Genomic DNA, 113,026 nt, shown 5'->3' with positions numbered 1-113,026 from the left:
CAACAGGCCGTGCAAGACGTGCACGGGGTACTGGCCGGGCGGCTGCGAATCGGCGTGATCGAGACCAGCGGGCACACTCTCCCGTTCGGAGCGTGGCTCGCGCAGTTCTCCCGGGAGCATCCGGCGATCTCGATCACGGTGCGGCAACTCCCCGCAGTCAGAGCTCTGGAGTTGGTCGGGCAGGGCGAACTGGACTGCGCTCTCGTGTCGGCCGTGCCGGGCCACCTGGCTGGTCTTCACGTGGTGCCGCTCCTCTCCGAGGCGATGGTGCTGGCCTGCTCACACAGCCACCCATTGGCCGGTGCAGCCTCGGCGGGGCTCGGAGATCTGGAGGACGAGCGATTTGTGGAGATGGACCCGGAATGGGCGGTCCGGGTGCTGATCGACGAGGCGTTTCGAGGGGCAGGCCTGACCCGGCAGGTCGCCTACGAGGTCAACGAGTGGGCGATCGCCCTGGGCCTTGTGGCTGCTGGGATGGGTGTCGCACTCGTACCTTCCGGCCTCGACTTCTCGCTCCATCCGGATACCGCCGGTTCGCTGCGGCTCATCCCCCTCTCCGGCCCACCCCTGACCCGCCGGGTGGACCTGGTGATTCCGAAAGGCCACGCCGCAACCCCCGCCGCCATCCGCTTCGCTGAGCACGTCGACGCTGCCCGGCGCCTCAACCTCACCCGGACGGTCGGGTGACAACTCGGGGCGGCGACCTCACCCACCGCCGCTGTCAGGACGCGCTCTGGGTCGGGTTTTCGCGAACGGGCCGGTAGCTCACGGCCGTTGATCCGTGAGGTTGAGCGTGGAGAGGAACAGGGCGGCGACGACGAGCAGGAACGCATCTGCGAGGCCTGAGGTGCCTGCGACGAAGATGACCGCGAGCACGAGGGGGATGAGCACGGCGTCGCGACGCGAAATGGCCACCTGGCCGGTTGGGGTGTGCTGGGGGGACACGGGATCTCCTGTGGGCGGGGTTGCTGCGGATGGGTGTGGCGGGGCAGCCACCTCGAGAACGGCTGGGGCCGAGCTTCGCGCGCACGGTCTCACACTCGGTGGCGGCCACGAGCAGCACGGCGTCGTAGCCGTGCCGTCGCGTGGTCGGCAGTGACGCAGCAAGCGAACGCAGCCGGCGAGGCGGCGCCACCGCGCGCGTCACGGAATCACCTCGGCGTCGGGCCACCCGCCGGCGACGTCCAGGCCGGGTCGGACTCGGCACGCCCGACCGGCACGGTCGGCGAACTCGTCGGCTGCCTGGCGGGCGGGTCTCACCGGGTTTCCAGCGGAGGCCGCACAGATATCGCAGCACGCGTAGTGCGGGGTTCGCGTCCGGGAACACACGAGGGTGTCCGACCAGTCGAGGTGCCGTAGCCCAGAAAGGAATGATCAAGGCGATACTGCTTCGATCTGGATCCGGCGGCTGCCGTCAGTCGCGGCCCGTTGATCTTCCCGCTCCGGAGAGACTCGGATCTCGCCAGTTCAGAGCGAGGGCGCGCCCGACGGCTCCGGTAGCAGCGTTCCCGTTGAGGCCGGTGGCTGGACGATCGCCACGGACAATCGGAGGGCGGTCCCAAGTCGTCACGGCTGACGCGCTGTGCTCTCGCGCTCCGTTCGCGGAAGCGCTTGCTCGGTGGGCCAGGTTATCGCATCCTTACGGCTCGAGTCGGAGGTTCGGACTCCGCTGACCAGTGGTTACCGTAGTGGCGTGCAAGCGCTCCAAGGTCTGCCCCGGTGGCGACGTGCCGCGGAGTTGATCGGCCGCCGCGCCGAATGCGCCGTGCTCGATCAGCTGATCAGTGCTGTTCGATCAGGTGAAAGCCGGGCGCTCGTGGTGCACGGCGAACCGGGTGTGGGGAAGACCGCGTTGCTGGACTACGTGGCTGCGCAGGCACTGGGCTGCCGCGTGCTGCGCAGCAATGGCGTCCAGGTGGAAATGGATTTGCCGTTCGCGCGGCTGCACCAGCTTTGCGCTCCGATGCTTGATCGACTCGACCGAGTGCCCGGGCCACAACGTGCGGCGTTGCGAACCGCTTTCGGGATCAGTGAGGGACCGACCCCCAACGTGTTTCACGTCGGTTTGGCTGTGCTGAGCCTGCTCTCGAGCGTCGCGGAAGAGCAGCCGTTGATCTGTGTGATCGACGACCACCAGTGGCTCGACACAGCTTCGGCGTCGGCACTCGCGTTCGTCGCGAGGCGAATTGGTGGGGAGTCGGTGGGCTTGGTCGTCGCGACGCGTGACATCGGGGCCGACCTCGGCGGTCTGCCTGGGTTGCCGGTCCGGGGTCTACCCGTGGGCGAGTCGCAGGCGCTGCTGGAGACCGCGCTGAGCGGACCGGTGGATGCCCGAATCCGGCACCAGATCGTCGTGGAAACGGGTGGTAACCCGCTGGCCTTGCTCGAGTTGCCGCGAGGACTGACGCCCACGGAATTGGCCGGCGGGTTCGGGCTTCCTGGCGCGATGTCCCTATCAGGAAGCATCGAGGAGAGCTTCGCCCGAAGAGCGGGTGCCTTACCGGAGGCGGCCAAGCAGCTGCTGCTGGTCGCGTCGAGCGAGCCGTCCGGCGATCCCGCCCTGTTGTGGCGCGCGGCCGCTTGGCTCGACATCGAGGCGGACTCGATCACCCCGGCGGTCGAGGAGGGCCTGGTCGAGCTGGGGATCCGTGTCCGGTTTCGGCATCCGCTGGTGCGCTCGGCGGTCTACCGATCAGCCTCGGCTGAGGCACGACAGCAAGCCCACCGGGCTCTGGCCGAGGCCACCGACCCAGAGCTCGATCCAGATCGGCGAGCCTGGCATCGCGCACAGGCGGTGATCGGACCCGACGAAGACGTGGCTGCAGCTCTCGAGTGCTCGGCTGCCAGAGCGCGGATGCGTGGTGGCTTCGCCGCGGCGTCGGCATTTCTCCGGCGCGCGACGACTCTCACGCACGAACCGTCACTCCGCGTGGCTCGGGCACTCGCGGCGGCCGAGATGCACCTCAAGGCCGGCGCGCTCGATCCGATACCCGACCTGGTGGCGATGGCGGAGGCTGGGCCGCTGAGCGAATTCCAGCGTGCTCAGATCGACCTGATTCGCGCGCAGTTGGGGTTCCTGACGAACAGAGGCAGCGACAGTCCGCCGTTGTTGTTGAAGGCTGCACGGCGTCTGGCGCCCATCGACGCGGCGCTGTCTCGCGAAACCTACCTGGATGCGGTGGCGGCCGCGACCTATTTCGATGCCGGGTCCGCAGCCTCGAACAGCACGCGTCCCGTGGCGCACCTGTGGTCGATCGCCCGTGCGGCTGCCGCGGCACCGCAGGCCGTCGAAATGCGTGCTTCTGATCTGCTTTTGGCCGGCACGGTGGCGGCCCTGACTGACGGGTACGCCGCCGGACTCCCGATGCTTCGGAGAGGGTTGGCCGAGTACGGCACCGGACTGACTGCCGGAAGAGAGCTGCAGCGGCTGTGGTTCACGAGTACTACCGCGATGCGAATTTGGGACGACGAGCGTTGGGATGCGCTGTCGTCGCGGCATGTTCAGCTCGCCCGCGATCTGGGCTCACTCAGCGAGCTGCCACGAGCTCTGGACATTCGCACACTGCAGTGCGTTTTTTCGGGTGACCTGACCGAGGCAGCACGTCTGACCCACGAAGCACGGGCGATCGAGGACGTCACCGGGACCGTCCTGGCGCCCTACGGTGTGCTCGGCGTGGCAGCGTTTCGAGGGGATGCCGCTGCAGAGAAGCACCTGCGGCAGACGACGATGCCCGGCGGGAGCCGAGCTGGGGATGCCGTCGAGTCGACTGCCGCCGAGTGGGCGCGCGCTGTGCTCTGCAACGGCTTGGGTCGTTACCGTGACGCGCTGGACGCGGCCCGCCGTGCGGTGAGTTTCGATGCCGGTCCGGTGAGTCTCCTGTGGCCACACGTCGAATTGGTCGAGGCCGCCGTGCGCGGTGGTGAGCTCGAAACTGCGCAGGACGCGTACCGCCGGCTCGCCGAGACGACCAGCGCCGTAGGGTCCGATTGGGCGTTGGGAATCCAGTTCCGTTCGGCGGCGCTGCTGACCGGGGGCGGTGAGGCCGAAGAGCTGTATCGGACATCGATTTCCCACCTCAGCCGGACCAACCTCCGCGTTGACCTTGCGCGCGCCTATCTGGTCTTCGGCGAGTGGCTACGCCGGGAGCAGCGCCTGAACGAAGCGCGCGAACCGTTGGACACGGCTTACCAGATGTTGGACACGATGGGAGTGCTGGCGTTCGCGGAGAGGGCATACCGCGAGGTGAAGGCAGCCGGGGGTGGCGTCCGCCGGCGCGTCCGTGCGAGCCGGCATGACGAACTGACAGCGCAGGAGAGCCACATCGCGCGGATGGCCCGCGATGGTTTGTCGAATTCGGAGATCGCCGCGCGGTTGCTCATCAGCGCGCACACTGTGAACTATCACCTGCGGAAAGTGTTCGTCAAGCTGGGAATCACGTCGCGTAGCCAACTTGAGGCTGCGTTACCGGACGAGCTGTGACAAGGTCGCTGATCGGGTCGGCTCCCCGCCGGCGTCCTATTACGATCCCCAGGGCCCACTAGACCATATCGCGACCAACGGTGCATCAGCGGCGACCCAACGACCACCCGTCGAAGACCGGCCCCGGCGAGCACGTCGGCCAGCGCTTGTGGTGCAACGGCCAGCCCGTCGCGCGCGACACACGCCTCGTCCATCGTCGTTCATGAGAGACAGGACTGTTTCCCACAGTGAGCCACCGACGGTGTCGAAATAGACATCGCCACCGTCACCACACGCACCGCTCCTCGACGAGCCGGATCTGGAAGACCTGTACCGGCTCGTGACTGATCCAGACCCGTGCGTTCGTGTGCTGGGGTTTCGGTCGCGCTGTCCCCGGGGTTCGTCGCCGTCGCGGTATCCGGCTGGATGCCGATGCTTGTCCGGGCGACCGTCCACAAGGGCCGGATGACCGGCCCTTGTGGACGGCTTGCGTCACAGCAGGTCGAGTGCCGCCACGATGTCTGCCACCTCGGTGCGGGTCGAGTAGTTGGGGTGCACGTCGATCCAGCGGATCACGCCCTCGGCGTCGACCAGCACGACGGTGGGCATCGGCACGCCGTGAGTGCCGTCGGCGTTGACCTCGGTGAGGTCCAGGCCGAGCGTGCGCTGGGCGTCCTTCGCCGCGTCGCTCGGCGCGGTGAGCACACCCAGGGCGGACGCGATCTGGTTGCCCGGATCCGAAAGCACCGTGAAGGTCAGTTCGTTCTTCTCCGCCATGCTCAGCGAACCGTCCGGCTTCTGCGGGCTGAGCGCCACCAGTTCGACACCGCGGCCGGCAAGTGCCGGCACGAGCTGCTCCTGGTAGGTGCGCAGCGCGAGGTTGCAATACGGGCACCACGCGCCGCGGTAGTTCACGACGACCGCGGGCTTGCCGGCGCGCGCCGCGGCCAGCGTCGTAGCGGTGCCCTCGACGTCGAGCAGGTCGCCGTCGGGCATCACGGCGCCGGCGGAGAGCACGCGGCCGGGCACTCCGGCTTCGTCGAGCACTGCCTGCTCGGCGCCGAAGGCGGCCGCGACCTCGTCCGGCATCCGGCCCGCCAGGCCGGCCTGCATCGTCCGGACGCGCTCCGCGATCGTGTTGTCGATGGTGGTCACATCACACCTTCCCGAGTGGGGGACTGGCGGCCGCTGGCTCGTCGGGGTGCGCGAACCGGCCATAACTGGATTGCTCTATCCAGTAGTACTGGCGATGAACTGGATAGTCAAATCCAATTTGGCTGAGGCTCCGTACACTCGGGGAATGAGCGAGATCGCGACCGCAGGGGACCCGCCGCGGCTGACCGCGCGAGGGCTCGCGACGCGCGAGCGCATCGTCCGGGCAGCCGCGGAGCTGATGTTCGAGCACGGCGTCGCAGGCACAAGCACCCCCGACGTGCGTGACGCCGCCGGGGTCAGCTCGTCGCAGATCTACCACTACTTCGCCGACAAGAGTGCCCTGACCAGGGCCGTCATCGAGTTCCAGACCGAACGCATCGTCGGCGGCCAGACCGAGCTGCTCAGCCGGCTCGACAGCTTCGAAGCCCTGCGTGCGTGGCGGGACGCGCTCGTGCAGATCCAGCATGACCTGCAGTGCCGCGGCGGCTGTCCCCTCGGCACGCTGACCGGTGAGCTCGCCGAGCACGACGCCATCGCCCGCGGCGCTCTCGCCGAGAGCTTCACCCGCTGGGGCGACGCGATCCGCGACGGCCTCCAGCACATGATCGACACCGGCGTGCTGCGCGCCGACACCGATCCACGCCGCCTGTCGCTCGCGACGCTGGCCGCCCTTCAGGGCGGGCTCGTGCTCGCCCAGGCGCAGCGCAGCACCGAAGCGCTCGAGTCTGGGCTCGACGCGATGATCGTGCTCATCGAAAGCCACGCCGTCGGACCTCGGCGGTCGCGGAAGTGACACCCGTGCTCGGGTTCCCGCGGGCTCGTGACGCATTCCCACGCGGGCGTGCAGCCGACTGAAGTGGAAGCATGCCGCGTGCGACTCGTCGCCGCTGAGCTCGTGCGCCGCCGCACAGCACCGTGGGCTCCGCATCGCTTTCGGTCGTCAACGGGTTCGAGCCGATGACGGAAACGGTGAGGCCCGCCAGGCGGGGATCCGCTGATAGGAGGTCAGTGCCGGTGTTCGCTGCTGTCAAGCTTGGTCTCCCCCGGGACGAGGTGGGCGTCGGGTCCTGTTTCTCAAGGACCTAACCGGCGGCGGCACTTGGCGAGACAGGATTCCTGTGTGTGCGCAACAGTTCGGTCACATTCCATTGATGAATAAAATGAACGATATTGTGCATGAGTTGCGAAAACGACCTTTAAGTTGCCTCGTTCGTGCGGCTTGCGCGGGGTGACGGCGGCGGTGCAGGCGGCCCACGAAGTGTGTGGCCCGCCATGAGGTTCGCACCGCTGGTGAAGACTGAACCGGCGACCACCGTTTGTTAGATTCTTCGGAATGACCACTCTTCGTGCGCTCGAGTGTCTCGTTGCGCTGGTGGACCACGGATCCGTCACGAGGGCCGCGGCGTCGCTGCGGATTTCCCAGCCGGCCTTGTCTCATCAAATCGCGGCACTCGAGCGCGAACTGGGTACCGCTGTGGCCGAGCGTACGGGACGGGGCGTGCAGGTCACGGCTGCTGGGCTCGCGGTCGCCGAGGAGGCTCGTGTCTCGCTGGCCGCGGCGCATCGGGCGGTCCGCATCGGGCTTCAGATCGCGGCCGGCGCCAAGGGCACGCTCCGGATCGCGTGTGCCGAGACGATGACAGCGTGGGTGCTCGTTCCCGTGCTCAGGCGGTGGCGTTCCAGCCACTCCGGCGTTGCCATCGAGCTGAGCGAGCACGCAAACTCCGATCAGATGGTCGAGCTCCTGTCTTCTGGACGCGTCGATCTCGCCATCGGGCCTCGGCCCTCGGGAACCCATGAGTACCTCGACGTACTGGGCGAGGAGGAGGTCGTCGTGGTCGCCTCGCCGGGACACGCGTTCAGCAAAGAATTGGCGGTGCGTTTCGAAGACCTCAGTGGTGAGCCCTTCGTTCACTTCACCGTCGGCAACGGGCTGGCCGAGTGGATCGATGGTCTGGCCGCCCAGCACGAGGTGGTCCTGGACCCGGTGGTGCGCACGCGCAGCCCCCGTACCGCAGCTCAGCTGGCGGCCGCGGGGATGGGCGTGACGGTGGTACCCGTCTCCGCGCTTCCGTACCGCCCGCCCGGAGTGGTTCGCCGGTTGGATCCGCTGGTCCGCCGCGGAGTCGTCGTGATGAGAGCGTCGACGTCCAACTCGTTGGCCACCACGTTCGCGGACGACTTGGTTCGGCGTGGAATCTCGGGGGCCGAGGCCGTGCCCTGACCCCCGAACCGCTTACACGACGCCGGCGCGCAAGGCGAAGGCGACGGCCTGCACACGGTTGCGGAACTTGTACCTGGTCGTCAGACCGTGCAGAACGTGTTTGATCGTGCTCTCCGAGTACGTCAGCTGACGAGCGATCTCGGCGGTCTCCGCGCCGTCGGCGAGCAGCCGCAGAATATCTACTTCCCGGTCCGTGAGGCCGACGCTGTTCACCCCGAGTGGATCAAGGGTGTCGCGCTGCATCCTCTGGACGAGCTGAACGAGCTTGCGCAGCACTGCCTTGGGCATGACGCTCTCCATTTTCGTCGCTGCCGCAACTGCTTCCGCCAGCTCCGGACCGTGAGCGGATTTGCTGTCGACGATGGCGACGACGCCGTTCTCGATCAGAGTGAGCAACGAGACTTCCGGAACATTCGTCGCAAGCAGGACGACGGGGACCTCGGCCGGCCGGAGAGCTTGTAGTTCCGCGATCGCCCCCGGCGTTACGGCTGCCGTCGAAAACACCAGGACGTCCGGGCGGTCCCCTCGCCGGGTGGCCACGATGCCGGGGTGGCTCTCGAGAACCATGATCAGCCCGGCGGCGCTGATCGTGTCCGCGGCCCTGACACTGACGGCGATCTGCCGGACTGCGTTCACTGGGGTCTGGGACCGAACCGCGATCTGTTCCATGGTGATTCCTGCCTGTCCTGTCGTCCGAGCCGGGAGCTGCGGCTGGCCGGTGGACGCCCTTGACCACCTTGTGCCCTCGAGCTTGCCGGACAGGGCTTGACGAACAGTTGATCAAACCTTGGTCGCTTCCGGTGGCACCCCGATCACGTTCGGGAACGATCGTCTGGGTACTGCTTGTCGAGGTTCCCAGTTCGAGGCGGCCTTGTCAGAGGTAGCCGGAACTCAACGCCACGACTTCACGGCCCTTTGGTCAACACAGCGCGCCGTAACGGCGGTGAAAGTGTGTAGTCCTCCCATTCCTTGAGTATGTCGTTGCCGGCGCCCAGGACCACGCAGTCGAGCGGGGTTCTGGAGCGGAAGAGCGATTTCCGTCGAGGAGGGTCGGATGGGAGCCGATGAATACCGTGGACTTGGGCTGAATGACGGGTTTTCTGAGTTAGCCGCCGTTCTTCAGGGCGGCTCGGCGCTCCGAAATCGCCTCGTCGAAGGCTTCTTGGGCCTGCCGGAGTTCTCGTTCGCGATTTTGTTTGCGGAACAGAGCGACTGCTCGACCGAGATTCTTGACCGCCGCGTCGTGCCGGTTCAAATTGCGGTATGTGTTGCCCAGCGTGAAGAGTGTGTCGGGCAGGCCGAAGGGTTCGGTGGCCATCAATTCCGCTGCTTCTTCGAAATGGTCCACTGCCTGTTCCAGCTGCCCTTCGCCAACGCAGATGTGGCCGAGAGTGTCCAGCATGGTCGCCCGCAAGGCATGGGCGTTCGCTTCGTCCACCAGCCGGAACGAGTGTTCCAGCCTTTTACGCGCTTCACTGTACTTCCCCAGCTGGGCCAGGGCGAAAGCGAAGTCATTGCTGATGCGGATCCGGATCGCAGCAGGCTGGTCGGTCGCTGCGCGCCAGGCAGCCGAGATGGTCGAAATCGCGTCTTCGCTTCGCCCCTGGCGTAGCTCGATCTCGCATTTGCCGATCCAGTTGAGGCTCTGAGCGACGGCATCGTTCGATGACCTCGCGATTTCGATCGCCTCGGTCAGGAACTCGAGTGCTCGGTCGTGGTGGCCGAGTCGGGCGTTTGCGATCGCGAGTTGGCGGTTCGATAAAATCTGGGCACCTCGGTCTCCGAGCGTTCTCGCAGCGGGAAGCGCCCTCGCCCAGGTGACCGCGAGTTCGTGCAGGTCGCCTCGCACGGAGAAGAACGTGCTCATTCCCCATGCGAGCTGCCAGGTGCTCTCGTGCCAGCCGAATTCTTCCGCCCTGGCCTGCGCAGCGAGGATGTTTTCGACTTCGACGGCGAACCACCGGCGTGCGCCATCCACATCGCGCACCGGCACGGGCGAACACCCGTCCGGAAGCGGAGCCGGGCTGATCGGCGGGCGTCCGGGGTCGGTGAGGCTCATCGCGCGGATGAGGGTGTGCAGGTAGAAGCAGGTGATGCGGTGCAGTGCCGCGCTCCGGAGCGTTTCGTCCACGGTTTCGTACGCCTGTTCCTGGGCGAATGCTCGTACCAGGTCGTGCAGACGATACCGTCCGGGCTGGTGTTGTTGAACGAGTGAGGCGCGCTCCAGGACCCGCAACGAGGTGCGTGTGGCGGCGTAATTCGTCCCGGAGAGTGACGCGGCCGCATCGAGGGCGACATCGGCGCCTGGCACCAGTGCCAGCAGGTTCAGCAGCTTGGCGGGTGCATCGGGAAGTGCTGCGACTGAGGTCGTCAACACGGGGCGGATCCCCAGATCGGTGTCGACCTCGAGCGCGTTCAGCGTCGAAGTCGCGTCCACCAGTTCGTCCGCAAGTGATGCCAGGGAGAAGGTCGGGTGCTCATACGCGCGGCCGATGACGATGCTCAGAGCCAGCGGGAGACCAGCGCACGCGTTGATCAGCCGGGTGACGGCACCGGGCTCGGCCGTGGCCCGCGGCGATCCCAGGCGGCTGACCAGCAGTGCGCGCGAGTCAGCCTCATCGAGGACGTCCAACCCGATCAGCTGCGCATCGTGCCCCGTAACCAGACTGGTCAAGCGGTTTCGACTGGTGATCAGGACCGCACAGTCGGGATGGCCCGGCAGCAAGGGGGTGATCTGATCTGTGTCGAGAGCGTTGTCCAGGACGATGAGCAGCCGCTTGTCCGCGGTCAAACTGCGGAAGTGACCACTCATGGACGCTGTGTCCTGGGGGATGGCCGCGTTGGGCGTGCCAAGCGCAGTGAGGAACGCTCGAAGAGCCGCGTCGGGGTGTACACGCTCCGCCGACGGGTCGAACCCGCGCAGGTCGATGAAGAGCTGGCCGTCGGGGAAGCGGTCGGCGTGTTCGTGGCCCCAGTGAAGGGCGAGCCAGGTCTTGCCGACGCCGCCTGGGCCGACGATGACTGAAACGGGCGCCGGACCTTCGGTGAGGGCCGCGAGTTCACCTTTCCGGGAGGAGAAGGAACGGGGCGGCGCCGGCAGCTGGCGCGGTACAAGAGGAGGGGCGGCGCCGTCGGTGCGAGAGCTGGGCCGTGGGAGGTCGGCGGGTAGGCCTGCTTGCCGGCCTTCCACGGACTCGTCGCGCAGGACTGCCTGGTAGACCGCTCTGAGCTGCGCACCAGGATCGACTCCGAGCTCCTCGGCGAGCTGCGTCTTGGTCCTCTGGAAGTGGAGGAGGGCGTCGGCCTGGCGCCCGTTCCGGTGCAGGGCCAGCATCAGCTGCCCCGCCAGCCGTTCGTCGAAGGGATGCTGCTCGGCTCGAACCGAGAGCTCCGGGAGGACATGGGCGTGGCGGCCGAGCCGCAGTTGCAGATCGGTGCGGTCGAGCAGCATCTCGTCGCGCTCGGCGCACAGCGAGTTTCTGGCCCCGATGAGCCACGGGGTTTCCATGCCCGGGAACGGTTCTCCGTGCCACAGGCTCAGCGCTTCGTCGAGCAGGAGCAGAGTTTCGGCAGGGTCGGGCGACAGCCGGGCCTTTCCCGCCAGCTGCCGGAACTGGTGTACGTCGATCTGCTCAGCAGGAACGTCGATGGCGTACCCGTGGCCCCGCCGGGCGATCTGGTACTCGCCGGCCAACGCCGTCCGCAGGCGTGAGAAGTAGCTGTGGAGTATGCTCCGTGCACTGTTCGGGGCGTACTCGCCCCACACCCGTGTGATCAGTTCGTCGAGGGAAACCGGCTGCCCGGATTCGAGCACGAGCGAGACCAAGACGCTACGCGGCCCCGCCGGGCCCACCGGGTGCGGTTTCCTGTTCTTGAAGACTTCGACGTCGCCCAGGAGCTGGAAGTACAGAGACATCGACTACCAACCTCCGGACCGTTCCGATCGAAACTCGATCTCAGTCTAGTAGTAGCAAATTCTCATCTTTGGCTGGGCGTGCGGGCGGGAGAATGGTTGCAATTTTCGATGAATTGATAAGTTTCACTTATGCGTCCGGGTTGGTGGCGATACGCAAGATCGCACGGCTCATTCGCGCACGTGACCGACGACACAACGTGGCCCGCCGCCCTCTCTGCGTGCCGGCGCTCCGCGCCGGATCTCTGCGTGGTTTGACGGCCAACTGGCTCGCTCGGGGTTATCACTGGGGAATTCTCAGATGCGAATCCGGTCCTTGGTGAAACAGGCCGCTACAGCTGCCGTGAACTGGGTTGATATTGCTGGTCGGGGCTCGCTGGCGGCATCGTCACAAGTGGTCGAGGGTGGGCGACGGGCGTGGTCTCCCGGGGGATACCCCACCCGGTCCTCGGCCGCGCCAGCGATCACCCGCCGGGGGCGCCTCCCATACGTCTCTGCCGCGACGAAGGCCTCAGGGTCGGTGACCGCAAGATCCGTGTCCGCGTCGAGTGGGCGTCGGCGCTGATGATGTACTGGGAGATCCGGCGCGATGATCGTCGCGCTGAACGAGAAGATTCAAAGACGCTCAGTTCTCGCCTTGGAAGCGAGATTACCGTTACCGCCGGTCGCTCAGAACGGTCCGGCAGCCGCGCGAACGCTCGGGCCCGTTCGCGCGGCTCGCTCGACTTTGCGCTTGGCCGCTTCGGGTTCCGTCTCACAGGCTGTGCCGTGCATCCGCCACCGCCGACGTGTCACCGCCGAGTGCGGCTGGTCCCGGCAAGTCACGTGGATGCGATGCCCCCGGTCGTGAGTGATGACGTCAAACGCAATGAACCTGATCCTTCTAGACAACAACGGCTTCTCGACCCGGACGATCCGCCATGATCGGAGTGCGACATCCCACTTCGAGTGCCCGAGAAGGATTGTCCTATGCAGAGCGCGTTGGGGTCTCCGATCGACGGCCTGAAATCAGCCGGCTTCGAACGCGTGGTTGATGCTTTCCGGCGGACTTTCGGAGCACGTGGAGAGTTGGGTGGCGCGGTCGCGGTGACGGTGGATGGGTCGGCTGTCGTGGATCTGTGGGGTGGCTGGAGGGGCCCAGACCGCCAGCGGGCTTGGGATCGGCAAACGCTCACGAATGTACGGTCGGCGACCCAGGGCCTGATGGCGATCTGCGTTTTGCAGCTGGTGGAGAACGGTGATCTCGATCTCGAAGCTCCTGCAGCACGTTACTGGCCGGAGCTGGCTGGGTGTGGCGGGTCGATCATCCCTGTTTGCTGGTTGCTTTCACGCTGTTGCGGCGTGAGCGGGACCACTCTCGATTCGCGGATGACCTCGGACGCCCGGCTCGATCTTCCTATCTTGGAAAGGCGGTTTGTCGAGCAAAAGCTGTCAGGCGAATTGGCGGCGATTGGCAGCCGCGGGGGGATGTCGTACGGGTATCTGGTCGGTCGGGTAATCGAGAGGTCCATCGGCCAGACCACCAGTCAGTTCTTTGCCGCCAACGTGGCAGCGCCACTGAACGTGGACGTCCACATCGGGGTCGATTCTCGGGACCTGAGCCGTTGCTCCGCATTCGGTGGATTCATGTCGGCGGATGACCGCTCCTCGATGAAGATGCCGCCCGTGTCGACAGTGGAACTGGGCGGGTATGCGACTGCACTCGGACTGGCGACGGTGTATGGAGCGCTCGCGGACGGCTCGGGAAGGCTGCTCACCCCGGACACCATCGAGCTTGGCCGAGCCCGTCAGGGCCAGTGCGTGGAGGTGGCCGCCGGCTTGCACGGCGAGTTCGGACTCGGATTCGCGCTCGGTGGCGAGCAGCGAGGGTTCGGGCCGAACCCGCGGGCGTTTGGGTACGGCAGTCATGGCGGCTCGGTCGGGTTCGCCGATCCTGAGCACGGGATTGGGTTCGCCTACGTGACGAACGGGGCCGGATCGGTCTTGCGTGACGATCCGCGCACGATGGCACTTGTCGATGCGCTGTACTCCTGCTTGTGAGGGCGAAGTATGCGCGCACGCCGTCGGACGTGGTGCGTGACCTGCTCGGCCGCACCCCACATCGGCATCGCGCAGGCGTACTGCCGGGTCACCGAGAGAGTGGATCCGACGCCCGTCGCTCGGAAACTCGAGCGCACGTTCGTGCACTGTCAGCGTAGTCGCCTCAGGGCGGGCTCTCCCCGCACCCGAGTGATCTGATCAGGCGCGCTCGGCGAGCAGTGCCGTGAGGCCGGGTTCGGCCAGCCGGCGGTAGGTTGCGGCCAGCCAGGTGGCATCGTGCGGGAAGCCGTTGTCGATGGCCCAGTCCAGCAGGCCGAGTGTCGCGCTGGTGCAGAACTCGGCAACTACGTCGGCCGGAATGGGCAGGCCCACCGTGTCCAGGCCGAGGTGTTCTGTGAGCAGGTCGGCGAGCAACCGGCGCAGGTGGCGCTGGACGACATCGCCGCCCCGCTTGCCGCACAGAGCCCGGAACGCCGGTTGGTGGCCGTAGGCGAAGCGGAACACGGCGTCGGCGGGCCGCGCGGGATCGGCACCCGGCATAGGCGTGCCGAACTCGCGCCGCAACTCCTCGCTCAGTTCGTCGAACGCGGCGAGCAGCAACGCCTCCTTGTCCCGGTAGTGCGCGTAGAACGTCGACCGGCCGACGTCGGCACGATCCAGCACGTCCTGCACGGTGACCCGGTCGTAACCCTTCTCGAAGATGAGTTCGAACAACGCGTTGCGCAGCACGCGACGCGTCCTGCGCACCCGGCGATCCTGCTCGGCCATAGCGCTCCCTCGCCGTTCCCGGACAGTTCGCGGCGACTGTCCGGTATCGCACACAGGCCCCGGTTTGGTTGTTGAACCGCGGCCACGTAACCGAACAGAGTGTTCAGCAACGGACGTGGTGTTCACAAGAGAGGTGTTCCGAATGCCGATCTACATCTGGCTCTTCACGCTCCTGGCAGCGGTGGGTATTCCGGCGGTGGCCTGCGTGGCGCTCTACCGCGGCGCGCGGACCATCGGCCGGTCACGACAGTCGGCGACGCGCACGGCCGCGGTCGCGGGAGCTGGATGGGGCGCGTGGACCGCGGTGATCTGGGTGCTGGCCGCGGCCGGGCTGTTCCACCTGCCGCCGACTCGGCAACAGCCGTGGATCCCGCTGGCGTTCGTCGTCGGGATCGTCATCGCCTTCGCGGCGAGCAAGCTGCCGAGTGTCCAGGCGATCCTCGCCCAGCCCGGCGCGCTGCGGTTGCTGGCGTGGCCGCAGGTGCTGCGCGTCGCGGGGGTCGTGTTCCTGGCCGCGATGATCCTGGGCAAGCTCCCAGCCGCGTTCGCGCTGCCCGCGGGGCTCGGTGACATCGCGGTCGGGCTGACCGCGCCGTTCGCGATCCGCAGCGGTCGCGTGCTGTGGCTCAACATCATGGGCCTGCTCGACCTGGTCGTGGCCATGACGCTCGGGTTCCTGACGGGGGTCGGCCAGCGAGTGGTCCTCGAGGTTACCCCGTCTGCCGAGCAGGCAGGCACGTTGCCGCTCGTGCTGGTGCCGTTGGCCGCTGTGCCCTTGGCTGTCGCGCTGCACCTGGTGAGTTTCGTCGCGCTCGCCCGGGAAAGCCGGAGGCTCCAGGTGGTTTCGGCGTGATCCGATGGGTGCCGTGAGCGGCTTGGTCCGCAAGTCCGCTGCCGGGCTGCGCGAGGCGGGCACGACCGACGGCGCCGACCGAGCAGCCTTGCCAGCCCAGGTCGGCGACCTGGGCTTTTTCGTTATCCCCCAGTGGGGGGCGAGGCGAAGCTAGCCCCGCGATCCAGCGCCGGCTTGCTGCCCTCGCGCCCGACCTCGGCGCGCCAGAGCTCACGACGGCCGTGCCCCGGAAGTAGCCGGTTGTCAGCGACGGGTCCGCGAGCTATGGTCCTCTGACATCAGATGTCTGATGTCTTCGACGGACAGGGGACCACGGTGAGGTCATCGGTGACTTCCAAGATCGCGTGGCGGATCGTGCCGCTGCTGGCGCTGTGCTACCTCGTGTCGTTCATCGACAAGACGAACATCGGGTTCGCGCAGCTCGGGATGCAGTCGGCGGTCGGGATCAGCGACGCGGCGTTCGGGCTCGGGGCGGGGGTGTTCTTCGTCGGGTACTTCCTGTTCGAAGTGCCCAGCAACCTCGCGCTGGCCCGCTTCGGCGCGCGGCGCTGGATCGCCCGCATCATGCTCACCTGGGGCGTCCTCGTCGTGGTGATGATCTTCGTGCGCGGGCCGGTGAGCTTCACCGTGCTGCGGTTCCTGCTGGGTGTCGCGGAGGCCGGCTTCTACCCGGGCGTCCTGTACTACCTGTCCAAGTGGGTGCCCGGGCGCGAGCGGACGAAGCTGGTCGGCCTGCTGATCCTGGCGAACCCGGTGTCGACGGTCGTCGGTGGCCCGATCTGCGGCGCGTTGCTCGAGCTCGACGGCTGGCTGGGTCTCTCGGGCTGGCAGTGGATGTTCATCGTGACCGGCGTGCCGGCGGTGGTACTGGCGGCGGTCGTGCTGAGGTTCCTGCCGGAGTCGCCGGATCGCGCGAGGTGGCTGAGCGCCGACGAGCGGGCGTGGCTGCACGACGCGCTGGCCGCGGAGGAGAGCCAGGCGCAGGTCCGGCACCGGAATCCCTTGCGTGCCTTGACGGATCCGAAGGTGCTCTTCCTGGCGGCGTTCTTCGCCGCCTTCCCGACGGCGGCGTACGGGCTGCGGCTGTGGTTGCCGACGCTCGTGAAGTCGTTCCACGTCTCGGATTTCGCCAACGGCGTGCTCAACGCGGTGCCGTTCGCCTTCGCTGCCGTCGCCCTCGTGATCTGGCCGCGGGTGGCCGGGCGCGGGCGCCACCTCCACCGGCACCTGGTGGCGGCCACGTTACTGGGCGCCGCCGGTCTCGTGGCGACCGCGCTCGCCACGAGCCTCGCACTGCAACTCGTGCTGCTGTCGATCACCGCCGTCGGCATGTTCGCCGCGCAGCCCATGTACTGGTCGCTCCCGTCGCGGCTGCTGCTCGGGGCGAACGCGGCGGCGGGCCTGGCGCTGATCAACTCGGTCGGGAACCTCGGCGGGTTCGTCGGGCCGTACGTGGTGGGGGCGATCAAGTCGGCCGGCGGCGGGCTGCGCGGCGGCATGTTCTTCCTCGCCGCGGTGATGCTCTACGCCGCCGTCATGGCTGTGGTCTCGGCGCGCCGGCTGCGCGTCGACGAACCCGCCGCCGTCCTCGCAGAACGCCGCTAGGCCAAGGAGAACGATGCCGTCACAGCCAAACGTCCTCATCGTCTGCGCCGACCACTGGGCGGGTGGACTGCTCGGTGCCGCCGGGCACCCGGCGGTGCAGACCCCGACCCTCGACGCGCTGGCCGCGAGTGGCACGCGGTTCAGCCGCGCGTACAGCGAATCGCCGGTGTGCGTGCCGGCGCGGCGCACGCTCATGACCGGCACGACCCCGCGCACCCACGGCGACCGCACCTTCCAGCAGGACCTGCCGATGCCGAACTTGCCCACGCTCGCGCAGACCTTCCGCGACCACGGCTACCAGGCCCACGCCGTGGGCAAGCTGCACGTGTTCCCCCAGCGCGCGCGGATCGGGTTCGACGACGTCCTGCTCGCCGAGGAGGGCCGGCGGCAGTGGGGCGTGGCCGACGACTACGAGGCCCACCTCGCCGAACGCGGCTACGTGGGTCAGTTGTACGCGCACGGGATGAGCAACAACCAGTACACCTGGCGGCCCTGGCACCTGCCCGAGGAACTGCACCAAACCAGCTGGGCTTCGCGGCAGATGGCGCGCGTGATCCAGCGCCGCGACCCGACCCGCCCGGCGCTGTGGTACCTGTCCTACACGGCTCCGCACCCGCCGGTCACTCCGCCGGCCGAGTACCTCGACCTGTACGACCCGGACCGGATCGACCTGCCCGTGACCGCGCCGTGGTCGGCGGACCCGGAACGGCTGCCGCACCAGCTGCGACGCCGGATCGGCGCGGACAGCCCGATCGGGTTCTCGGAGCACGACGTGCGCATGGCCCGGCGCGCCTTCTACGCGCAGTGCACCTACATAGACCACCAGTTGCGCGTGGTCATCGGGACGCTGCGTGAAGAAGGGCTGCTCGACGACACGATCATCGTGTTCACCGCCGACCACGGCGACATGCTCGGCGACCACAACCTGTGGGCCAAGCGCGTCTTCTACGAGCGCTCGGCCAACGTCCCGATGCTCGTGCTCGGCCGTCAGGGCGACCCGCGCGTGCGGCCGGGCACGGTCGACGACCGGCTGGTGGGGCTGCAGGACGTGATGCCCACCGTGCTCGACCTCGCCGGGCTGCCCGTGCCCGAGACGGTCGAGGGCCGGTCGATGGCCGGCGCGCCACCGCGCGAGGTGCTCTACGGCGAGTACGGCGAAGGCCCCGAGGCGACCCGGATGGTCCACGACGGCCGGTACAAGCTGATCTACTACCCGGTCGGCAACCACGTGCAGCTCTTCGACGTGGGCGAGGACGATCGCGATCGCGTCGACCTGGCCGGCGATCCCGCGTACGCCGGCCTTCGGGACAAGCTGCTCGGGCACCTGGCGGAGCAGCTCTACGGAACCGACGCCCAGTGGCTGCGCGGCGGTGAGCTGGTGGGACTTCCCGACGAAGACTTCAGCCCGGTGGCCGATCGAGGCCTGTCGCAGCAGCGTGGCCTGCACTGACACACCGTCGCCGGTCACTCCGGTGAGCTGGGCCGCCGGTACGATGAGGGGCCTCGGTCGCCTCGGGAGGGAACACATGTCGTCGGCACGCACGGCCGGCCGGCTGCTGCCGGAACAGGTCGCGTCGGAGCTGATCACCCGGATCCTCGACGGCGAGCTCGACCTGGACGAGCAACTCCCCAGCGAAGTCGACCTCGCCGCCGCTCTCGGCATCAGCAGGCTGACGTTGCGCGAGGCGGTGAAAGCGTTGCAGAACCGCGGTGTCCTGCGGATCGAGCGCGGGCGCGGAACGTACGTCAACCCGCGCCGCGCGTGGTCGCAGCTGGACCCGATGGTTCTCGACGCCATGACCGGGTCCGAAGCCGGACCCGAGTTGTTCCGGCACCTGACGGAGATGCGCCGCGTCGTGGAGACCGGCATGGCGGGGCTCGCCGCCGCCCGCCGCACCGACGCCGACCTCGACCGGATGCGCACCCACCTCGACCAGCTCGCCGACGCCGCCGGCCGCGACTCCGTCGACGACTACGCCACCGCCGACCTCGCCTTCCACGACGACCTCCTCGCGGCCGCGGGGAACCCCCTCGTGGAAGGCATCTACGACCAGCTGCGCTCCGCCCTGCGCGACCTGCGCCGCGAAACCACCCGCATGGCCCAAAACCTCGCCGACGGCCTCGCCGTCCACCGCGCCATCCTCGACGCCGTCTCCGCCGGCGACGCCGAACAAGCCACCCACGCGATGATGCGCCACTTCGAACGCACGTCGGCGTACCTGGAACAGGCCATCGCGGCGACCACGACCCGGCGGGCTCCGGCGCGGCAGTAGCCCGTTCCCCGGGCTCGCCGTCCTCGGCTCACGGCCTTCCGCACGCCGAGTTTCGAGGACCGACCTCGTGGTTGCCTTCACTGCGTCGTGCTTCCGTGCGGCGACCGGAACAACGCTCTCAGGCCGAAGCCTTGACGGCCTATTCCACTAGTGTCATGGTACTCCACAAGTGGAGTACTCCAGGAGAGAGCGGAGCGATGAAGCTCGAGAACATCCTGCTGGGCGTGCTGCTCCAGCGGCCAAGCACCGGGTACGACCTGAAGAAGTTCCTCGACACCGCGGGCCGGTTCCTGCGCTCGAACACGCAGATGAGCCAGGTCTACCGGTCGCTGGGGCGCATGGAGGACAGCGGCTGGGTCACCCACGACGTCCACCCGCGGCCGGGCGCGCAGGACGCCAAGACCTACGCCGTCACGGCCGAGGGGGCGACGGTGTTCCTCGACTGGCTGAAGGGCCCGTACCACCCGCCGACGCGGTTCCAGGACCCGGAGCTGACCGTGCGGCTGACCTTCGCGGGCTTCCTGTCCGTCGAGGAGGTCATCCGGTTGCTGGAAACGGAGATCACCACGCGGCGCGAGGAGATCGCGCGCTACCGCTTCCGCGACCGCCGCCTGCCGCGGGAGCCGGGGTTGCCGTTCGACCACGGGCTGGCCGACCGGGTGGGGGAGTGGAGTCACCGGACGGGCGCGGCGGCGATGGACGCGCACGTCGCGGCGTGCGAGGTGTTGCGGCAGAAGCTGCTGGACGGCGAGCCGATCGGTGAAACCCCCGCCGGGGCAACGGAAAGCCGCACGTCGTGAAGGCCGTCATCCTGATGTTCGACAGTCTGAATCGGCATCTGTTGCCGCCGTACGGCGAGACGTTCGTCGAGGCGCCGAACTTCGCGCGGCTGGCGCGGCGGACCGTCACGTTCGACAACTGCTACGCCGGTTCCCTGCCGTGCATGCCGGCGCGGCGCGAGCTGCACACCGGCCGCCACAACTTCCTGCACCGCGGCTGGGGCCCGCTCGAACCGTTCGACGACTCGATGCCCGAGCTGCTCAAGGACGCCGGCGTGCACGCGCACCTCGCCTCCGACCACCCGCACTACTGGGAAGACGGCGGCGCCACCTACCACACGCGCTTTCGCACGTGGGAGTTCTTCCGGGGCCAGGAAGGCGATCCGTGGAAGGGCGTCGTCGGGCAAGGCGACACGCTGCGCCGCCAGGACGCCGTCAACCGGCGGTACCTGGACACCGAAGCGCGGCACTCGCAGACGCGCACGGTCGACGCGGGGCTGCACTTCCTCGAGACCAATGTGGACGCTGACGACTGGTTGCTCCAGCTGGAACTGTTCGACCCCCACGAACCGTTCTTCAGCGCCGACCGCTTCCGCGAGCGCTATCCCGACAACGGATCGGGGTTCGACTGGCCCTCCTACCAGAAGGTCACCGAGTCCGGCGAGCTCGTCGAGCAGGCTCGCAACGCCTACGCCGCCCTGGTCTCCCAGTGCGACCATTCGCTGGGCCGGGTCCTCGACTTCTTCGACGACCACGCGCTCTGGACCGACACCCTCCTGATCGTCAACACCGACCACGGCTTCCTCCTCGGCGAGCACGGCTGGTGGGCCAAATCCGTGCAGCCGTGGTTCACCGAGCTCGTGCACCTGCCGCTGTTCGTCTGGGACCCGCGGATCGGCCGGGCCGGGTCGCGCTGCGACGCGCTGGTTCAGACCACCGACCTGGCTCCCACGGTGCTCGGCTTCTTCGGCCTGGAACCACCACCCGACGTCCAGGGCTTCGACCTCGCCGCCGTGCAGCGCGGCGAAAAAGCACGGACCGGCGCGCTGTTCGGCATCCACGGCGGGCACGTCAACGTCACCGACGGCCGCTACGTCTACCTGCGGGCGTCGGCCGAACCCGCCAACGCGCCGCTCGACGAGTTCACCCTCATGCCGACGCACATGCGCAGCCGGTTCGCGGTGGACGAGCTCGCGAACTGGGAACCGGCGGACCCCTTCACCTTCACCAAGGGCCTGCGCACGATGCGGGTGCCGGCGCAGACGAGCTGGCTCAACCCGTGGCGCCACGGCACGCTGCTGTTCGACCTGGCCACGGACCCGGGCCAGGAAACCCCGATCGCCGACGACGAGACCGAACTGCGGATGCTCGCGCTCCTGGTCCGGCTCATGCGGGAGAACGACGCGCCACCCAGCCAGTTCGCCCGCCTCGGCCTGCCCGCCACCGGCGACCCCGGACCGCAGCACCTGCTCGTCCGCGACCAGGCCGATCGGGCCGCGGCGCTGGCCGAACCCTTGCCCCCGCTCGAAGAACTGCCCGGCACCGCCACCACCCCGCTGGCCGAGCTCTTGCTCGACCCGGCTGCTCGTGCCGTGCTGCAACGGTTCCTGCCCGACCTCGTCCACACCGAACTGCTGTCGGCACCGGCCGACGTCAGCCTCTTCGACCTGGCCCGCCGGGCCGTCATCCCCGGCACCACCCTGCGCCGCGCGGCTCGCGAGCTCGCGGCCGGAAGGACCCCCTGACCGCACCTCCCCACCCCCGCGAAGACAGGACGCCCGCCATGATGAGCACCGACGCTCACGTGTCCCAGCAGACCTCGAGTGCGGCTGCCAAGGTCCCGCACCGCTGGCGAAACCTCGCGACCCTCACCGGCGTGACCGTAGTGGACAACACCGAATCCGGTCTCGTGTCCACCCTCTTCCCGGCGATCTCGTCGGCACTCGGACTGAACAGCGGGCACCTCGGCCTGCTGTCCGCGCTCGGCAAGTTCGTCGCCGTCCCGTTCGGGCCCGCCTGGGTGTGGCTGACCGGCCGCATCGGGCGCCGCGGCGGGCTGATCGTCACGACGATCCTCGGCGGCGTGTTCGGCGTTCTCGCCGGGTTCGCGGCGAACTTCGGGTTGCTGCTGCTGTTCAACACACTCATGTCGGCGTGCGTGATCGGCGCGACGCCGATCGCCAACGCCGTGATCGCCGACTCCTTCGACGACCGCAGCCGCGCGAAGGCCGCCGGGTACCTCTACGGCGCGGTCAACTCGATCGCGGCGTTCCTCGGCCCGGTGCTCGCGCTGTTCACCGGCCTCACCGACGGCTGGCGCTACGGCATGTGGACCATCGGCGCGATCTGCGTCGTGTCGGGGCTCGTGGTCGCGCTGTTCTTCACCGATCCCGGCGTCGGTGCCGCGGAGAGCGAACTCGCCGATCTGTCCACCAAGGACCGGATCAAGACCAAGGTGACGGCCCAGTCGGTCCTGTCGCTGTTCCGCATCCCGACCTTCGCGCTGATGATGCTCTCGCGCCTGCTGTCCGGGCACCTGCTCATCACCATCTTCGGCATCCAGTTCCTGGTGAAGGAACGCGGGTTCACCAACCCGATCGCCGCGCTGGTGCTCATCCCGTTCGGGCTCGGGTACCTCGTCGGCACGGTCGGCGGCGGCTGGCTCGTGCGGCTGCTCGACGAGGTCCTCCCGGCCCGCGGTCGCGTCTACTACCTGCAGATCGCCCAGGTGCTCTTCGCCGCGGCCGCGTTCTTCGGCACGCAGTTCCACTACGGGAGCATCGGCACCTACTGCGTGTTCTGGGCGCTGATGGGTTTAGGGCAGGGCGTGAACCCGCCGGTGAACCGGCCGATCGTCGCGGCCGTGGTGCTGCCGGAGCTGCGCGGGCAGGCGTTCGCGATCTGGCTGACCATCTTCGAGACCGTCGGCTGGGCCCTGTTCTCACTCGGCGCCGGGCAGCTGGCCGACGTGCTCGGCATCCAGACGGTGTTCCTGTGGATCATGGTGATCCTCATGCTCCTCAACGCCGCCGTGCTGTCGGGACTCTACGCTTGTTACCCCCGCGACGTCCGCCGCGTCACCACCGAGCTGGGCCGCCGCCGCGCCGAAGCCCTCGCCCGGTCCTGACCACAGGGAGAACCGCGATGCCCGACCAGCTCGCCCTCGACTCACCGCAGCTGACCGAACTGCTCACCCGCCTCACGCTCGAGGACAAGGTCCGGCTGTTGACCGGGCACGACTTCTGGACGACCGAGCCGGTGCCGGGGATCGGGCTGCGCCGGATGGTCCTGTCCGACGGCCCGTCCGGCGTCCGTGGCGAGGTGTGGGACGAACGCTCACCTTCGCTCAACCTGCCCTCGGCCACCGTGCTGTCGTCCACTTGGGACCGCGAACTGGCCCACCGGTACGGCGAGGTCGCCGCCGCGCAGGCCCGCGCCAAGGGCGTGGACGTCGTGCTCGGCCCGACGATCAACCTGCACCGCTCCCCGCTGGGCGGCCGGCACTTCGAGGCCTACAGCGAGGATCCGCTGCTGACCGCGGTGATCGCCGCCGAGTACGTGCGCGGTGTGCAGGAGCACGGCGTCGCCGCGACGCCCAAGCACTACGTCGCGAACGACTACGAAACCGAACGCTTCACCGCCAGCACGGAGGTTTCGGAGCGGGCCTTGCGCGAGCTGTACCTCGCCGCGTTCGAGCCGTCGGTTACCCAGGCGCGGGCGTGGCTGGTGATGTCGGCCTACAACGCGATCAACGGCACCACCGCGTCCGAGCACCCGCTGCTCGCCTCCCCGCTCAAGGACGAGTGGGGCTTCGACGGCGTGGTCGTCAGCGACTGGACCGCCGTGCGCAGCCTCGCGAGCGCGGAAGCGGAGCAGGACCTCGCGATGCCGGGACCGTTCGGCCCGTGGGGCGACGCGCTCGTGGCCGCCGTGCGCGACGGCCGGATTCCGGAGTCCACAGTGGATCGGAAGGTCCGGCGGATCCTCCTGCTGGCCGCGCGGGTCGGCGCGCTCGACAGTGTCACGCCGCCCGCGCCACCTCCGCCCGCGGTCGACGGCGTCGCGTTCGCCCGTGAGGTCGCGGCGGCGGGCACGGTCCTGCTGGCCAACAACGGCATCCTGCCGTTGACGGCCGCGAAGCTGAGCCGGGTCGCGGTCCTCGGCCACAACGCGGCCCAGGCCCGCACGCAGGGCGGCGGTTCGGCGACCGTCATCCCGGACCGAGTCGTCTCCCCGCTCGACGGCCTGCGCGCGGCACTCCCGGACGCCGAGGTGACCTACGCGCTGGGCGCCGTCGTGCAGGAGGGGGTCGCGCCGTTCCCCCTGGCGGAGATCGCCCACCCGGAGACGGGCGAGCCGGGTCTGCTCGTGCGGTTCCTCGACCGCGACGGCGCCGAGCTGTTCCGCGAAGACCGCTGGGCCGCGTCGCTCGTGTACCTCGGCGGCGACGCCCCGACGGGCGAGGCCGCTGCGGTCGAGCTCACGACGACCTGGACCCCCAGTACCTCGGGGCGGGTCCGGCTCGGGTTCGCGGCCGCCGGTCACGCGCGGATCGACCTCGACGGTGAGCTCCACCTCGACGGCACCGCCGACGCGGGCGCGGACCTCGGCGCGGCGGTGCTGTCGCCGCCGTCGGCGGCCGCGCCCGTCACGGTCGAAGCCGGCCGGCCCGTCGCCGTGCGGCTCACGTTCGACCGCGTGCCCGGCGAAGGCAGCCTCGGCTACGCCTTCGGGCTCACGATCGGCCTCGCGCCGCCCGACGTCGACCCCGCGGAGTTGCTCGCGGAAGCGGCGGAGACCGCGGAACGCGCGGACGTCGCGATCGTCGTGGTGGGCACCAATTCCGCCGTCGAGTCGGAAGGCCACGACCGCACCGACCTCGCCCTGCCCGGTCACCAGGACGACCTCGTCCGCGCCGTCGCCGCCACCGGAACCCCGACGATCGTGGTCGTCAACTCCGGCTCGCCGGTCCTGCTGCCGTGGCGCGCGGACGTCGCGGCGGTGCTCGTGCCGTACTTCGGTGGCCAGGAAATGGGCCACGCCCTGGCCGACGTCCTGCTCGGCGCGCGCGAACCCGGTGGCCGCCTGCCCACCACCTGGCCGGCCACCATGGACGTCCCCGTGCTCGACGTGACCCCGGTCGACGGAGTCCTGCGCTACCCCGAAGGCATCCACGTCGGGTACCGCGCCTGGCTCAAGTCCGGCCGGGAACCCGCGTACCCCTTCGGTTCCGGGCTCGGCTACTCGACCTGGTCGCTCGACGGCCTGCGCGTGAGCCCCGCGATTTCCGCCGGCGGCGCCGCGGAGGTCGAACTCACCGCGACCAACACCGGTGCCCGGGCGGGCAAGCAGGTCGTGCAGGTGTATCTGGCACGCCCGGACTCCGGCGTCGACCGACCGGTCCGCTGGCTCGCCGGGTTCACCACCGTCGAGGCGGCACCGGGCGAAGCCGTGCCAGTCACGGTGACGCTGCCCGCCCGTGCTTTCGCGGACTGGCAACCCGGCGGCTGGCACTACGAACCGGGCGGGTTCACTGTCCTGGTGGGCACGTCGGTCGAGGATCTGCCGCTGCGGGCGGACATCGAGCTCAAGTAGCGCTCACGCCGGACAGCGCGCCGAGTGTTTTCTCCAGTTCGTACACCGCGGCCGGGTCGAGGTCCGGATGCATGGCCGCGACGTCGACGACGGTGAGGTGCACCAGCATCGTCCGCCCGGTCGGGGTGTCGAGCCGCGGCAGCACCGGCAGGATCGCTTCGCGCGCTCGGGGAATCCGGAACAGCTCGCGGATCGGGACCGTGGCGACGATCGCGTCGGGGGAGAGGTCGGCGCGCCGGACGGGCGGGCGCGCGGCGGCGTCGACGAGGTCGCGTTGCGCGTCGGCCAGCAGGTGCGCCTCGGTGACGGGGCCGGTCGCGGGCAGCCCGAGCCGCTCGTACTGCTCCGGTGGCGCCTCGTTCTCGCGCATGAGCTTCACCAGCAGTTCGATCATGCGCAGTTCCAGCGCGGGGTCGCTCAACGGTGACTGCTGCCGCGGATCGGTTTCGAGGTCGAACAGCATGGTGCCGAACGGATACGGATTCCCGAACGTCCACCCGGGAACCTTCAGCACCGGCACGCCCTTCGTGAAGCCGAATCCTTCCACGAGTTCGGCTTCACGCAGCTCGGCCGGCGAGAACGGCGCGTGCATGTGGGTCGGCATGAGCGTGTAATCGAACAAGGGCTGGTTGTCGGGGTTCACGGTGTTGCGCAGGTACGCGTACCGGCCGTCGGTGACGTTGACGTGCCCGCCGGCCGAGCCGAACAACGCGCCCTCCCGGATCGGGCGATCTTCGGTCAGCACGGACGCCAGCGGCTTGCCCTGCATGTCCGCCGTCGGCTCCAGGCCGAAGAACTCCAGCAGCGTCGGGGCGAGGTCGATGGTCTGGACCAGGCTCGTCCGGCTTTCGCCGGCGGCGGGATGCCGCGGATCCCAGACGAACAGCGGAGTGTGGATGTTCTCGTCGTACCACGGTTGCACGCTCTTGCCCCACCAGCCGTGTTCGCCGAGCAGGAAACCGTGGTCGGTGCAGACCACGAGCATCGTGTCCCGCCACATCTCGTGCTCGTCGAAGAAGTCGAGCACGCGGCCGAGGGAGTGGTCGCACATCGCCAGCAGCGCCAGGTAGCCGTTGCGCAGGTGCTCGGCTTCCGCGTCGCTCTCGACGACCTTCTTGTAGGCGGGCCAATCGAAGTGCCGGCCCTCGTAACCCGCTTCGAACAGCTCGAGGTACTTGTCGTAGGTGAAGAAGGGCTCGTGCGGGTCGAAGCACTCGATCTGCAGCAGCCAGTCGTCCTCGGTGTGGTTGCGGCCCAGGAACTCGAGCCCGGCGTCGACCGTGAGCGTCTGCGAGTGCCGGTCCTCGGTCTGCTGGTACTCCCGGCTGATCCAGTTCCGGCGCGTGCGCGGGTTCTTCGCGTTGATCGTGTCCGGCGTGACCGGGTCGGCGACGTGGCCCTTCCAGCCGTCGCCTTCCTGGCCGCGGAAGAACTCGTAGGAGTCGAAGCGGTTGTGGTAGGTCAGGCCGCCGTCTTCCCAGTAGTGGTAGTGGTCGGTGACCAGGTGCGTGTACACGCCGGCGCCGCGCAGCAGCTGCGGCGCCGAGTCGTCGAACGGCTCCAGCGGTCCCCACGAGCGGTGCAGGAAGTTGTAGCGCCCGGTGTGCAGCTCCCGGCGCGCGGGCATGCACGGCATGCTGCCGGCGTAGCAGTTCGTGAAGCGCGTGGTGTGCTGCGCGAGCCGCGTGAAGTTCGGCGTCCGGCTCTCCGCGGAGCCGTAGGGCTCGAGGTGCCGCCGGTTCAAGGTGTCGAACATCAGGACAATCGCGCGCACGCTGCCTCTTCCCGTCCCGGTCGCGGCGAGACCACGCAGCGCGACCTCCGGTGGTAGATCGATCTCGCAAGGCTGACATGGGCAAAGAGTGGCCGTCAAGGCGTCGCGTGGCACTGGTTGTCTCGTCGTTGGTCACAGTGCGGAGTGCTTGTCGGCGGCGCTGGGTGGAGCTATGGTAGATCGATCTAGCGAAGGTAGATCGATCTACCACGGTTGGCGCGAAGGAGTTTGGGTGCCTGAGCAGAAGGCGGACTCGCCGGACGTCGTCCTCGTCCACGGCCACGACCTCGGGCGGTGGCTCTCGGTGTACGGCATGCCGCACGTGCCGAGCCCGAACCTGGCCGCGTTCGCGGAGGACGCCGTGGTGTTCGACAACGCCCACGCGGCCGCCCCGCTCTGCTCACCGGCTCGCGCGGCTCTGTTCACGGGGCTCTCGCCGCACCGCAACGGCGTCGAAGGCCTGGCGCACCACGGCTGGCGCTACCGCCACGACATCGTGACCGCGCCCGAACGGCTGCGCCCGCTCGGGTACCACTCGGTGCTCATCGGGCTGCAGCACGAACACCCCGACCCGACCGTGCTGGGCTTCGACGAGGTCGGCGGTCTCGGGTTCCTGCCGCGCGCGCACCAGGTCGCCGACGCGGCCGCCGGCTGGCTGCGCGCGTGCCCGGACCGCGGCGACCGCAAGCCGCTGTTCCTGACCGTCGGCGTGTGGGAGGTCCACCGGCCCTGGCCGGCGGAGGATTACACGCCCGCCGACCCGGGACGCGTCGACGTGCCGGACTTCCTGCCCGACAACGAGCACACCCGCGAGGACATCGCCGCGTTCCACGGCTCGATCCGGCAGCTCGACGACGCGATGGGCGCCCTGCTGCGCACGATCGACGAGACGCTCGACCCCGAGACGACGATGGTCATCTTCACGACCGACCACGGCGCGGCGTTCCCGCGCGCGAAGAGCACGCTCTACGACGCCGGCACCGGGGTGTCCCTGCTGGTCCGGCCGCCGCGCTCGTGGGCCGCCGCGCCGCGCCGCGTCACCGACCTCGTTTCGCACCTCGACCTCGTGCCGACCCTGCTCCACGTCGCGGGTGGCGCACCGGCGGCGGAACTGGAAGGCACGAGCCTGGTTCCGTTGCTGCGCGGGGGAACCGGTGATCCGGACCGCGTGCTCTACCCGGGCAAGAGCTACCACGACAGCTACGATCCGATGCGCGCCGTGCGCTCGCGCGAGTTCACCTACATCCGGAACTTCCGGTCCGGGCCGCTGCTCACGCTGTCGCTCGACCTCGAGAACAGCGCGACCCGGCGGGGGATGGGCGACGCGCACCTCGCGCCCCGTCCGGCCGAAGAACTCTACGACCGCCGGAAAGACCCCGACGAGCTCACGAACGTCGTCGAAGACCCGGCGTACGCCGAAGTGCTGGCCGAGTACGCGCGCCTGCTGGACGAGCGCCTCGTCGCGACCGACGACCCGGTCCTGGCCGGCGGCTCACCGCCGCCGGGACCGCGCAGCCGCGAAGTCGACGCGCTGCCACCACTGGCGCCGCTGGCGTCCCGCACCCCCGAAGACCCCTCGTGAATCCCCGGTCCCCGCGAGAGCATGAGAGACAAGGACGTACTCACATGACCGAAACCGCCGTCGGATCCCCGGCCCGAGCGCCGTGGGGGATCTACCTCATCGGTGCCTTCGCCGAGCTCCTCTTCGGTTACGACACCGGCATCATCGGCACCGCGATGCTGTCGATCAAGAAGGAGTTCCCGCTCACCCCGGCGACGCAGGGGCTCGTGGTGAGCTCGCTCCTGCTCGGCGCGGCGATCGGCGTCGGCTTCGCCGGCCGGCTGGCCGACCGCCACGGCCGCCGCCCGACCCTGCTGCTCGTCGGCGCGATCTTCGGCCTCGGCGGCCTGGTCGCGGCGGTGGCGCCGTCCGTGGCGATCCTCGTGCTGGGGCGCTTGGTCATGGGCCTCGGCGTGGGTTCGTCCGCCGTGGTGGTTTCGGTGTACCTCATCGAGATCGCGCCGACGCGCCACCGCGGCAAGATCGGCGCGCTGGGCCAGATGATGGTCGTGCTCGGGATCATGCTCGCCTACCTCGTCGGCTATTCGCTCAACGCGTCCGGTCAGTGGCGGCTCATGCTCGGGTTCACGCTGATCCCCTCGGTCCTGATCGTGTGCGCGCTGTTCTTCGCGCCGGAAAGCCCGCGCTGGCTCGTGCAGCAGGGCCGCGACGGCGACGCGCGGAGCGCTCTGGCCCGGCTGGGCCGGGCCGCCACCGCGGACGAAGAGCTGCACGAGCTGCACCGGGTCGTGACGACCGCGAACAGCAACCGCCGCAGCACCGCGGACGTGCTGCGGGAGATGTTCTCGCCCGCGCTGCGGCGCAGCACGGCCGCCGGGGTCGTCCTCGCGGTGCTCGCGCAGACCGTCGGGACGAACTCGATCGTCTACTACGCCCCGACGACCCTGGCGCACGCCGGCTTCGGGCAAGCCGCGGCCGTCACCGCGAACATCAGCATCGGCGTGGCCAACGTGGTGTTCACGATCCTCGGCATCGCGCTGGTGGACCGGATCCCGCGGCGGCGGCTGTTGCTGTTCGGCGCCATCGGGATGACGGTGGCGCAGCTGTTCCTCGCGATCTACACGCTGCTGCAGTCCGGTCCGTCGGTGGCCGGCGCCTACGCGACGCTGATCGGGATGATCGTGTTCCTGTCGTCGTTCGCCTTCGCGTGGGGCGTGCTGGTGCGGGTGGTCGTGTCTGAGCTGTTCCCGTCCGCGATCCGCGGCAGCGCGTCGGGTCTCGTGCTGGTGTTGCAGTGGTTCGCGAACTTCGTGGTCAACCAGTTCTTCCCCGAGATCCTCGCGACGAGCGCGGCGCTGAGCTTCGGCATCTTCGCCGTGGTCGGGATCATCGCGGTGGTGTTCGTCGCGAAGCTGCTGCCCGAAACGGGCGCGGGCAAGAGCCTGGAGGACGTCGAACAGGCGGCGGTTCAGCTCGCGCGCTGACGCGGTGTGGTGTCCGTCGAGCGGCGCACGACCAGCTCCGGTTCGATCAGCACGACCTCCGGGGCGGCGGAGCGCTCGGTCAGCTGCCGCGTGAGGAGCTCCGCCGCCTGCCGGCCGAGCTCCCGCGGGTGGGCCGAGACGCTGGTGAGCGGTGGCTCCCACAGCTCGCCTTCGGCGACGCCGTCGAAGCCGACCACCAGCGGCTCCCGCGCGCCGCGGTCGCGCAGTTCGCGGTAGACGCCGAACGCGACGACGTCGCTGTGGCAGATGACGCCGTCGGGCACCTCGGTCAGCTGCCGCGCGACCTCCCGGCCGCCGCGGCCGCTGGTCTCGCCGGGCAGGTCGAGTACCTCGGCCTTCCCCTCGGCGGCAGCGCGCACCCCGCGCACGCGGTCGCGGCGGGCGACCGCGCGGGCCGGGCCGCCGAGGTAGGCTAGCGTCCGGCAGCCGCGTTCGATCAGGTGCGCGGCGGCCAGCTCGCCGCCGTGGACGTCGTCGGGCCCGACGTAGTGCGTGGTGCGGTCTTCGAGGTAGCGGGTGGCCAGCACGTAGGTGACACCCCACGCCTCGAGCTTGTCGATCAGGCCCGCGTCGGTGCCTTGCGTGGGCACCACGACCAGGCCCGCGACCTGGTGCTCGCGCAGGGCGGTGAGCAGGTGGTCCTGGCGGCGTGGGTCGTCGAGCGTGTTGGTCAGCAGCGACACGAACCCCCGCGTGTCCAGTTCGGCCTCGAGCCCGAGCGTCATCTCCGCGAAGAACGGGTTGGAGATGTCCGTGACCAGGACACCGACGACGTCCGTCCGCTGGCTGCGCAGGGCCGCGGCGCCGCGGTGGTACACGTACCCGAGCTCGTCCATGGTGTCGAACACGCGCTTGCGCGTCGCCTCCGAGACCCGGCCAGCGCCTCGCACCACGAGCGACGCCGTGGCCCGCGAAACCCCGGCTCGCGCCGCGACGTCCTTGAGCGTGATCCGTGAACCCACGCACTCAGCGTAGCGGGCCACCGCGCGTGCACGGCCCTGTTGGCGCGTCAACGCGTGAGTGAGCAGAGGCAACGCCCAGTTTCTCCACTCGCGACACTAAGTCCCGGCCGTGTGTAATATGTCGCCGTGCGCTCCGTGACCAGCAGTTCGAACCCGCTTCCCGGCTCGGCGCCCGTCGTGGAGGGGAAGTACGGGGGCCTCGTCCTGCGGCTGCTGCGGACGCAACCCGGGCTGTCGCGCAGCCGGCTCTCGGAGATCACCGGGCTCTCGCCGACCACCGTCACGAAGGCGGTGACGCCGCTGATCGCGAGCGGATACGTCGAAGAGACCGGCAGCGGGGCCGAGTCGCGGATCGGGCGCCCGGCCATCGGACTGCGGCTGGTGCCCGACGCCGTCGCGGTGTGCGGCGTTCAGATCGGCGTCGGCACCGTGCAGGCCGCGTTGGTCGACGCCGTCGGCGCCACCCAGCGGACGATCCAGTTCACCTTTCCCGAAGACCGCGACGCCGGGCAGGTCATGACCGACGTCGCCGAGCGCGTGCGCGCGGAGCTGCTCGAGACGGCGGCGACCGAGGTCATCGCGCTCGGCGTCGGCGCGCCCGGGCCGGTGGACGCCGAGCGGCGCGTGAACCTCATGGCCGTGAACCTGGGCTGGCGCGACGTGCCGATGGCCCGGATCCTCGAACGCGTGTGCGGCCGCCCCGCGACCGTCGAGCACAACGTGCAGAGCATGGCGCTCGCGGAGAACCGCTTCGGGCAGACCGGCCGCGACATCGCGTTCGTGCACGCCCGGACCGGCGTCGGCCTGGGGCTCGTGCTGCGGGGCCAGTTGTTCGCCGGCGGGCGTCACGGCGTGAGCGAGCTCGGCCACCTGCAGCTGGTCGGTGACGGTGAGCTGTGCGCGTGCGGGGCGCACGGGTGCCTCGAAACCGTCGCTTCCGAACCGGCTCTCGCCCGGCGGCTGGCCGCGGTCGGGCACGAACGGCCCGGTCACGCGCCGCTGTCCGCGATCGATCGGGCGGCGATCGCGGACCCGGCGCTCGACGGCGTGCGTACGCAGTACCTAGGTGACCTCGCGACCGGGCTCGCCAGCGTCGTGAACCTCTTCAACCCCGAACTGATCGTCGTCGGCGGCATGCTCGCGAACGCGTCCGACGTGTTCCTGGGCGACCTCGCGACAGCGACGCGCGAACGCGTTTTCCCTTTGCTGCGGGAATCCTTCCAGGTGCGGCGGACCAGTTTCGGTGACAACGCGGGCACGGTCGGCGCGGCGGCCACCGCGCTGGAGCAGTTCTTCTACACCGCGCCCGCCGACCGCGAGTTCTCGCCGCTCGACGCGCTTTCCGGGGCCAGGTAAGAGCTTTCCAGCGGATCACCGGTCGCGGCCAGCCACCCGGCGACGTGCCGGCGGCACCTGCCCAGCTCGTCCGCGAACGCGGGGTCCGCGGCCAGGTTGTGCAGGCAGCCGGGATCGGCGACGAGGTCGTACAGCTCCTCGGGCGCGCGGGTGGTGTAGAATGCGAAGCGCTCGGCGACCGCCGGATCGTCCTGCGCCGCGGCGACCATCGCCGGCCAGGTGAGGCCCTCCATGTTCTCGGCGCGGTAGGCGCGCCCGTCCGACCACGCGTTCCAGAGGTAGCCGAACCGGGCGTCCTGCGTGCAGCGCATTTCGAAGCGCTGCTTGGCCGACGTCTCGTGGAACACCGTGAACACGCGCTCGCGCCCGGCGTCCGGTTCGCCGCGCAGCAGCGCCAGCAGTGACCGGCCGTCGAGATCGGCGGGCACGGCGACGCCCGCCGCCTCGCAGAAGGTCGGGAACAGGTCGAGCATGCTCACGAACGCGTCGTCGCCGGCGCTGCCGGGTTCGGTGACGCCGGGCCACCGCACGACGAACGGCGTCAGCGTGCTGCGCAGGTAGCAGTTGGCCTTGGCGAAGGGGAACGCCATGCCGTTGTCGGACAGGAACACCACGAGCGTGTCGGCCGCGGCGCCCGAACGCTCGAGCGCGTCGAGCACGGCGCCCACCACGTCGTCGCAGCGGCGGGCCGAGCTCAGGTACTCGGCGCATTCGGTACGCACGTCGGGCAGGTCCGGCAGGAACTCCGGGACCTCGGCTTCGCTCGCGTCGAACGTGCGGGACGGCGCGGGGTAGGTCGCGCGTTCTTCGGCCGTCCACTTGCCCGCTTCGGCGCGGCTGCCGTGGAACGGCCGGTGCGGGTCGTGCGCGTTGGCCATGAGGAACCACGGCCGTCCACCCGCGGCGGCTTGGGCGAGGAATTCCTCCGTGGCCCGGCCGTACGCCGCGGGGTCGCGCCCCAGCCCGAGCTCGCGCATACCGCGGGCCACGTCCCAGCCGAAGCGTTCGACGGGCTGGAGGTGGTCGACCTTGCCGAGGATGCCGGTGACGTAGCCGGCTTCGCGCAGCAGATCGGTGAACACGCCGACGCCGTCGCGGATCGGCTCGAAGCCCTCGGCGCCGTTGCGGTGCGGCCACCGGCCCGTGAGGATCGCCGACCGGCTCGGCTGGCACACGGCCGCCGCGACGTGGGCGCGGCGGAACACCATCCCCTCCGCTGCCAGCGCGTCGAGCCGCGGCGTCGCGGCGGCAGGTCCGCCGAACGCGCCCGGCGTGCGGCCGTCCATGTCGTCCGCGGTGATCAGAAGGATGTTCGTCATGCCGCTCGCTTCCGGGCCGCCGGGGGTGGGCTCTTGTCAGGAGCAGCCCACCCTGTTAATTTCTCCGCTCGATAAAAAAACTTTCCCCGGGACAGAGCATAGGCGATGTCCGTCCTCCAACGAAGGTGGGTTCCGGTATGAGTCAGCTCGCCGCCCGGCTCTCGGCTGAGGTGCGCCCGCGGGGCGTCCGGCCGGGGCTCGTGTACTTCTTCGGTGCGCTCGGTGCCGTGATCTGGGGTTACGACAACGGCGTGATCGCCGGCGCCCTGCTCTACATCACCAAGGAGTTCCACCTGACCCCGGCGGCGCAGGGTCTGGTGTCCTCGTCGCTGTCGGTCGGCTCGGCGGTCGGTGCGATCGTCAGCGGTGTGCTCGCGAACCCGTTGGGCCGCAAGCGGTTGATCTTCCTCGCCGGGCTCGTCTTCGGCGTCGGTATCGCCGTGTGCTCGCTGGCCGTGTCGGTGCCGATGCTGATGGCCGGCCGCGCGGTGATCGGCGTCGGCATCGGGATCGTCGCGGTGTCGGTGCCCATCTACCTCGCCGAGATCTCGCCCGCCCGCATCCGCGGCCGCGTCGGCGCCTTGACCCAGCTGATGATCGCGTGCGGCATCCTGCTCGCCTACCTGGTGAACTACGCGCTGTCCTCGACGCACGCGTGGCGCTGGATGATCGCCGTCGCGCTCGTGCCGGCGCTGGTGCTCGTCGTCGGGATCTGGGTGCTGCCCGAGAGCCCGCGGTGGCTGCTGACCCGCGGCCGCGTCGACGAAGCGCGTGAAGGCCTGGCCCGGCAGGTGGACGAGCACGAGGTCGAGCGGGCGCTCACCGAAATGCGCGAAAGTCTCGCGCGGACCAAGCCGTCGTGGCGCGCCGCGCTGAAGCCGGGCTTCCGGCGCGTGGTGCTGGTGGCCGTGGGCGTCTCGATCCTCACTCAGCTGCTGGGCATCAACACGGTCGTCTACTACGCGCCGACGATCCTCAAGAAGATCGGCTTCAGCGACGAGGCCTCGCTGCTCAACACCATCGGCTTCGGCATCGTGTCGATCATCTTCACGGTCATCGCCACGCGCGTGATCGACCGCTGGGGCCGCCGGCCGCTGCTGATCACGGGCGGGCTCGTGATGGGTGCGAGCATGGCCGCGATGGCGGTGCTTTCCTGGACCACCGGGCTCACGGTCGGCGTCAGCGGATTCCTCGCGATCGCCTGCCTCACGGTTTTCAAGGCGACCTACTCGCTGTCGTGGGGCACGGCGACGCGCATCGTCGCGTCGGAGATCCTCCCGCTGAGCGTGCGCGGTTCGGCGCTGGGCTTCGCGGAGATCTTCAACTTCGCCTCGGTGTTCACGCTGTCTCTGGTGTTCCCGATCCTGCTGGCCGCCGGCAGCGGTACGGCGTTCGCCGTCTTCGCGGTGATGGGCGTGGTCTCGTGCCTGTTCGTGCTGGCCTGGGTGCCGGAGACGAAGGGCCGCACGCTCGAGGAGATCGAAGCGGGCGTCCGAAGTGGACAGCAGGCAGCGCGATGACCAACGTCGTCCTGATCCTCGCCGACGACCTCGGCTTCTCCGACCTCGGCTGCTACGGCGGCGAGATCGACACCCCGCACCTCGACCGGCTCGGCCGCGGCGGCGTCCGGATGTCGGCGTTCTACAACACGGCGCGCTGTTCGCCTTCGCGGGCGAGCCTGCTCACCGGCCGCCACCCGCACGAAACCGGCGTGGGCATCCTGAACGACGACCAGCGGCCGTGGGGGTACGCGGGCTCGCTCGACCCGGCGGTGCCGACTGTCGCGGAGCTGTTCCGCGAGGCCGGGTACGCGACCTGTCTGTCGGGCAAGTGGCACCTGTCGGCGCAGACCGACGTGCCCGACGAGACCTGGCCGACGCGCCGCGGGTTCGACGAGTTCCACGGCATCCTCGGCGGCGCGGGGGACTACTTCCACCCGCGCGCGCTCTACTCCGGCGAGCAACGGCAGCCGATCCCCGGTGCCGGCTACTACTTCACCGACGCCGTCGGCCGGCACGCGGCGGACTTCGTCGCGCGCCAAGCCGGCGCGGGCAAGCCGTTCTTCCTCTACCTCGCCTTCACCGCGCCCCACTGGCCGCTGCACGCACCCGAAGAGGACGTCCGCGGTTACGAAGGCCGCTACGACGAGGGCTGGGACACCTTGCGGCAGCGGCGGTTCAAGCGGCTGGCCGCCGAAGGACTCGTCGGCGACGACGCGGTCCTGAGCCCGCGCGACGCCCGCGAACCGGCGTGGGCGGACGCCGCGCACCGGGAGTGGCAGGCCCGCCGGATGAGCGTGTACGCCGCGCAGGTGACGGCGATGGACCGGGCCATCGGCCACGTACTGTCCACTGTGGAGGAAGCCGGCGTCGCGGACGACACGCTGGTGGTGTTCCTGTCGGACAACGGTGCCAGCGCGGAGGACCTGCCGCCCTTCGACGCCCCGAAGTTCCGCGAACGCCAGCCTTCGCACACCGTCGACGGCGCGCCGATGCGGATCGGCAACGAGCCGGCCATCGCGCCCGGCGGCGCCGACACGTTCGCCAGCTACGGCCGCGCGTGGGCGAACCTGTCCAACACGCCGTTCCGGCTCTACAAGCGGTGGGTGCACGAGGGTGGCATCGCGACGCCGCTCCTCGTCTCCTGGCCCGCCGGTGGCCTGGCGAACGGCACCGTCGCCCACGCGCCCCACCAGCTGACCGACGTGCTGCCGACCCTGCTCGACGCCGCCGGGCTCGAGGTGCCGGCGGGGCCGGGGACGTCGATGCTGCCGGAGTGGCGCGGTGAACCCGCCGACGACGGGCACACCCTGTTCTGGGAGCACATCGGCAACGCCGCCGCACGCCGCGGCCGCTGGAAGATCGTGCGCGAGGCCGGTGGGCCGTGGGAGCTCTACGACCTCGCCGAGGACCGGGCCGAGCTGCACGACCTCGCGGCCGGCTGGCCCGCGCTCGTCGCGGAGCTCGCCGCGGCCTGGCAGCGGTGGGCCGAAGAGGTCGGCGTGATCCCGTGGGAGACCATCCGCGCCCACTGAAGTGGATCACTCGTGTTAGTTTTGAAAGTGGAGAAAATATGGGAGGGAGCCCCATGGGCAGCGCGACGTGCGACCGTCGGCCCAACATCGTGATGATCCTGACCGATGATCACGCCTCGCACTCGATCGGCGCGTACGGCTCGGTCGTCAACCGCACGCCGCGCATCGACGAGATCGCCGAGCACGGCTGGCGCTTCGACAACTGCTTCGCCACCAACGCGTTGTGCTCGCCCAGCCGCGCGTCGATCCTCACCGGCACCTACAGCCACGTGAACGGCGTGACCACGCTCGTCACCCCGATCGACGCGAGCCAGCCGACGTTCATCAGCCAGCTGCGCGAAGCGGGCTACCGCACCGCGATGATCGGCAAGTGGCACATGGGCGACGGAGCCGGCCACGACCCGCAGAACTTCGACTACTGGGACGTCGTGATCGAGCAGGGGGAGTACTGGAACCCGCGCTTCCTCTCCGCCGACGGCCTGCGCACGGTCGAGGGCTACGCGACCGACATCATCACCGACCTCGCCACGGACTGGGTCGACGGGCTCGACGGCGACGACCCGTGGTGCGTGCTGATCTACCACAAGGCCCCGCACCGGCCCTGGGAACCGGACGAAAAGCACCAAGGGATGTACACCGACCCGGTGCCGCTGCCCGCGACGTTCGACGACGACTACGCCACCCGCTCGTCCTCGGCCCGGCGCGCCGCCGTGCGGCTCGCGGAGAACCTCAACGAGGAGGACCTCAAGGTCACCCCGCCCGAGGGGCTGAGCTACGAGGAGCTGGCGATCTGGAAGTACCAGCGGTTCATGGAGGACTACCTGGCGTGCGTGGCCAGCGTCGACGACAACGTCGGCCGCGTGATCGACTGGTTGCGCGCCCGCGGGGACTTCGCCGACACGCTGCTGATGTACGCCTCCGACCAGGGCTTCTTCCTCGGCGACCACGGCTGGTTCGACAAGCGCTTCATGTACGAGGAGTCGTTGCGGATGCCGTTCGTGCTGAGCTACCCGCGCCGGCTGGCCGCCGGCGAGGTGTTCACCGACCTGGTCACCAACGTCGACTTCGCCCAGACGATTCTCGACGCCGCGGGTGTGGCCCACCACCCGCGCATGCAGGGCCGCAGCTTCTGGCCCGACCTCGCCGGCGAACCGGCGCAGCCCCCGGCGGCGGGGATCTACTACCGCTACTGGGAGCACGACGACAAGTTCCACCGCGCGCCCGCGCACTACGGCTACCGCGGCGAGCGGTACAAGCTGATCTACTTCTACAACGACGGGCTCGGCCTGCCCGGCACCGGGCCGTTCACCTACCCGCCGGAGTGGGAGCTCTACGACCTGGTGACCGATCCCCAGGAACTGCGCAACGTCTACGGCGATCCGGCGTACGCCCAGATCCGTGAGGAGCTCAAGACCTCGATGTGGCGGGAACAGGCCCGGCTGGGCGACAAACCGCACCCGAGCCAGCCGCGGCCGGCGGGGGTCTGAGTGAGCCCGCGCTGGTACACCGAGTGCGAGGAACCGGACTACCGCTTCACGCTGGCCAACGAGCGCACCTTCCTGGCGTGGCTGCGCACGTCGCTGGCGCTGGTCGCCGGGGCCGTCGCGCTGACCCAGATGGTGCCGCCGTTCGCGATCGCCGGGGTGCGCACGGGGCTGGCGGTGTTGCTCGCGGTGGCCGGGACCGTGCTGGCCGGGCTGGCCTACCGGCGGTGGGCGAGCGTGCAGCGCGCGATGCGGCACCGCCGGCCGTTGCCGATGGATTGGCTGCCCGCGGTGGTCGGCGTGGTCGCGGCGCTGACGGGCCTGGTGGTGGTGTTCGTCGTGGTGGTGCGGTGAGCGATCGCGGGTTGCAGCCCGAACGCACCGCGCTGGCGTGGCAGCGCACGGGCCTGTCGGCGGCGGTCGTGGCCGCGTTGCTGCTGCGCACCGGGTTTGTGGCCGGTTCCGTGCTGGATCTGGCGGCCGGTGTGGGCGCGGTCGTGGTGGTCGTCGTCGCGTGGCTGACCGGGCGGCGCCCGGGCGCTCGGCGGTGGCCCCTTCAGGTTTCGGCCGGTGCGGCGTGCGTCACGGCGCTGCTGGTGACCCTGCGGTTAGTGTGCGAGTAGGAGGTGCTCGTGTCCCACTGTTGTCCACCGTCCCGGTCGTCCGGGTCCTCGGGTGAGGTTGCGCTCGGTCCGGCGACCAATGCCGATGGTCTGCTCGTGTTGCCGGGTGGCACGTTCCGAATGGGCACCGACGACGCGGACGGGTTTCCCGATGACCGTGAGGGTCCGGTGCGCGAGGTTACCGTGGCGTCGTTCGCGATCGACGCGTTCGCGGTGACGAACGCGAAGTTCGCGGAGTTCGTGGAAGCGACCGGGTATCGCACGGAGGCCGAGGAGTTCGGCTGGACGTATGTGTTCGCGAAGTTCGTGCCGGCGGCGTTGCGCAAGGGTGCGCCGCGGCCGCAGCAGACCCCGTGGTGGATCGGTGTCACCGGCGCGTCATGGCGGGCGCCGGAGGGCCCGGGCAGCGACGTCGACGCCCGGCTGGACCACCCCGTGGTGCACGTGTCCTGGAACGACGCCGTGGCCTACTGCCGGTGGGCCGGGCGGCGGCTGCCCAGCGAAGCCGAATGGGAGTACGCCGCGCGTGGTGGTTTGGATCAGGCGCGGTATCCGTGGGGTGATGAGCTGACCCCGGGTGGGGAGCACCGGTGCAACATCTGGCAGGGCCGCTTTCCCGTGCGCAACACGGAAGAGGACGGCTACGTCGGTACGGCGCCGGTGGATGCGTTTCAGCCCAACGGGTTCGGTTTGTACAACGTGTCGGGCAACGTGTGGGAGTGGTGCGCGGACTCGTTCGACCCCGGGAACCGGTCGATGCGGGGCGGTTCGTACCTGTGCCACGAGTCCTACTGCAACCGCTACCGGGTGGCCGCCCGCACGGGCAACACCCCGGACAGCTCCAGCGGCAACACGGGCTTCCGCACCGTCGCCGACGTTTAGCGACCACACCCGGGGCACGGGGTGCTCCAGGTGGGTTCGATCAACCGCGGTGGCACAGCGGTTCGAAGAAGAGCGAACCGTGGCTTGCGGCGGCGGAGGCGATGGCCTCCGCCACGTCGAGGACCACCTTGTCGGCCCGGTCGGACGGCCACGCCAGGACAAGGTGGTTCTCGGGCTGCTCGGCCAGCGGCACGTAGCTCACCCCGGCTGCCGGATAAAGCCGCGCGACGCTGGTGGGAAGCACCGCGACCGCACCTTCCCACGCTACGCACTGGATGTACTCGGAGAGCGAGCGGACCACCGGCCCGATCCGGTGTTCACCCCCGTGGCCCGACGAGCCGGGGTTGCCGAGCCAGTATTCGCGCCACAGCGGATCGGTGTCAGGCGGGAGCTGGCACCACGAGTGCGTGCGGAGCTCACCGGATGCGACCTCCGCGCGCTCTGCCAGCCGATCGTCCGACCGGAGCACCGCGACCAGCGGTTCGTCGCCCAACGAGCAGGTGGCGATGCCTCGGGTGTCGAACGGCAGCCGGGTGATGGCGATGTCCGACTGTCCCGTCGGCAACCCCGCAGCCGGAGTGGTGATTCCCTGCACCCGGACGCGAAGGGACAATTCGGGGTACCGCGCACCCAGCACGTCTCGGAGCTGAGAACTGAGACCGGCGACGAATCCGGCGACCGCTTCCGATACGACGCCGATCGTCAGTGTTCGGCTCCGTCCCGCCGAACGGGTACGCACTTGGGCTCGTTCCACCCGGTTCAGGATATCTCGAGCCTCGTCCAACAGAATGCGTCCGGAATCCGTGAGCTGAATCGGGCGCACCGATCGGTCCAGCAGCGAGCAGCCGAGTTCCCGTTCGAGCTCTTGGATCCGCTGGCTGAGGGGAGGCTGCGACATCTGCAGTCGTGCGGCGGCGCGCGAGAAACTGAGCTCTTCCCCGACCGCGACGAAGTAGCGCAGCTGCCTCAGGTCCATGACCAGTCATTATATCAAGTACCCGGCCTCGTCGGGCGAATTGGTCTTTGACCGGGAGAGGTCGCAGGGGATTCCCTTGAGGCATGCAGTATCACGACTCCTCAGACATGAAATACCTGGCGGCGCTGAAGAAATCCGCGCCCGCCGAGTACAAGAAGTTCATGGATTACCAGGACGTGGTTTCGCGAGAGGATGGCGAAATTCCTCGTCGGTACCGCGAGCTGATCGCGATCGCCGTCGCTCTGACCACGCAATGCGCCTACTGCATCGACGTGCACACGTCGGCGGCGCGTGAGCAAGGCACGACCTCCGGGGAACTCGCGGAGGCCGTGCTGATCGCCGGCGCCGTTCGGGGCGGCGGCGCAGTCGCTCACGGGCTCCTGGCCATGAAGCTGTACAACGACCCGGACGCGGGCCACGGTCATGCGCTCGACCCGGCATGACCGGGACGAGTGCCGTGGTGGACCCGGTCGCGCTGACACCGGTCGAGGAAATCCGCATCACCACGCTCGTGGACAACGTCTACGACGGCCTGCTGGAAGACGGCCCCTTCACCACCCGCGAAACGTTCGGGCGGGCCAGCCGGCCCAGCCCGCAGTTCGAAGGCGGCCGCACCGAGGTCGGTTTGCTGGGCGAGCACGGGTTTTCTTCGCTGGTCACCGTACGACGCGGCGCTCGGGAGACCACCCTGCTGTTCGACACGGGGCTCTCTCCCTCGGCGATGGTCACCAACGCCGACCGGCTCGGCGTCGACCTGGACACGGTTGAGGGCGTGGTGCTCAGCCACGGCCACTTCGACCACACGGGAGGCCTGGCCGGGCTCATCGATCGCCTCCGCCGTGATCGGCTGCCCGTTTTGGCACACCCCGGGGTCTGGACCAAGCGCCGGATGGCTGTCCCGGGACGGGACGTCTTCGAACTGCCGACGTTGAGCAAGGAAGCGCTGGCCGAGCGGGGTTTCGACGTGATCGAGCGACGCGAGCCGTCGCTGCTGGCCGACGGCTGCGTGCTGATCACGGGCGAGGTTGTCCGGTCGACGGAGTTCGAGAAGGGGATGCCACCGTCCCACCAGGCGTGGCTCGACGGCGAATGGCGACACGATCCGTTGGTGGTCGATGATCAGGCCCTCGTCGTCAACCTGCGGGGCAAGGGCCTGGTCGTTCTGACGGGCTGCGGCCACGCCGGAGTGGTCAACATCGTGAAGCAGGCTCAACGCCTCACCGAAGTCGACCGATTGCACGCGCTGGTCGGTGGCCTGCACCTGGGCGGCCGCGCGTTCGAGCCGATCATCGACCCGACTGTGGCTGCCCTGGCCGAACTGTCGCCGACGTTGCTCGCGCCCGGCCACTGCACCGGCTGGCGCGCGCAGCAGGCCTTGGCTGCGGCCCTTCCCGCCGCGTGGGTGCCGAGCAGCAGCGGCTCGGTTCACCGCCTGCTCGCGCGCTGAGTCGCCGACGTGCTCCGCGCCTCGAGACCCGCACCGTGACCGTGCGAGCCCGGACCTCGACGGCGGAGGGCGTCGTGGGGTGAAGCCGTGACGTTTTCGAGGCGGCCTCTATTCCTTGGGGGAGAGGGCGACCACGATCTTGCCGACCTGGTCGTTGCGCTCCAGGTGGCGGTGCGCCTCGGCGAAATCCTCCAGCGGGAACACCTTGTCGATGACGGGAATGAGGTCGCCGGCGGCAACGCCCGTTCGGACGAAGTCGACCGCCGCCGTCAAACGCCGGCTGTCCGCCGCGAGTTCCGCAACGCCGAACCCGCGGATGGTGAGCCGCTTGAGCAGCAGCTCCATCACGTTCACGGTTGCCGGGGTGAAGTCGAGTACGCCGTAGACGACGAGCGTCGCGCCCGGGGCAGCGGCCTCGATCAAGGTGGCGAGGGTGGCGCCGCCGACCGGGTCGAAGATGACCCTCGCGCCTCGCTCGTCGGTCAGCTCGCGAATGCGGGCGACGACGTCTTCCTCGGTGGTGGCGATCACCGCGCCGGCGCCGGCGTCCAGAAGTTGTCGCCGCTTTGCGCTCGTACGCGTGAGTGCCACGGCTTTCGCGCCGACTCGGCCGGCGATCTGAACGGCCGCAAGGCCGACGCTGCTGGACGCGGCCGAGATCACCACGGTGTCCCCGGGTTGCGTGTTCGCGATGTCCACGAGCCCGCCGTAGGCGGTGATGTATTGCATCCACGTCGCGGCCGCCTGCTCGAAGGAAAGCTGATCGGGATGGGCCACGACGGCGTGCGCGGGCGCCAGAACCGCTTCGCCGTGCATCGGGTACGCGAGCAGGTCGAAGCCCGGCACCACGCTGACGGCTTGGCCGACGTGGAATTCGCTGACGCCGTCGCCGACCGCCGCGACGAGCCCGGCAACCTCGAACCCCAGCCCGGAGGGGAGGACCGGGGCAACACCGTACTGTCCTTGGCGAAACAGGGAGTCCGCTCGGTTGAGCCCCCAGGCACGGGCGTGGATCAGGACCTCACCGGCAGCCGGCGCCGGCTCGGGAACGTCCTCGAGCTTCAGGACTTCGGGACCACCGATCTCGTGGAAGCGGACGTTACGGCTCATGGTGAGACTCCTCGGGAAAAGGGGACTACTCGGATTGGGCGAGGCGGGTGCGGCGCGACGGGACCTTCCGTCGGCTGTCGCGCCCGTGATCGCTCGGATCGGCGCCCACCGATTATTTCGCTCGACATACCACGCTGCGCGACCCTATATGTCGTTCGTCATACATGCAACGGCGGTACACTCAGCCCATGGCTCGACGTTCAGACACCAAGAAGCGCATGGTCGGGGCCGCCCGCCAGCTCATCCGCGAACACGGGTACCACTCCATGGCGCTGTCCGACGTGGTCGAGCGCAGCGCCTCGCCCCGCGGGTCGGTCTACTACCACTTCCCGCAGGGCAAGGTTCAGATGGCCGCCGAAGCGGCTGAGGTGCACACCCGCGAGCAGGTCGACCTGATCACCCAGCTCGCCGGAGAGGCTGCCTCGCCCGAGGGCTTGGTCCGGGCCTACGTCGAGCGAGCCCGTGAAGGCATGCTGGCCAGCGACTACGGACGTGGTTGCACCATCGCGCCGCTGGTCCTCGAGGTCGGCGGGGCTTCCGAGGAACTCGGCGCCGCCAGCCGGCGCGCGTTCGTCCTGATGGTCGAGACCCTGGCGCTCCAATTCGTGGTGCTCGGCGCCGACACCGCCGACGCCCGCGAGCTCGCGCACGCGACGGTGGCGGGTGTCGAGGGAGCGATGGTGACCTCGCGCGCCCTGCGCAGCCCCGAGCCGTTCGACGCGGTCCGCGACACCCTGGTCGGGCGCGCTCAGGCCTTCGCTGCGGTCCGCGACTGACACGCGAGTCAGGTGAATCACTCCAACTATGGCCGAAAATTATGTCGCTCGACATAGATAGATGTTAGTCTCGGTCACGGCGGGCGGGCCACGTCGCCGTCCGTTGCGGGGGTTGGCCGCCAGTCCGCATTGGACTCACGCACCTCGTGCGAGGACCTTGGCCGGACGGTCATCGTCTCGCCGCGACGTGTCCTCACTCGTTCCCGGCAACTCGGCAGGCAGGAGATTTCAAAGATGGCTTCAATCCTCATCACCGGCGCCTCGCAGGGCATCGGCCGGACCATGGCGCTGGAGCTCGCCCGGCGCGGGCACCGGGTCATCGGCACCGCCCGCAATCCGGACAGCCTGGCCGACCTGCCCGTCGCCGAGCGGCTGCGGCTGGACGTCACCGATCAGTCCAGTGTGGACGCCGCGGTCGCCGCTGCCGGCGAGATCGACGTCGTGATCAACAACGCCGGCGAGACCATGCGCGCTCCCCTGGAGAGCGTTCCCGTCTCCGAGGTCGGCCGCTTGTTCGACCTGAACACGCTGGGCGCGCTGCGGGTCGTCCAGGCCGCCCTGCCCGGCATGCGCGAACGCGGGTCCGGCCACCTGGTGTTCGTGTCCAGCATCCAGGGCCGAATGGTGTTGCCGATCATCGGCCCGTACGGGATGAGCAAATGGGCGGTGGAAGCCATGGCCGAAGTGCTCGCCATCGAAACCGGGCACTTCGGTGTGAAGGTCAGCGTCATCGAACCGGGCGTGGTGGCCACGAACGGTGGCGCGAAGGCAAAGGTGTACCGCGCGGACGACGACCCGTACGGCCCGCTGTTCGACGAGTTGGTCAAAACCCGCGGCGAGGTCGTGACACCGGAAGAAGTTGCGACGGTCGTAGCCGTTACGATCGAGCAGCAGAACCCGCCGCTGCGCGTGCCGGCCGGTGCGACCGCGGTCAAGATCCTGGCCGCCCGCAAGGCCGCACCCGAGGACGAGGTCTTTTTCCCCTTCGACATCAACTGGTGACCCGCCGGCCCGACCTCTCCGTGCCGTCCGCGCGTCACGGGCCGCTTCGGTGAGCGCCGCGTTCGAGAATCAACACCGGGCAACGATGAAAGGCCATTCTCGGATGAACGATATTCGACAACGGGGTCCTGCTCCGGCGAAGGCACTGGTCTTGGGTGGCGGGGGACCCGTCGGCGCGTCGTGGGAAGCGATGGTGCTTCTCGAACTCGGCACGGCTGGGCTCTCGGCTGCCGACTGTGATGTCGTGGTGGGCACGTCGGCGGGAGCGATCGTCGGCGCTTGGCTGACGATGCGTCCGCACGGCCTCGCTGCGCTGCCCGACCGGATGCGCGAACGGGCGGCCTGGCACGCCGATCGCGCCACGAACGGCCGCAGCGACCGCGACAAGCTTACGCGCCTGCTGGCCAAGAAGTCCGAGGCCGGCGCGCCTTCGATGGTGGCGATCGCCCAGGCCGCGGTCGAAGCGGAGCCGCCACTGTCGACCGCGGAAGCCGAAGCACTGTGGAAACTCGGATCACCCGAGGGCTCGTGGCCGCGCAACCTGGCGATGGCGAGCGTGAACGTCAAAACCGGCGAAGCACACACCTGGTCGGCCGACGACGAAATCCCGGTAGCCGTCGGCATCGCGTGCTCCACCGCGGCTCCGGGCGTCGCGCCGGCCGTCGACGCCGCCGGCGCCGTCTGGGTCGACGGCGGAGTCCGCTCCGCCACCAACGCCGACCTGATCCTCAACGCAGCCAACGGACACGGTGACCTGCTCCCCAGCGGGGGCAAGGTCCTGATCGTGGCCTGCCGGCCCGCGGACGACATCGCACGCGAGAACTCCATCCTCACCCAGCACGGCTACGACGTGCGGGTCCTCGTCTCCGACCCCTACTACCAGAAGCCCGCCGATTTGCTCGACTCACGTTTCATCGACGCAGCAACGGAAGCAGGCAGACAGCAGGGGCGCAAAGCCGCCGGAGACCTCAAGGCGTGGTGGAACGAACAGTAGCTGCACGAGGTGTCGACGTCGATGGCGCGGCTGTGGAGCAGTGGCGGGTGGTGTCGATGGGCGAGTACTTCTCGTTCCGCCTACCCGGAAGGTCCTGAATGGACCGTCCGGATTGTCCGCGCGTACCAACTGCGCACCCCACGGGTGATTTCGGGTGGGAACCCTTCTGGCTTGTGTTTTAAAAGTCAGCTGAGCTACGCTGGGACAGGTGCTGCCTGTGATGCCGCACGTGGGATTCCGGGAGGTTTCAGCTATGGCTCGACTCTTGGTCGTCGGCGCGGGGGCGACGGGTGCCTACTTCGGTGCGCGACTCTTGCAGGCAGGCAACGACGTGGCGTTTCTGGTTCGGCCACGACGTCGTGAGGTGCTGCGTGAGCGCGGCCTGCGCATCGTGAGCGCGGAGCGTACGGAGGTGCTGCACCCCGAGCTCCTCGTCGCGGGGGAGCTCTCCGGCGCGTACGACGCGATCTTGCTGTCGGTCAAGGCAGCCGCGCTGCCCGCCGCGATCGAGGATTTCGCCCCGGCCGTGGGACCGGAACCGGGAATCATCCCCTTCCTGAACGGCATGGCCCACCTCGATGTCCTCAACGACCGATTCGGCTCCGGTGCGGTGCTGGGCGGGGTGGTCAAGGTCGTCACGTTCGTCGACGAGAACGGCGACATCCGCCAGCTCGCGCCGCTCGCGGACATGGTCATCGGTGAGCAATCCGGCCAGCAGACGCCCCGGCTGGCCGCGCTCGCGCGCGACTTCGGGTCCGCCGGCTTCCCGTTCGCGACGTCCGACCGGATCGTCACGGAGATGTGGCACAAGTGGGTGTTCATCGCCTCGGCCGGTGCGATTACCACCCTGCTGCACGGCAATATCGGCGAAATCGCCGCCGTCCCCGGGGGAGCGGACTTCGCGACGGAGGTCGTGTCGGAAGCGGCGGCCGTGTCCGCCGCGGCCGGCCACCCGATGACCGGCCAGGAGTTCGCGACCACCAGGGGCCTGCTCACCGCGCACGACTCGGCCTTCGCTCCCTCCTTCTACCGGGACCTCTCCCGCGGCCTGCCCACCGAGGTCGAACACGTCTTCGCCGACCTCGTGCTGCGCGGCGAGAAGCTCGGCGTCGAAACCCCGCTGCTGAAGCTCGCGACCATCAACCTGCGGGTGCACCAGAATCGGGTCCTGGCCGCCTGACCGGCCCAAGGCGACGGAGCTGCAGCGCGACGCGCATCAACGAACCACAGTGGACGCTGGAGCTGAGCTGCACGGGATGTGGGTCGGCCCGGGCGCCCCGAGGGTCCCCTCGGGGCACCCGGCGCGTCAGAGGGCGGGGTGCAGGCCGCGGACCGGGCTCAGCGTTTCCAGCAGCGAGGCGAGGTGCAGGATCGTCGACTCGGCGTGCCAGCCGGCCGCCAGCTGCACACCGATCGGCAGGCCGTCGCCGGACGTGCCGAACCGCAGGGACAGGGCCGGGAGCCCGGTGAGGTTGAACGGCACGGTCGTCGACATCACGTGGAAGATGCTGAGCGTCTTGCCGTCCAAGGTGAGTTTCGTGGTCCCGTGCTTGTGCGCGGGAACCGTGGTCACCGGGAGCAGCAGCGCGTCGTACTGCTGGAAGTACGCCGCGAAGCCGTCCCGCAGCCGCTCGACACCCTGCTCGGCCAGCACGTAGTCCTCAATGGACGTCCCGGGTGCGTCGCGCATGAACTTGGACGCGGTGTACATCTGGTCGGTGTGGCCCGCGGTGGCCTCCGCGTAGGACGGCTTCACCTCCATGACGTGCTGCAGGGTGAACAACTCGAGCGGGGTGTCCCGCTCGAGAGCCGGGATGCTCACGGCCTCGACGTGCACCCCCGCACCGCGCAGCGCTTCGGCCGCCGCCGCCACGGTTGCCGCGACCTCCGGGTCGACCGGGCCGAGTCCGGAGTTGACCAGCCAGCCGACGCGAACGGTCCGCTCCGGCGAGAAGCCCGAACCGGCGTCGAACGCCGCCGGAACGGTCGAGGAGAAGCCGTCGGCACCGTCGGGACCGGACAGGAACGAGTACGCCAGCGCGAGGTCGCGGATGGTGCGGGCCATGGGGCCGGCGTGCCAGTCACGGCGCGGCTCGCGCGGCCAGATCCCCGTCATCGGAATGCGCCCGTGCGTCGGCTTCAGGGCCACGATCCCGGTGTTGGCGGCCGGCCCGCGCACCGAGATGGCCAGGTCGCTGCCGAGACCGATCGGCGACATGCCCGCCGCGATCGCGCCGGACTCGCCGCCGCTCGAACCGCCGGCCGTGCGGCTGAGATCCCACGGGTTGTTCGTCTCGCCCGTCAGGGCGTTGTCGGAATCGACCGCGTACGAGAACTCCGGGAGGTTGGTCTTCGCGAGGAGGACCCCGCCGGCGCGCTTCATGCGCGCCACCGCCGTGGCGTCCGTGTCCGGGACGCGGCCCGCGAAGATCGGCGAACCGCGCTGGGTGAGCACGCCGGCGGTGTCGAACGAATCCTTGACGGTGAAGGGCACCCCGTGCAGCGGCCCCACCTCCACGCCCGACGCCAGCTCTTCGTCCGCCGCTTTCGCCGCCTCCAAGGCGCCTTCGGCGACCGAGACGATGGCGTTCACCTTCGGGTTGACGGCCTCGATGCGGTCGAGGTGCGCCTGCACCACCTCGACGGAGGACACCTTCTTGGTGCGGATCAGCTCCGCGAGTTCGGTCGCGTCGGAGCGGATGAGGTCGGTGGACATGGCTGTTCCTCTCTTAGACCGGTCTACTAGTAACGGGCAGCACTGCGGGACCCGGTACCCCGCAGGCAGAGTCTGGTCGGTCAGACGTGAAGGACCTGGCGCGTGACCGCCATGGCGCGGTCGAGCTGGCCCGGGTTGCCGTGGATCTTCGCGATCATGCTGGCCCCGAGCCACAGGTCGTACAGGCTCTCGGCCGTCGCGCGGGGGGTGTCGTCGATGGACACCGACCCGTCCGCGACGCCATCGGCGATCATCCGCTCCAGCCGGTCGACGATCGCCGCGGTCCCCGACTTCGTCGTGACCCGCATCGCTTCCGACAGGTCGGCGATCTCCGCACCCAGCTTGACGACCAGGCACCCACCCTGGCAGTCGTCCGCGGCTTGCGTGTCGTAGAAGTACTGCCAGTACTGCATCAAGTGCTCGGCCGAGCTCTTCTCCGCACGGGCGACGATGCCGTCCATGGTTGCGAAGTAGTCGTCGAAGTAGCTCTTCATCATGGCCTCGCCGAAGGCGTCCTTCGACTCGAACCAGTGGTAGAACGACCCCTTCGGCACGCCGGCAGCGGTCAGCACCTCGTTGATGCCGACCGCGGCGTAACCCTTGGCCAGGACGATCCGCCGTGCGGCGTCGAGGATGCTTTGGCGCGTTTCCACCTTGGGGGCTGGCATGGTGTCACCGTAGCAGGCGATTAGACCGGTCGTCTAGAGATCTGTGGCCGACTCTCTGCGCGCGGGCCCGATCGGGCTGGAGGTCAGGGCCTCGCTTGCACCGTGATGGTGACTGCGGGCCTGGGGTGTTCTGCGACTTCGCAGATGCTGCTCGGCTCGATCGTCGCGACGATCTTCTCGGCCGTCGCCTGGCCGACCGACGCGTCGCCGTCGTCGAAGCGCGAGGTCGCGTTCTTGACCACGGTCGCGTGGTCCTTGCCCTGAGCGAGGTCCTCGCACAGGTTCTCCACACCGTCGATCGCGCGATCCAGGTGCGCGATCAGCCTGGGGTCGATCTGATGCAGCAGCGCCGCGACGAGGGTCCGCTCCGCCGATTCCACGAAGACGTTCCGCGGCGGCGCCGAAGCCGCGGGCGCTACCGGCGCCGACTGCCGGCTGCCGCAGCCGGCGAGGAGGACCAGAGCGCTCAAGATCACGAGAAGTTTGCGCACAGTGCTACAGCGCGATTTCGCCCAGTTTCGTTACGGAGTCGAGGTTCGAGCGCCGGCCTGGTCATCCGCCTAGGGGGCGAGGTCGTCCTCACCGGGCGGGTGCTCGTCACCGGTCAGCCGGCCCACCACTTCGAACAGCTCCGGCAGGTGCGCCTCGTAGACACCACGAGGTGTGGTGCCGTGTTTGGTGCAGAGGAAGGCGGCGGCCGCGGTGGCGATCGCGTGCCGGCCGCCGTTGGCCATGAACTTGGTCGAGCCGCCCGCGACGTGGGTGACGCTGATGTGCTTGCCCGCCATCATCAGGTTGGACACGTCGGCGGAGTACAGGCACCGGAACGGGACTCGGTAGGGCAGCCCGTCGCGGGTGTCCCAGGTCCAGTTCTTGAGCCGGAAATCGTACTTGCGGTGACCCGCGTGGTGCAGGCAGAACGCGCCCGAGTTCAGCGCGACGCCGTCGTCGAAGGGCGTGTGGTCGCGGATGTCGTTTTCGGTGAGGAGGTAGTCGCCGAGGTAGCGGCGGTATTCGCCCTTGGCGGTGACGTGGGCGACCCAGTCGAATTCCAGGTTGGCGTAGGTCACCGGCTCTCGGCGCTTGATGTTGGCGAGCGTGCCGTACAGGGCGCGGAGCAGGTGATCGCGGACGTGCTCGCCGCTGGTGTAGAGATCGAGCGACTGGCCGTACTCCCAGAAGTGGGTACCGGGGAACCGGCCCATCGTCAGCCGCGCGCGAAGCCGTTCCGGGAGCTTGCGCATGAGCTTGCCGACGGTTTTCCGGTACGGCGCACCCTTTTCGGCTGTCCTGGCGAACTGCGCTTTGACGCCGTTTCCGGCGATGGGGCCGGGGACGTTGTCGACTCCGGGCTTCGCGACCTGTCCCGTGAGCTTGGCGAAGTCCTTCGCGACGTGGCGCGCCCACGGCACATCGGGGAAGTCGACCGGGGCGCCGGCCAGGTGGGTGCGGAAGAACAGCGTGTTGCCGTGGTGGGACTCGACCCGCTTCCGCGGAGCGAGCGGCTCGCCGAATTCGCTGCGGGCCTCCTGGCCGAAGAGGGTTCGGGCTCCGGTCAGGAGGCCGAGGATCGCGGTGCCGGTGCAGTCGATGAACACCGGTGCCCGGTAACGGAACTCGGCGCCGGTTCGTGCTTCCCGCGCGTCGACCGAGGCGATGCGTGATCCGTCGGAGCTCGCGTCGAACACCCGGTGCTCCAGGAACAGCGAGACGTTCGGCTCGGCCTCGAACACTTTGGCGGCGTGCAGGTCGCCGTCGTCGGAGCGCTCGACGAGTTCGGCGATCAACGGTGCCGACTTGCCCTGCGGAGTGAGGCCGATTTCCTTGCTGGCGTTGCCGCCCAGCAGAGGCCGGTCCTGGAGGAGTGCGACCCGGCAGCCCAGCCGTGCGGCCGCGAGCGCCGCGGCGCACCCCGTGACTCCGCCGCCGACCACGACGACGTCGAACTCACCGCCGTCACCCGGTTCCGGCGGGAGCCCGAGGAGCTGCTTGCGCCACGGGCGAGGAGCCTCGTCGGGTGGTGGTTCGCTGGTCAGGCTCAGGAAGATCGCGTCGCAGCGCCCGTCGAAGCCGGTCAGGTCGTGCAGCGCCAGCCGCACCTCGCCACGGCTGAGCGGGACGGTGCCGCCGGGCTGCCAGGACCAGTCCCGGCCGTGCGTCCCGAATTCGGCGGCCAGCCGGGTTCCGTGCACGGTGAGGGAGAAGCGCCCCGGGTGGTGCTCGGGCACCCAGTCCTTCGTGCGGACCCACACGTGGTACCGGCCGGTCTCGGGAACGGTGATGGTCGTCGTCGCGTCGGCAACCGGGCGGCCGAGACCGTGGGCGAGCAGGTACGGAGAACCCATCTCGGACTCGAACTGGGAATCCATCGTCCAGCCGCCGTGGTCGGCGAAACCTTCGGCTTCCACGAGGATCCCCGAACGGCTCCCGTGGGGGCGTGCGTCGGTCATCGGCGTCGGGCTCCCTTCGCGAATCGACGGGCTCGCAGCGATTCGACCAGTTTAGTTGCTCAACAGGACTGACTGTCAATCGTGGCGTTTTCCGCAGTCGGAACGGCAGGTAGAGTCGGTCGGAACGACGCGGCCACCACGAGGAACCGACTTGCCGGGAGGTGCCGGGATGCACGCGGTGCACCAGGGCGGGGCCCTCGGCGGCTCACTCGAGGCGTGGCGCCACAGCCACTTGGCAGAGCTGCCCGACGAGGTCCGCACGGCGATGCTCGCCGAGGCCTTCGTCGTCACGGTCCCGGCCGGGAACCTCATCGGGGAGACCGGCCGGCCCACGCTCGCGTTGATCCACTCCGGACTCACCCGCGTGGTGCTCGAGGGGCCGGACGGGCGGACCGCCACCGTCCGGTACGCGGGCACGGGGCAAGTGCTCGGGCTGACGTCGGCGATCGCCAACGGCTCACCGTGGCTGGGCTACGCGATCACCGACTGCCGGATCACCTTCCTCAACCCGGAAACGCTGCGCCGCTTCGGACAGACGGACCCCCGGGTGGCGTGGTCGCTGGCCCGGCAGCTGGCCCGGGTGTGTTACGAGGTGATCGACACCCTGGGTGCCAACGTGTTCGGCACGATCGACCAGCGCGTGAGCCGGCACCTGCTGGAGCTGGCCGTCCGGCAGCCGGAGGGCCTCGTGGTGGTGGCCGACCAGCACGAGCTGGCGCGGTCGGTGGGGTCGGTTCGCGAAGTGGTCGCGCGCTCGTTGCGCTCGTTGCGCGAGCGTGGGGTGTTGCGCCGGTTGCCGAAGGGCGGATTGCTGATCGTCCGGCCCGAGGTCCTCGAAGGCATGGCGGACACCTCGCGCGAGTGACTGCTGACCGGGTCAGTCCTGGTCCAGCTTGACCAGCACCTTGCCGTTGTTGGTGCCGGTGAGCAGCAGCCGGATCCCGTCGGGGGCGGCCTTCAGCCCGTCGATGACGTGCTCCTGGCAGCGGAGTTCGCCGCGCCGCACCCGGGGCAGCAGGTCGGCTTCGGCCACGTCGAAGCGGTCCTGGTGGTCCAGGTAGATGAAGCCCTCCATCCGGACCCGGTTCGGCAGCAAGTGGAACCAGTTGCGCAGCGGCACCGGGCCGCTGCCGGCGTAGCGGGACACGGCGCCGCACAGCACCACCCGAGCGTTCACCGCCAGCTGGGGCAGCAGCGCGTCGAGGATCGCCCCGCCGACGTTGTCGAAGACCACGTCCACCCGGTCCGGGGCCAGTTCCGCAATCGTCGCCTCGACGTCCTGCTCGCGGTAGTTCACGCAGTCGGCCGCGCCGAGTTCGCGCACCTGCGCGCATTTTCCGGCGGTGCCCGCGACACCGATCACGCGGGCACCCGCGGCCACGGCGAGCTGCACCGCGATCGAGCCGACGGCGCCGGCCGCCGCGGTCACGACGACGGTCTCACCCGCGTGGGGACGCCCGATGTCGTGCAGGCCGAACCAGGCCGTCTGACCGGAGATTCCGAGCACGTGGAGGGCGGCTTGCGGCGGCACACCGTCCGGGATCTTGCGCAGCGCCGAGCCGTCGACCACGGCGTCCTCCTGCCAGCCCAGCAGCCCGGACACGCGGTCGCCGGCGGTGAAGCCCGGGTGCTGCGAGTCGGTGACGACGCCCGCGCCGAGCGCGCGCATCGCCTCCCCGAGTGGCGCCGGCGGCAAGTAGTTGCGCACGTCGTTCATCCAGCCGCGGGTCGCGACGTCCAGCGAGAGCCACCCGACCTTCACCAGAACCTGACCGTCGTGGAGCGCGGCCACGGGGGCATCGTCCTCGAAGCGCAGCACCCCGTCCTCGAGCGGCCCGGTCGTGGTGGCGGGCCGAGCGGCGAGAACGTAGCGCCGGGTGTGCGTCGGATTCGTCGACATGTGGCTTCTTTCCTTGCGTTCTTCGCGGGGCTGGGGGGACTCGCACGACATCTTGTTCCGCCGCGGGTTCCCGGGCAGTGACTTCGGTCCTGCGGCGGTCGCACCGGGGTTGTGTGCCTCCAGTTACAACCCGGCCGGAGCCAGGTCGCCGACAGCTCGGCGGCCCGCGACGACCATGGCGACGACACCCGTTCCGGGCTCGGCTCCGACGAGTCCGGAACGGGCCCGCGGATGAGGAGGAGACCGACGTGGCTGTGACCGAGAGCCGATTCGTCACCGTCGACGGCATGCGCACCCACTACCTCGAGGCCGGGCCGGTGGCCGGTCCCGCGGTGGTCCTGCTGCACTCGGGGGAGTACGGCTCGTGCGCCGAAGCCTCGTGGTCGGAGACCATTCCCGGGCTGGCGGACGCCGGCTACCACGTCTTCGCCCCCGACTGGCTGGGCTACGGCAAGACCGACAAGGTGATCGACTTCGCGGACCCCAAGGGCCGGCGCGTGCGGCACCTCGCGGCCGCGGTGCGTGCGCTGGGCATCGAATCCGCGGCCTTCGTGGGGAACTCGATGGGCGGGACGTACCTCGCCGAAGACCTCGCCGGCGAGGAGCCGCTCTTCCCGGCGGCCGTCGCGGTGCTGGCCAGCGGTGGCGGGTTCATCCCGTTCAACGAAGCCCGCTCCGCGATCCAGGAGTACGACCTCACCGAGGCCGGGATGGCGAAACTCCTGCGGACGGCCACGTACTCGAGCCGGCTGACCGACGACCCCGAATTCGTGGCCTGGCGCCACAAACTGAGCCTCGAGCCCGGCGCGTGGCAGTGCGCGGCGTCCGCGCGGCTGCGCCCGCCGGCGACCGGCGCGGCGCCCGCCCCGCCCGACCACGGCGGCGAGCACTTCGGCCGGAAGGATCCGATCGCCTACGAACGGTTCCGCGTCCCGGCCCTGGTGATCGCCGGCGCACAGGACCCGCTGCGTGAGCCCGGGTACGCCGACGAGATCGCCGGCCGGCTCCCGGACGCCGAACTGCACGTGTACGACGAGTGCGGCCACCTGCCCAACCTCGAACACCCGCGGCGGTTCGTCCGGGACGTGCTCTCGTTCCTGGAGCGCCGCTACCGCACGGCCGAATGATCGGGGCCCACCCGCTGGACTGACGTGTTGCGGCGGCCCGCCGAACTGGAGGGCAGCCGCAGAGATCGCCTGCAGGTCTACGGTGACGACGAGGAACAGGCGGGGAAGCGGGCGAACCGGCACCCGGGCATTCGTTGGCTCGAGCGGTGGGCTTCCCGGCCTGTGCACCACGAATTCGACTGAGGAGCACGCATGTCGCAGCCGCACGACGGAGGACCGGTCTACGCGCTCAACCTCTTCGACATCGCCGACCGGGAGGAGTACTTGGCTTACTCCCGGCGATCCCCGAGGGAGGTCGCCGCGCACGGTGGTCGCGTTGTCGCGCTGGGCCGGTTCCAGGAGTCGATCACCGGGGACGTCGAGCCCCGCAAGGTCATGATCGTCGTCGAGTGGGAGTCGCGCGCGGCGTTCGACAGCTACCGCACCGACCCGGCCCTGGCCGACCTGCACCCGCACCGGGAGAACGGCTCGTCCTCGTACGTCTGGCACCTGTTCGACCGCCTGGACGACCTGCGCCCCCTGCTGCGGCCGGAGTCGTAGCGCGCCGAGTGCCCCGGCCTGCCGGGGATGGAGGGCGAGCGCCGACCCCGCTCAGGCAGGGAAAGTCCACTCCGGACACCCCGGCTGCTCGAACTCGGCCGGGTGAAGACCCGCGACCGGCCACCGGGCCCGACGATCCGCACCGCGGTCGTCGGGCCCGTCGGTGCGCCGAATCCGTGCTGCGCCACCGCGGTCGGACGGTCGCGTGACCTGAGTTACGCGCTGCTTTGCCCCGGTGCGGCCACCGTGATTCGCTCCATGGCGACGTGCTGCTCTTGTCTTGTTCAAGGAGGAACGCGATGAGTGTCTACATGCTCGCCGGAACCGACGTCCACGACCCTGAGGCACACCAGGCCTACATCCAGGCCGCGATCGCCAGCCTCGAAGGGTTCGATGCGTCGATCAAGGCGTTGTGCGACGAGAACAAGACGGTCGAGGGACGAAAGTCCCCGGGGCGGCTCATCATCGTCGAATTCGGCAGCCGGGCGGAGTTCGACCGCTGGTACGAGTCCGAGACTTACGTGAACGCGCGACCGCTGCGCCATTCGACGGCCGCGACCGACCACCTGTGGGTCACGGCCGACGCGTGATGATCGCAGCACAGCGTCGAGGAGTTCCCGTGACCGCGCAAAGAGAACGCAGCCTCCGCGCCTGGCAGGCGAGTCCGCTGGCTCCGCTACCGGTGTCCGTTCGCGACTCGTTGCTGGGGTCGTCGGTGGTGGTGCACATCCCGGCCGGGCAGAGCATCGGTGAGGCCTACGCCGGTCCCACGTTCGCTCTGGTCCACAGCGGACACACCCGGGTGCAGCTCGTGACCGCGGACGGCCGGACGGCGACCATCCGCTACGCCGGCGAAGGCCAGTTGCTCGGGCTGCCGTCGGCGATCGCGGGCACGACCCCGTGGACGGCCTACGCCGTCACCGACTGCGAGCTCACGATGATGAGCGGCGCTCTGCTGCGGGAACTGGCTGCCGCGGACGCCGGCGTCGCCTGGCACCTCGCCGGCCAGATGGCGCAGATCTCGTACGAGGTCATCGACGTGCTGGGCGGCAACATCTTCGAGCCGGTGCTGCAACGGGTTTGCCGGCACCTCCTCGAACTCGCCGAGCGGACCGACGCCGGGCTCGTGGTCGTCACGGATCAGCACGAGCTGGCGCAGTCGATCGGGTCGGTGCGCGAAGTCATCGCCCGCGCGCTGCGGACCCTGCGCGAGCAGGGGCTGGTCGAGCGGACGAGCGCCGGGTTGCGGCTGCTCGATCCGGCTCGTCTTCACGAACTGGCCGCAGGCCAGGTGGACCACCCCCAAGGCTGACGAGCGCGGGACGGGCACCGGCTGCCCCCGCGCTCGTCCACCACGAAATCGGGAAGGAATCCCCATGACCGACAAGACCGTTTTCGGGGACGTCGAAGTCAACCGGGTCGACGAGTGGCGCGATCGCTTGTTCACCCGGCCGGAACTCCTGCCGGACTCCGACCGGCTGGAGTGGGAGGCCCAAAAGGACTGGCTCGAACCGGTTTTCTGGTCGGCGGAGTCGGAGGACGCGTGGTTGTGCGCGCAGAGTTTCCTCGTGCGCAGCGGCGGCCGGACCATCCTCGTCGACACCGGGATCGGCAACGGGAAACCGCGACCGGGGGTGCCCCCGTTCGCCGACCTCGACACCGGGTACCTCGGCAACCTCGCCGCGCTCGGGGTGCGACCGGAGGACGTCGACCTGGTGGTGTGCACGCACCTGCATCCCGACCACATCGGCTGGAACACCACACTCGAGAACGGGGAGTGGCGTCCGACGTTCCCGAACGCGACCCACCTGCTGCCCAAACCCGACTTCGAGCTGCTGTCGGAAATGGCGAAGAGCGGCGACGCCCCGGACCCGCTCGGGTTCGTGTCCGCCTTCCTCGACAGCGTCGCGCCCGTCGCGGAACACGCGAAAACGCAGCTGTGGGAAGGCGAAGAGCAAGTCATCGACGACGCCGTCCGGCTCGTCGCCGCGCCGGGTCACTCGCCGGGCGCCGCCGCCGTCACGATCTCCTCGGGCGGTGAGCACGCGCTGCTCGCGGGCGACCTGGTGCACCACCCCATGCAGATCCTCGACCCCGGGCAACGCAACGTGCTCGACGCCGACCCCGCTGCGGCCGCCGAGTCCCGGATCCGGCTGCTCGGCTGGGCGGCGGAGCACTCCGCGCCCGTTTTCGGCGGCCACTTCCCCGGCGGCCGGGGTGCGCGGATCAGTGCTGCCGGCAGCGGGTTCCGCATCGACTCCTGGACGAACGTCTGAGATCCGTTCTCGTCCGGAACCCGTTCCGGCCGGCTCGCCTCGGCGAGCCGCCCGCCTCAGCTCACGCGGAAGGAGCCGAACACCCGAGTACGGCGCCGTTGCCGGCGCACCGGTACGGCAAAGGGGGGATGCACCTGGACCGCCGGATTCCGACTTCACGAGGAGTATCACTTTGCCTGCACCAACGAAGTTGCACGGCTGGCACCTGATCACGGCCGTTGCCGCGTTGACCATTTTCGCCGAGGGCTACGACATCGTCGTCTTCGGCGCCGTCCTGCCCGGCCTCCTGGTCGAACCGAGCTGGGACCTGTCCAAAGCCGAGGCCGGCCTGATCGGGAGCGCCACCTACCTCGGAATGCTGATCGGCTCGGTGGTGAGCGGCCGCTTCGTCGATCGGTTCGGCCCTCGCCGAATCCTGCTGACGATGACGGTGTTCCTCGCCCTCGGCGTTTCGGCTTGCGCCGTTGCCGGTTCGCCGGTCCAGCTCGGCGTGTTCCGCTTCGTCCTGGGCCTCGCCGTCGGCGGGAACATCCCCGCCGCGATCGTCGCGGCCAGATCCGCTGCCCCGGCCCAGCGGATGAACCTCGCCCTGACGTGGATCAGCTCCGGCATCCTCATCGGCGGGGCCGCGGCGTCGCTGATCGCGATCCCGGTGCTGCCGACGCTCGGCTGGCGAGCGCTGTTCTGGATCGGCGCCGGCATCTCGCTGGTCGCGCTGGCCGCGACCGCGCTCGTCCTGCCGGCCCGGCCGGTGCGAGCGCCGGGAAACCGGCCCGGGAAGGTCCGGCTTTCGCAGGTCTTGCGACCCCGGCACCGGCGGCTGCTGACCGCCTGCATCCTCGCGACGACGGCGAACATGCTGGTGTGGAACGGTATGTCGACCTGGCTCACGACGTCGATGAAGGACTTGGGCTACACGCTGACCTCTTCGTTGCAGTTCAGCCTGCTGCTGACGGTCTCCGCCCTCCTGGGTTCGCTGTCGCTCGGTGTTTTCGCCGACCGGAGCAGCGCGCGCACCGCCGGCCTCCTCTCGACCGGGATCGGCCTCGTCGGCTTGGCGGGGTGCGTCTTCGCGGCGCACACGCCGGGGTTCGCGTGGGTGTCGATCGCGCTCCTGGGCGCCGGAGCCGGGTCGACCACCACGATGATCGGCAACGTCGTGGCCATCGGGGTGCCCGCCGAAGTGCGCGGGACGGCCTTCGGCCTCAACAACGGCCTCGGCCGGGTCGGCGCCATCTTCGGCCCGCTCGCCGGCGGGTGGATCATCGGCGCGACCGTCGGGCCGACGTGGTTCTTCGTCTTCTGCGCGGCGGTGCTGGTGCTGTGCGCGGTCGCGCTTTCGCTGGTGCCACGAGTCGGCGTCCCCGTCGGTGATGACGAACCCATGGCCCGGCAGCAGGGCGGCACGGCGGAAGACGTTCCGGCGGCCTCGTAGGCGGCTGTGCTTCCCGGGCCGGTTCAGGCGTGCGACGAGGACGTGTCTGTCACTCGTCGCACGCCCTTGCCGGCCTCGTCAAGGTCCCGGAATCACCGCGCACGGTGGTGCTCGAGCGTGTGGCGCGACAGGTATTCGCGGTTACCGCGGCTGCCGCTGTCGCGTCGTTCTCGTGCCCGCGACAGTGGTCCTGAATCGACTGTCCATCGTGGACCCGCGGCCTCGGCCTTCCGCTGACCTGGCCGGCGTACACAGGCGTTCCCGAGCTGGTCCGGGCCCACGCGGCCAGCCGGATCAGTCCCTCGGCGTTGCGCGCGACGTGGGCACGCGTTCAGCCGGGCCGGCAGGAGGGTTCGCGCAGCTCGTCGTCGCTGATGCGGTCGAGGGCGGCGATGAACCGCGTGGCGTCCTCCTCGACCCAGGGGACCGTGGTGTCAGGTCGTGCCGGCCGGTCACCTGGACGCTTCCGGCTCGCCGGCCGCCAGTCGGTCGGCGATGTCCGCGCGCAGGGCCTTCTTGTCGATCTTCCCGACCTTCGTGCTGACCAGCCGGTCGACGAGCACGAGGTGTTCGGGGACCTTGAACCGGGCGATCCCGGCGGCCGTCATCGAAGCGCGGATCTCCTCGAGCGTGATCGTCGCGCCCGGCTGGGCGACCACGTAGACGCAGACGCGCTCGCCCAGGGCGGGATCCGGCATGGCCACGGCGGCCACCTGCCTGACGCCCGGCAGGCGGTAGACGAGGTTCTCCACTTCTTCCGCGGAGATCTTCTCGCCGCCCCGGTTGATCATGTCCTTGTCGCGGCCTTCGACGATGAGGTAACCCCCCGGTGTCCGGCGGCAGATGTCGCCGCTGCGGTACCAGCCGTCGGCGGTGAACGAGCGCTCGTTGTGCTCGGCGGCCCGGTAGTAGCCGCGCGGGGTGTAGGGGCCGCGGGTGAGCAGCGAGCCCGGCTGTCCTTCGGGCACGTCCCGGTCGGCCTCGTCGACCAGCCGCACCTCGTCGGCGGGGGAGAGCGGCCGGCCCTGCGTGCCGCAGACGACGTCCTCGGGGTCGTCGAGGCGGGTGTAGTTGAGCAGGCCCTCGGCCATGCCGAAGACCTGCTGCAGCGTGGTGCCGAGCACCGGGCCGATGCGGCGGGCCAGTTCGTCGGCCAGCCGCGCGCCGCCGACCTGCAGCACGCGCAGCGACGCCAGCTGCTCCGACCCGTGCTCGGCGGCGTGCTCGAGCCACCGGCTCGCGACCGCGGGCACGACCGCGGTGTGCGTGATCCGCTCGGCCGCGATCGTCGCGAACGCCCGGTCCGGCTCGGGTGAGGGCAGCAGCACCACCCGTCCGCCGGCGAGCAGCGCGCCGAGGATTCCCGGACAGGCCAACGGGAAGTTGTGCCCGGCCGGCAGGCTGACGAGATAGCCCGACCCGGCGTCGACGCCGGCCACGACGGAGCTGGCGCGGGCGTTGTACGCGTAGTCGTCGTGGGTTCGGGCGATCAGCTTGGGCAGGCCGGTGGTGCCGCCCGAGAGCAGGAGCACGGCCACGTCGCGACTGTCCGGGGCGAGCGCGTCCAGCCGGGCCCGATCGGCGGCCGGATCGGCCGCCGGTCCGCACAGCGCGCGGAGGTCCACGCTGCCGTCGGCGACCTGGGCACCGGAGACCAGCACGTGCCACGGGCCGCCGGTGGCGGAGGTGACGTCGGCCGCCAGTTCGTGGCCCAGCGCCTGGTGGTCGAAGTCCCGGAGCCGGTCCGGCACCGCGATCGCGGAGGCCTCGCCGTGCACGGCGAGGTAGGCCAGTTCGCTGCGGCGGTGGGCGGGCAGCGCCATCACCGGCACCAGCCCAGCACGCAGGCACGCCAGCAGCAGCACCACGAACACCCATTCGTTGCCCAGCTGCACGACGATCCGGTCGCCCGGCTCGAGGCCCAGGTCGAGCAGCCGCGCGGCCGCGGCGTCGGCACGCTCCGCGAGCTCGCCGTGGCTGAGCCGGACGTCGTTCCCCGGGTCGATGAGAGCAGGTGCGGCCCCCGCGCCCGCGGCCTGAATCAGCGTGCCGAGGGGTTGCCCGGCCCAGTAGCCGGCGGCCACGAAGCGCGCGACTTCGGCCTCGGGCCAAGCAACGGTGTACTCACGTGTCGGAGTGGGCATCGTCGGCCTCTCGCGTGATGATGACGGCGTCCAGAGCGATCAGGCCGTCGGGGGTGAGCCGGAGCGGGTTGATCTCGATCTCGGTGAGACGGGGTTCGGAGACCAGGAGGTCGCCGAGCGCGGTGATGACGCGCGCGGCCTGAGCGGGGTCCAGCACCGGGCCCCCGCGCCAGCCGTCGAGCACGGCGTGGCCGGCGAGTTCCGCGCTCATCCCGGCTGCTTCGTGTTCGGGCAACGGCGCCAGGCGGATGGCCACGTCGGCGAGCGCCTCTGCCGTCGTCCCGCCGAGCCCGAGGAGGACCACCGGGCCGAACACCGGATCCCGGCGAGCGCCGACGACCAGGTCCACACCGGACGGTGCCATCCGCTCGACGAGGTAGCGCCGCGCACCGATCGCGTCGAGCGCGGCGTCGAGCTCTGCCGGGGTGCGCACCCCGAGGTGCACGCCGCCGACTTCGGTCTTGTGCAAAGTGGCGGCGTCGAGCAGCTTGACCGCCACCGGCCCGCCGAGCTCGGCCAGCGCCGCGTGGGCGGCGGCGCGATCGGCGCACGCGCGCCGCGGCGGGGTGGCGATCCCCAGCCGGCCCAGCACGTCCTTGGCCGCGTCTTCGTCGAACGCCGCGGCGGTCAGCGCGGGAACGACCGCCGTTTCCCGGTGTGCCGGAACCGAAACGCGGTGCCGGGCCCGGGCGTCGGCGAGCAACGCGGCGGTCGCGGTGGCCACGCCGCGCGGGTCCGGCGCCACCGCGACACCGGTGGCGAGCAGGTCGCGGCGGGCCGCGAGCACCGCTTCGCCCGCGCCGCCGACACCGAACACCACCGGCACCGCGTTCGGTCCCGAGCCCGCGATCGCGGCGACGAGATCGACTGCGTCCGGTTCGTGCAACGCGTATCCGGCGACGACGTCGCTGGCCGGGTCCGCGGTCACCGCCGCCAGGATCGCGCCGAGCTCAGGGCCCGGCCGTCCGGTGTCCACGGGGTTGCGCTGGAACGTGAGCGGCGGCAGGAGCTCGGCCAGTTTCCCTTGCGTGGCCGCGGAGAACTCGCGCACGGGGGCACCCCGGCCGCGCAGTTCGTCGAGCAGCAGCAGGCCCGGACCGGCCTGCGCGGTCAGCACCCCGGCGCCCGGCTCGGCCAGCGGCGGCAGCCGGTGCACAGCCAGCGCGCCGACGGCGTCCACGAGTTCCCGTTCGTCGTCCACCAGCACCGCGCCCGCCTGGGCCAGCGCGGCCCTGGTCGTGCGCCACGACGTCGCCAAGGCCCCGGTGTGCGAGGCCGCGAAAGCGCTTACGTCGTGCCGCCCGACCACGAGCGCCACGACCGGTTTCGCGGCGGCTGCCCGGCGCACGGCCGCGACCAGCCGACGGCCGTCGGCCACCGATTCGACGTGCAGGGCGATCGCTTTGGTCGCGCGGTCGTCGGCGAGGTGGTCGAGCACGTCGGCGGCGGTCACGTCAACGCTGTTGCCCAAGCCGACGCCGAGGCTCACGCCGTGCCCGGCTTCGGTGAGCAGGAAGGCCAGCGCGTGGTTGACCCCGCCGCTCGCCGCGACCACGCCGACCCCACCGGCCGGCACCGAGACGGCGCCGGGCACGAAGCTGGCGGTGAGCCCGGTGCCGGGGGAGAAGAAGCCGCTCGTGTTGGGCCCGAGCAGCCGGATCCCGCCCGCGGCGACCGTTTCGGCCAGCCGGTCCTGCAACAGCACACCCCGGCCACCGGCCTCGGCGAACCCGCCGCCGCAGATGACCGCGGCGCGCACCCCGGCGGTGGCGGCCTCGGCCAGCACCTGCGGACAGGCCGGGGCGGGCACGCAGATCACGGCCAGATCGACCGGCTCGTCCGCCGCGGCGGCGCCGATCGAGCCGTACATGGCTTCGTCCCGGCCGTTCACGAGTGCCACGCTGCGGGTGCCGTCGCTGAAGCCGGCCAGCGAGCGGGCCAGCGCGGCGCCCAGTTTGCCGGGACTGCGAGAGGCGCCGACCACGGCGATCCGGGTGGGCCGGAACAGCGGCGCCAGCGGGCCGGTCATGCCGGCACTCCCCACTCCCGGAGCACCGCGACCGGCACCCCGACGAGGTCGGCGCGGCCGGACAGCACAGCGGTGGCGGCTTGGTCGGCGTCGAGAGCGGGGTCGACCAGCAACGCGGGCAGCCTGTGCCGCAGTCGCGCTCGCTCGCACAGCAGCGAGCGCGTGAGGCTGGTGCCGCCGTGCACCGCAGCCACGGCGGGGTGGTGGTCCGCCAGCTCGGCCAGCAGCCGATGGGCCCCGGCCAGCCCCTGCTCGGTCTCGGGTGCGGCCACCCGCGCGCCCCAGGGTTCGCCGTCGGCGCGGTCGGGTGCGCGCTCGGTCAAGGCCAGCGGCCGGCCGCCGGTCAGGACGGTGGCCGGGACTTCGTGCTGCGTCACGACAGCGACCGCGCGGGTGGGACTGGTCCAGCCGCGGTGCTCGAACGGCGTGTCGAGCGGCTCGGCACCGTGCCGGGTTACCCATTCGCGGTGCGAGGCGCCCGCCAACTCCGGCGCACGACGGGCGAGCCGCGCGTCGCTGATGCTGCGGGTGAAGAAGTGGTACGCGAACTGCCACGGTTCGAAGTGCTCGTAGTAGCTCCCGAAGTGCTCCCACCACGCCAGGCTCGGCCGGGCCGAGTCCTGGATCCGGCGCACCGACGGCTGGGCCGCCGCCTCGTAGGCCGTCAGGGCCGCTTCGAGGTCACCGGGGTGCGCGGCGAGCGCAGCGGACAGCGCCACCGCGTCCTCCATGGCCATCTTCGTGCCCGACCCCACGGAGAAGTGCGCGGTGTGCACGGCGTCGCCGAGCAGCGCCACGGGCCGGGGATCGAGGCTGTGCCAGGTACGGCTGCGCCGGGTGCGGAAGTTGCCCCAGCGGGAGTTGTTGACCAGCAGGCGGTGCCCGTCGAGGTGCTCTGCGAACAGCGTCTGCAGGTAGTCGCGGGACGCCAGGTCGCTGACACCCGGCGGCCGGCTCACGTCGAATTCGTCGAGGCCGGCGCGCTGCCAGGACTCCTCGTCGGTCTCCACGATGAACGTGGACACGTCCTCGCTGATCGGGTACGCGTGCACCGCGAACACGCCGTGGGGTCCGCGTTCGTGCAGGAACGTGAGGCTGTCGAAGACGTGGTCGGTGCCGAACCAGATGAACTTCGCCGTGGCGGTGTCGACCTCGACGCCCAGGTCCGCGGTCAGGCCTTCGCGGATCAGCGAGCCGGTGCCGTCCGCGGCGACGACGAGGTCGTAGCCGTCCAGATCGGACAGCCGGACCTCGGTGGCGAACCTGAGGTCGGCGCCGACCTCCCCCGCGCGTTGCTGCATCAGGGACAGCAGGGTTTTGCGCACGATCGCCGCCATGCCGTTGCCGCCGCAGCGCAGGCGTTCGCCCTTGAGCCGGACTTCGATGTCGTCCCAGTGCGTGCCGTGCTCGGCCAGTGCCTTGCGCAGCACGGGATCCGCTTCGTGGATCCCGGCGAGCGTGCGATCGGAGAACACGACCCCGAAGCCGAACGTGTCGTCCGGCTTGTTGCGCTCGAACACGGTGACTTCGGTGGCCGGGTCGGCCCGCCGGAGCAGGGTGGCGAAGAACAGCCCGCCCGGCCCGCCGCCGACGACTGCGATGCGCACGGCTCAGCCTCCCGCGACGCAGGTGGTGCGGAGCTCGCCGGTGAGCGCCGAGTTCCCGGTGGGGTACCCTGGGGGCTCGGCACCGCCCGGCGTGCTCCGCTCGAACGTCTTGCCCTGCGGCGGCAACCCTTCGTGCGGTGTCCACAGTGGATTCTGATGCGCGGCCGCGAAATCCGCGTACAGCCGGTCGGGCTCGGCCTGCTCTTGCGGAGCGGTCTCCGGCAGCGGGTCCGTGGTCGTCATGGTGCCGTCCTTCCTCACGGGAACCGGGGCCCAATGTACAACACATCGAAGACGGTCGTCTGCAAAGTGACACCAATCAAGGTGTCTTGGCCGACCCGTTCACCAGGTCGGTCACGGCGGCCTCGGCCGGGGCGCGCAGGAGCCCGTGCGCTTCGAGGAACAGCTCGTGGGCCCGGCGGCCCCGCCAGCCTTCGGGCAGCAGCTCGGGCGGCAGGTCCGGGTCGTGGAACGGGAAGCGCCGGTAGTCGTGGATCAGCCGCATGCGCTCCACCAGCGCGTCCGCCCCCTCGGGTGGATCTCGGCGATAGGTGGACAGCCTCGGCCGGTAGTCGTCCAGGAAGCCGGCGTAGTCGGCGTCGAGCGTGGCCAGGTCCCAGCACCGGGCCGCGATCGCCCGGTCGGAGGCGATGTCCTCGGATCGCGAGTGGAACACGTCGAGCTGCACCGCCGGGTCCTCCGCGAACGCTTGGCGCACCTGGCCGGTCCGGTCGTGCGGGCTGACCCACACCGACGAGGACAGCGGTCCGAAGCCGACCCAGGCCAGCTGCTTGCGCAGGCGCTCGCGAAGGGCCCGTTCGGTCTCCGGCACCTGGTAGATCACCATGTGCCACTGCCCGTCCCACGGCCCGGTGCTGCGCCGGAAGATGCGCTCGCGGCCCTCGTCGAGCATCTGCCAGGCCGTGTCGGTGAGCGCGAACACGGTCTCCCGGCCCTGCTTGGTGGCCGACAGCCAGCCCTCTTTGCGCAGCCGGGTCACGGCCACGCGAGCGGTGGCTTCGGGGATGCCGAAGCAGGCGAGCAGGGAGATCAGGCCGCGCAACCGGGCTTCTCCGCCCCGGTAGCGCAGGTAGTCCCCGAACAGGTCGAACACCAGCGAGCGCGCCTTCACCGCCTGCTCCTGGTGGTCTTCGTACCTGGTTTTCGTGATGCATTTTTCCGACGTTCGTCCACGTTGCGGATCATAATCGATCTGGCGGCCCCTCGGCCCCGAGCTCGGGTGCGCACCGCCGGCACAACGCAGTCACCGCTCCCACCGACGCAAGTCACAGACCGGCGCCCAGGTCGCGGCGCACCATCGCCTGCACAACGACGTTGGGAGGCGGTGATGACCGATCGGGGAACGCGAGTGGCGGCCGCCCTCGCCGCACTCCGGGCCGGAGAGCTCGTGGTCCTCGTCGGCGAGGTCCTCGACGAGGCCGGGGAGCCGGCGCGCCTGCCGTACCTGGCCGAGTTAGCCGGGCGCCTCGACCTCCCGGTGCTCGAAGTGGCCGACGTGCTCGACGACCGCGCGCACCGAGGCGTGACGCGCGTCGTGGAGACGGTGCTGCCTCTGCCGCAGGCGCGGTTCCGCGCCATCGGCTACCGCGACGCGCTGGGCGGCGAGCACCTCGCCCTCGTGCTGGGCGAGCCTGCGAACCGCCAGGACGTGCCGGTCGCCGTGCAGGTGGAGTGCGTGCTCGGGGACGCGCTCGGCTCGCACGTGTGCGGCTGCTCCGACCGCCTTTCCGCAGCCTTGCGCCGCGTCGCCGATGCCGGCTGTGGCGCGGTGCTCTACCTGCGCCCGGGCGCGGCCGTCGGGCCGGCCCGGCGGCTGCGCGCGCACCAGTCCGGCCCGGACGCCCACCAGACGCTCGACCCGAACGACCAGTGGATCAGCACCGGGATCGCCCGCGATCTCGGTCTGCAAGCCCCGGTTCCGACCGAAGCGGCGAAAGGAAGTCACGCATGCTGACACTCACCGACGAGACCACCGGGACCGCCGTGTCCGACGGGGTGGTCCTCGACGTCTCCACCACCGGCTCCGGGCCGGCCACGCTGTTGCTGCACGGGGTCGAGGGCGTGCGCGACGACCGCGAGTTCATCGGCCGGCTCGCCGAAACCGCCACGGTGCTCGCCCCCAGCCACCCCGGGTTCGACCTGTCCCCGCGGCCGGACTGGCTGGACAGCGTCGAAGACCTCGCCTACGTCTACCTCGACTGGCTGGACCGGATCGACGCGCACGACGTCACGCTCGTCGGCTGCCAGTTCGGTGGCTGGGTCGCCGCGGAGATCGCGATCCGTTCCACGGCGCGGCTGACGAGACTGGTCCTGGTCGACCCCGTGGGCATCAAGACGGGTGGCCCGACGGACCGCGAGATCGCCGACGTGTTCCACCTGACCCGGGAAGAGCTCGACGCGCGCACGTTCCACGATCCCGCCCACGGCCCGGGCGACCTGACCCGCGCCGAACGCGAGACGGTGTTGCGCATCGCCCGCAACGAAGAAGCTCTGGCCTGCTACGGCTGGGAGCCCTACCTGCACAACCCCCGCCTGCGCCGGTGGCTGCGCCGCATCGACGTGCCGGCCCTCGTGGTCTGGGGCGAGTCGGACCGCATCGTCAGCCCCGGCTACGGCCGGTCGTTCGCCGAAGCCATCCCGGGCGCGCGGTTCGAAGTGCTGGCCGGGGCCGGGCACCGGCCCCAGGTCGAACGGCCCGCGGAACTGGCCGGCCTGATCCGCGAATTCTCGCGCTGACCCGCATCGACTTTCGGAGGCGACCCATGGAGTTCTGGCACTTCAGCGAAACCGCGTACCCGTACCTGCCGCCCGAGGACACGTACGAGTCCGTCCGGGTCCAGTTGCCCAACGGGGTGATCGACCCGGAGAAGGCGGCCGCGCTGTGGGACCGCTACCTCAAGGAGTGGGAGGTGGCGGACCAGGCGGGGCTGAACGTGATGATCAACGAGCACCACCAGACGGCGACCTGCCTCGACCCGGCGGCGCCGGTGATCGCGGGTGTGCTGGCCCGCAGCACCGAACACGCCCGCATCCTGATCCTGGGCAACCCGATCGCCAACCGCAAGGACCCGGTGCGCGTGGCCGAGGAGATGGCGCTGGTCGACGTGCTCAGCCGCGGCCGGCTGGAGGTCGGGTTCGTCCGCGGCGTGCCGTACGAGGTGTCCGCGGTGAACAGCAAACCGGTCATGATGAGCGAGCGGATGTGGGAGGCGCACGACCTCATCCTCAAGGCGTGGACGACCCACGACGGTCCGTTCAACTGGGAGGGCCGGTTCTTCCAGCAGCGGCACGTGAACATCTGGCCGCGGCCCTACCGGCAGCCGGCCCCGCCGGTGTGGATCACCGCCATGACCGCCCCCAGCGCCGGCCGGATCGCCGAGCACGGCCACGTGATCGCGACGTTCCTGACCGGCTTCGACGGCACCCGCGAGGTCTTCGACGCCTATCGCGCCAAGTGCGCGCAGCTCGGCCGGCCGGTGCCGGGTGACGACCGGTTCGCCTACGCCGCACTCGTCCACACCGGACGGACCGACGAAGAAGGCTTGGCCGGCGCCGAGAAGCTGATGTGGTACGTCACAGCGAACAAGGTGCCCTTCCACCACGTGCAGCCGCCGGGCTACACGCCGTACTTCGTCCGCGCCGCCGGTCTGGCGGGGCAGCGATCGGCGTACGACTTCAACTCCATGAGCCTGCAGGACATGATCGACGGCGGGATCGTCTTCGCCGGCAGCCCCGAAACCGTGCGAGGGCAGATCGAGCGCTTCTACGAACGAGTCGGCGGGTTCGGCCACCTGCTTCTCATGGGCCAGGCCGGTTTCCTCGAGCACGACGAAACGGTGCGGGGGATCGAGACGTTCGCGAGTGAGGTCAAGCCCAAGCTCACCGGGCTCTCGGCGACGGCCGCCCCGGGTGGCGCGGAGCCGGGCCGTGGTTAGCCGGCCGGGCACTCGCGTCGGGGCGGAGGAGCTGCGCAGGACCTGCGGTGCCTGGCCGACCGGGGTCGCGGTCGTGACGAGCGTCGGCGCGGACGGTGCGCCCGTGGGCCTGGCGGTGAACTCGTTCACGTCCTTGTCGCTCGACCCGCCGCTCGTGTTGTTCTGCGCCGCGCTCTCTTCGACGACGTGGCCGCACATCCGGGCCACCGGCCGGTTCCTCGTGCAGATGCTCGCCGCCGATCAGCGCACCGCGGCCCAGGTGTTCGCCCGCTCCGGTGGTGACAAGTTCGCCGGGCTGGCGTGGCACTGGCTGGACGGGCTGCCCGCCCTCGACGGGACGTCGGCGGTGCTGAAATGCTCCCTGGAGGGCGTGCAACCCGGCGGCGACCACGAGATCGCCGTGGGCCGCGTCGAGGCGGCGGAGGCGTTCGGCCGGAGACCACTCGTGTTCCACGACGGCGGTTTGCACGTGCTGCCGAGTCCGGAAGCGGCGGCGTGATGAGGAACGCGATCAGGTTCTGCGTCCTGCCGGTGTCCGAAGTGGCCGGCTCGGCGGCGTTCTACCGCGCCCTCGGCTGCGTCGAGCGCGGAGCCGACGGCGACCGGTGGGCCGGTCTGGCGTCCGAGCACGTCGCGCTTTCGCTGTGCGGGCCCGCTGACCCGAAACGCCCGTCGCGGCCCGCGTTCGCCGTGCTGGTCGACGACGTCGAAGCCGCACTCGCGCAAGCACTCGCCGCAGGCGGCCGCGCGCTGCCGGAGGGCGAAGCGGGCGGCGTCCAGCTGACCGATCCGGACGGGAACCACATCATGCTGATCCAGCGCTCCCACGCGGGGTGACGGCGCCCTTCCACCGTCCACTGTGTCCCGCGCGTGCGGCGAACACCAGCCACGAACAAGGAGAACCACGATGTCGTCCGTCCTCATCACCGGTGCGTCCCGGGGCATCGGCCGAGCCATCGCGATCGAACTGGCCGGTCGCGGCCACCGCGTGATCGCCACCGCGCGCCGGCCCGAGACGCTCGCCGAGCTGCCGGTGGACCGGCGCTTGCGCCTCGACGTCACCGATCAGGACAGCGTCGACGCGGCGATCCGCGACGCCGGCGAAGTCGACGTCCTGGTCAGCAACGCCGGCGAAAGCGTGCGCGCGCCGCTGGAGAGCGTCCCCCTCGACGAGGTGGAGCGGCTCTTCCGGCTCAACACCCTGGGCGCGCTGCGCGTGGCGCAAGGCGTGCTGCCGGCCATGCGGGCGAGGGGAGCGGGGCGGCTCGTGTTCGTCTCGAGCATCCAAGGCCGCATGGTGCTGCCGTTGATCGGCCCGTACGGCGCGACCAAGTGGGCGCTGGAGGCGATCGCCGAAACGCTGGCCATCGAGACCCGGCGGTTCGGCATCCAGGTGAGCCTCGTGCAGCCCGGGGCGGTCTCGTCGGGTGGCGGCGAGCGCGCCAAGGTGCATTTCGACGAGGCCGATCCGTACGCGCCCCTGCTCGACGCACTCGCCGTTCTCCGCGGTGAGGTCGTCACCCCGGAGGCCGTGGCGGCCACGGTCGCCGACACGATCGAACAGGCCGAGCCACCGCTGCGCGTGCCGGGCGGCGCGCCGGCCAAGAGCGTTCTGGAAGCGCGCAAGGCGGCGCCGGAGGACCGGCCCTTCCTGATGACCGAGATCGACTGGTGACCGGCTGTCCGAACGGTGCGCGCGGGGCATGGACCTGATCTCGGGCTAGTTCGCTCAATGAACTGGGCCGTGCTAGAGTCGCTCTAGTTCATTCACTGAACTGTCAGGGCGTCCCGATCCGCGGCACCGGCTGAGTACCGCACTTCTCCCGGACCACGATTTTCGGCTCTACGAAAGGCGTTTCCATGTCCGACGACAGGCTGTTCCTGATCACCGGTGCGACCGGTAAGACCGGGGGTGGTGCGATCAGGTTGCTCCTCGAACGCGGGTATCGTGCGCGTGCGCTGGTGCATCGTGAGGACGAGCGTTCGCGTGCGCTGGCCGAGGCCGGTGCCGAGGTCGTGGTGGCCGATTTGCACGACCTCGACGGGGTGACCGAAGCGGTGCGGGGTGTGTCGGGGGCGTATTTCTGCCACCCGATTCTGCCGGGCCTGGTGGACGCGACCGTCATCTTCGCTCAGGCCGCGGCCGAAGCCGGGGTGCGTTCGGTGGTGAACATGTCGCAGATTTCGGCGCGCCGTGAGGCGGGCAGCAATGCCGCGCGTCAGCACTGGCTGGGTGAGCGCGTGCTGGACCGGACTGATCTGCTGACCACGCACCTGCGTCCGACGTTCTTCGCCGAGTGGCTTCCGGTGTCGTGGGAGAAGCGTGACGGCGAGGGGTACCTGCGGCTGCCGTTCGGTGAGGGCCGGCACGCGCCGATCGCGGCGGTCGACCAGTCCCGGGTGATCGCCGCGGTCTTGGTCGAACCCGAGCCGCACCACCGCGCGATCTACCCGTTGCACGGGCCGGTCGAGCTGGACCACTACGAGATCGCGGGCGCTCTCGCCGGGGTGCTTGGGCACCCGGTGCACTACGAGCCGATCGGCGTCGAGGAGTTTTCCGCGTCGATGCTCGCGCGCGGCTATGACCCGCACCTCGTGCAGCACCTGGGCAACGTCGCGATCGACTACCGCAACGGCGTGTTCGCCGGCACCAACGACGTCGTCGAGAAAGTGGGCGGGCGGCCGGCACTCTCCGTCGAAGAATTCGCCCGGGAGAAGCGGGCCGACTTCGAGACCAGCGGACCACGCTTCGTCCCCGCTTCCTGACCCGGCCCGGTCCGACCGAGGAGTTTCCCTTGTCCTACGTGGTGGATCCGGAGCTCGCGCCCTGGCTGGCCATGATCCCGGACATCGACGTCGGTGATCCCCGGAAGGCTCGCGAGACCGAGCGTTCCCTGCTGGCGCAGCGTCCGGAACCGGACTTGTCCGGACTGACCGTCGAAGATCGCGAAGTGCCCGGCCGGCACGGCGCGCCTTCGGTGCCGGTCCGCGTGTACCGGCCCAGGCGGGAGAACGGGCCCCTGCCGGCGGTCCTGCAGCTGCACTCCGGTGGCTTCGTCACCGGCGGCCTGGACACCGAACACGCCGGTGCGGCGGCGCTCGCCGAGGCGGTGGGCGCGGTGGTCGTCTCCGTCGGCTACCGGCTCGCGCCCGAGCACCCGCATCCCGCCGCGGTGGTCGACTGCTACGCGGCATTGCTGTGGCTGGCGGAAGCGGTCGAAGACCTCGGCGTGGACGCGGAGCGGATCGCGGTGTCCGGGCAGAGCGCCGGCGGTGGACTGGCGGCCGCCGTGGCACTGCTCGCCCGCGACTGCGGCGGCCCGGCACTGGCGTTCCAGGTGCTCGGCATCCCGCAGCTCGACGACCGGCTCGGCACCGAGTCGATGCGGACCTTTGTGGACACTCCGGTCTGGCACCGCCGCAACGCCGAGCACAGCTGGGCCGCGTACCTGGGCGACGAGGCCGGCGGTCCGCGCGTGTCGTCGTACGCCGCGCCCGCGCGCGCCACCGACCTGACCCGGTTGCCGCCGGCGTACGTCACGGCGAGCCAGTTCGACCCGTTGCGCGACGAGGCGTTGGAGTACGCGCGCCGGCTCGCGCAGGCGAACGTGCCCGTGGAACTGCACCTGTACCCGGGCACGTTCCACGGCTCCACGTTCGTCGCCGGCGCCGCGGTGTCCCGCCGGATGACGGCCGACTCGGCCGACGCACTGCGGCGAGCGTTGGGCGGGTGAAGATGTCGGTGGACAGCGCTTTCACTCCCCGGCCGATCAACCCCTCGGGGCTGTGGGCCGACGACCTCTTTGCGGGGATGGAGTTCCGGTCCTCGACCTGCACGGTGACCGAAGCGGCGATCGTGGCGTTCGCGGAATCGTTCGATCCGCAGCTGTACCACCTCGACGCCGCAGCCGCCCGCGGAACGTTCTTCGACGGCCTGGTCGCGAGCGGGTGGCACACCGCCGCGATCACCATGCGGTTGCTCGTGACCTCCGGGGTACCGCTCGCGACGGGGATCGTCGGCGCGGCCATCGATCTGTCGTGGCCCTCGGCCGCTCGCGCGGGTGACGTGCTCCACGTCGAGGGCCGGGTCGACGAGATCGCCTTCTCCCGCTCGCGGCCGTCCCGTGCGACGGTGGTGCTGTCCTACAAGACGGAGAACCAGGCGGGCGAGGTGCGGCAGAACACCCAGGCTCGCGTCGTGGCTTTCCGCAGGCCGCAGTCGCCGGATGGGCGCTGAGCGGGACTCGGGAAACACCGGAACCGCACCAGGTCTTGCCCCTCAGTGTCCACATGCGACCCGGGCCTGCCGCCGGCGGCCGACGTCCGGTGGACCGGGGCACGAGCAGCGGGCGAGATGCTCGCCGGATGGACCCGCCTTGACACCGTCGCTCCCGACGGGCATCTTACGAGTAGACATTATGTCGGTTGTCATACAGATCGAAGCGAGGGGAGTGACGTCGTGGGACAGGGCTCGGATACCAGGGAGCGGATGATCGGAGCTGCTCGGGAAATCATCCGGGAGCGGGGTTACCACGCGATGTCGCTCGCCGAGGTGGTGGAACGCAGTGCCGCACCGCGGGGCTCGCTGTACTACCACTTTCCCCAGGGCAAGCAGCAGATCGCTGCCGAGACGGCCGGCATCCACGCCGGCGAGCAGCTTGCGGAAATCCGCCGGCTGGCCGACGCCGCGACCTCGCCCGCGGACCTGATCAGCGGCTACGTGAACCGGGCGCGCGACGGCATGGTCGCCAGCGGCTACGGGCGCGGCTGCGCCATCGCACCACTGGTGGCCGAGACTTCCGCCGAGCTCAGCGAGGCGAGCCGCCTGGGCTTCACCAGGATCATCGAGACCATCGCGTTCCAGCTCATCGTCCTCGGCCTGGGCAACGCGGCCGCACTGGAGCTCGCGCACGCCGTGATCGCGGGCGTCCAGGGTGCCGAGGTCACCTCGCGGGCGCTGCGCGGCCCGGAGCCGTTCGAGGCCGTTCGCGGCGTGCTGGTCGCGCGCGCCCAGGTCCACCCCGAGGGCCCCTGAGCGTCCCTGGCCGGTTCGGTGAACCGCGTTCACGGCGCGGCCCAGTAAATATGACGAGCGACATATTTTCCGTACGGAGGTAGGACGATCGTGAACGTCGAGCGGCACACAGCGGTCGCGGCGGTACCCCGCGAACGACCCGGAACCGAGGGGCCGACGGTCGCCTTGGCCTGCGTCGCCACCGCGCTGGCGATGGTGATGTTCACGGTGCCCATGAGCACGTTGGTCACCCTGGCGAACACCATGGGTGCGAGCGTCATGGGGCGCACGTGGATGCTCAGCGCCGCCAGCGTCGGGCTCGGCGCCGGCCTGCTCGTCAGCGGTGCGCTGGCCGACAAACTGGGCCGCCGCACCGTCTTCGTCACCGGAGCCGCGGTACAAGCACTTTTCCTGTTCGGCGGAGCCATCGTGCCGAACGCTCTCGTGTTCTCCGTCGCTCGGGTCGGCCAAGGACTCGGCGCCGCGGCGATGGTGGCGACGAGCCTGGGGTTGATCGCCCAAGTCACCGAGCCCGGGCACCGGCGCACACGCGCCACCGGCCTCTGGGGAGCGAGCCTCGGTGTCGGCATTCTGATCGGGCCCCTGCTCTCGGCGCTCCTGGACCCCGTGGCCGGCTGGCGCAGCCCCTACCTCCTCACCGGCCTGCTGAGCGTGGGCTTGATCGTCTTCTTCCGGGCCCTGCCGGCCAACCCCGTCCACCCCGCCGCGTCCAGCGGACGGATCGACTACTTCGGCGCCGCGGCACTGATCGCGGGCCCGAGCGCTGTGCTGGCCGGACTGGTTCTCGGCCGAACCGGCTGGGTCCAGCCGGCGGTCATCGCGTTCCTCGGCGCGGGTGTGCTCATCGTGGCCGCCTTCGTCCACCACGAACGGCGCACGGAATTCCCGTTGGTGGACCTGAGTTTGTTCACCAATTGGCAGTTCGTCACGGTCACCGTCGCCGCCTTCACCGCGGGGTTCGGCGTGATCTCACTGACCTCCTACACCCCGACCCTGGTGGAGCAAGGCCTCCACGGCTCCTCGTTGGCCGGCGCCGTGCCGATCGTGGTCTGGTCCGGCGTGAGCGTGCTCGTCTCACTGGTCGCGCGGCACCTTCGCGGGCGCATCACGCCGGAAACCCAACTCGCCGTAGGCTTGATCATCACCGGCGCCGGACTGGCCACCCTCGCCCCCTTGCACGACGGCGCCACGCTGCTGCGCCTCGCTCCGGGCTTCGCGATCGCCGGCATCGGCACCGGCCTGCTCAACGCCTCGCTCGGCGCCCAAGCGGTCGCCACCGTCCCCGCGCACCACGCGAGCATGGGCAGCGGCGTCAACAACACCGCCCGCTACCTCGGCTCCGGCCTCGGCGTCGCAGTCGTGACGTCGACCGTCGCCCCCTCGTCCCCGCAAGCACTCCTGCACTCGTGGGCGATCCCCGTCGCGATCAGTGCCGCCATCTCCGTGGTGATCGGGGTGGTGATCCTGGTCTACGCGCGGGTTTCACGCCGGAATGTCGAGCCGGCCCAGGAAAACACCGCGTAGTCCGGTGAGGGACACGTGATCGTTCTTGCTCGCGTTGCCCAGCCGGCCGGTCCGGTCACCGTGAGCGGCCCCGTACCGCCGGTTCGAGCAGCGACAAACTCCGCTGCTGCGCATCGAGGGCGACGCGGATGCAGACCGGCATCAGCAGATTCGGGCCGGCATGTCCGAAGTCGACAGTGCCGCAGCACCTGCAGATAGCTCCACACGTACGACACCTGGCCGCCCATCTTCTCCCAGAACAGCACCGCACCGTCGAACCACGCGAGTGGCACCGCGTAACACGTCGACTGCGCCAGCACGATGCGATTGATCACGCCGCCGATCAGCCGGCCGTCGGCACGACCGGGACGCCAGCACCGATCGGGCAGGTGCTCCACCGGAGTGCCGGGGCGGCGTTCGCCCGTGGGGAGCCGACCTTGGCTCTGCTCGGGGATTCGACGACGAAGGGTTGGGCATTCGCTCCGGGCCGGCCCCCAGGCTGCGATGGAGACCAGCGCCTTGACGTCGGGGTTGCCGGCCGCCGAGCCGGCCCCGGGATACCGACATCAGGCCATCAGTTCGGCGAGCGTCCGCAGCGTGGCCGGATCAGCCATGTTCGCGCTGAGGACGTCGACGACGGTCGTCTCCCAGGCCTGGAGGTCGTGGCGGATCTTGGGCGCGGGGCCGATCAACGCGACTTCCTCGACCATCCGGGTGCTGACCGCGGCGATCGCCTCCGTCCGATGGCCGTCCAGGTACAGCCGGGTGATCTTCTCGCACTCGGCCTCGTAGCCCAGCCGCGTGAACACGTTGCGGTGGAAGTTCACCTCGGCCGCGCCCATGCCGCCGATGTAGAGCGCCAGCAGCGGACGCAGGCCGTCCGCCGCGCGCTCCACGTCGTCGTCGACGCGGACGTTGACGTTGGCGACCACGGTGAACGATTCGGCGGTGTGCTGCGCGCCCGGACGGCTGAACCCCTCAGCGAGCGCCGCGCGGTAATACCCGTCGAGCTTGGGGCCGAAGAACATCGAGAGCCAGCCGTCCGCGATCTCGGCGGCGAGGGCGACGTTCTTGGGGCCCTGGGCACCGAGGAAGATCGGGATCTCGGGCCGCCGCGGCCGGATGTTGGCCCGCAGCGGCTTCCCGAAACCGGTGCCGCCGGCGGCGGGAATCGTGAAGTGCTCCCCGTGGAACTCGACCGGGCCTTCCCGCGCGATCACCTTCCGCACGATTTCGACGTACTCCCTCGTCCGCTGCAGCGGACGGCGGTACTCCTGCCCGTACCAGCCCTCGACCACCTGCGGCCCGCTCGACCCGAGCCCGAGGACGAACCGGCCGTCGGACAGGTGATCCATGGTCATCGCGGCCATCGCGACCGCGGTGGGCGTGCGCGCGGCCATTTGCGCGCACGCGGTACCCAGCGCCGGTCCGGTCGTTCGCGAACCCACCCACGCCAGCGGCGTCAGGGAGTCCGAGCCGTAGGACTCGGCGGCCCAGATCGAATGCAGGCCCAGGCGTTCGGCTTCCCTGGTGCTCTCGTCGAGGAACGGATGCGGTGACGAACTCCAATAACCCATGTCCCAACCCAGACACACGCGATCCTCCTCGACAGTGGCTGATCATTTTCGAGCCATTCAGGCGAAACCCCTCGCCAAGGCCTCAAAGAGTTGCTTGATGAAACCACAACGTTGTCACTGTGGGAAGCCGTGAACTGCAAGATCGCTGGGAAAACGCCGCTCGATGACGCTTGCTCCGGCGCGCGACGGGAGGATAGAGTTCTATCTTGAAACTCGCTTCAGTCTCCTGCGCGAGCCCATTCCCCTCGCGCCGGCGGGCTCCCGCCCACACCGGAAGGAACGTGAATGAAGCTCGGAACTTCCCTACGCTTCATCTTCGCCGCGTCCGAGGAATCCCTGCGGAAGTATCACGAGATCGTCGTCGCCCGTGGGGAGTTCAGCGACATCCCGCTGGGTGTCACCGACGTCAGGCTCCAGGCCCGGCAACTGCTCGAGATCGCGAAGACCGCCGCCGAGGGGAACTACGCCTTCCTGATGGTTGGCGACAGTCACGCCTCGTCGTACGCGAACGCTTTCGCGCCCACCCCGACGCTCGCGCGCATGCTCGCCGTCACCGGCGACATGCCTGTCGGACTGCTCTACCTCGCGCCCTTCCACCACCCCGTGCTCGCCGCGGAGCAGGTGGGCACGCTCGCGGCGTTCGCGCCGGAACCGCTGACGCTGATCGTCGGCAACGGCGACGTGAGCGAGCAGTTCCAGGCGTTCAAGATCGCCAAGGGGTCCCGCGGCCGGCGCAGTGAAGAGTTCATCACCGTCGTGCGCCGGCTCCTCGCGGGGGAGCGGTTCAGCCACGACGGCGAGTTCTTCCAGTTCGAGAACCTCCAGATCAACCCGGTCCCGGGCACACCGGCCGAGATCTGGGTCGCCGCCATGGCGGGCAAGGCCGTCGAACGGGCGGGGCGGCTCGGCGACGCCTGGGAAACGGCCCCCGGCACGCCGCCGGAGGAACTGGAGAGGCAGCTCGAGCTCTACCGCCGGATCTGCTCGGAACACGGCCGCGTGCCCAAGCCGGTCCTGCGCCGCGACATCTACGTCGCGGAAACGGACGAGAAGGCGTGGGAGGCGGTCGAACCCGTTGTGGCAGCCGGCTATCGCGGATTCGGCCGCGAACGGGACACCTCGCTCGTCGGGTCGGCGGAAACCGTGGTGAAACGGCTGGGGTTCTACCGCAAGATCGGATTCGAAACGGTGTTGGTGCGCCACATCGTCGGCGAGCACCGGCTGATCCTCGATTCCATGCGCCGGATCGGCGACAGCGTCATCCCCGCGATCGCAGACCTGTGATCCGGGTTCAGAATCGACAGGAGGATCGGGTGCAAGAAGAGCGCATCGCCATCATCGGTGGCACCGGAGCGCAGGGCAAGGGACTTGCCTACCGGCTGGCCCGGGCGGGTCGCCGGGTGGTGATCGGTTCGCGTGACGTGGAGCGGGCCGAGCAGGGCGCCCGGGCGGTCAACGAGCGGCTCGCCGACGCGGAACCCGTTGCCTGGGCGGAAAACCGGGAAGCGGCAGCGGGTTCGCCGGTCATCATCCTCGCCGTTCCCTACCGCGGCCACGCCGACCTGGTGCGGTCTCTCGCCGATACCTTGGCCGGCAAGGTCATCGTGAGCTGCTGCAACCCGCTCGGGTTCGACCGGCGCGGCCCCTTCGGGCTGGACGTACCGGACGGCAGCGCCGCGGAGGAACTGCAGCTCCTCGTGCCGGCCGCCCGCGTGGTGGGCGCGTTCCACCACCTGTCCGCGGTGACCCTGTGGAGCGCCAAGGAAGACCTCTCGGACGAGCACGTGCTGATGGTCGGCGACGACGAGTACGCGCTCGACGTCGCGTCCGAACTGTGCGCCGACGTCACGGGGAAGCCCGGCGTCGTGGCCGGCCCGCTGCGGCTGGCCCGCCAGCTCGAACCGCTCACCGCCACGTTGATCAGCGTCAACAAGCGTTACCGCACCCAGGCCGGGGTACGGCTCGTCGGCGTCAACCTCCCCGAGATCGACCAGGACGTGGACATCGCCTGAGCCGGAAGCGCCGGCACACCAGGACAATTCGGCTGTGTCACGAGTGGCACCGCCGAGGCTCAACCTCACACGACGAAGTGGAGGTGGTCGGGCCATGAGCGAGCTCATGAGCACGATGCAGGATTTCCCGCTGACCATGGCGGCCATGCTGCGTCACGGCTACGACGTACACCCCGACAGCCCGGTCGTCAGCGGCTCCGGAGGGCGGGTGGTCCGGGAAGCGGACTTCAGCACCGTCGCCGAGAACGCGGCCCGGCTGGCAACCGCCCTGCGCACCCTCGGCGTTCGGCCCGGCGACCGGGTCGGGACCTTCTGCTGCAACCACCAGGCTCATCTCGAAGCTTTCTACGGCGTACCGGCGATGGGCGCCGTGTTGCACCTGATCAACTCACGCCTTTCGGACGAGCAACTCGGCTACGTGATCGGTGACGCCGAGGACGGCGTGATCATCGTGGACGACGACCTGCTTCCTCGTCTCACCTCGCTGCTCCCGCGGCTGCCTTCGGTGCACACGCTGGTCGTGGTCGGCGAGGATCGGGGAGAACACCCGGGTTACGGTGAACTGCTCGCGAGCGTCACCGCGCGGGACAGCTGGCCCGATCTGGACGAGCGAGCGCCGGCCGCGGTCTGCTACACGACCGGGACGACGGGATTGCCGAAGGGTGTCGTCTACAGCCACCGCTCGATCTGGCTGCACGCGCTCGCGATCAGCTCCGGAGCCGCGTTCGCACTCTCCGACCGGGACCGGATCCTGCAGATCACCCCGATGTTCCACGTCAACGGCTGGGGCCTGCCGCACGCAGCTCTGCTCACCGGCGCCGGGATCGTGCTCCCCGGCCGGGACGTGAGCCCCGCAGCGATCACGGCGCTGACCGCCGCGGCGAGGCCGACGCTGGCGGTTTCGATTCCGCTCATCTGGGCGCAGGTCAAGGTCTACGCGGAAGCGCACCCCGTGGACCTGTCCTCGTTGGACTCCATCGTGTGCGCCGGCTCGCCGGTGGCACCCTCTCTCATCGACTACTACGACCGGGTCCACGGCGCGAATCTCGTCCAGGGCTGGGGCATGACCGAGGTCAGCCCGTGGGGCGGCGTTTCGCTCCCCGCGGCGGAAGACGGGGCCGATCCGGCGAAGCCTTGGCGCGGCTGGTCCGGCCGGCTGCTGCCCGGCGTCGAGATGCGCGCCGTGGACGAGTTCGGCGACGTCCTCCCGCGCGACGGGGAGTCGGTCGGCGAACTGCAGCTGCGCGGGCCGTGGGTCACCGGTTCGTACGTCGGCGGCACGAGTGAGGACCGCTTCAGCCCCGACGGCTGGCTCTGCACCGGTGATCTGGGTGTGCTCGATCGCCGCGGCTACTTCCGGATCACCGACCGGTCGAAGGACGTCATCAAGTCCGGAGGAGAGTGGATTTCCTCGGTGGCGCTGGAGAACCACCTCGACGCGCACCCGGATGTGGTCGAGTCCGCGGTGATCGGCGTGCCCGACCCGCGCTGGGAGGAACGTCCGCTGGCGGTGGTCGTCCTGCGCGAGACGGCCACTGCGTCGACGGCCGACCTGCGCGGCCACCTGTCGGCCGCCGTCCCCCGCTGGTGGCTGCCCGAACGGTGGGCGCGCGCGGAAACGCTGCCCCGCACCAGCGTCGGCAAAATCGACAAGAAGAGGCTTCGCGTCGTCGCGGCTTCGGGGGAGCTGCGGATCGAGCACGTGCCGGGCCCCGGCCCCAGCCGGGGCCGCCGGAGCGACGGCCCCGGCGCCCGCCGCTCTCCCGGCGCCGTTCCGAGACACCGAACCGATCGCGACCGCACGTCAACGAGGAACCGGAGACCTGTCATGAACCCGAACAACGCGCGCTTCCCCACCGGGCCCCCGCCGGACGAGCCGGTGATCAGCTCGGCCGAGCTGAGACGAGTGCGGATCGCGACACTGCTCGGCCAATCGACCGAGTGGTACGACTTCTTCCTGTACACCACCGCAGCGGCGCTCGTCTTCCCGCGGGTCTTCTTCAGCGCCTCGTTCAGCCCGCTCGCGGCGACGCTGTCCTCGTTCGCGACGATCGCGGTCGGGTTCGTGGCGCGCCCGGTCGGCGGCGCGCTGTTCGGCCACCTGGGCGACCGGTACGGCCGCAAGAAGGCACTGGTCATCGCGCTGGCGCTGATGGCGGTGGCGACCTTCGCCATCGGCTTGCTCCCCGGGTTCGCGGCGATCGGTCTCGCCGCGCCGGCGGTCCTGCTCGTCATGCGGATCACGCAGGGTCTGGCACTCGGCGGCCAATGGGGTGGTGCGGTCCTGCTCGCCACCGAGTACGCACCACGCGGGAAGCGCGGCGCCTACGGGGCGTGGGCCCAGCTCGGGCTGCCGCTGGGGCTGATCGTGTCCAGCGCCGCGTTCTTCGTGGCGGCTGGCGCCACCAGCGCGGACGCCTTCTTCGCCTGGGGGTGGCGGATCCCGTTCCTCCTCGGCGGCGTGCTCGTCGCCGTGGCGCTGCTGGTGCAGATGAGGATCGACGACACGCCCGCCTTCCGCCGTGCGGCGAAGCGACGCGGTCCAGTGCACCGATCGCCGGTGCTGCAGGTGGTCAGGGAGCACCCCCGGCGCATCGCCGTGACCATCGGCGGTTTCCTGGTCGTGGGCGGGTCGTTCTACGTCTACACGACCGGCACGCTGGCCTACGCCACCCAGGCCCTGAAGATCTCCCGGAACACGATGCTGGTGTCGATCATGATCGGCGCCGCCGCGATGGCCGTGTCGATCGTGATCGCGTCGAGGCTGAGCGACCGCGTGGGCCGGCGCCGGGTGTTCCTCTTCGGTGCGGCCGGGACGATCCTCTGGGCTTTCCCGTACTTCTTCCTGCTGGACTCCGCCGCACCGCCGGTCGTGGCTGTCGCGATCGCGGTCGCGATGTTCATCAACGGCGTGATGTACGGACCGACCGCGGCGCTGTTCTCGGAGCTGTTCCCGGTGGCGGTGCGCTACAGCGGTGCTTCGCTCGGGTACCAGCTGTCGAACGTCGTCGGCGGCGGGTTCGCACCGCTCGTCATGACCTCGCTACTGGCGTCCACCGGGACCTCGGCTTCGGTGGCCGGCTACGTGATACTGATGGGCCTCATCACGATCGGGGCGTTGCTCGCCCTGCGGCCTTCGTGGTCCGGGCAGGGTGATGCCGCTGTGGGAGCGGGTGACCCGGGCCGGGAGGTCACGGCACCGTCGGCGGGCTACGGTGCGGGCTGATCGCGATGCACTGCTGAAGGCTCGAGATCGACAGTTCTTTTACGGAACCCGCTATCGGGAGACCTCGTAGGTCGCCGATAACGGAAGTGCTGGCAGCACACGGGTTCGTTTCGAGAGGACGGTGATTTTGACACACTTCAATCCGGGTCTCGTCCGAGGTATAGTTGCATCATGCGCAGGAAAAGCTTTGCTGATTTCGACTGCTCGATCGCCCAGACGCTCGAGGTCGTCGGCGAGTGGTGGACCTTGCTCATCGTCCGCGACCTGTTCGGGTTCAAGGGGCACAACCGGTTCGAGGAGCTGCAGGAAGATCTGGGCATCTCCCGGAACATCCTCACCGAGCGCCTCGAAGGACTGATCCGCAACGGCGTGGTCGAGAAGCGGGCGTACCAGGAGAACCCGCCGCGGTACGAGTACCACCTCACCCGCAAGGGCAAGGACCTGTTCCCGATCATGATGGCGCTGCTGAACTGGGGCGACAAGTGGGCCACCGGCCCCGATGGACCCCCGGTGCTGCTGCACCACACCACGTGCGACCACGACGCGCACGCGGTTGCGACGTGCTCGCACTGCGGTGAGCCGTTCACCGGGCGGACCGTCGAAGGGCGCGATGCCCCGCACGTCCGGCAGAAGGGGAAGCGGTTCGCTTCCTGATCCCGGATTCACGGCGAACCCGATTCGGGCCCGCCATCGCGGAGACGCGGTGGCGGGCCTTTTTGGGGCGCGGATCGTTGCGAGCAAAGAGAAATTCCCGATGTGGCGACGAGTCTTGCGCCATTGTGGACACCCCCATTAAGTTCTATAATAGAACTTACAAATTCGATCAAGGAGCGGCTCCGATGATGTATGCTGATCTCCCGACCGCCCGCGCCACCGTTGACGTCAACGCCACCCCTGAGGTGGTCTGGTCTCTCGTCAGTGACATCCACCTGATGGTGAAGCTCAGCGACGAACTGCTGGAAGTGACCTGGCTCGACGGCGCGGGCGAACCCGGTGTCGGCAAGAAGTTCCGCGGGCGCAGCTTCCACGACGCGCTGGGCGAGTGGGAATCGACTTCGACGGTGATCGAGTTCAAGCCGAACTCCGCGTTCACGTGGGAGGTCAACGCCGGCCAGGATGTGCGGTCGTCGTCGGTGTGGGGTTTCTCCCTCGAACCGCGCCCGGCGGGAACCGAGCTGAGCCAGTGGGGGCAGATGGGCCCGGGCCGCTCCGGCCTCAACCACGCGATCGACCGCCTCCCGCACAAGGAGGAGAAGATCGTCGCCAACCGGCTCCGGGAGTTCCAGGCCGGGTTGGAGTCGAACCTGCGCCTCATCAAGGAGCTGGCCGAGGGAGCGCGCTGATGCGCACGGCGACGACGATCGAAGCACTGGTCGGTTCGTGGCAGGACAACGTCACGCTGGCCGTGGAGGCGGAAAAGCTCGGCCTCGACGTCTGCTGGATCTCGGAGGCCTGGGGTTCGGACGCGCCCTCACCGCTCGGGTACTTGGCCGCGCGGACCGACCGCATGCTCCTCGGCAGCGGCACGATCCAGCTGGCGACGCGGACTCCGACGCTGATCGCGACCACGGCGATGACCCTCGCGGACCTGTCCGGCGGCCGGTTCGTGCTCGGCCTCGGGAGTTCGGGCCCCCAGGTCGTGGAGGGCATGCACGGCGTGCCGTTCGACCGGCCGTTGCGCCGGATGCGGGAAACGATCGACATCGTCCGGCAGGTGTTCGCCGGCGCCAAGATCGAGCACGGCGGAGAGGTCTTCTCCGTGCCGCGCGCCGGCGGCGAGGGCGTACCGATGCGCACCTCGCTGCCGGCGAACCCGGACATCCCGATCTACATCGCCGCGTTGATGCCGAAGATGCTCGAGCTGGCCGGTGAGATCGCGGATGGCTGGCTGGGCAGCAGTTTCGTGCCCGAGGGTGCTTCCGCCTACCTGGACGCGCTGAACGCCGGAGCCGAGCGTGGCGGGCGAACCCTCACCGAAATCGATCTCTGCCAGGGCGCGGAGGTGAACTTCGTCGAGGACGAAGGACAGCTCGCGGCAGTCGCCGCGACGCGCAAGAGAGATCTGGCCTTCAGCCTCGGTGGCATGGGCTCGGCCACCACGAACTTCTACAACAGCGCCTACAGCCGCCAGGGTTGGTCGGAAATCGCAGCCGAAGTCCGGGCGCTCTGGCAGGCGGGACGACACGCGGACGCCACGGCTCTGATCACCGACGACATGATCTTCGCGACCACGCTGATCGGCACCGAGCGCATGGTGCGAGAGCGGCTCACCGCCTGGCGTGACCGCGGCATCACGACTGTGCGGTTCTACCCGGCGGGGGCGACCGTCGCGGAGAAGCTGGACAACCTCGGCCGGGCCATCGACCTCGCGCACAACCTCTCGTGACGCCGGGCTCACCGGCCGGCCTCCTCGACCTGCTTGGCCGGGCGCGGATGACCGTCGGCACGACCGCGTCCCTGACGGGCGACACGCTGAGAAGTTCCGGTGTGGCGGTTTGGTCGGGGGAGGCGAGCGTCACGCTCGCGCCGACCGACCAGGCCGATGCCGATGGGGCGTTCCTGTCCGGGTGCCGCGCGGCCGACGGCAGCGTGACGGGCACGTTCTTCGAAGCGGGAGGGCTCCTCGTCGACCTCCAGAACACGGGCGACGTCGTCGGCGCACTCGGCTCCCACAGCGGCTTCACCGCGTTCGGCGCGCTCTTCGGTGAGCCGGACGGTTCCGGGTGCGGCGGGCTCGCCGAAGTGCTCGACGGTTCGATCACCGCGGCCGGCAGCCACGTCGTCCTGATCGGACACGTGGTGCTCGCACCGGCGTGGCGCGGCTCCGGCGGCGTCGGCCGACTCCTCACGAGCCGGCTGCTGCAGTGGCTCTGTGCCGAACCCCGTCTGATCGCCGTCGCGCCGTTCGTGAGCACTCCCGGCGCGGCGCCCCACCGCGCCCGCAGAACGTGGGCCTCCCTCGGCTTCCGCCCCTACGACAACGGCATCTGGATCCTCGACCCGGCGACGTCCGACCACGACGACGCGCTCTTCGGCCTCGAGGCCCGATTATTGGGCCGGGCAGGCTTCGGCCGAGGTCCGTTGTGGACGGACGAGGAGCTCAGCGAGCCCACCGGCGGATCGCGGTCCGGTTCGGAGGCTCGAGGGCTTTCGCCGGCTGTGGTGCGGTCAGTCCGCTCACCGCGTTGAGGTGACGGTTGCCGCCGTGGTTGGGTCGGAAGTGTGGTGGGTTGCCGGCCTGCCGGAAGGGGCAGACGGGACGTTACCGGCCCCGTCTCGAAGTCTGGTGACCTCGTCGTACGTTGTGGGCCAGTCGGGGTAATTCGACCGGATTGACCGATGTTGACCGGCGCTGCTGGTTTACTGCTCGGCGATGTCTTGACCGCGATAGTGAGCGAAGGCTGCCTCCCGCAGCCCAGCTGATCGGCAACTGGGGCAACAGTCACTGAGGGGAAATCATGAATCGTTTAATCGCAAAGATGTTGGCTGCCTTCGTCGTGCTGCTCGGAGTGGTGGTCGCCGGCGCTGGTACGGCAGGTGCGGCCGGGTATCCGACCACGAACACGCCTCGGATCGAATTCCCCGGAAGCGCTACGGAATCAACGATCACGTGGTATGCGAGGTCCGTCAACATCCAGGGTTACGTCGTCGACAGCAAGGTGCAAGCGGGCTCCACGACTGTCAAGTTCTGGTTCTACCAAGCCAACACCTACGTCGCGAGCCAGAGCCGAACGGCGAGCGCGGGGACGGTGAGCTTCAACTTCACCCAGGACGGTCCGGTCGGGGGCATCACGAAGATCCTCATCCAACTGTGCAACCCCGCCGGCTGCGCCAGCCCCGGGTCGTACTTCTACCGTCCCTGACCCGGTGCGACGCCTTGTGAACCACCCGGCCCGGTGCGCGAGCACCGGGCCGGTCGTGCCCTAGGTGACGGCGAGTGTCCGGCAGGATTTCCCGGCTGTCCCGGAATTCTCCCGGTGCACGGCGTCTGACGTCGTGCCGGCACCGGGTGCGAAGCTCTGCGGACCATGCCTGATCCCCGGGATTCAAAGTTCGGCGCGGGTTTCCGTTCGGATGTTCTTCGAACGCCGTTCCCCGGCAGACGGGCTCAGTGCTGCGCGGCCAGCGACCCCAAGGAACCGAGAAGCGCGAGCCGCTCCGCCGTCGGGGTGCCCGCCGCGGGCGAGAACAGGGCGAGGATCTGCGTGCGTTCCTCGTCGAGGAGCAGCTGGCAGTCGAGTTCCAGCAGGCCTACCTCGGGGTGCTGGATCCGTTTGCGCCTGCTGCGCAGCACTCCCACCGAATGCAGCCGCCACAGGGCTTCGAATTCGGGACTCGTCCGGAGCAGTCGGTTGACCAGGTCCTTGGACTGTGCGTCGTCGCGGCGGGCGGCGGCGGCGCGCAAGTCGGCGACGAGGGCGCGGGACTCCGTCGCGTGGTCCTGGACCGGATAGCCGGCCCGGGTGCCGGGGTCGGTGAACCACCGGTACACCACCGTGCCCGTGGCGCCGCGCAGCCGGGTGAGGTCGCCGAAAACGGCGCGGGCCAGGTCGTTCTGGACCAGGGTGGCGCCGAGGTCGGTCATCACCTGAGCGGGGACATCGGAAAGGCGGTCCAGCACACCGAGCAGGCTCGGCGCGCCGTGTTCGTCGGACCGCCTGCGGTCCGGCGGCCGGTGCCCGGCCAGCCGGAAGAGGTGGTCGCGTTCGTCCAGGGTCAGGCGCAGTGCCCGGGTGATGGCCCGCAGCACGCCCGGCGACGGTTGCGGCGCGCGGTCCTGCTCCAGCCGGGTGTAGTAGTCCGTGGAGATGTCGGCCAGGCGCGAGACCTCCTCGCGGCGCAGTCCGGGAGTGCGCCGGCGCCCCGTGCCCGGGAGGCCGACGTCCCCGGGGTTGAGCGCCTCCCTGCGCACCCGCAGGAAATCCGCCAGCTGCTTGGTGTCCACGCTTCGAGTCTGCGTCGCCGCCAGACCCGCAGCAAGAGATCGCCGGTCCCTGGGTAAGCCGACTCTGCCTGACGGCTCCGATCGGCGAAACGCTGGTCGGCGGACCGGGAGCCGCCCGGTCGGCTGACGATGGAGGAGATCCTCATGAGCAAGGCAACGACTTCCCGGACCTGGTTTCTCACCGGCGCGTCCCGCGGGCTGGGCGCACTCTGGGCCGAGGCGATCCTCGCCCGCGGTGACCGGCTCGCGGCGACGGCCCGTGACGAGGCGGCGCTGGTGCCGCTGTCCGAGCGCTACGGCGACCGCTTCCTGCCCCTGCAGCTCGACGTCCGCGACTCCACGGCCGTTCGCGACGCCGTGCGGAGCGCCGAGGCGACGCTGGGCGGAATCGACGTGCTGGTCAACAACGCAGGTCACATGCTGGTCGGCGCCGTCGAAGAGGTCGAGGAGGAACAGGCCCGCGCCCAGATGGACGTGAACTACTTCGGTGCGCTGTGGGCCACTCGGGCCGTGCTGCCCGGGATGCGAGAGCGCCGTGCGGGCCGGATCCTGCAGGTGTCCTCACTCGGGGGCCTGGTCGCCTACCCGGCGCTCGGCATCTACCAGGCGTCCAAGTGGGCGCTGGAGGCGATGAGCGAGTCCCTGGCGGCCGAAGTGGCCGCGTACGGCATCCACGTCACGGTGATCGAGCCGGTCATGTTCCCGACCGGTCTGGCGACCGCGTCCCCGCAGACCCGGCAGGACCCGGCGTACGCCCACGCCCGGCAGGCGCTGTACGCGGGGGCAGGAGCCAGCGGCCTCACCCCCGGCGACCCCGCGGCGACGGCCGAGGCCCTCCTCGCACTCGTGGACGCACCCGAGCCGCCCCTGCGGGTCCTGTTCGGAACCGGCGGCCTGGCGGCCCTGCGCACCGAGTACTCCGGCCGCCTCGCCGGGCTGGAGCAGTGGGACCACCTCGCGCGCCTCGCGCAGGGGAAGCCGAGCGGATCATGAGCCGGCGTGGTTCTGGACGAGCACCGGCGCCGCCTGCCCGTGGCGGGTCGGGCGGCGCCGGACGCTACGGGGGTCAGGAGCGGAAGAACTCCAGCAGGTCCGCGTTGATCGTCTCCGCCTTCGTGGTCGGCATGCCGTGGGGGAAGCCCGGATAGATCTTGAGCGTGCCGTTTTTCAGGAGTTTCGCCGACAGCGGGCCGGCGTCGGCGTAGGGGACGATCTGGTCGTCGTCGCCGTGGCCGACGAAGACGGGGACGGTGATCTTCTTGAGGTCTTCGGTGAAGTCGGTCTGGGAGAAGGCGACGATGCCGTCGTAGTGGGCCTTCGCGCCGCCGGTCATGCCCTGGCGCCACCAGTTCTCGATGATCGCCTCGTCGGGTTCGGCGCCGGGGCGGTTGAAGCCGTAGAACGGGCCCGACGCGAGGTTGCGGTAGAACACCGAGCGGTTGGCGGCGAGCTGCGCCTGCAGGTCGTCGAAGACGCTCTTCGGGAGCCCACCCGGGTTGTCCGGTGTTTGCACCATCAACGGGGGGACAGCGCTGAGGATGGCCGCCTTGGCGACGCGCGACTCGCCGTGGCGCGCGAGGTAGCGGACCACCTCACCACCGCCGGTGGAGTGCCCGACGTGGATCGCGTCGTGCAGGTCGAGGTGCGCGGTGACGGCGGCGAGGTCGTCGGCGTAGTGGTCCATGTCGTGCCCGTCGCCGACTTGCGAGGATCTCCCGTGGCCACGGCGGTCGTGCGCGACGACGCGGTAACCGTGCTGCAGGAAGAACAGCAGCTGGGTGTCCCAGTCGTCGGACGAGAGCGGCCAGCCGTGGCTGAACACGATCGGCTGGCCGGTGCCCCAGTCCTTGTAGAAGATCTCGACACCGTCGTCGGTGGTCACCATGGGCATGGGAGGGGTCTCCGTTCGTTCGAGGGTTGCCGGCGGCCGAACTGTGCCGCAGCAAGGAAAATTGTCCACGACAGGCACCGGCGACCAGCGGGTATCGTGGGCACGCCTCGTGCCACGACCGCTCGGAGCGCAGGTTTCACTCGCCAGCCATCGTCACGGCAGATCACCCGGAGGAAGTAGACGTGAGCGGATCACTTTCCGTCGAGATCGGCTCATGGACAGCCTGAGCCGGCTGATCCGGCTCGCGCACCTCGAAGGCGGCCTGGACATGCGCTGCCTCATGGCCGGACAGTTCACTTTGGACCGTGAAGCCGCCGGGCGGGGTGAGGCGCCGTTCTACCTCGTGCTCGAGGGGCGGTGCACCGTGCTCGCCGGCCCGGCCACGGTCGAACTCGGGCCCGGCGATCTGCTCCTGCTCCCCAGGGGCGAGGCGCACCAGGTGCGCGTCACGTCCGGTGTGCCGCTCCGGTACGACGACGAGCCGGGGCCGACGTTCGTGACGCACCGGACCGTCGGCGCCGAACCGGAACTGGACTTGTTCTGCGGGCACTACTTCTTCGGGTCGGCGGCGGGCACGGTGCTGTTCCGCCTCCTGCCGGCCCGGGTCCACGTCACGCTGGACGCCCCGGCGCTCACCCTGGCGAACCTGCTGCGCGGCGAGGCCCAGTTCGACGGCCCGGCCACGGCCGCGATCGTGTGCTCACTGACCGACGCCCTGCTCGGCATGGCCCTGCGCAGCCGCCCCGAACAGCGGCTCGACACCCCCGCACTGTGGACCGCCATGGGCGACGACGCGCTGGGCCGCGTGATCGCCGGGATCGTCGAGCGCCCCGGCGAACCGTGGACGATCGACCGCATGGCCGCCGCCGCCTCGATGTCGCGGGCGACGTTCGTGCGCCGCTTCTCCGCTCGCACCGGCACCACCGTGGCGACCCTGCTGACGTCGATCCGCCTGATGGTTGCCGCCGACCTGCTCCTCCACACCGACCACCCCGTGGCCCGGATCGCGGCCGACGTGGGGTACCACTCCGAATCCGCCTTCATCCTGGCCTTCCGGACGACAGTGGGCACGCCGCCCGCGCAGTTCCGCAAGAACAGCGTTCGGGATTGACGTCGTCACAGCTGGGCGCGGTGCCGCTCGGCGAGCAGCTTCAGGTTGAGCAACTGCCGCCGAGCCATGACCAGATCCCCGACGCACACCCCGAGCGCCACCCACCGGTTCGTTCGCATGACCAGCTTGAACAGCAGACGGGTCGAGTCGTGATCCTCGGCCACGAGGACGTACGACATGACGGCGCCCAGGATGGAGCCGGTCAGCTGGTTCCCCGGGTCGACCGAAACGATCCGCCCCAGCCTGCGCCCACCGGCAGTCGTGAACTTCTCACCGACGCGCGGCTCGGGAAGATCCACCAGCTCACGCGGCGAGCGGCGCCCCAGGTTGTCGATCCAGTCGTAGGAGTAGGGCGCAAGCCTCACCTGGGTGACCCACGGCCACACCGCCTCGGCCGGCGCCCGGACACTCACGCCCCGCCACGCCTCCAGCACGGGCGAAGTGACGAAGTCGTCGCACGGGTAGGAGCGCCCGATCTCGCTGTCACTCACACCCCACCGGTCACCGATCATGCGTCGATGGTCCACCCCACTGGCCCGGCGTTCAACCTTTGCCTGCCGCGGTACCCCCGCCGGGGCGAGTGCGCCACGCCGTCTTCAAGCGCCGGCCCGGTGAGGATCTCGTTCGGTGGTTCTCGCGATGGCGCACGCATCATCCGTCGTCGGACTCCCAGCGCAGCAAGTCGCCCGGCTGGCAGTCGAGGACTTCGCAGAGGGCGGCGAGGGTCGCGAAGCGCACGGCCTTGGCGCGGCCGTTCTTGAGTACCGCCAGGTTGGCCGGTGTGATCCCGACGCGGTCCGCGAGCTCGCCCACGGACATCTTCCGCTTGGCCAGCATCACGTCGATGTCGACGGCGATCGGCATCAGATGACCTCGTCGAGTTCGGCGCGCATCTGCGTTGCTTCGCCGTCGCGGGCGACGGCCTGGGCGAGCAACATTCGCAGCACGAGCACGATGAGCGCGACCCCCAGGATGGCCACGCCGATCCCGCCCATGATGAGGGTGACGCCCGGGTCGTCGCGCTGTCCGGGGGCGTTGATGGCCGTGACCGCGAACCACACGAGGGCGGCCGCGACGATCGCGCCGATCACGCCGTCCACGTACCGGAAGGCGGCGTGGGAGAACACGGTTCCGCGGCGCACCATCGCCACCAGCCGCCACACGCAGACCACGGCGAACTGGACCGACAGCATGCCCACGATCGTGATCGCGCGCAGCGCGGTGAGGGGGAGTGGCCCGTCCGCCGGTTTGGCCGCCAGTGCCCACACCATCCCCACCTGTATGAACACGGTGCCGGCGAGCACGACCACGAGCACGGCCCTCAGCGCATGCACGGTCAGCTTTCCCATGCCTCATCCTTCCATCGAGTTGCGATGGGAATCTATCGAATTTCGATAGATGAGGCAACAGCTGCGACGGGGGATGGTTATGCGGTCCGTAACGCGGGCGACGTCCGACGCCGGCGACTCGAACAGTGCGTCGACGATGCCGGTGGGAGAGCCGAGACCGGGCCGTCAGTCCATTTCGGACTGACGGCCCGGTTTTCGCGCCGGCTCAGCGGTCGTAGTAGTAGTTCTGCGGCGACGGTTCGTGCCACTGCCGTTCCGGCATGCCGGCCCGTGAGGCGTGCTTGTGCTGGTACAGAGCGCGCGCGTTGGTCCCCATGCTGCTCACCACGCTGGCGATCACGAGCCCGATCACGAGGTTGATCGCACCCGTCGCGATCTTGGCGTCCAGCCCGACGGACAGCGTGAGCGGCAGAACGACGCCGAGGAGCGTGATCAGTACCATGATCCAGCCGAAGAGCTGGTTGGGCGACGGCGTCGTCACGCTGAGCAAGTGCATGAGCGCCGTGGCGCCCAGCGCGACCACCGCGGCGAGGACCGCGTAGGTGGTCGAATTGGCGCTACCCCAGATGCCCTCACCTTTCGGCGCGAGCACGGGCACCTCGAAGATTCCGCGTGCGATCAGCAGGTCGACCACGGCGACGAGCGCGGCCACCACCGCGGTGGCGATGCCACCCGCCCAGAGCCGTCCCGCGTCGATGCCCGGCCGGACGTCCTGGTCGTAGGGGTTGTGCGACATCACCGATCCCTCCGTAGCGAAGCTGTTCCGCCTCGATTGTGAGGGCAACGGGGAGGGTTCGCCCGTTCGGGCGTTTCCCATCGACGGCAAACCTGGTAAACGGTCGGCAAATTCGCAAGATCGAAAGTGGGCGGCACCCTTTCGACCAGGAACGGAGCGTCCGAAAAGGACGTCACCAACTCACAGAGGAATGTCGCGGGGTGGAGACCGGACGGCGCCGGATCACCGGTGAAGGCGTCCTGCGCGCCCGTGACTCGGTCGAGTCCACACAGGACTGCGGTGCCGCAACCCGTCGAGAGTGGCTGACACGGTGAGTTGTCGCGCCTGACGGGGTGCGGGACAGCGTGAAGCCCGCGCCGTACCCGAACTTCTCGTCTCCGTGGAAGACGGGGGAGCCGGCTTCCACGGAGACGAGAGGGATCGACCCGGTCGGTGCAGGCCGTCCGCTGTTGAACGGAGGCGTGACGCTTAGCGCGCGAAGATCCCGATCCCGTTGGCGACCGAGCGCTCACCCGCGGCGTCGGTCGGCCGGTTGCGCACCGTGACGGCGGCAGCGCCGGGGTCCCGGGCCACGAGTGTCGTCGAGCCACCGCCGTCGAGGTTCACGGCGTTGGCGGCGCCGGCTTGCTGCAGCAGTTGCGCAACCTCGGGAGTGGTCATGCCGCCGCTGGTGCCCGGGGCCGCCTGTACCGCCACGAGGAACATCTTGTGCCCGTCGGCGCTGAACCCCGCGCCGGTCCGGACCGCGGCGGTCTTGGCGTCCTGGCCGGGCACCACGGCGCCGTTCTCGAGGATCGGGAAGCCGCCGACCGCGAATCGGAACGGGATCCCGGTTCCGGTCGACAGGACGTAGTGCACCGAGACGTGCTGGCCGACCGTGAGCGCCCGCAGCGCGTCCGCACCGGCCTCGCGCCCGACCAGCACGGTCTCGTCCGGCGCGATCGCGCCGGCGCCGACGGTGCCGCCGACCGCGACGACCCGGCCGAGCTTGAGTGTCACCTCGGCGACGTCCGTGCTGCACGCGGCGCCCCTGTTGGTGTCGGTGCCGCAGACCGAGCGCGCGCGGGAGGTCGCACCCCACTCACTGGTGTACGCACCGATGCCGCCGACGGGGATCGCGTACTGGTTCAGCCCGCCCAGCGGGTGCGTGGTCGACTTGATGCGGACGCTGCCCTCGAGGCTCGCCGTGCCCAGCCGGCCCACTCCGTCGGCACCGACGCCGAGCACGGCCTGCGTCGTGACTCCGGGCGGCATCCCGGGCCCGAACCGCTGCCCGTTCGGTACGGCGGCCTTGAGGACGCGTCGGTCGGCGATCTCGGGGCCGTCGGACGAGTCGGTGAACGCGACGCCGGGGTGCTGGGCCTCGGTGTTGTTGAAGAAGTCGCCGTTGACGCCGGCCACCGCTCCCTGCGCGTTCGCCATCTGGGACACCGTCGTGGCCTGCGCCACCGACTGCGGGTGCAGCAGATCCACGGAGACGTGCGGGTTGCGCAGGTCGACGGTCAGCAGCTCGCCCTGGATGGCCGCCGCGCTGGCCGACCTGGTCGTGAAGGACTCGAGCTGAACGCCGGGCGCGACCTGTTCGCTGCCGGCCACGTCGAGGCTCGTGTCCGCGAACGCGGGCGACGCCAGCGTCGTCGGCGCCGCGGCAGCGGCGGCGGTGAGCGTCAGCGCCGCCAACGATCTGCGCAGTCTCATGGAGCGGGTCCTTTCTGAACGGAACGGAACCCGCCCACTCTCCCGGCCGGTAGTGGCTCCGCCGAGGCCGCGCCCGTGCGTCGGCGTGAACCCGACGTGAACAGAAGCGGTGACTCCGTCGAAGCGTCCTCGAACGACTTCGTTCGGTCACCTAGGCTGATTGTCCCTAGTGGACAGACCCGCAGAGCCGGCTCGATTCGACCTGCCCGAGTCTCGGCGACGTCGTCAGGTCATGGCGTGGTTCGCCGACTTGACGCTGAGCACCTTTTCCAGGTAGGCGGCGACCGCGTCGCGGTTGCGGGTGAGGAAGTCGATGCGTTCGGACAGCCGGGCTTGTTCGTGTTGCAGCGTGGTGATCATTTCCGGGGTCACGTCGGGGACGTAGATGGTTTCCGGCTTGTCCAGGCAGGGTAGGAGTTGCTCGATGATGCGGGTGGGCAGTCCGGCGTCGAGGAGTCCTTTGATCTGCAGCACGACGTCCACGTGGGATTCTGCGAATTCGCGGTAGCCGTTGGTGGCGCGGCTGGGCGTGATCAGCCCTTGCTCCTCGTAGTAGCGCAGCAGGCGAGGGGAGACGCCGGTGCGTTGCGCGAGCTCGCCGATTCTCATGTGCGCCAGCCTACCTCGACCTTCACATGGATGTGAAGGTTTGAGAATCGCGGTGCGACTCGGACCGTGAGCGCCGCCCAGCACGAGCGGCGGCGCTCACGGTGGCAGCACCTGGGTGCGGATCACCGGCACCAGGAGGGTGCCCGCGTCACGAAGCACCGTCGACGCGCACGGCGCCGGGGGTTGCCGAGCCGCCGAGCCAGGCGCGGCCCTCGCCGTACAGTGCCTCGACCGCGGGTCCGCGCAGGCCGGGCAGGTCGCGCACCACCCGGTGGCCGTTGTCCTCCTGGAGGTAGCCGAGGTGGCGGTACCCGGGCGGGAAGCTCGCCAGCACGGTCGCGTCGAGTTTGAGCGACGCTGCCGGGTCGACCACGTCCATCCGGTCGGATTCGTAGATCGGCTGGCGGCGCACGATTGCCCAGCGGCCTTCGCGGCGTGCGAGGAAGTCGTAGAAGCGGCCGGTGCAGGTCACGTCGACGAGGGTGCCGTGGACCGGCGCGCGCTGCTTGATCTTCATCTTCGTCTGCGCGATGGCCCGGTCGCCGGCGACTTCGCACGTGAAGCCGCCGAGGAAGTGCAGGATCTGGCCGCCCGCGTCGAACGCCGCGCGGCTGACCTCGATGAAGTCGGCGAAAGGGCCTTGGAACCACGTCGCGGTCATCCAGCCGTCGCTGTGCCAGACCGTCGCGAACTCGTCCCACCGCGCGGAATCGCGGTAGAGGGCCCAGTCCTCGATGACCTTGCGGATCTGCTCGTTGTCGGGGTGAAGAGGCATGCGCCCAGCCTTTCTCGCGGCAGCCCCGGATGTCGAGGCCGCCGTCGGTGTCGTTCTGCAACGGGTGAAGCGCGACCGGGGGCGGGGCGAGCGAGCCCCGCCCCGGTCCTTTGTGGTCAGTCGCCCGAGACGGGCTGTGCCGCGCACGAGCCGGTTCGCACGGAACGGGAAACCCGGGCCAGCGCGAGAACCGCGCCACTGGCCACCAGGAACACCACGCCCATCACCACGAACACGGTCCGGGGAGCCGCCCCGCCGCCGAGGGCGAAGCCGACCAGCAGCGGGCCCAGGATGCCGCCGATGCGGCCGATCCCGAGAGCCCAGCCGACGCCGGTCGGGCGGATCCGCGGCGGGTAGAGCACCGTCGCCAGAGCGACGACGCTCATCTGGCCGCCGGTGACGCAGGTGCCGGCGAGGAACGCCGCGCCCAGCACCAGCCAGCTCTGCCCGGTGACCGCGAACGCGAGCACCGACACGAACACCGCGCCGAGCAGGTAGACCACGCCGAGCGTGCCGAACGGCCCGCGCCGGTCCATCAGGGGCCCGATCACCAGCGCCGCGGCGATCCCGCCGATCGTCGTCAGCGCCGTGGCCAGGACGGCGGTCGAGGGGGCGTGGCCGAGCCGGCCCAGGATCGTGGGCAGCCAGCTCTGCACGGCGTAGAAGACACCCAGGTTGAGCATGAACGCGAGCCACAGCAAGGCGGTGCTGGCCAGCCAATGCCGTCGGAGCAGCTCGACCAGCGGGGACCGCGCCTTCACCGGCGAGCCGGCGCGTTCGGCCGGCAGCACCTGCGTCTGCGGGTCGAGCTGCGGATCGACGCGGCACAGCGTGGCGCGGGCCCGGGCGGCATCACGCGGCAGCAGGTAGCTCGGGGAGTCGGGCAGGAATCCCAGCAGCACCAAGGCGAGCAGCAACGGCAGCACACCGCCGAGCACGAACATCGGCCGCCAGCCCCAGGCCGGGATGACCGCTCCGGAGATCAGGCTCGCGGCGACGAAGCCCAGGGCCAGCCAGCAGTAGATGAACATGACGAACGTCGACCGGCGCCGGGCGGGTGCGAACTCACTGGCCAGCGCGACGGCGCTCGGGATGGCCGCACCGAGCCCGGCGCCGGTGAGCAGCCGCAGCACGATCAGCTGCGTCTCGTTCCCGGCCAGCGCGCAGAGCAGGGTGAACACCCCGAACAACGCCGTGGAGACGATGACGAGCCTGCGGTGCCCGACCCGGTTCGCCAGGGGCGAGAGCACGAGGTAGCCGATCATCAGCCCCACGATCGAGGCGGAGAAGATCGGGCCGAGAGCGGCCACGGGCAGCGACCACTCCCTGGCGACGGCCGGGGCGACGAAGCTGATCGCCTGGGTGTCGAGGCCGTCGAGGAACATGACCAAACCGGTGAGCGCCAGAACGAGGAAGTGGAAGCCGCCGACCGGCCGTCCGTCGATCAGCTCGTCCAGGCGCACGGTGCGGCGCGGTTGTGAAAGTTGAGAAGGCACGGCGAGATCGCCTTTCGTGTGGGATGCACGGCCCCCCGCGAATGTGGGCGTGAACCCGGGAAAGTCCGGGTGGGAACGGGAACCCCTGAGCGCCTCCCCTGGTACTCAGGCCGTTCTCCGTGCCGCCGGTGAAAGAGGCCGGCACAGAAGGGTTTTACGGAGGCTGGCCCGAGGGTCAGCAGGGTTCTTCGCTGTAGAACGTGGTGAAGGTGCTGACCGGTTCGCGCACCGTCCGATGACGACTGAGGCGGTGCTCGGGGTCGGCGTAGCCGAGGGCGAGTCCGCAGACGATGATCTGATCGTCCGGGATCTTCAAGTGTCGTCGCAGGACCGGGTAGAAGTCGATGAACGACGCCTGCGGGCAGGTGTCGAGCCCGGCGTGGCGGGCCGCGAGCATGAGCGCCTGCAGGAACAGCCCGGCGTCGACGAGCGCGCCGGCCAGCGGAGTCCTGCTGACCGTGAGGATCAAACCGACGGGAGCGCCGAAGAAATCGTAGTTCCGCCGGTGGTGCGCCAGGCGGCCTTCGGCGTCGTGCGGGGCGATCCCGAGCGTTTCGCGGTAGAGACCTTCGCCGAAAACGCGACGCCGGGTCCGGAACGGTTCTTCCCAGTCGTCCGGCGCCGGCTGGTACGGGTACTCCCGCTCGGCGACCCGGCCGTCCGCGTCCAGCGCCTGCCAGAGGGCGCCGGTCAGCCGGCGTTTCGGTTCGCCGGTCAGCACGTGGACGTGCCACGGCTGGCTGTTGGAGTTGCTCGCCGAGTGTGCGGCGAGCGCCAGCAGGCACTCCACTTCGGACCGCGAAACCGGCGTGGGTAAGAACGCCCGCACGCTGCGGCGCGTCAGCAGGGCCTCGACGACGGTCGCGGCAGGGGGCGCGACTTTCGTGGTGGTGTCGGTCATCAGCTCGGCGGTCTCGGTCACTGCCCGTCGGCCGCGGACATCCGGTAGCCGTCGGGCACCATGAACTCGTAGTCGTCGGGAACCGTGATGTCGTAGGAAATGCGGCCCGCGGGCAGGTAGAACAGGGCGATCAGCGAGCCGCCCACGACCTCGGGGTAGTGGTGGCTGCCCGGCTCGGGCGACGTCCACCCGGGACCCTGCCAGCCGCGCGGCCCGCGCAGCAGCGCACCTTCGTCCAGCGGGACGACCATGTTGATCTCGCCGTACGGGTGCTGGTGGTACTCGCCGCAGAACAGCGGCACGCTGTTGAGGTAGACGGCCGTGATGCTGAACCAGCTGAGCCGCTCGCTCGGCTCGATGATCCGGCTCCGGCGGTAGTTCGGGCCGTCGACCTCGACGTTCGCGGCCCAGCCGTCGGCCACCCCGTCCTTGATGATGCGGGCGAGATCGTCCCACAGCTCGGAACCGGGACCGCGGTGCTGGTTGAGCCAGGTTTCCAGCTCGACGCCGGCCGTGCGGTTCTTGACCTCGTTGATGAACGGGATGCTGCGTTCGATCAGGTCTTCGGGTGTCGCGCTCATGTTCTGTCTCCTGCTGGCGTCGTTGCCGGAGCGGGAAGCCCCGCACTCGAAGACGGTAAGACAGCGCGAACGTTACAGTCAATAGCTGTAACGTTTGAGAACGGAGGCGGGTGCCGGCCGGACAGCCCGATAATCAAGCCATGACGGACTCACGCAAGGCGGACCCCGAAGCCGGAGAAGCGACAGCCCCGTCGCGCGGTGGCCGGCCGTTGGATCCCGGGCGCGACGAAGCGATCATCACGGCCACGCGCCGGAGGCTGGTCCTCGACGGCTACTCGAGGATGACCATCGCGGACATCGCCACCGACGCCGGCGTGTCCCGGCCGACGGTCTACCGGCGCTGGCCGGGCAAGCTCGAGCTCACCATCGAGGCGATCGACTACGGGTTGCGCGCGCAGCGCGACGCCTACCCCGCCGGGGAGCTCGCGGACCTCCCGGCTCCCGAAGCGCTGACGGAGGCCGTCCGGCGGTTGGATCCGTGCTACTACAACCCGGACGCGATGGTCCTCATGGGTAATTTCATGAGCGAAACGACCCGAACGCCGGAACTGCTGGCGATCGTGCTGGAGCACGCCGTCGAGCCCCGGCTCGCGCACCTCGAAGGCGTCCTCGCCGATCTGCAGGAGTGCGGCGAGGTGCGGCCCGACATCGATCGGCACACGATCGCGACGATGTGCTTCGGCAGCTACTTCGCGGCGTTCCTGCGCGCCGAGCACGACCGCAGCGGTCTCGCCGAGCAGGTTGTTTCCGTGCTGTGGCCGGGAATCGCGGTGCGGCGCTGATGGGCCCGGGGTCAGCGCGTTCCCGGTTTTTTCTCGACCACGGGCCAGAGCACGGAGACGACCGATTCGGCGAGGTCCACTTCGGACTCGCCGCGGTAGAAGGCCGCGAGGTAGCTGCCGAAGCACAGCGTCGCGATGGTGCACTTGTCGATGTCCTCGCGCACGGCGCCGCGGTGCTGCAGCCGGGTCAGCACGCTCTGCACGAGCTCGACCCGCGGTTCGACCGCGTGCTTGCGCAGGACCTCGAGCAGCTCGGGCGTGTGCATCGATTCACCGGCGAAGTTGCCCATCAGCACCATCGCGTCCGGGTTGAAGTACGTGGGGTCGAGCCGCCGGACCACCTCGACGAGCGCCGCCCGCGGCTCGAGCCCGCTCAGGTCCAGTTCGTACATGTCGTGCTGCTTGCGGAACCCGTAGTCGAGCGCGTCGACGACGAGCTCGAACTTGCTGCTCCAGCGCCGGTACAGCGTGGGGCGCCCGACCTTCGCGTCGGCGGCGATGTCGCCGATCGTCAGGCGGGAGTAGCCCCGCTCGACGAGGCGGCGCCGGGTCGCGAGGATGATCGCCTCGTCGAGCGCCGCGTCGCGGGGCCGGCCACTCGGGCGGGGACCCTCGTCGGCGGGTCTGGTGGCGGTCAGTGCGCGTGCTCGAGCCATGGGTGACACCTCGCCGAGAATTCCGACAGCTCTGTTACCTTGATAGTTACATACACTATCTGTAACGTAAACCCTCGAGTGGCCGGAGGAGCGAGATCGTGGACGTCGAGAGCTACCTCCGCAGGATCGGCGCGGTCCGCCCCGCCGTGCCCGATTTCGACGCGCTGCGCGAGCTGCAGCGCCGCCACCTCGAAACGGTGCCGTTCGAAAACCTCGATCGCTACCTGGGCCGGCCGATCGACCTCGCGGAACCCGCGTTGCTCGACAAGATCGTGGGGCAGCGCCGCGGCGGGTTCTGCTACGAACTCAACGGCGCGTTCGGCCTGCTGCTGCACCACCTCGGTTTCGAGGTGCAGCTGCTCGCCGGCCGCGTGCTGCGCCGCGAAGGGGGGTTCGGCCCGCCGTTCGACCACCTGGCGCTGCGCGTCGAGCTGGCCGAGCCGTGGCTGATCGACGTGGGGTTCGGCCGGTCCAGCGTGCGGCCCCTGCGGATCGGCACGAGCGCGGACCAGCTGGATCCGGCGGGCCGGTTCACCACCCGGCCCGCGCCGCACGGCGACGTCGACGTGCTGCACGACGGGGACGTGGTCTACCGGCTGGAGCCGCGTCCCCGTGCCCTCGCCGACTTCCAGGCCATGGCGTGGTTCCACACGAACTCCCCGCAATCGCCCTTCGGCCACGGGCCGACGTGCTCGCTCGTGACCCCCGGCGGGCGCGTGACGATCGCCGGGGGCCGCCTGATCGAAACGACCGGCGCCGAGCGCACCGAGCGCGTGCTCGACGGAGACCGCGCGATCCTCCGGGCCTACGAGGAACGCTTCGGCATCGTCCTCGACCGGGTGCCGACCGGCTGATCGGCCGGGCCCCGGCTCGACGACCCCCGAAGCCCGGTCACTGCACGAATTCGGCCGCGAAGGTCCGCAGGGTGTCGGCGTCGAGCGCGTTCTGGAAGCCGACGATCAGCTCGTCCACCCCGGCGTCGCGGTAGACGTCGAGCCGCTTGCGGATCGTGTCGATCGTCCCGACGAGGCCGTAGCCGCCGAGGTCGCCCGGGAAGACCAGCGGCGCCCACGGCGGCACCGACGCGCGGGCTTCGTCGTCGGTGTCGGCGATGATGCAGTAGGTCGTGGACGTCTTGGTGATCGCCGAGTAGTCGCGGCCCACGGCCTCGCAGTGGCGGGCGAGGATCTCGTACTTGCGGTGGACCTCGTCCGGCGAGTCCTGCACGTTGCACAGGTCGGCGTACAGCGCGACCAGCCGCAGCGTCACCTTCTCCCCGCCGCCGGCGACCATCACCGGCGGGTGCGGCGCCTGGACGCCGGTGGGCAGGTTCACCGCGCCGTCGGTGCTGAAGTAGCGGCCGGCGAAGGTGGCCGGGTTCCCGGTCCACAGTTCGGCGATGATCTGCAACGACTCTTCCAGCCGGCGCAGGCGTTCTCCCGCGCCGGGGAAGTCGTAGCCGAACGCGCGGTACTCGTCCTCGTACCAGCCGGCGCCGATGCCGAAGGTCAACCGGCCGCCGGCGATGACGTCGAGGGTCGAGGCCATCTTGGCCAGCAGGGCGGGGTTGCGGTAGCCGTTGCCGGTGACCAGCTGGCCCAGCCGGGCGGTCCCGGTTTCGCGGGCCAGCGCCGCCAGGGTGGTCCAGGCTTCGAACACGAACGACCCCGACGGGCCGAACGGGATGAAGTGGTCCGGGGCCCAGATCGTGGTGAAGCCGGATTCGTCGGCCACGCGGGCCAGTTCGAGGAGCTTGTCGAACGCGGCGACCGGGCTCGTGTAGCCGGCGAACTCGTGGGTCGTCCCGGTGGGCAGGTAGTAGCTCAGTTCCATGGGAGGTCAGACCGCGGGGGAGCCGCGAAGGAATCGTCGGGGGACCGATTCCTTTTCGCGCCGCGGCTGGTCCAACTCTTCATGACGAGGGAAACTCCGCGGCGTCTGGTGCTCAGCACCCTGGTGTCGCTCAACGGTGTGATCAGCGAACCGCTGAAGTGGGCGGGCCCCTACTTCGGTCCGGGCAGTGCGGCCGCCTCACTGGCGGCGCTGCGCGACTGCTCGGCGATGCTGATGGGCCGGCGCACCTACGAAATCTTCTCCCGGCAATGGCCGGCGACCCCCGGCGAATACGCGGCGCACCTCAACGGCCTGCGCAAGTACGTGTTCTCCTCCACCCTGCGGGACCCGGAGTGGACGAACACCGAGGTGCTCGGCGACGATGTCGTGGAAACGGTCGCCGCGCTCAAACGGGAGGCGGGTGGGGACTTGATCGTCTACGGCCACGGCCGGTTCGGGCGCACCCTGACGGCGGCGGGACTGGTCGACGAGCTGACGATGACCGTCGTGCCGGTGATCGTCCCCGACGGCGAACCCTTCTCCCCCCAAGGCGACGCTGGCAGCTCGTGGGAGCTCATCAGCGCGGCGCCGGGCGCGGACCCCGGGCTGGTGTCGTTGCGCTACCGGCCGGCGCGGGGCTGACCGCGTTGACCGAACTGTGGGATGAGCTGGCGGACTACCGGCCGGAACTGGTGGCCCTGTGCTACCGCATGACGGGCTCCGTGCACGAGGCCGAGGACCTGGCGCAGGAGACCTGCCTGCGGGCCTGGCGAAGCCGCGATGCGTTCGAAGGCCGCTCCTCGGTGCGCACGTGGGTGTACCGGATCGCCATGAACGTGTGCCTCACCGCGCTGAAGGGCAGCGGGCGCCGGGTGCTGCCGGCCGGGCTCGGGGTACCCGGGCAGGACCCCGACGTTCCCCTGGCGGCGGCCGACGTCCTGTGGCTCGACCCGCTGCCCGAGGACCCCGCCCACGTCGCCGAACGGCGCTCGACGCTGCGGCTCGCGCTGGTCGCCAGCCTCCAGTACCTGCCGCCGCGGCAACGGGCCGCGTTCCTGCTGCGGGAAGTGCTGGCCCTGCCCGCGGAGGAGATCGCCGAGGTGCTCGGCACCACCGTGCCCGCGGTGAAGAGCGCCCTCCAGCGCGCCCGGGCCCGGCTCGACGAAGTGACGCCGACACCCGACGCCTTCGTCGAGCCGGACTCGAGTGCGGCGCGCGCCGTCCTGAACACCTACATCGCGGCCTTCGAGACCGCCGACATCCCGGCGTTGACGCGGCTGCTGCGGGACGACGCGACCCTGGAGGTCGTCCCGTCGGGTCTGTCCCTCGCCGGCAAGGCCGTTTGCGTGCCCTTCCTCGCGGCCCACGTGCTCACGGCGCCCGGCCACTACCGGATGTTCCCGACCGTCGCCAATGGACAACCCGCCGCGGTGGCCTACCACCGGGAGCACCTCGACGAGCCGTTCCGGCCGTTCGGGCTCGCGGTGCTGGCCACCGACGCCACGCACCTCGTGGCGATCACGACGTTCCTCGACCCGGCGTTCGTCGCCGCCGCGGGTTTTCCGGACGACCCGGCGCACGTCGGCGTCAGGCGTTGAGCCGGTTCACCGCGGTCACGATCTGCGGGTTGTCGGACTGCATGCGCCCGGCGAACCCGGCGTTTTCGAGGGGGTAGAAGTTCATGAGGATGAGGGTCTCGTCGGTGTTGGCGAGACCCTCGTACGCCTGCCGGATCGCGGAGTGGATCTTGTTCGACAGCGTCCGGCGGGCGTCGACGCTGTGCAGCTCCGGTGCTTCGAGGAAGCACACGGGACGGATCGGCTCGGCTTCGGCGCGGCCGTCCTGGGCGACGTTCTCCGCGGGGTACTCGCGCAGCCAGACGCGGACGTCGGGGATGCGGTACGCCTCGTCGAGGGCGGCGCAGACGTCCCGCATCATCGCCTGCTTGGCCTTAGGCCGGATGCCTTCCGGCGCTTCGATGAAGAACTGCGGCACGGTGGTTCTCCTGTCGTGTTCGTCTCGGGTCGGGCTGGTGCCCTCGGTACGTGTGACGCGGCGCCGGGCGCGGACTCATCGGACGGCCGGCCGATGAATCCGCGGCGCCCGGTGCGTCATACGGGGGTGACCGAGGTGACGAGCCCGGCCGGCCCGCGGTCCGCGGTGCCGGACGACGAGGTGGCGGCGGCGCTGGCGGGTGACCAGCGCGCGTTCGCGGCGCTGGTCCAACGCCATCGCGCGGAGCTGCACCTGCACTGCTACCGGTTCACGGCGTCGACCCAGGACGCGGAGGACCTGGTTCAGGAGACGTTCTTGCGCGCGTGGGCCAAGCGGGCGAGCTTCCAGGGCCGTTCGACCTTCCGCGCGTGGCTCTACGGGATCGCGACGCACGCTTGCCTCGACGCGCTCCGGCGCCGTCCGAGGCGGGTTACGCCGCCGGAAGTCGCCGGGCCGGCGGATCCGCGCGCCGATCCCGGCCCGGGTACGGATCTCGCGTGGCTGGAGCCCTACCCGGACCGGCTCCTCGAGGACGTCGTGGCCGCCGGCGTGGATCCCGAGGCGATGCTGGTCCGGCGGGAGGCGACCGAACTGGCGTTCCTGGCGGCGATCCAGCACCTGCCCCCGCGGCAGCGGGCCGTGCTCATCCTGCGGGACGTGGTCGAGTGGCCGGCCGCGGACACGGCCGCCGCGCTCGGCTCGACGGTGGCGTCGGTGAACAGCGCGCTGCAGCGCGCACGGGAAACGCTCAGGAGGCGCTGGGTGCGCAACGACGCCGATCGCCGGGCGATCGCCCGGCTCAGCGAGGTCGAGCAGGTCCTGCTGGCGCGCATGGTCGACGCGTGGGAGCGCACCGACGTCGACGAGGTCGCCGCGCTGCTCGGCGCGCGGGCCCGGCTCGTCATGCCGCCCACGACGTCCTGGTACGACGGGCGGGACGCGATCACGGAGTTCCTCGCCGCGCACGCGTTCACGCCGGGCATGACCGGCCGCGTCCGGGCGACCGCCACCGCGGCGAACCGGCAGCCCGCCCTGGGGATCTACCTCCGCGACGGGAACGCGCGGTTCCGGCCGTTCGCGTTGCTCGTCCTCACCGTCGAACGTGAGCTGATCACCGAGATGGCGCTGTTCCACTTGCCGCGGCTCTTCCCGCTGTGCGGGCTGCCCGCCGAGTGGTGACCGAGGATTCGTTGCACCGCAACGGTTCGGTAGGGCGCCGACCTCAGCTGTGAGCAGGACCAGCACCGCCTGGACCGACCGCCCATCGCCGAGCCCGACCTGGCAACGAAGGACCGCGCACTGAGCGGAGCGGTCGTCGCGAATTCGAGCCCTGCGCTCTCCGGCGCTTGACGTCTTCGACGCGCCCAGCCTATGGTCCTATCGCATAGCGATGTAGAGATATCGCACAGCGATAATAACGGAGGTGGCGCGCATGACTCGCTCGGATCGAGCCGAGGCGGGGCGAACCGCGGCGTTGCCCGCCACGGCGCGCGCGAGCGTGGCGCTGCCGGACGCGACGGGTGAGCTGCGGTCGTTCGAGGTCGTGCCGCCGGAGGCGGACGAGGGGTGGCTGGAGGTCATCGCGTCGGGGATTTGCGGCACGGACGTCGGGTTGTTCGGTCGTGGTGTCGCGGCGCCGACGGTGCTGGGCCACCACGTGGTCGGGCGAGTGGCGGCGCTGGGCGCGGAGGCGGCGCGACGGCGAGGCCTCGGCATCGGGGACCGGGTGGTGCTCGAGGAGTACCTGCCGTGCGGGCGGTGCGAGACGTGCGCGACCGGGCCGTACCGGCTGTGCCCCGCGACCGATCTGTGGCGAGGCGGCCGCCGGGTCGGCCTGATTCCCGCCGCGGAGCGGCCCGGACTGACGGGCGGCAACGCGGAGTACACGTTCTTGCCCGCCAACGCGGTGACGCACCGGGTGCCGGCCGGGCTGAGCGACGAGCTGGCGGCGTGGGTGCTGCCCTACGCCAACGCGATCGACTGGGTCACCGGCGCCGGCTCGGTGCGCGGCGGGGAGACCGTTGTCGTGCTGGGGCCGGGCTACCACGGCCTCGCGGTCGCGGCGGCGGCCCGCCGGTTCGGCGCCGGCCGGGTCGTGGTCACCGGGCTGCCGCGGGACGCCGAACGGCTCGCGATGGCCGAGGCACTCGGGGCGACACCGCTCGTCGTGAACCCCGCGGACGGCCGGATCGGCGGCCTGGCACCGGGTTCCGCCGATCTGGTGGTCGACACCGTGGGCAGTGATCCGTCGGTCGTGGGTCCCGCGGCCGACGTGCTCGCGCACGGCGGGCGGCTCGTGCTGACGCACCCGAAGCAGCCGGCCCAGGTCTCGTTCGACTCCGCGCTGATGGTCCGGCAAGGCCTGCGCATCGCGGCGGTGCGGGGCCGCTCGCCGGAAGCCGTCGCTGCGGCGATCGAGTCGCTCACGGCCGGGGATTCCGGGCTCGAGGCCGTCCCGACGGTGGAAGTCGGGCTGGCCGACACCGCCGCCGTGCTGGCGCGCCTGGCCGCCGGGACCGGCCCGGAATCACCGCACGTCGTCGTCCGCCCCTCGGGCTGACCCGCGCCTGCAACCCGGCCACACCACCACGGAAGAGGAGTTTCCTTGCTGACCCACGAGCAGAACGAGCGGCTGGTCCACACCAACAAGGGTACCGAGATGGGCACCTTGCTGCGCCGCTACTGGATTCCGGCGCTGCTGGCCGAGGAGATCCCGGCGCCCGACTGCCCGCCGGTGCGGGTGCAGCTGCTGGGGGAGAAGCTCATCGCGTTCCGCGACACCCACGGCCGGATCGGGCTGATCGACGAGTTCTGCAGCCACCGCACCGCGTCGCTGTTCTTCGGCCGCAACGAGGAGTGCGGGCTGCGGTGCGCCTACCACGGCTGGAAGTACGACGTCGAGGGCAACTGCGTCGACATGCCTTCCGAGCCGCCGGAGAGCCGCTTCCGGGAGAAGATCAAGCAGACCGCCTACCCGTGCGTCGAACGCGGCGGCGTGATCTGGACCTACCTGGGGCCGTCCGAGCTGAAGCCCGCGGAGCCGGAGCTGGAGTGGCTGACGCTGCGCCCCGAGCAGCGGTTCGTGTCGAAACGCCTGCAGGAAACCAACTTCATGCAGGCGATGGAAGGTGGCATCGACTCCAGCCACGTATCGTTCGCCCACCGCTTCAACATGGACGACGACCCGATGCACGCCGGGACCGCCGGCCTGGAGTACCTCAAGGCCGACACCCGCCCGAAGTTCGAGGTCATCGAATCCGACGGCGGCCTGCTGATCGGCGCCCGCCGCAACGTCGATGACGAGCAGTACTACTGGCGGATCACGCAGTGGATCATGCCGTGGTACACGATCATCCCGCCGTTCGGCACGCACAACCCGCTCGGCGGGCACGCCTGGGTGCCGATCGACGACGAGACCTGCTGGGCCTGGAGCTGGAACTACCACCCCACCCGGGACCTGCGCGAGGACGAGGTCGCGTCGATGCGCCGCGGTGAAGGGATCCACGCCAAGTACCTCCCCGGCACGTACCGGACGCTGGCGAACAAGGACAACGACTACCTCATCGACCGTGAAGCCCAGCGCGAGAAGCGCAGCTTCAGCGGCGTCGAAGGCATTGCGGCGCAGGACTTTTCGCTGCAGGAGAGCATGGGCGCGATCGTGGATCGCACGAAGGAACGCCTCGGCACGAGCGACGCCGCGATCATCCTCGCCCGCCGGCGCCTGCTCGCCGCCGCTGAAGATGCCACGGAGAACAGCGGCTCGCTGCCGGGGGACCACGTCGAGCACCACCGCGTGCGCTCGGCCTCGGTGCTGCTGCCCAAGTCGGTGCCGTTCAACGAAGGCGCGCGCGACGCGCTCGTCGTCCACCCGGGCGAAGAGTTCGTGTCCATCTGATCCGCACACCGATCCGGAAAGGACGGAGCCAGCCCATGGCCGAGGTTTCCTGGCCACGCCGGTCCTACGAGGCCGGTGTCCTGCTGATCCCGCTCGACGACGACGCCCGGGCCTGGGCCACCGCCCGCACCGGGCGCGAGCTCGCGGGGATCACTGCCGCCGACGCGTTCCTGCTGTCCGCGCAAGAGAGCTTCGAACCGGAACCGTTGCCGGTCACCGGCGAAGGCCACGCGGTCAGCAGCCCCGTCGAACGCGCGGTGCACGAGGCCGACGTCGTCGTGCTGTTCGCCCACGACCTCGCGGCGGTGGACCGCGGTGCGGTCGGCGCGATCGGCGACGCGGCCCGGCTCGCGGGGAAGCTGCTCGGCGCGATCGTCGTCAGCCCGGGGGCCCGGTGGGCAGAGCCGGCGGCGCACCGCGCGGTGACGGCGATCCGCGAAGCGGCCGACAACGTGGTGATCCTCAAGGACGACACGTTCGTCACCGCGTTCCTGCAGGTGCTTCGCGGCGGCGCCCGCGACACGGTGAGCGAGGGGAGGCCGCGATGACGACCGAGCAGACCCGCACCGTGCGCGTGGTGCAAGCACGCTGGGAAGCCGACGGCGTGGTGTCCCTGCGGCTGCGCGCCGGCGACGGCACCCCGTTACCGCCGTGGGAACCGGGCGCGCACCTGGATCTCGTGCTGCCGTCCGGTTCGGTCCGCCAGTACTCCCTGTGCGGCGAACCGGACTCGGCGGACTACACCGTCGCCGTTCTGCGGGAGGCGGCCGGGCGCGGCGGTTCGGCCGAGCTCCACGACACGGCCCTGGTCGGACGTGAGCTGCGGATCCGGGGGCCGCGCAACCGGTTCGAGCTCGAACCGGCGCGGCGCTACGTCTTCGTCGCCGGCGGGATCGGGATCACGCCGCTGCTGGCGATGATCCGCCGCGTCGCCGCCCGCGGGCTGCCGTGGGAGTTGCACTACGGCGGCCGCCGCCGCGACACCCTCGCCTTCACCCGCGAGCTGACCGCACTCGCCGAGCGCAGTGTGGGGGAGCTCCACCTGCGCAGTGACGACGTCGAGGGACCGCTGCCGCTGACGGAGATCGTCCGTGGCGCCCCGGCGGGGGCGATGCTGTACGCGTGCGGGCCGGGCGGATTGCTCACTGCGCTGGCCGGCACCGTCGAGCGGGAGAACCCCGCGCTGGCTCTGCGGTTCGAACGCTTCACCGCCGCACCGGCCGAACCCGCCCCGGGCGGTGCGGCGTTCGACGTCGAACTCGCCCGGACCGGCGGCAGCGTCACCGTCCAACCCGGACAGTCCATTCTCGACGCGGTGCGCCAGAAGCTCCCCGACGTCCTGTATTCGTGCGAAGAAGGGTTCTGCGGAACCTGTGAAACCAAGGTGCTCGAGGGTGAACCCGTGCACCGCGACACCCTCCTCAGCCCGAAGGAACGCGCGAAGAACACCACGATGATGATCTGCGTCGGCGGCTGCGCGTCCGCCCGGCTCGTGCTCGACCTCTAGCCGCGGCCTTCCTCCCCGGCCCCGGTTTCCCGGCTGTTCCCCACCACGGAGGCTCAACGATGAGCGTTGTCCCGGCGGCTCCGATCGCCGTGTCCCCCTACCGCTGGCTCGTGCTGTTCGCGTGCTGGGCGTCTTTCACCCTCACCTCCATCGACCGCTCCACCTGGGGCCCGGCGGCCGTGTTCGTCGGGCAGGGCCTCGGTGTCCCGCTCGCGAGCCTCGGCGCGTTCGCGACCGCGTACTACGTCGGTTACGTGGTGTCGAACGCGATCGGCGGGGTGCTGTCCGACGCGATCGGCAGCCGCCGCACCCTCACCGCGTCGCTGTTCGGCGCCGGCGTGCTGATGATGGTGTTCGGCTCCACCAACTCGGCCGCGCTCGGCATCACCGTTCAGGCGCTGGTCGGGCTGTTCGCCGGTGCCGACTACGCCGCCGGCATCCGGATGATCACCACCTGGTTCCGCCCGAACGAACTCGGGCTGGTGATCGGGGTTTTCCTGACCGCGACCTCCGTCGGGCTCGGCATCGCCAACGCCGTCGTGCCCAGCCTGATCGCCTGGCACAGCTGGGAAACCAGCTACCACCTCTTCGGCGCGACCTCGATCGCCTTCTCCGCCGTGCTGTTCGTGGCGCTCAAACCCGGCCCGCTGGGCGCGCCGCCGGTGGCCCGCAACCCCGGGACCCGCCGCAAGCTGTTGCCCGACTTCTCCCTCGTCGTGCGCAACCGCAACCTGTTCGTCGTGTGCCTCGCCGGGTTCGGCGGCTTCTGGGGCGTGTACGGGTTCGTCACCTGGGCCAATGCGCTCATGATCAAGGGGCACCACATCGCGCCCGCCACCGCTGGCCTCGTCGTCGTGGTCTTCTCGGTCATGGCCGCGATTTCCAAGCCCCTGCTCGGGTTCATCGCCGACAGGTTCTTCCCGCACCGCCGCAAGACGCTGATCATCGTGCTGATGGGCGTGTTCGGGGTCCTGCTGATCGGGTTCGGCGCGCTCGCGGCCACGGCCTCGTTCTTCTGGGTCGGCGCGGTGCTCGGCCTGTTCGCCTACGCGGCCACGACCTTGCTGGTCGCCCTGGTCCCGACGCTCGTCCCGGCGAGCGTCACCGGGACCGCGGCGGGCACGACCAACGCGATCTGGCAGCTGGGCACCACGATCGTCCCCGTGGTCGTCGGCGCGGTCTTCGCGAGCACCGGATCGTTCCTCGCCGCGTTCGCCACCCTCGCCGCCGGTCCGCTCGCGGCGACGGTGCTGATGTTCGGCGTCCGCGAACGTCGTCCCGATACCACGCCCGAAGGTGCGCCCGCAGGCACGCCGACGTCGCACGCGGCGTGACCCGGGCTCAGCGCGGGTCGAGCGCGTGGCTCAGCTCGGCCGCGGCCTTGCGCACGAGTTCGACGATCAGGTTCTTGCGGTCCTCGTCCATGCGGAACGCCGGGCACGGCGCGGATATCGCGGCGACCGGCTTGCCGCCGTCGTACACCGCGGCCGAAGCCGCCCACACGCCTTCGTCGATCTCCTCGTTGCTGATCGAGTAACCGCGGGCGAGGTCGCGTTCGACCTCGGCGAGGAACTCGTCGCGGCCGTGGGCCGGCGGCTGGGCGCCGGATTCGAGCGCGGCGTCGAGGTAGCGGGTGCGTTCGTCCACGGTCATGGCACCCAGCAACAGCCGCACACTCGCGCCGCGCAGCAGCGGCAGCGGCTGGCCCGGTTCGAACGACAGGCGGAACCGGCTGGGCGTTTCGACGCGGTGGAAACACATCGGCCGGCCGGCGACCATGCGCATCAGCAGCACCGCTTCGCCGCTCTGCTCGGCCAGCCGCCGCATGGGCGGCTCGGCCAGGTCCACGATGGGCGTGGCCTGCCGGGCGGCCCGGGCCAGCGCGGCGACCCGCATCGTGAGGTGGTAGCGGCCCCGGGCGCCTTCTTCGATCAGGCCCATGTCCCGCAACATCGCGACGTAGCGGTGCGCCGAGGGCACCGGGATGTCGAGCTGCTCGGCCAGGTCCTTCACCGAGGCGCTCGGGTGCTGTTCGGTGAAGGCGAACAGCATGTCCAGTGCTCGGCGCGCACTGTCGGCGCCGGATTTCGCGCGTGTCACCCCTGTGTCCTCACCTGGTGCCGGGACCGGCGTTCGCGGTCTCCCTGAGATCCCGATTCGAAGGTATCACACAGTGATAGCAGATGGGACTGTGTCGGTCGGCGGCTTGGCTGTCCTACGCGGCCGCGGCGAACTCGTCGATCAGGGCGGCGAGTTCCGCCGGCCGCGACGCGAACGGCGAGTGATCACTGTCCGCAGTGAACACCGGCTCGATCCGCGCGGCGCGGTGCAGCACGCGTTGCGCCGCGACGGGAAGGGCGCGGTCACGCAAGCACTCGACGTACCCCCGGCGCACCGTCCCGATTCCCGCCGCGGTCTGGGGGACCGGCTGGGTGAGCAACGCCCGGGTCTCGGGCACGAGCCGCTGCGCGAACGCGTCGGCGATCTCTTGCGGGCAATCGCCGTAGAAGGCCTCGCGGGCGTACTGCGGCGGGATCGTCGACGTTCCGGTCTCCGGGTCCCGCACCTGGTGCGCGGTCAGCGACCCGGCGACTTCCGGCAGGGCCAGCAGGTCGCCGAAGGTCTGGCCGTTCCCGGGCACGAAGGCCGCCACGTACAGCAGGCCGCTGATCAGCCCCGGGATCTCCTGCGCCGCTCGGCTCACCGGCACGCCGCCCATGCTGTGCGCGACCAGCGTCACCGGCTCACCCGCCGCCCGCACCGCCTCGACGACGGCGTTCGCGAAGTCGTCGAGGCCGAAGCGGCCCACGCGCGCCGCATCGCCGCGGCCCGGCAGGTCCACCGCCGTCACGCGATGGCCGGCGCCGGTCAGCAGCGGAACCAGCGGGTCCCAGCACCACGAACCGTGCCAGGACCCGTGAACCAGGACGACGGAGCGTGACACGCGATCTCCTCCTCACCGTGTTCTCTCGGATAGAGATAACACATGATCGGACGGTGAGGTCCGGACCGCGTCGCCGGGGCTCGGTCAGAAGTTGCCCTTCGCGGACCACCCGCCGTCGACGGCGTAGACGAGCCCGGTCAGGAACGAGCCCTCGCGGAAGAAGTAGGCGACCATCGACGCGATCTCCTCGGGCCGGCCGAGCCGCCGGATGAGGTGGGCGTTCGCGTTGGCCTGCTTCATCTCCGGGGTGATGTCGGCCAGGATCGGGGTGTCGATGGTGCCGGGCGCGATCGCGTTGATGAGGATGTTGCGCTCGGCGTATTCGAACGCGGCCTGCCGGGTGAGCGCGGCCACGCCACCCTTGGCGGCGCTGTAGGACGCGAGGTTCGGCAGCCCCCGCAGCGCGGCGAGCGAGGAGATGTTGACGATGCGGCCGCCGCCGCGCTCGATCATCCCGGGGATCACGGCACGCATGCCGAGCCACGGCCCCTTGAGGTCGGTGCCGATGACGTCGTCCCAGGCCTCCTCCGTGAGCCCGACGACGGAATCCTCGCTGATCATGTTCACCACGCCCGCGACGTTGGCCAGGTAGTCGATCCGGCCGAGGCGCCCGAGCACGTCGCCCACCGCGTCCGCCCACGCAGCGGCGACGCGCACGTCCAGCACCACGCCCTCGCCGGAACCGCCGTCG

General features: G+C 70.1%; 106 protein-coding genes (2 of these 106 running past the window's edge). 66 read left to right on the top strand and 40 right to left on the bottom strand.

What is annotated here, in order from left to right; translation table 11 throughout:
• Nucleotides 1-687 carry the 3' portion of a LysR family transcriptional regulator gene (locus tag ACIA77_RS24420; RefSeq protein WP_395888270.1) on the top strand. It extends 234 nt beyond the left edge of the window, so the window shows 687 of its 921 coding nt (coding positions 235-921); its start codon lies beyond the left edge, outside the window; the stop codon is at nt 685-687.
• Between the two features lie 78 nt (nt 688-765).
• On the opposite strand, the gene ACIA77_RS24415 is transcribed toward ACIA77_RS24420, so the two are convergent.
• Entirely contained in the window at nt 766-945 is a 180-nt protein-coding gene (locus tag ACIA77_RS24415) for a hypothetical protein (RefSeq protein ID WP_395888269.1), read from the bottom strand.
• Between the two features lie 748 nt (nt 946-1,693).
• Here ACIA77_RS24415 and ACIA77_RS24410 point away from each other — a divergent pair.
• Nucleotides 1,694-4,480 (top strand): ATP-binding protein, encoded by a 2,787-nt coding sequence (locus ACIA77_RS24410; RefSeq protein ID WP_395888268.1) that lies wholly within the window; start codon nt 1,694-1,696, stop codon nt 4,478-4,480.
• A gap of 471 nt (nt 4,481-4,951) precedes the next feature.
• On the opposite strand, the gene ACIA77_RS24405 is transcribed toward ACIA77_RS24410, so the two are convergent.
• A complete protein-coding gene (locus ACIA77_RS24405; RefSeq protein ID WP_395888267.1) occupies nt 4,952-5,614 on the bottom strand; it encodes a peroxiredoxin-like family protein in 663 nt (220 codons plus the stop codon).
• Nucleotides 5,615-5,759: 145 nt separating this feature from the next.
• Between ACIA77_RS24405 and ACIA77_RS24400 the strand changes: the two genes are divergently transcribed.
• Both ACIA77_RS24400 and ACIA77_RS24395 read left to right on the top strand, forming a co-directional pair.
• A complete protein-coding gene (locus tag ACIA77_RS24400; RefSeq protein ID WP_395888266.1) occupies nt 5,760-6,407 on the top strand; it encodes a TetR/AcrR family transcriptional regulator in 648 nt (215 codons plus the stop codon).
• A gap of 540 nt (nt 6,408-6,947) precedes the next feature.
• Entirely contained in the window at nt 6,948-7,838 is an 891-nt protein-coding gene (locus tag ACIA77_RS24395; protein ID WP_395888265.1) for a LysR family transcriptional regulator, read from the top strand.
• Nucleotides 7,839-7,850: 12 nt separating this feature from the next.
• On the opposite strand, the gene ACIA77_RS24390 is transcribed toward ACIA77_RS24395, so the two are convergent.
• The gene (locus ACIA77_RS24390; protein ID WP_395888264.1) at nt 7,851-8,507 is read right to left on the bottom strand and encodes a response regulator transcription factor; all 657 of its coding nucleotides are present in this window, start codon (nt 8,505-8,507) and stop codon (nt 7,851-7,853) included.
• Between the two features lie 436 nt (nt 8,508-8,943).
• Nucleotides 8,944-11,754: an AfsR/SARP family transcriptional regulator gene (locus tag ACIA77_RS24385; protein ID WP_395888263.1), complete on the bottom strand. Its 2,811-nt coding sequence runs from the start codon at nt 11,752-11,754 to the stop codon at nt 8,944-8,946.
• Nucleotides 11,755-12,720: 966 nt separating this feature from the next.
• Here ACIA77_RS24385 and ACIA77_RS24380 point away from each other — a divergent pair.
• The gene (locus ACIA77_RS24380; protein WP_395888262.1) at nt 12,721-13,791 is read left to right on the top strand and encodes a serine hydrolase domain-containing protein; all 1,071 of its coding nucleotides are present in this window, start codon (nt 12,721-12,723) and stop codon (nt 13,789-13,791) included.
• A gap of 198 nt (nt 13,792-13,989) precedes the next feature.
• Here the strand turns inward: ACIA77_RS24380 and ACIA77_RS24375 are convergent, their stop codons facing one another.
• A complete protein-coding gene (locus ACIA77_RS24375) occupies nt 13,990-14,559 on the bottom strand; it encodes a TetR/AcrR family transcriptional regulator (RefSeq protein WP_395888261.1) in 570 nt (189 codons plus the stop codon).
• A gap of 142 nt (nt 14,560-14,701) precedes the next feature.
• Between ACIA77_RS24375 and ACIA77_RS24370 the strand changes: the two genes are divergently transcribed.
• From ACIA77_RS24370 to ACIA77_RS24335, 8 genes are all read left to right on the top strand, one after another.
• Entirely contained in the window at nt 14,702-15,412 is a 711-nt protein-coding gene (locus ACIA77_RS24370; RefSeq protein ID WP_395888260.1) for a hypothetical protein, read from the top strand.
• A 327-nt stretch (nt 15,413-15,739) separates the two neighbouring features.
• Nucleotides 15,740-17,017 (top strand): MFS transporter, encoded by a 1,278-nt coding sequence (locus ACIA77_RS24365; RefSeq protein ID WP_395888259.1) that lies wholly within the window; start codon nt 15,740-15,742, stop codon nt 17,015-17,017.
• 13 nt (nt 17,018-17,030) lie between these two features.
• On the top strand, nt 17,031-18,467 hold the full coding sequence (locus ACIA77_RS24360; protein ID WP_395888258.1) for a sulfatase-like hydrolase/transferase: 1,437 nt from the start codon (nt 17,031-17,033) through the stop codon (nt 18,465-18,467).
• Between the two features lie 76 nt (nt 18,468-18,543).
• On the top strand, nt 18,544-19,290 hold the full coding sequence (locus ACIA77_RS24355) for a FadR/GntR family transcriptional regulator (protein ID WP_395888257.1): 747 nt from the start codon (nt 18,544-18,546) through the stop codon (nt 19,288-19,290).
• A 197-nt stretch (nt 19,291-19,487) separates the two neighbouring features.
• A complete protein-coding gene (locus ACIA77_RS24350; protein WP_395888256.1) occupies nt 19,488-20,090 on the top strand; it encodes a helix-turn-helix transcriptional regulator in 603 nt (200 codons plus the stop codon).
• Complete coding sequence (locus ACIA77_RS24345) at nt 20,087-21,814, top strand: sulfatase-like hydrolase/transferase (RefSeq protein WP_395888255.1); 1,728 nt, start codon at nt 20,087-20,089, stop codon at nt 21,812-21,814. Before ACIA77_RS24350 ends, ACIA77_RS24345 begins: the two co-directional genes overlap by 4 nt.
• Nucleotides 21,815-21,855: 41 nt before the next feature.
• Entirely contained in the window at nt 21,856-23,196 is a 1,341-nt protein-coding gene (locus tag ACIA77_RS24340) for an MFS transporter (RefSeq protein ID WP_395888254.1), read from the top strand.
• A gap of 17 nt (nt 23,197-23,213) precedes the next feature.
• Nucleotides 23,214-25,664, top strand: a complete 2,451-nt coding sequence (locus tag ACIA77_RS24335) for a beta-glucosidase (RefSeq protein ID WP_395888252.1) — start codon at nt 23,214-23,216, stop codon at nt 25,662-25,664.
• On the opposite strand, the gene ACIA77_RS24330 is transcribed toward ACIA77_RS24335, so the two are convergent.
• Nucleotides 25,657-27,438, bottom strand: coding sequence for a sulfatase (locus tag ACIA77_RS24330; protein WP_395888251.1), 1,782 nt, complete (start codon nt 27,436-27,438; stop codon nt 25,657-25,659). The genes ACIA77_RS24335 and ACIA77_RS24330 overlap by 8 nt on opposite strands.
• 232 nt (nt 27,439-27,670) lie before the next feature.
• Between ACIA77_RS24330 and ACIA77_RS24325 the strand changes: the two genes are divergently transcribed.
• Nucleotides 27,671-29,020, top strand: coding sequence for a sulfatase (locus ACIA77_RS24325; RefSeq protein ID WP_395888250.1), 1,350 nt, complete (start codon nt 27,671-27,673; stop codon nt 29,018-29,020).
• 44 nt (nt 29,021-29,064) lie between these two features.
• On the top strand, nt 29,065-30,444 hold the full coding sequence (locus tag ACIA77_RS24320) for a sugar porter family MFS transporter (protein ID WP_395888249.1): 1,380 nt from the start codon (nt 29,065-29,067) through the stop codon (nt 30,442-30,444).
• On the opposite strand, the gene ACIA77_RS24315 is transcribed toward ACIA77_RS24320, so the two are convergent.
• Nucleotides 30,429-31,427 carry a LacI family DNA-binding transcriptional regulator gene (locus ACIA77_RS24315; RefSeq protein WP_395888248.1) on the bottom strand — a complete coding sequence of 333 codons (999 nt, stop codon included), beginning with the start codon at nt 31,425-31,427 and terminating at the stop codon, nt 30,429-30,431. The genes ACIA77_RS24320 and ACIA77_RS24315 overlap by 16 nt on opposite strands.
• Before the next feature lie 126 nt (nt 31,428-31,553).
• On the opposite strand from ACIA77_RS24315, the gene ACIA77_RS24310 reads away from it, so the two are divergent.
• Entirely contained in the window at nt 31,554-32,783 is a 1,230-nt protein-coding gene (locus ACIA77_RS24310) for an ROK family transcriptional regulator (RefSeq protein WP_395888247.1), read from the top strand.
• On the opposite strand, the gene ACIA77_RS24305 is transcribed toward ACIA77_RS24310, so the two are convergent.
• Nucleotides 32,723-34,102, bottom strand: a complete 1,380-nt coding sequence (locus ACIA77_RS24305; RefSeq protein WP_395888246.1) for a sulfatase — start codon at nt 34,100-34,102, stop codon at nt 32,723-32,725. The two genes, ACIA77_RS24310 and ACIA77_RS24305, sit on opposite strands and share 61 nt — an antisense overlap.
• Nucleotides 34,103-34,239: 137 nt before the next feature.
• Here ACIA77_RS24305 and ACIA77_RS24300 point away from each other — a divergent pair, with 137 nt between their 5' ends.
• From ACIA77_RS24300 to ACIA77_RS24275, 6 genes are read left to right on the top strand one after another with little or no spacing between them, the layout of a single operon-like run.
• Nucleotides 34,240-35,622: a sugar porter family MFS transporter gene (locus tag ACIA77_RS24300; protein ID WP_395888245.1), complete on the top strand. Its 1,383-nt coding sequence runs from the start codon at nt 34,240-34,242 to the stop codon at nt 35,620-35,622.
• The gene (locus ACIA77_RS24295) at nt 35,619-37,136 is read left to right on the top strand and encodes an arylsulfatase (RefSeq protein WP_395888244.1); all 1,518 of its coding nucleotides are present in this window, start codon (nt 35,619-35,621) and stop codon (nt 37,134-37,136) included. The genes ACIA77_RS24300 and ACIA77_RS24295 overlap by 4 nt, the downstream gene beginning before the upstream one ends.
• A 53-nt stretch (nt 37,137-37,189) precedes the next feature.
• Entirely contained in the window at nt 37,190-38,623 is a 1,434-nt protein-coding gene (locus tag ACIA77_RS24290; protein WP_395888243.1) for a sulfatase, read from the top strand.
• On the top strand, nt 38,624-38,974 hold the full coding sequence (locus tag ACIA77_RS24285) for a YidH family protein (protein ID WP_395888242.1): 351 nt from the start codon (nt 38,624-38,626) through the stop codon (nt 38,972-38,974).
• Nucleotides 38,971-39,243, top strand: coding sequence for a DUF202 domain-containing protein (locus ACIA77_RS24280; protein ID WP_395888241.1), 273 nt, complete (start codon nt 38,971-38,973; stop codon nt 39,241-39,243). The genes ACIA77_RS24285 and ACIA77_RS24280 overlap by 4 nt, the downstream gene beginning before the upstream one ends.
• 9 nt (nt 39,244-39,252) lie before the next feature.
• Nucleotides 39,253-40,125: a formylglycine-generating enzyme family protein gene (locus tag ACIA77_RS24275; protein WP_395888240.1), complete on the top strand. Its 873-nt coding sequence runs from the start codon at nt 39,253-39,255 to the stop codon at nt 40,123-40,125.
• 40 nt (nt 40,126-40,165) lie between these two features.
• Here ACIA77_RS24275 and ACIA77_RS24270 read toward each other — a convergent pair whose 3' ends face one another.
• A complete protein-coding gene (locus tag ACIA77_RS24270; protein ID WP_395888239.1) occupies nt 40,166-41,101 on the bottom strand; it encodes a LysR family transcriptional regulator in 936 nt (311 codons plus the stop codon).
• 83 nt (nt 41,102-41,184) lie between these two features.
• Here ACIA77_RS24270 and ACIA77_RS24265 point away from each other — a divergent pair, with 83 nt between their 5' ends.
• Both ACIA77_RS24265 and ACIA77_RS24260 read left to right on the top strand, forming a co-directional pair.
• Nucleotides 41,185-41,544 carry a carboxymuconolactone decarboxylase family protein gene (locus tag ACIA77_RS24265; RefSeq protein WP_395888238.1) on the top strand — a complete coding sequence of 120 codons (360 nt, stop codon included), beginning with the start codon at nt 41,185-41,187 and terminating at the stop codon, nt 41,542-41,544.
• Entirely contained in the window at nt 41,541-42,548 is a 1,008-nt protein-coding gene (locus ACIA77_RS24260) for an MBL fold metallo-hydrolase (RefSeq protein ID WP_395888237.1), read from the top strand. Before ACIA77_RS24265 ends, ACIA77_RS24260 begins: the two co-directional genes overlap by 4 nt.
• Before the next feature lie 108 nt (nt 42,549-42,656).
• On the opposite strand, the gene ACIA77_RS24255 is transcribed toward ACIA77_RS24260, so the two are convergent.
• On the bottom strand, nt 42,657-43,658 hold the full coding sequence (locus ACIA77_RS24255) for a zinc-dependent alcohol dehydrogenase family protein (RefSeq protein WP_395888236.1): 1,002 nt from the start codon (nt 43,656-43,658) through the stop codon (nt 42,657-42,659).
• Between the two features lie 188 nt (nt 43,659-43,846).
• Between ACIA77_RS24255 and ACIA77_RS24250 the strand changes: the two genes are divergently transcribed.
• The 4 genes from ACIA77_RS24250 (at nt 43,847) to ACIA77_RS24235 (ending at nt 47,610) form a co-directional block, all read left to right on the top strand.
• A complete protein-coding gene (locus ACIA77_RS24250) occupies nt 43,847-44,434 on the top strand; it encodes a TetR/AcrR family transcriptional regulator (protein WP_395888235.1) in 588 nt (195 codons plus the stop codon).
• Nucleotides 44,435-44,668: 234 nt separating this feature from the next.
• A complete protein-coding gene (locus ACIA77_RS24245; protein ID WP_395888234.1) occupies nt 44,669-45,436 on the top strand; it encodes an SDR family oxidoreductase in 768 nt (255 codons plus the stop codon).
• A 49-nt stretch (nt 45,437-45,485) separates the two neighbouring features.
• A complete protein-coding gene (locus tag ACIA77_RS24240) occupies nt 45,486-46,430 on the top strand; it encodes a patatin-like phospholipase family protein (RefSeq protein ID WP_395888233.1) in 945 nt (314 codons plus the stop codon).
• A 253-nt stretch (nt 46,431-46,683) separates the two neighbouring features.
• A complete protein-coding gene (locus tag ACIA77_RS24235) occupies nt 46,684-47,610 on the top strand; it encodes a 2-dehydropantoate 2-reductase (RefSeq protein WP_395888232.1) in 927 nt (308 codons plus the stop codon).
• Between the two features lie 126 nt (nt 47,611-47,736).
• Here ACIA77_RS24235 and ACIA77_RS24230 read toward each other — a convergent pair whose 3' ends face one another.
• From ACIA77_RS24230 to ACIA77_RS24215, 4 genes are all read right to left on the bottom strand, one after another.
• Nucleotides 47,737-49,146 (bottom strand): amidase, encoded by a 1,410-nt coding sequence (locus ACIA77_RS24230; protein ID WP_395888231.1) that lies wholly within the window; start codon nt 49,144-49,146, stop codon nt 47,737-47,739.
• Nucleotides 49,147-49,226: 80 nt separating this feature from the next.
• Nucleotides 49,227-49,814 (bottom strand): TetR/AcrR family transcriptional regulator, encoded by a 588-nt coding sequence (locus ACIA77_RS24225; protein ID WP_395888230.1) that lies wholly within the window; start codon nt 49,812-49,814, stop codon nt 49,227-49,229.
• Nucleotides 49,815-49,897: 83 nt separating this feature from the next.
• Nucleotides 49,898-50,194: a hypothetical protein gene (locus ACIA77_RS24220; protein WP_395888229.1), complete on the bottom strand. Its 297-nt coding sequence runs from the start codon at nt 50,192-50,194 to the stop codon at nt 49,898-49,900.
• Between the two features lie 180 nt (nt 50,195-50,374).
• Complete coding sequence (locus ACIA77_RS24215) at nt 50,375-52,264, bottom strand: FAD-dependent oxidoreductase (RefSeq protein ID WP_395888228.1); 1,890 nt, start codon at nt 52,262-52,264, stop codon at nt 50,375-50,377.
• Between the two features lie 169 nt (nt 52,265-52,433).
• Between ACIA77_RS24215 and ACIA77_RS24210 the strand changes: the two genes are divergently transcribed.
• Nucleotides 52,434-53,129, top strand: coding sequence for a Crp/Fnr family transcriptional regulator (locus tag ACIA77_RS24210; protein ID WP_395888227.1), 696 nt, complete (start codon nt 52,434-52,436; stop codon nt 53,127-53,129).
• A 12-nt stretch (nt 53,130-53,141) separates the two neighbouring features.
• Here the strand turns inward: ACIA77_RS24210 and ACIA77_RS24205 are convergent, their stop codons facing one another.
• Complete coding sequence (locus tag ACIA77_RS24205; RefSeq protein WP_395888226.1) at nt 53,142-54,164, bottom strand: NADP-dependent oxidoreductase; 1,023 nt, start codon at nt 54,162-54,164, stop codon at nt 53,142-53,144.
• Nucleotides 54,165-54,412: 248 nt separating this feature from the next.
• Here ACIA77_RS24205 and ACIA77_RS24200 point away from each other — a divergent pair, with 248 nt between their 5' ends.
• The 6 genes from ACIA77_RS24200 to ACIA77_RS24175 all read left to right on the top strand — a co-directional run bounded on the left by ACIA77_RS24200 (nt 54,413) and on the right by ACIA77_RS24175 (nt 59,542).
• Nucleotides 54,413-55,291: an alpha/beta fold hydrolase gene (locus tag ACIA77_RS24200; RefSeq protein ID WP_395888225.1), complete on the top strand. Its 879-nt coding sequence runs from the start codon at nt 54,413-54,415 to the stop codon at nt 55,289-55,291.
• A 192-nt stretch (nt 55,292-55,483) separates the two neighbouring features.
• Nucleotides 55,484-55,831, top strand: coding sequence for a DUF1330 domain-containing protein (locus tag ACIA77_RS24195; protein WP_395888224.1), 348 nt, complete (start codon nt 55,484-55,486; stop codon nt 55,829-55,831).
• A gap of 299 nt (nt 55,832-56,130) precedes the next feature.
• Nucleotides 56,131-56,421, top strand: coding sequence for a DUF1330 domain-containing protein (locus ACIA77_RS24190; RefSeq protein ID WP_395888223.1), 291 nt, complete (start codon nt 56,131-56,133; stop codon nt 56,419-56,421).
• A 29-nt stretch (nt 56,422-56,450) separates the two neighbouring features.
• Nucleotides 56,451-57,143 (top strand): Crp/Fnr family transcriptional regulator, encoded by a 693-nt coding sequence (locus ACIA77_RS24185; protein ID WP_395888222.1) that lies wholly within the window; start codon nt 56,451-56,453, stop codon nt 57,141-57,143.
• A 64-nt stretch (nt 57,144-57,207) separates the two neighbouring features.
• Nucleotides 57,208-58,107: an MBL fold metallo-hydrolase gene (locus tag ACIA77_RS24180; protein WP_395888221.1), complete on the top strand. Its 900-nt coding sequence runs from the start codon at nt 57,208-57,210 to the stop codon at nt 58,105-58,107.
• A gap of 172 nt (nt 58,108-58,279) precedes the next feature.
• Complete coding sequence (locus tag ACIA77_RS24175; RefSeq protein WP_395888220.1) at nt 58,280-59,542, top strand: MFS transporter; 1,263 nt, start codon at nt 58,280-58,282, stop codon at nt 59,540-59,542.
• 452 nt (nt 59,543-59,994) lie between these two features.
• Here the strand turns inward: ACIA77_RS24175 and ACIA77_RS24170 are convergent, their stop codons facing one another.
• From ACIA77_RS24170 to ACIA77_RS24150, 5 genes are all read right to left on the bottom strand, one after another.
• Nucleotides 59,995-61,686, bottom strand: a complete 1,692-nt coding sequence (locus tag ACIA77_RS24170) for a (2,3-dihydroxybenzoyl)adenylate synthase (RefSeq protein ID WP_395888219.1) — start codon at nt 61,684-61,686, stop codon at nt 59,995-59,997.
• Nucleotides 61,667-63,715 (bottom strand): acetate--CoA ligase family protein, encoded by a 2,049-nt coding sequence (locus ACIA77_RS24165; protein ID WP_395888218.1) that lies wholly within the window; start codon nt 63,713-63,715, stop codon nt 61,667-61,669. Before ACIA77_RS24165 ends, ACIA77_RS24170 begins: the two co-directional genes overlap by 20 nt.
• Nucleotides 63,712-65,322 (bottom strand): FAD-dependent monooxygenase, encoded by a 1,611-nt coding sequence (locus ACIA77_RS24160; protein WP_395888217.1) that lies wholly within the window; start codon nt 65,320-65,322, stop codon nt 63,712-63,714. The genes ACIA77_RS24165 and ACIA77_RS24160 overlap by 4 nt, the downstream gene beginning before the upstream one ends.
• A gap of 3 nt (nt 65,323-65,325) precedes the next feature.
• Entirely contained in the window at nt 65,326-65,565 is a 240-nt protein-coding gene (locus ACIA77_RS24155) for a hypothetical protein (RefSeq protein WP_395888216.1), read from the bottom strand.
• Between the two features lie 76 nt (nt 65,566-65,641).
• Entirely contained in the window at nt 65,642-66,454 is an 813-nt protein-coding gene (locus tag ACIA77_RS24150) for a PaaX family transcriptional regulator C-terminal domain-containing protein (protein ID WP_395888215.1), read from the bottom strand.
• Nucleotides 66,455-66,670: 216 nt separating this feature from the next.
• On the opposite strand from ACIA77_RS24150, the gene ACIA77_RS24145 reads away from it, so the two are divergent.
• The 10 genes from ACIA77_RS24145 (at nt 66,671) to ACIA77_RS24100 (ending at nt 74,313) form a co-directional block, all read left to right on the top strand.
• On the top strand, nt 66,671-67,297 hold the full coding sequence (locus tag ACIA77_RS24145) for a hypothetical protein (RefSeq protein WP_395888214.1): 627 nt from the start codon (nt 66,671-66,673) through the stop codon (nt 67,295-67,297).
• On the top strand, nt 67,291-68,079 hold the full coding sequence (locus ACIA77_RS24140; RefSeq protein ID WP_395888213.1) for an alpha/beta fold hydrolase: 789 nt from the start codon (nt 67,291-67,293) through the stop codon (nt 68,077-68,079). The genes ACIA77_RS24145 and ACIA77_RS24140 overlap by 7 nt, the downstream gene beginning before the upstream one ends.
• A gap of 26 nt (nt 68,080-68,105) precedes the next feature.
• The gene (locus ACIA77_RS24135) at nt 68,106-69,278 is read left to right on the top strand and encodes an LLM class flavin-dependent oxidoreductase (RefSeq protein WP_395888212.1); all 1,173 of its coding nucleotides are present in this window, start codon (nt 68,106-68,108) and stop codon (nt 69,276-69,278) included.
• Nucleotides 69,271-69,777 carry a flavin reductase family protein gene (locus tag ACIA77_RS24130; protein WP_395888211.1) on the top strand — a complete coding sequence of 169 codons (507 nt, stop codon included), beginning with the start codon at nt 69,271-69,273 and terminating at the stop codon, nt 69,775-69,777. Before ACIA77_RS24135 ends, ACIA77_RS24130 begins: the two co-directional genes overlap by 8 nt.
• Complete coding sequence (locus ACIA77_RS24125; protein WP_395888210.1) at nt 69,777-70,115, top strand: VOC family protein; 339 nt, start codon at nt 69,777-69,779, stop codon at nt 70,113-70,115. Before ACIA77_RS24130 ends, ACIA77_RS24125 begins: the two co-directional genes overlap by 1 nt.
• 70 nt (nt 70,116-70,185) lie before the next feature.
• On the top strand, nt 70,186-70,953 hold the full coding sequence (locus ACIA77_RS24120; protein WP_395888209.1) for an SDR family oxidoreductase: 768 nt from the start codon (nt 70,186-70,188) through the stop codon (nt 70,951-70,953).
• A gap of 185 nt (nt 70,954-71,138) precedes the next feature.
• Nucleotides 71,139-72,044: an NmrA family NAD(P)-binding protein gene (locus ACIA77_RS24115; RefSeq protein ID WP_395888208.1), complete on the top strand. Its 906-nt coding sequence runs from the start codon at nt 71,139-71,141 to the stop codon at nt 72,042-72,044.
• Nucleotides 72,045-72,082: 38 nt separating this feature from the next.
• Nucleotides 72,083-73,012, top strand: coding sequence for an alpha/beta hydrolase (locus ACIA77_RS24110; protein WP_395888292.1), 930 nt, complete (start codon nt 72,083-72,085; stop codon nt 73,010-73,012).
• A gap of 2 nt (nt 73,013-73,014) precedes the next feature.
• On the top strand, nt 73,015-73,515 hold the full coding sequence (locus tag ACIA77_RS24105) for a MaoC/PaaZ C-terminal domain-containing protein (protein ID WP_395888291.1): 501 nt from the start codon (nt 73,015-73,017) through the stop codon (nt 73,513-73,515).
• Nucleotides 73,516-73,767: 252 nt separating this feature from the next.
• Nucleotides 73,768-74,313, top strand: coding sequence for a TetR/AcrR family transcriptional regulator (locus tag ACIA77_RS24100; protein ID WP_395888207.1), 546 nt, complete (start codon nt 73,768-73,770; stop codon nt 74,311-74,313).
• A gap of 29 nt (nt 74,314-74,342) precedes the next feature.
• Here the strand turns inward: ACIA77_RS24100 and ACIA77_RS24095 are convergent, their stop codons facing one another.
• Nucleotides 74,343-74,543, bottom strand: coding sequence for a hypothetical protein (locus ACIA77_RS24095; RefSeq protein WP_395888206.1), 201 nt, complete (start codon nt 74,541-74,543; stop codon nt 74,343-74,345).
• Between ACIA77_RS24095 and ACIA77_RS24090 the strand changes: the two genes are divergently transcribed.
• Nucleotides 74,527-75,837, top strand: a complete 1,311-nt coding sequence (locus ACIA77_RS24090; protein ID WP_395888205.1) for an MFS transporter — start codon at nt 74,527-74,529, stop codon at nt 75,835-75,837. The genes ACIA77_RS24095 and ACIA77_RS24090 overlap by 17 nt on opposite strands.
• A gap of 545 nt (nt 75,838-76,382) precedes the next feature.
• Here the strand turns inward: ACIA77_RS24090 and ACIA77_RS24085 are convergent.
• Nucleotides 76,383-77,411 carry an LLM class F420-dependent oxidoreductase gene (locus tag ACIA77_RS24085; RefSeq protein ID WP_395888204.1) on the bottom strand — a complete coding sequence of 343 codons (1,029 nt, stop codon included), beginning with the start codon at nt 77,409-77,411 and terminating at the stop codon, nt 76,383-76,385.
• 267 nt (nt 77,412-77,678) lie between these two features.
• Here ACIA77_RS24085 and ACIA77_RS24080 point away from each other — a divergent pair, with 267 nt between their 5' ends.
• From ACIA77_RS24080 to ACIA77_RS24045, 8 genes are all read left to right on the top strand, one after another.
• The gene (locus tag ACIA77_RS24080; protein WP_395888203.1) at nt 77,679-78,677 is read left to right on the top strand and encodes an LLM class flavin-dependent oxidoreductase; all 999 of its coding nucleotides are present in this window, start codon (nt 77,679-77,681) and stop codon (nt 78,675-78,677) included.
• Nucleotides 78,678-78,706: 29 nt separating this feature from the next.
• Nucleotides 78,707-79,405: an NADPH-dependent F420 reductase gene (gene npdG / locus ACIA77_RS24075; RefSeq protein WP_395888202.1), complete on the top strand. Its 699-nt coding sequence runs from the start codon at nt 78,707-78,709 to the stop codon at nt 79,403-79,405.
• A gap of 94 nt (nt 79,406-79,499) precedes the next feature.
• Nucleotides 79,500-82,631, top strand: a complete 3,132-nt coding sequence (locus ACIA77_RS24070; protein WP_395888201.1) for a long-chain-fatty-acid--CoA ligase — start codon at nt 79,500-79,502, stop codon at nt 82,629-82,631.
• A gap of 171 nt (nt 82,632-82,802) precedes the next feature.
• Nucleotides 82,803-83,285 (top strand): winged helix-turn-helix transcriptional regulator, encoded by a 483-nt coding sequence (locus ACIA77_RS24065; RefSeq protein WP_395888200.1) that lies wholly within the window; start codon nt 82,803-82,805, stop codon nt 83,283-83,285.
• 185 nt (nt 83,286-83,470) lie between these two features.
• Nucleotides 83,471-83,974, top strand: coding sequence for an SRPBCC family protein (locus ACIA77_RS24060; RefSeq protein WP_395888199.1), 504 nt, complete (start codon nt 83,471-83,473; stop codon nt 83,972-83,974).
• On the top strand, nt 83,974-85,017 hold the full coding sequence (locus ACIA77_RS24055; protein ID WP_395888198.1) for an LLM class flavin-dependent oxidoreductase: 1,044 nt from the start codon (nt 83,974-83,976) through the stop codon (nt 85,015-85,017). The genes ACIA77_RS24060 and ACIA77_RS24055 overlap by 1 nt, the downstream gene beginning before the upstream one ends.
• A 101-nt stretch (nt 85,018-85,118) precedes the next feature.
• A complete protein-coding gene (locus ACIA77_RS24050; protein WP_395888197.1) occupies nt 85,119-85,820 on the top strand; it encodes a GNAT family N-acetyltransferase in 702 nt (233 codons plus the stop codon).
• A gap of 290 nt (nt 85,821-86,110) precedes the next feature.
• Nucleotides 86,111-86,494: a hypothetical protein gene (locus ACIA77_RS24045; RefSeq protein WP_395888196.1), complete on the top strand. Its 384-nt coding sequence runs from the start codon at nt 86,111-86,113 to the stop codon at nt 86,492-86,494.
• Between the two features lie 245 nt (nt 86,495-86,739).
• On the opposite strand, the gene ACIA77_RS24040 is transcribed toward ACIA77_RS24045, so the two are convergent.
• Complete coding sequence (locus ACIA77_RS24040) at nt 86,740-87,576, bottom strand: helix-turn-helix transcriptional regulator (RefSeq protein ID WP_395888195.1); 837 nt, start codon at nt 87,574-87,576, stop codon at nt 86,740-86,742.
• 144 nt (nt 87,577-87,720) lie between these two features.
• On the opposite strand from ACIA77_RS24040, the gene ACIA77_RS24035 reads away from it, so the two are divergent.
• Complete coding sequence (locus ACIA77_RS24035; RefSeq protein WP_395888194.1) at nt 87,721-88,569, top strand: SDR family NAD(P)-dependent oxidoreductase; 849 nt, start codon at nt 87,721-87,723, stop codon at nt 88,567-88,569.
• Nucleotides 88,570-88,642: 73 nt separating this feature from the next.
• On the opposite strand, the gene ACIA77_RS24030 is transcribed toward ACIA77_RS24035, so the two are convergent.
• On the bottom strand, nt 88,643-89,467 hold the full coding sequence (locus ACIA77_RS24030) for an alpha/beta fold hydrolase (protein WP_395888193.1): 825 nt from the start codon (nt 89,465-89,467) through the stop codon (nt 88,643-88,645).
• 214 nt (nt 89,468-89,681) lie between these two features.
• On the opposite strand from ACIA77_RS24030, the gene ACIA77_RS24025 reads away from it, so the two are divergent.
• On the top strand, nt 89,682-90,578 hold the full coding sequence (locus ACIA77_RS24025; RefSeq protein ID WP_395888192.1) for an AraC family transcriptional regulator: 897 nt from the start codon (nt 89,682-89,684) through the stop codon (nt 90,576-90,578).
• Between the two features lie 5 nt (nt 90,579-90,583).
• Here ACIA77_RS24025 and ACIA77_RS24020 read toward each other — a convergent pair whose 3' ends face one another.
• The 10 genes from ACIA77_RS24020 to ACIA77_RS23975 form a co-directional block, all read right to left on the bottom strand.
• The gene (locus ACIA77_RS24020; protein ID WP_395888191.1) at nt 90,584-91,090 is read right to left on the bottom strand and encodes a polyketide cyclase; all 507 of its coding nucleotides are present in this window, start codon (nt 91,088-91,090) and stop codon (nt 90,584-90,586) included.
• A 139-nt stretch (nt 91,091-91,229) separates the two neighbouring features.
• A complete protein-coding gene (locus ACIA77_RS24015; protein WP_395888190.1) occupies nt 91,230-91,442 on the bottom strand; it encodes a helix-turn-helix domain-containing protein in 213 nt (70 codons plus the stop codon).
• A complete protein-coding gene (locus ACIA77_RS24010) occupies nt 91,442-91,927 on the bottom strand; it encodes a DUF2975 domain-containing protein (protein ID WP_395888189.1) in 486 nt (161 codons plus the stop codon). The genes ACIA77_RS24015 and ACIA77_RS24010 overlap by 1 nt, the downstream gene beginning before the upstream one ends.
• Nucleotides 91,928-92,132: 205 nt before the next feature.
• Complete coding sequence (locus ACIA77_RS24005) at nt 92,133-92,663, bottom strand: DUF6069 family protein (protein ID WP_395888188.1); 531 nt, start codon at nt 92,661-92,663, stop codon at nt 92,133-92,135.
• Between the two features lie 468 nt (nt 92,664-93,131).
• Nucleotides 93,132-94,361, bottom strand: coding sequence for a phosphodiester glycosidase family protein (locus ACIA77_RS24000; protein WP_395888186.1), 1,230 nt, complete (start codon nt 94,359-94,361; stop codon nt 93,132-93,134).
• 225 nt (nt 94,362-94,586) lie between these two features.
• Nucleotides 94,587-94,970 carry a MerR family transcriptional regulator gene (locus ACIA77_RS23995; protein ID WP_395888185.1) on the bottom strand — a complete coding sequence of 128 codons (384 nt, stop codon included), beginning with the start codon at nt 94,968-94,970 and terminating at the stop codon, nt 94,587-94,589.
• 148 nt (nt 94,971-95,118) lie between these two features.
• Nucleotides 95,119-95,745 (bottom strand): nuclear transport factor 2 family protein, encoded by a 627-nt coding sequence (locus ACIA77_RS23990; protein WP_395888184.1) that lies wholly within the window; start codon nt 95,743-95,745, stop codon nt 95,119-95,121.
• A gap of 116 nt (nt 95,746-95,861) precedes the next feature.
• Nucleotides 95,862-97,241 carry an MFS transporter gene (locus ACIA77_RS23985; RefSeq protein ID WP_395888183.1) on the bottom strand — a complete coding sequence of 460 codons (1,380 nt, stop codon included), beginning with the start codon at nt 97,239-97,241 and terminating at the stop codon, nt 95,862-95,864.
• 175 nt (nt 97,242-97,416) lie between these two features.
• Nucleotides 97,417-98,163: a nitroreductase gene (locus ACIA77_RS23980; protein ID WP_395888182.1), complete on the bottom strand. Its 747-nt coding sequence runs from the start codon at nt 98,161-98,163 to the stop codon at nt 97,417-97,419.
• The gene (locus ACIA77_RS23975; RefSeq protein ID WP_395888181.1) at nt 98,160-98,723 is read right to left on the bottom strand and encodes a DUF4863 family protein; all 564 of its coding nucleotides are present in this window, start codon (nt 98,721-98,723) and stop codon (nt 98,160-98,162) included. The genes ACIA77_RS23980 and ACIA77_RS23975 overlap by 4 nt, the downstream gene beginning before the upstream one ends.
• 140 nt (nt 98,724-98,863) lie before the next feature.
• On the opposite strand from ACIA77_RS23975, the gene ACIA77_RS23970 reads away from it, so the two are divergent.
• Nucleotides 98,864-99,505 carry a TetR/AcrR family transcriptional regulator gene (locus ACIA77_RS23970; RefSeq protein WP_395888180.1) on the top strand — a complete coding sequence of 214 codons (642 nt, stop codon included), beginning with the start codon at nt 98,864-98,866 and terminating at the stop codon, nt 99,503-99,505.
• An 11-nt stretch (nt 99,506-99,516) separates the two neighbouring features.
• Here the strand turns inward: ACIA77_RS23970 and ACIA77_RS23965 are convergent, their stop codons facing one another.
• Nucleotides 99,517-100,161 carry a TetR/AcrR family transcriptional regulator gene (locus ACIA77_RS23965; protein WP_395888179.1) on the bottom strand — a complete coding sequence of 215 codons (645 nt, stop codon included), beginning with the start codon at nt 100,159-100,161 and terminating at the stop codon, nt 99,517-99,519.
• A 98-nt stretch (nt 100,162-100,259) separates the two neighbouring features.
• On the opposite strand from ACIA77_RS23965, the gene ACIA77_RS23960 reads away from it, so the two are divergent.
• Nucleotides 100,260-101,015, top strand: a complete 756-nt coding sequence (locus tag ACIA77_RS23960) for an arylamine N-acetyltransferase (RefSeq protein ID WP_395888178.1) — start codon at nt 100,260-100,262, stop codon at nt 101,013-101,015.
• A gap of 37 nt (nt 101,016-101,052) precedes the next feature.
• On the opposite strand, the gene ACIA77_RS23955 is transcribed toward ACIA77_RS23960, so the two are convergent.
• Entirely contained in the window at nt 101,053-101,994 is a 942-nt protein-coding gene (locus ACIA77_RS23955) for an LLM class F420-dependent oxidoreductase (RefSeq protein ID WP_395888177.1), read from the bottom strand.
• Between the two features lie 81 nt (nt 101,995-102,075).
• Between ACIA77_RS23955 and ACIA77_RS23950 the strand changes: the two genes are divergently transcribed.
• Complete coding sequence (locus tag ACIA77_RS23950) at nt 102,076-102,636, top strand: dihydrofolate reductase family protein (protein ID WP_395888176.1); 561 nt, start codon at nt 102,076-102,078, stop codon at nt 102,634-102,636.
• A gap of 5 nt (nt 102,637-102,641) precedes the next feature.
• Entirely contained in the window at nt 102,642-103,592 is a 951-nt protein-coding gene (locus ACIA77_RS23945) for an RNA polymerase subunit sigma-70 (RefSeq protein WP_395888175.1), read from the top strand.
• Here the strand turns inward: ACIA77_RS23945 and ACIA77_RS23940 are convergent.
• Complete coding sequence (locus ACIA77_RS23940; RefSeq protein WP_395888174.1) at nt 103,582-103,989, bottom strand: 4-oxalocrotonate tautomerase family protein; 408 nt, start codon at nt 103,987-103,989, stop codon at nt 103,582-103,584. The two genes, ACIA77_RS23945 and ACIA77_RS23940, sit on opposite strands and share 11 nt — an antisense overlap.
• Before the next feature lie 126 nt (nt 103,990-104,115).
• Between ACIA77_RS23940 and ACIA77_RS23935 the strand changes: the two genes are divergently transcribed.
• The 6 genes from ACIA77_RS23935 to ACIA77_RS23910 all read left to right on the top strand — a co-directional run bounded on the left by ACIA77_RS23935 (nt 104,116) and on the right by ACIA77_RS23910 (nt 110,725).
• Nucleotides 104,116-105,168: an RNA polymerase subunit sigma-70 gene (locus ACIA77_RS23935; RefSeq protein ID WP_395888173.1), complete on the top strand. Its 1,053-nt coding sequence runs from the start codon at nt 104,116-104,118 to the stop codon at nt 105,166-105,168.
• 253 nt (nt 105,169-105,421) lie between these two features.
• On the top strand, nt 105,422-106,549 hold the full coding sequence (locus ACIA77_RS23930) for an alcohol dehydrogenase catalytic domain-containing protein (protein WP_395888172.1): 1,128 nt from the start codon (nt 105,422-105,424) through the stop codon (nt 106,547-106,549).
• A gap of 45 nt (nt 106,550-106,594) precedes the next feature.
• Nucleotides 106,595-107,884 (top strand): aromatic ring-hydroxylating dioxygenase subunit alpha, encoded by a 1,290-nt coding sequence (locus ACIA77_RS23925; RefSeq protein WP_395888170.1) that lies wholly within the window; start codon nt 106,595-106,597, stop codon nt 107,882-107,884.
• A gap of 35 nt (nt 107,885-107,919) precedes the next feature.
• On the top strand, nt 107,920-108,432 hold the full coding sequence (locus tag ACIA77_RS23920) for a hypothetical protein (protein ID WP_395888169.1): 513 nt from the start codon (nt 107,920-107,922) through the stop codon (nt 108,430-108,432).
• On the top strand, nt 108,429-109,391 hold the full coding sequence (locus tag ACIA77_RS23915) for a PDR/VanB family oxidoreductase (RefSeq protein WP_395888168.1): 963 nt from the start codon (nt 108,429-108,431) through the stop codon (nt 109,389-109,391). The genes ACIA77_RS23920 and ACIA77_RS23915 overlap by 4 nt, the downstream gene beginning before the upstream one ends.
• A gap of 59 nt (nt 109,392-109,450) precedes the next feature.
• A complete protein-coding gene (locus ACIA77_RS23910) occupies nt 109,451-110,725 on the top strand; it encodes a nitrate/nitrite transporter (protein ID WP_395888167.1) in 1,275 nt (424 codons plus the stop codon).
• A gap of 7 nt (nt 110,726-110,732) precedes the next feature.
• Here ACIA77_RS23910 and ACIA77_RS23905 read toward each other — a convergent pair whose 3' ends face one another.
• From ACIA77_RS23905 to ACIA77_RS23895, 3 genes are all read right to left on the bottom strand, one after another.
• On the bottom strand, nt 110,733-111,491 hold the full coding sequence (locus ACIA77_RS23905; RefSeq protein WP_395888166.1) for an IclR family transcriptional regulator: 759 nt from the start codon (nt 111,489-111,491) through the stop codon (nt 110,733-110,735).
• A gap of 115 nt (nt 111,492-111,606) precedes the next feature.
• Nucleotides 111,607-112,335 carry an alpha/beta fold hydrolase gene (locus ACIA77_RS23900; RefSeq protein ID WP_395888165.1) on the bottom strand — a complete coding sequence of 243 codons (729 nt, stop codon included), beginning with the start codon at nt 112,333-112,335 and terminating at the stop codon, nt 111,607-111,609.
• Nucleotides 112,336-112,419: 84 nt separating this feature from the next.
• On the bottom strand, nt 112,420-113,026 hold the 3' portion of the coding sequence (locus ACIA77_RS23895; protein WP_395888164.1) for an SDR family NAD(P)-dependent oxidoreductase. It continues 146 nt past the right edge of the window; 607 of the gene's 753 nt are visible here — the last part of the coding sequence; the start codon falls outside the window, past its right edge — the gene reads right to left on this strand; its stop codon occupies nt 112,420-112,422.

The organism is Amycolatopsis sp. NPDC051903, assembly GCF_044452505.1.
Classification (GTDB): Bacteria; Actinomycetota; Actinomycetes; order Mycobacteriales; family Pseudonocardiaceae; genus Amycolatopsis.
Note: the sequence above shows the minus strand (reverse complement) of the source record. Positions and strands in the feature narration are given on the sequence as shown.

What these genes read in the sequence shown, in the direction of transcription:
- ACIA77_RS24180 (WP_395888221.1), top strand. Translation starts at nt 57,208, where the DNA reads ATGACCGACAAGACCGTTTTCGGGGACGTCGAAGTCAACCGGGTCGAC.
- ACIA77_RS24210 (WP_395888227.1), top strand. Translation starts at nt 52,434, where the DNA reads ATGCACGCGGTGCACCAGGGCGGGGCCCTCGGCGGCTCACTCGAGGCG.
- ACIA77_RS23965 (WP_395888179.1), bottom strand. Translation starts at nt 100,161, where the DNA reads ATGGCTCGAGCACGCGCACTGACCGCCACCAGACCCGCCGACGAGGGT.
- ACIA77_RS24250 (WP_395888235.1), top strand. Translation starts at nt 43,847, where the DNA reads ATGGCTCGACGTTCAGACACCAAGAAGCGCATGGTCGGGGCCGCCCGC.
- ACIA77_RS24015 (WP_395888190.1), bottom strand. Translation starts at nt 91,442, where the DNA reads ATGCCGATCGCCGTCGACATCGACGTGATGCTGGCCAAGCGGAAGATG.
- ACIA77_RS24060 (WP_395888199.1), top strand. Translation starts at nt 83,471, where the DNA reads ATGATGTATGCTGATCTCCCGACCGCCCGCGCCACCGTTGACGTCAAC.
- ACIA77_RS24135 (WP_395888212.1), top strand. Translation starts at nt 68,106, where the DNA reads ATGGAGTTCTGGCACTTCAGCGAAACCGCGTACCCGTACCTGCCGCCC.
- ACIA77_RS24115 (WP_395888208.1), top strand. Translation starts at nt 71,139, where the DNA reads ATGTCCGACGACAGGCTGTTCCTGATCACCGGTGCGACCGGTAAGACC.
- ACIA77_RS24080 (WP_395888203.1), top strand. Translation starts at nt 77,679, where the DNA reads ATGAAGCTCGGAACTTCCCTACGCTTCATCTTCGCCGCGTCCGAGGAA.
- ACIA77_RS24245 (WP_395888234.1), top strand. Translation starts at nt 44,669, where the DNA reads ATGGCTTCAATCCTCATCACCGGCGCCTCGCAGGGCATCGGCCGGACC.
- ACIA77_RS24260 (WP_395888237.1), top strand. Translation starts at nt 41,541, where the DNA reads ATGACCGGGACGAGTGCCGTGGTGGACCCGGTCGCGCTGACACCGGTC.
- ACIA77_RS24235 (WP_395888232.1), top strand. Translation starts at nt 46,684, where the DNA reads ATGGCTCGACTCTTGGTCGTCGGCGCGGGGGCGACGGGTGCCTACTTC.
- ACIA77_RS23970 (WP_395888180.1), top strand. Translation starts at nt 98,864, where the DNA reads ATGACGGACTCACGCAAGGCGGACCCCGAAGCCGGAGAAGCGACAGCC.
- ACIA77_RS23930 (WP_395888172.1), top strand. Translation starts at nt 105,422, where the DNA reads ATGACTCGCTCGGATCGAGCCGAGGCGGGGCGAACCGCGGCGTTGCCC.
- ACIA77_RS24390 (WP_395888264.1), bottom strand. Translation starts at nt 8,507, where the DNA reads ATGGAACAGATCGCGGTTCGGTCCCAGACCCCAGTGAACGCAGTCCGG.
- ACIA77_RS24055 (WP_395888198.1), top strand. Translation starts at nt 83,974, where the DNA reads ATGCGCACGGCGACGACGATCGAAGCACTGGTCGGTTCGTGGCAGGAC.
- ACIA77_RS24120 (WP_395888209.1), top strand. Translation starts at nt 70,186, where the DNA reads ATGTCGTCCGTCCTCATCACCGGTGCGTCCCGGGGCATCGGCCGAGCC.
- ACIA77_RS24195 (WP_395888224.1), top strand. Translation starts at nt 55,484, where the DNA reads ATGTCGCAGCCGCACGACGGAGGACCGGTCTACGCGCTCAACCTCTTC.
- ACIA77_RS24265 (WP_395888238.1), top strand. Translation starts at nt 41,185, where the DNA reads ATGCAGTATCACGACTCCTCAGACATGAAATACCTGGCGGCGCTGAAG.
- ACIA77_RS24270 (WP_395888239.1), bottom strand. Translation starts at nt 41,101, where the DNA reads ATGGACCTGAGGCAGCTGCGCTACTTCGTCGCGGTCGGGGAAGAGCTC.
- ACIA77_RS24170 (WP_395888219.1), bottom strand. Translation starts at nt 61,686, where the DNA reads ATGCCCACTCCGACACGTGAGTACACCGTTGCTTGGCCCGAGGCCGAA.
- ACIA77_RS24145 (WP_395888214.1), top strand. Translation starts at nt 66,671, where the DNA reads ATGACCGATCGGGGAACGCGAGTGGCGGCCGCCCTCGCCGCACTCCGG.
- ACIA77_RS24030 (WP_395888193.1), bottom strand. Translation starts at nt 89,467, where the DNA reads ATGCCCATGGTGACCACCGACGACGGTGTCGAGATCTTCTACAAGGAC.
- ACIA77_RS23975 (WP_395888181.1), bottom strand. Translation starts at nt 98,723, where the DNA reads ATGAGCGCGACACCCGAAGACCTGATCGAACGCAGCATCCCGTTCATC.
- ACIA77_RS23950 (WP_395888176.1), top strand. Translation starts at nt 102,076, where the DNA reads ATGACGAGGGAAACTCCGCGGCGTCTGGTGCTCAGCACCCTGGTGTCG.
- ACIA77_RS24190 (WP_395888223.1), top strand. Translation starts at nt 56,131, where the DNA reads ATGAGTGTCTACATGCTCGCCGGAACCGACGTCCACGACCCTGAGGCA.
- ACIA77_RS24380 (WP_395888262.1), top strand. Translation starts at nt 12,721, where the DNA reads ATGCAGAGCGCGTTGGGGTCTCCGATCGACGGCCTGAAATCAGCCGGC.
- ACIA77_RS24125 (WP_395888210.1), top strand. Translation starts at nt 69,777, where the DNA reads ATGAGGAACGCGATCAGGTTCTGCGTCCTGCCGGTGTCCGAAGTGGCC.
- ACIA77_RS24400 (WP_395888266.1), top strand. Translation starts at nt 5,760, where the DNA reads ATGAGCGAGATCGCGACCGCAGGGGACCCGCCGCGGCTGACCGCGCGA.
- ACIA77_RS24105 (WP_395888291.1), top strand. Translation starts at nt 73,015, where the DNA reads ATGTCGGTGGACAGCGCTTTCACTCCCCGGCCGATCAACCCCTCGGGG.
- ACIA77_RS24070 (WP_395888201.1), top strand. Translation starts at nt 79,500, where the DNA reads ATGAGCGAGCTCATGAGCACGATGCAGGATTTCCCGCTGACCATGGCG.
- ACIA77_RS23915 (WP_395888168.1), top strand. Translation starts at nt 108,429, where the DNA reads ATGACGACCGAGCAGACCCGCACCGTGCGCGTGGTGCAAGCACGCTGG.
- ACIA77_RS24000 (WP_395888186.1), bottom strand. Translation starts at nt 94,361, where the DNA reads ATGAGACTGCGCAGATCGTTGGCGGCGCTGACGCTCACCGCCGCCGCT.
- ACIA77_RS24100 (WP_395888207.1), top strand. Translation starts at nt 73,768, where the DNA reads ATGATCGGAGCTGCTCGGGAAATCATCCGGGAGCGGGGTTACCACGCG.
- ACIA77_RS24385 (WP_395888263.1), bottom strand. Translation starts at nt 11,754, where the DNA reads ATGTCTCTGTACTTCCAGCTCCTGGGCGACGTCGAAGTCTTCAAGAAC.
- ACIA77_RS24300 (WP_395888245.1), top strand. Translation starts at nt 34,240, where the DNA reads ATGAGTCAGCTCGCCGCCCGGCTCTCGGCTGAGGTGCGCCCGCGGGGC.
- ACIA77_RS23920 (WP_395888169.1), top strand. Translation starts at nt 107,920, where the DNA reads ATGGCCGAGGTTTCCTGGCCACGCCGGTCCTACGAGGCCGGTGTCCTG.
- ACIA77_RS24165 (WP_395888218.1), bottom strand. Translation starts at nt 63,715, where the DNA reads ATGACCGGCCCGCTGGCGCCGCTGTTCCGGCCCACCCGGATCGCCGTG.
- ACIA77_RS24350 (WP_395888256.1), top strand. Translation starts at nt 19,488, where the DNA reads ATGAAGCTCGAGAACATCCTGCTGGGCGTGCTGCTCCAGCGGCCAAGC.
- ACIA77_RS24370 (WP_395888260.1), top strand. Translation starts at nt 14,702, where the DNA reads ATGCCGATCTACATCTGGCTCTTCACGCTCCTGGCAGCGGTGGGTATT.
- ACIA77_RS24255 (WP_395888236.1), bottom strand. Translation starts at nt 43,658, where the DNA reads ATGAGCCGTAACGTCCGCTTCCACGAGATCGGTGGTCCCGAAGTCCTG.
- ACIA77_RS23990 (WP_395888184.1), bottom strand. Translation starts at nt 95,745, where the DNA reads ATGCCTCTTCACCCCGACAACGAGCAGATCCGCAAGGTCATCGAGGAC.
- ACIA77_RS24035 (WP_395888194.1), top strand. Translation starts at nt 87,721, where the DNA reads ATGAGCAAGGCAACGACTTCCCGGACCTGGTTTCTCACCGGCGCGTCC.
- ACIA77_RS24225 (WP_395888230.1), bottom strand. Translation starts at nt 49,814, where the DNA reads ATGCCAGCCCCCAAGGTGGAAACGCGCCAAAGCATCCTCGACGCCGCA.
- ACIA77_RS24320 (WP_395888249.1), top strand. Translation starts at nt 29,065, where the DNA reads ATGACCGAAACCGCCGTCGGATCCCCGGCCCGAGCGCCGTGGGGGATC.
- ACIA77_RS24155 (WP_395888216.1), bottom strand. Translation starts at nt 65,565, where the DNA reads ATGACGACCACGGACCCGCTGCCGGAGACCGCTCCGCAAGAGCAGGCC.
- ACIA77_RS24065 (WP_395888200.1), top strand. Translation starts at nt 82,803, where the DNA reads ATGCGCAGGAAAAGCTTTGCTGATTTCGACTGCTCGATCGCCCAGACG.
- ACIA77_RS24230 (WP_395888231.1), bottom strand. Translation starts at nt 49,146, where the DNA reads ATGTCCACCGACCTCATCCGCTCCGACGCGACCGAACTCGCGGAGCTG.
- ACIA77_RS24295 (WP_395888244.1), top strand. Translation starts at nt 35,619, where the DNA reads ATGACCAACGTCGTCCTGATCCTCGCCGACGACCTCGGCTTCTCCGAC.
- ACIA77_RS24020 (WP_395888191.1), bottom strand. Translation starts at nt 91,090, where the DNA reads ATGATCGGTGACCGGTGGGGTGTGAGTGACAGCGAGATCGGGCGCTCC.
- ACIA77_RS24335 (WP_395888252.1), top strand. Translation starts at nt 23,214, where the DNA reads ATGCCCGACCAGCTCGCCCTCGACTCACCGCAGCTGACCGAACTGCTC.
- ACIA77_RS23910 (WP_395888167.1), top strand. Translation starts at nt 109,451, where the DNA reads ATGAGCGTTGTCCCGGCGGCTCCGATCGCCGTGTCCCCCTACCGCTGG.
- ACIA77_RS24045 (WP_395888196.1), top strand. Translation starts at nt 86,111, where the DNA reads ATGTTGGCTGCCTTCGTCGTGCTGCTCGGAGTGGTGGTCGCCGGCGCT.
- ACIA77_RS24290 (WP_395888243.1), top strand. Translation starts at nt 37,190, where the DNA reads ATGGGCAGCGCGACGTGCGACCGTCGGCCCAACATCGTGATGATCCTG.
- ACIA77_RS24025 (WP_395888192.1), top strand. Translation starts at nt 89,682, where the DNA reads ATGGACAGCCTGAGCCGGCTGATCCGGCTCGCGCACCTCGAAGGCGGC.
- ACIA77_RS24395 (WP_395888265.1), top strand. Translation starts at nt 6,948, where the DNA reads ATGACCACTCTTCGTGCGCTCGAGTGTCTCGTTGCGCTGGTGGACCAC.
- ACIA77_RS24090 (WP_395888205.1), top strand. Translation starts at nt 74,527, where the DNA reads ATGAGCACGTTGGTCACCCTGGCGAACACCATGGGTGCGAGCGTCATG.
- ACIA77_RS24005 (WP_395888188.1), bottom strand. Translation starts at nt 92,663, where the DNA reads ATGTCGCACAACCCCTACGACCAGGACGTCCGGCCGGGCATCGACGCG.
- ACIA77_RS24205 (WP_395888226.1), bottom strand. Translation starts at nt 54,164, where the DNA reads ATGTCGACGAATCCGACGCACACCCGGCGCTACGTTCTCGCCGCTCGG.
- ACIA77_RS24375 (WP_395888261.1), bottom strand. Translation starts at nt 14,559, where the DNA reads ATGGCCGAGCAGGATCGCCGGGTGCGCAGGACGCGTCGCGTGCTGCGC.
- ACIA77_RS24340 (WP_395888254.1), top strand. Translation starts at nt 21,856, where the DNA reads ATGAGCACCGACGCTCACGTGTCCCAGCAGACCTCGAGTGCGGCTGCC.
- ACIA77_RS24140 (WP_395888213.1), top strand. Translation starts at nt 67,291, where the DNA reads ATGCTGACACTCACCGACGAGACCACCGGGACCGCCGTGTCCGACGGG.
- ACIA77_RS24355 (WP_395888257.1), top strand. Translation starts at nt 18,544, where the DNA reads ATGTCGTCGGCACGCACGGCCGGCCGGCTGCTGCCGGAACAGGTCGCG.
- ACIA77_RS24215 (WP_395888228.1), bottom strand. Translation starts at nt 52,264, where the DNA reads ATGACCGACGCACGCCCCCACGGGAGCCGTTCGGGGATCCTCGTGGAA.
- ACIA77_RS23995 (WP_395888185.1), bottom strand. Translation starts at nt 94,970, where the DNA reads ATGAGAATCGGCGAGCTCGCGCAACGCACCGGCGTCTCCCCTCGCCTG.
- ACIA77_RS24305 (WP_395888246.1), bottom strand. Translation starts at nt 34,102, where the DNA reads ATGACGAACATCCTTCTGATCACCGCGGACGACATGGACGGCCGCACG.
- ACIA77_RS24010 (WP_395888189.1), bottom strand. Translation starts at nt 91,927, where the DNA reads ATGGGAAAGCTGACCGTGCATGCGCTGAGGGCCGTGCTCGTGGTCGTG.
- ACIA77_RS24360 (WP_395888258.1), top strand. Translation starts at nt 17,031, where the DNA reads ATGCCGTCACAGCCAAACGTCCTCATCGTCTGCGCCGACCACTGGGCG.
- ACIA77_RS23955 (WP_395888177.1), bottom strand. Translation starts at nt 101,994, where the DNA reads ATGGAACTGAGCTACTACCTGCCCACCGGGACGACCCACGAGTTCGCC.